Annotated in this window: 105 protein-coding genes, 5 tRNA genes and 1 pseudogene (2 of these 111 cut by a window edge); 79 read left to right on the forward strand and 32 right to left on the reverse strand. The window is 57.0% G+C overall.

All coding sequences use genetic code 11. The features are described 5' to 3' along the window. Positions 1–1,216, forward strand: partial view of an ATP-binding protein gene (locus GFR01_RS11370; RefSeq protein ID WP_063904792.1) — the 3' portion only. 152 nt of this gene lie to the left of the window's left edge; 1,216 of the gene's 1,368 nt are visible here — the last part of the coding sequence; its start codon lies beyond the left edge, outside the window; its stop codon occupies positions 1,214–1,216. Between the two features lie 10 nt (positions 1,217–1,226). Here the strand turns inward: GFR01_RS11370 and GFR01_RS11375 are convergent, their stop codons facing one another. Beyond that, positions 1,227–1,799: an outer membrane protein assembly factor BamE gene (locus tag GFR01_RS11375; protein WP_063904791.1), complete on the reverse strand. Its 573-nt coding sequence runs from the start codon at positions 1,797–1,799 to the stop codon at positions 1,227–1,229. Positions 1,800–1,908: 109 nt separating this feature from the next. Here GFR01_RS11375 and GFR01_RS11380 point away from each other — a divergent pair, with 109 nt between their 5' ends. The 7 genes from GFR01_RS11380 (at position 1,909) to GFR01_RS11410 (ending at position 6,413) form a co-directional block, all read left to right on the forward strand. After that, the gene (locus GFR01_RS11380) at positions 1,909–2,490 is read left to right on the forward strand and encodes a DUF177 domain-containing protein (protein ID WP_099182572.1); all 582 of its coding nucleotides are present in this window, start codon (positions 1,909–1,911) and stop codon (positions 2,488–2,490) included. 152 nt (positions 2,491–2,642) lie between these two features. Next, positions 2,643–2,846, forward strand: coding sequence for a 50S ribosomal protein L32 (rpmF, locus tag GFR01_RS11385; protein ID WP_010503912.1), 204 nt, complete (start codon positions 2,643–2,645; stop codon positions 2,844–2,846). A 63-nt stretch (positions 2,847–2,909) separates the two neighbouring features. After that, positions 2,910–4,019, forward strand: a complete 1,110-nt coding sequence (gene plsX / locus GFR01_RS11390; protein WP_063904789.1) for a phosphate acyltransferase PlsX — start codon at positions 2,910–2,912, stop codon at positions 4,017–4,019. A gap of 5 nt (positions 4,020–4,024) precedes the next feature. Further along, positions 4,025–4,993 carry a beta-ketoacyl-ACP synthase III gene (locus tag GFR01_RS11395; protein ID WP_099182573.1) on the forward strand — a complete coding sequence of 323 codons (969 nt, stop codon included), beginning with the start codon at positions 4,025–4,027 and terminating at the stop codon, positions 4,991–4,993. 71 nt (positions 4,994–5,064) lie between these two features. Beyond that, the gene (locus GFR01_RS11400; protein ID WP_063904787.1) at positions 5,065–5,388 is read left to right on the forward strand and encodes an integration host factor subunit alpha; all 324 of its coding nucleotides are present in this window, start codon (positions 5,065–5,067) and stop codon (positions 5,386–5,388) included. Then, entirely contained in the window at positions 5,381–6,277 is an 897-nt protein-coding gene (locus tag GFR01_RS15840; RefSeq protein ID WP_244902275.1) for a MerR family transcriptional regulator, read from the forward strand. Before GFR01_RS11400 ends, GFR01_RS15840 begins: the two co-directional genes overlap by 8 nt. A 59-nt stretch (positions 6,278–6,336) precedes the next feature. Continuing rightward, a tRNA-Pro gene (locus GFR01_RS11410) sits at positions 6,337–6,413 on the forward strand. A 41-nt stretch (positions 6,414–6,454) separates the two neighbouring features. Here the strand turns inward: GFR01_RS11410 and GFR01_RS11415 are convergent. From GFR01_RS11415 to GFR01_RS11425, 3 genes are all read right to left on the reverse strand, one after another. Next, positions 6,455–7,564, reverse strand: coding sequence for an AI-2E family transporter (locus GFR01_RS11415; protein ID WP_063904785.1), 1,110 nt, complete (start codon positions 7,562–7,564; stop codon positions 6,455–6,457). Between the two features lie 94 nt (positions 7,565–7,658). After that, positions 7,659–8,090: a DUF3574 domain-containing protein gene (locus tag GFR01_RS11420; protein ID WP_063904784.1), complete on the reverse strand. Its 432-nt coding sequence runs from the start codon at positions 8,088–8,090 to the stop codon at positions 7,659–7,661. Further along, positions 8,087–8,995, reverse strand: coding sequence for an NUDIX hydrolase (locus GFR01_RS11425; protein WP_099182574.1), 909 nt, complete (start codon positions 8,993–8,995; stop codon positions 8,087–8,089). Before GFR01_RS11425 ends, GFR01_RS11420 begins: the two co-directional genes overlap by 4 nt. On the opposite strand from GFR01_RS11425, the gene GFR01_RS11430 reads away from it, so the two are divergent. The 4 genes from GFR01_RS11430 (at position 8,994) to GFR01_RS11445 (ending at position 13,928) form a co-directional block, all read left to right on the forward strand. After that, positions 8,994–10,796 carry an ABCB family ABC transporter ATP-binding protein/permease gene (locus GFR01_RS11430; RefSeq protein ID WP_099182575.1) on the forward strand — a complete coding sequence of 601 codons (1,803 nt, stop codon included), beginning with the start codon at positions 8,994–8,996 and terminating at the stop codon, positions 10,794–10,796. The two genes, GFR01_RS11425 and GFR01_RS11430, sit on opposite strands and share 2 nt — an antisense overlap. Positions 10,797–10,891: 95 nt before the next feature. Beyond that, positions 10,892–11,194: a 50S ribosomal protein L28 gene (gene rpmB / locus GFR01_RS11435; protein ID WP_007282133.1), complete on the forward strand. Its 303-nt coding sequence runs from the start codon at positions 10,892–10,894 to the stop codon at positions 11,192–11,194. A gap of 166 nt (positions 11,195–11,360) precedes the next feature. Next, positions 11,361–13,463 (forward strand): elongation factor G, encoded by a 2,103-nt coding sequence (gene fusA / locus GFR01_RS11440; protein ID WP_015073873.1) that lies wholly within the window; start codon positions 11,361–11,363, stop codon positions 13,461–13,463. 102 nt (positions 13,464–13,565) lie between these two features. Then, positions 13,566–13,928, forward strand: a complete 363-nt coding sequence (locus tag GFR01_RS11445) for a VOC family protein (protein WP_099182576.1) — start codon at positions 13,566–13,568, stop codon at positions 13,926–13,928. Between the two features lie 53 nt (positions 13,929–13,981). Here GFR01_RS11445 and GFR01_RS11450 read toward each other — a convergent pair whose 3' ends face one another. Further along, entirely contained in the window at positions 13,982–15,571 is a 1,590-nt protein-coding gene (locus GFR01_RS11450) for a S10 family peptidase (protein ID WP_099182577.1), read from the reverse strand. An 86-nt stretch (positions 15,572–15,657) separates the two neighbouring features. After that, the gene (locus GFR01_RS11455) at positions 15,658–18,423 is read right to left on the reverse strand and encodes a phosphoenolpyruvate carboxylase (protein WP_244902276.1); all 2,766 of its coding nucleotides are present in this window, start codon (positions 18,421–18,423) and stop codon (positions 15,658–15,660) included. Between the two features lie 125 nt (positions 18,424–18,548). On the opposite strand from GFR01_RS11455, the gene GFR01_RS11460 reads away from it, so the two are divergent. The 8 genes from GFR01_RS11460 to GFR01_RS11495 all read left to right on the forward strand — a co-directional run bounded on the left by GFR01_RS11460 (position 18,549) and on the right by GFR01_RS11495 (position 25,848). Continuing rightward, positions 18,549–19,838 carry a DUF445 domain-containing protein gene (locus GFR01_RS11460; protein ID WP_099182579.1) on the forward strand — a complete coding sequence of 430 codons (1,290 nt, stop codon included), beginning with the start codon at positions 18,549–18,551 and terminating at the stop codon, positions 19,836–19,838. A gap of 118 nt (positions 19,839–19,956) precedes the next feature. Further along, positions 19,957–20,439 (forward strand): SUF system Fe-S cluster assembly regulator, encoded by a 483-nt coding sequence (locus GFR01_RS11465; protein ID WP_099182580.1) that lies wholly within the window; start codon positions 19,957–19,959, stop codon positions 20,437–20,439. A 12-nt stretch (positions 20,440–20,451) separates the two neighbouring features. Beyond that, positions 20,452–21,939, forward strand: coding sequence for a Fe-S cluster assembly protein SufB (sufB, locus tag GFR01_RS11470; RefSeq protein WP_062018734.1), 1,488 nt, complete (start codon positions 20,452–20,454; stop codon positions 21,937–21,939). A 3-nt stretch (positions 21,940–21,942) separates the two neighbouring features. Next, a complete protein-coding gene (gene sufC, locus GFR01_RS11475; RefSeq protein ID WP_062018733.1) occupies positions 21,943–22,713 on the forward strand; it encodes a Fe-S cluster assembly ATPase SufC in 771 nt (256 codons plus the stop codon). Then, positions 22,710–23,903 (forward strand): Fe-S cluster assembly protein SufD, encoded by a 1,194-nt coding sequence (sufD, locus tag GFR01_RS11480; RefSeq protein WP_099182581.1) that lies wholly within the window; start codon positions 22,710–22,712, stop codon positions 23,901–23,903. Before sufC ends, sufD begins: the two co-directional genes overlap by 4 nt. Continuing rightward, positions 23,900–25,111: a cysteine desulfurase gene (locus GFR01_RS11485; protein WP_099182582.1), complete on the forward strand. Its 1,212-nt coding sequence runs from the start codon at positions 23,900–23,902 to the stop codon at positions 25,109–25,111. The genes sufD and GFR01_RS11485 overlap by 4 nt, the downstream gene beginning before the upstream one ends. Beyond that, positions 25,108–25,473 carry an SUF system Fe-S cluster assembly protein gene (locus tag GFR01_RS11490; RefSeq protein WP_063904773.1) on the forward strand — a complete coding sequence of 122 codons (366 nt, stop codon included), beginning with the start codon at positions 25,108–25,110 and terminating at the stop codon, positions 25,471–25,473. The genes GFR01_RS11485 and GFR01_RS11490 overlap by 4 nt, the downstream gene beginning before the upstream one ends. A gap of 18 nt (positions 25,474–25,491) precedes the next feature. Beyond that, a complete protein-coding gene (locus GFR01_RS11495) occupies positions 25,492–25,848 on the forward strand; it encodes a HesB/IscA family protein (protein WP_010501400.1) in 357 nt (118 codons plus the stop codon). Here the strand turns inward: GFR01_RS11495 and GFR01_RS11500 are convergent. The 3 genes from GFR01_RS11500 to GFR01_RS11515 form a co-directional block, all read right to left on the reverse strand. Then, positions 25,793–27,118: a class I SAM-dependent RNA methyltransferase gene (locus GFR01_RS11500; RefSeq protein ID WP_244902278.1), complete on the reverse strand. Its 1,326-nt coding sequence runs from the start codon at positions 27,116–27,118 to the stop codon at positions 25,793–25,795. The genes GFR01_RS11495 and GFR01_RS11500 overlap by 56 nt on opposite strands. After that, positions 27,111–29,096 carry a DEAD/DEAH box helicase gene (locus GFR01_RS11505; protein ID WP_408870389.1) on the reverse strand — a complete coding sequence of 662 codons (1,986 nt, stop codon included), beginning with the start codon at positions 29,094–29,096 and terminating at the stop codon, positions 27,111–27,113. The genes GFR01_RS11500 and GFR01_RS11505 overlap by 8 nt, the downstream gene beginning before the upstream one ends. Positions 29,097–29,869: 773 nt before the next feature. Beyond that, a complete protein-coding gene (locus GFR01_RS11515) occupies positions 29,870–30,322 on the reverse strand; it encodes a hypothetical protein (RefSeq protein WP_099182584.1) in 453 nt (150 codons plus the stop codon). Between the two features lie 201 nt (positions 30,323–30,523). Here GFR01_RS11515 and GFR01_RS11520 point away from each other — a divergent pair, with 201 nt between their 5' ends. The 18 genes from GFR01_RS11520 (at position 30,524) to recO (ending at position 51,923) form a co-directional block, all read left to right on the forward strand. After that, the gene (locus GFR01_RS11520; protein ID WP_099182768.1) at positions 30,524–31,948 is read left to right on the forward strand and encodes an NAD(P)H-hydrate dehydratase; all 1,425 of its coding nucleotides are present in this window, start codon (positions 30,524–30,526) and stop codon (positions 31,946–31,948) included. Between the two features lie 69 nt (positions 31,949–32,017). Beyond that, a tRNA-Leu gene (locus tag GFR01_RS11525) sits at positions 32,018–32,102 on the forward strand. A 56-nt stretch (positions 32,103–32,158) separates the two neighbouring features. Further along, positions 32,159–33,490: a trigger factor gene (tig, locus tag GFR01_RS11530; RefSeq protein ID WP_099182585.1), complete on the forward strand. Its 1,332-nt coding sequence runs from the start codon at positions 32,159–32,161 to the stop codon at positions 33,488–33,490. Positions 33,491–33,621: 131 nt separating this feature from the next. Continuing rightward, positions 33,622–34,266 (forward strand): ATP-dependent Clp protease proteolytic subunit, encoded by a 645-nt coding sequence (locus GFR01_RS11535; RefSeq protein WP_063904769.1) that lies wholly within the window; start codon positions 33,622–33,624, stop codon positions 34,264–34,266. 199 nt (positions 34,267–34,465) lie between these two features. After that, positions 34,466–35,731: an ATP-dependent Clp protease ATP-binding subunit ClpX gene (gene clpX, locus GFR01_RS11540; RefSeq protein ID WP_063904768.1), complete on the forward strand. Its 1,266-nt coding sequence runs from the start codon at positions 34,466–34,468 to the stop codon at positions 35,729–35,731. A gap of 157 nt (positions 35,732–35,888) precedes the next feature. Continuing rightward, positions 35,889–38,441, forward strand: coding sequence for an endopeptidase La (gene lon, locus GFR01_RS11545; RefSeq protein WP_099182586.1), 2,553 nt, complete (start codon positions 35,889–35,891; stop codon positions 38,439–38,441). A gap of 138 nt (positions 38,442–38,579) precedes the next feature. Further along, complete coding sequence (locus GFR01_RS11550; protein ID WP_007282110.1) at positions 38,580–38,867, forward strand: HU family DNA-binding protein; 288 nt, start codon at positions 38,580–38,582, stop codon at positions 38,865–38,867. 74 nt (positions 38,868–38,941) lie between these two features. Continuing rightward, positions 38,942–39,016, forward strand: a tRNA-Val gene (locus tag GFR01_RS11555). Between the two features lie 20 nt (positions 39,017–39,036). Continuing rightward, positions 39,037–39,759 (forward strand): biotin--[acetyl-CoA-carboxylase] ligase, encoded by a 723-nt coding sequence (locus tag GFR01_RS11560; RefSeq protein WP_099182587.1) that lies wholly within the window; start codon positions 39,037–39,039, stop codon positions 39,757–39,759. 16 nt (positions 39,760–39,775) lie between these two features. Beyond that, a complete protein-coding gene (locus tag GFR01_RS11565) occupies positions 39,776–40,573 on the forward strand; it encodes a type III pantothenate kinase (RefSeq protein ID WP_099182588.1) in 798 nt (265 codons plus the stop codon). Positions 40,574–40,624: 51 nt separating this feature from the next. Further along, positions 40,625–42,283, forward strand: a complete 1,659-nt coding sequence (locus tag GFR01_RS11570) for a ribonuclease J (protein ID WP_099182589.1) — start codon at positions 40,625–40,627, stop codon at positions 42,281–42,283. A gap of 15 nt (positions 42,284–42,298) precedes the next feature. Further along, positions 42,299–43,615, forward strand: coding sequence for a proline--tRNA ligase (proS, locus tag GFR01_RS11575; protein ID WP_099182590.1), 1,317 nt, complete (start codon positions 42,299–42,301; stop codon positions 43,613–43,615). Then, on the forward strand, positions 43,615–44,862 hold the full coding sequence (locus GFR01_RS11580) for a lipoprotein-releasing ABC transporter permease subunit (RefSeq protein ID WP_099182591.1): 1,248 nt from the start codon (positions 43,615–43,617) through the stop codon (positions 44,860–44,862). The genes proS and GFR01_RS11580 overlap by 1 nt, the downstream gene beginning before the upstream one ends. Then, positions 44,855–45,544 (forward strand): ABC transporter ATP-binding protein, encoded by a 690-nt coding sequence (locus tag GFR01_RS11585; RefSeq protein WP_099182592.1) that lies wholly within the window; start codon positions 44,855–44,857, stop codon positions 45,542–45,544. Before GFR01_RS11580 ends, GFR01_RS11585 begins: the two co-directional genes overlap by 8 nt. A gap of 61 nt (positions 45,545–45,605) precedes the next feature. Then, complete coding sequence (gene dnaE, locus GFR01_RS11590; RefSeq protein ID WP_099182593.1) at positions 45,606–49,028, forward strand: DNA polymerase III subunit alpha; 3,423 nt, start codon at positions 45,606–45,608, stop codon at positions 49,026–49,028. Positions 49,029–49,199: 171 nt separating this feature from the next. After that, positions 49,200–49,985: a 30S ribosomal protein S2 gene (gene rpsB, locus GFR01_RS11595; RefSeq protein WP_063904759.1), complete on the forward strand. Its 786-nt coding sequence runs from the start codon at positions 49,200–49,202 to the stop codon at positions 49,983–49,985. Between the two features lie 104 nt (positions 49,986–50,089). Continuing rightward, positions 50,090–50,998 carry a translation elongation factor Ts gene (gene tsf / locus GFR01_RS11600; RefSeq protein WP_063904758.1) on the forward strand — a complete coding sequence of 303 codons (909 nt, stop codon included), beginning with the start codon at positions 50,090–50,092 and terminating at the stop codon, positions 50,996–50,998. Positions 50,999–51,125: 127 nt separating this feature from the next. After that, positions 51,126–51,923, forward strand: coding sequence for a DNA repair protein RecO (gene recO, locus GFR01_RS11605; protein ID WP_373317610.1), 798 nt, complete (start codon positions 51,126–51,128; stop codon positions 51,921–51,923). On the opposite strand, the gene GFR01_RS11610 is transcribed toward recO, so the two are convergent. After that, entirely contained in the window at positions 51,883–52,359 is a 477-nt protein-coding gene (locus tag GFR01_RS11610; RefSeq protein WP_099182594.1) for a hypothetical protein, read from the reverse strand. The two genes, recO and GFR01_RS11610, sit on opposite strands and share 41 nt — an antisense overlap. Between GFR01_RS11610 and parC the strand changes: the two genes are divergently transcribed. After that, positions 52,336–54,546, forward strand: a complete 2,211-nt coding sequence (gene parC / locus GFR01_RS11615) for a DNA topoisomerase IV subunit A (RefSeq protein WP_099182595.1) — start codon at positions 52,336–52,338, stop codon at positions 54,544–54,546. The genes GFR01_RS11610 and parC overlap by 24 nt on opposite strands. Here the strand turns inward: parC and GFR01_RS11620 are convergent. Continuing rightward, a complete protein-coding gene (locus GFR01_RS11620) occupies positions 54,543–55,265 on the reverse strand; it encodes an arginyltransferase (RefSeq protein WP_099182596.1) in 723 nt (240 codons plus the stop codon). The genes parC and GFR01_RS11620 overlap by 4 nt on opposite strands. A gap of 115 nt (positions 55,266–55,380) precedes the next feature. Between GFR01_RS11620 and cls the strand changes: the two genes are divergently transcribed. Next, the gene (cls, locus tag GFR01_RS11625) at positions 55,381–56,793 is read left to right on the forward strand and encodes a cardiolipin synthase (protein WP_063904754.1); all 1,413 of its coding nucleotides are present in this window, start codon (positions 55,381–55,383) and stop codon (positions 56,791–56,793) included. A 3-nt stretch (positions 56,794–56,796) separates the two neighbouring features. On the opposite strand, the gene GFR01_RS11630 is transcribed toward cls, so the two are convergent. Together GFR01_RS11630 and GFR01_RS11635 are read right to left on the reverse strand one after the other, a co-directional pair. Further along, on the reverse strand, positions 56,797–57,423 hold the full coding sequence (locus GFR01_RS11630) for an endonuclease/exonuclease/phosphatase family protein (protein WP_063904753.1): 627 nt from the start codon (positions 57,421–57,423) through the stop codon (positions 56,797–56,799). Next, the gene (locus GFR01_RS11635; protein ID WP_099182597.1) at positions 57,420–58,496 is read right to left on the reverse strand and encodes an AI-2E family transporter; all 1,077 of its coding nucleotides are present in this window, start codon (positions 58,494–58,496) and stop codon (positions 57,420–57,422) included. The genes GFR01_RS11630 and GFR01_RS11635 overlap by 4 nt, the downstream gene beginning before the upstream one ends. A 45-nt stretch (positions 58,497–58,541) precedes the next feature. Between GFR01_RS11635 and GFR01_RS11640 the strand changes: the two genes are divergently transcribed. From GFR01_RS11640 to GFR01_RS11650, 3 genes are read left to right on the forward strand one after another with little or no spacing between them, the layout of a single operon-like run. After that, positions 58,542–59,444: a sulfurtransferase gene (locus GFR01_RS11640; protein ID WP_099182598.1), complete on the forward strand. Its 903-nt coding sequence runs from the start codon at positions 58,542–58,544 to the stop codon at positions 59,442–59,444. Continuing rightward, a complete protein-coding gene (gene metC / locus GFR01_RS11645) occupies positions 59,441–60,658 on the forward strand; it encodes a cystathionine beta-lyase (RefSeq protein ID WP_099182599.1) in 1,218 nt (405 codons plus the stop codon). Before GFR01_RS11640 ends, metC begins: the two co-directional genes overlap by 4 nt. Further along, a complete protein-coding gene (locus GFR01_RS11650) occupies positions 60,658–60,867 on the forward strand; it encodes a hypothetical protein (RefSeq protein WP_007282091.1) in 210 nt (69 codons plus the stop codon). The genes metC and GFR01_RS11650 overlap by 1 nt, the downstream gene beginning before the upstream one ends. Here the strand turns inward: GFR01_RS11650 and GFR01_RS11655 are convergent. From GFR01_RS11655 to GFR01_RS11665, 3 genes are all read right to left on the reverse strand, one after another. Then, on the reverse strand, positions 60,847–62,364 hold the full coding sequence (locus tag GFR01_RS11655) for a YifB family Mg chelatase-like AAA ATPase (protein WP_099182600.1): 1,518 nt from the start codon (positions 62,362–62,364) through the stop codon (positions 60,847–60,849). The genes GFR01_RS11650 and GFR01_RS11655 overlap by 21 nt on opposite strands. A gap of 36 nt (positions 62,365–62,400) precedes the next feature. Beyond that, on the reverse strand, positions 62,401–63,648 hold the full coding sequence (gene serA, locus GFR01_RS11660; protein ID WP_063904748.1) for a phosphoglycerate dehydrogenase: 1,248 nt from the start codon (positions 63,646–63,648) through the stop codon (positions 62,401–62,403). A gap of 92 nt (positions 63,649–63,740) precedes the next feature. After that, positions 63,741–64,535 (reverse strand): inositol monophosphatase family protein, encoded by a 795-nt coding sequence (locus tag GFR01_RS11665; RefSeq protein WP_099182601.1) that lies wholly within the window; start codon positions 64,533–64,535, stop codon positions 63,741–63,743. Positions 64,536–64,620: 85 nt separating this feature from the next. Between GFR01_RS11665 and GFR01_RS11670 the strand changes: the two genes are divergently transcribed. From GFR01_RS11670 to smpB, 4 genes are read left to right on the forward strand one after another with little or no spacing between them, the layout of a single operon-like run. Then, the gene (locus tag GFR01_RS11670; RefSeq protein WP_167384248.1) at positions 64,621–65,346 is read left to right on the forward strand and encodes a 3-deoxy-manno-octulosonate cytidylyltransferase; all 726 of its coding nucleotides are present in this window, start codon (positions 64,621–64,623) and stop codon (positions 65,344–65,346) included. Further along, positions 65,346–66,182: a prephenate dehydratase gene (locus tag GFR01_RS11675; RefSeq protein ID WP_099182603.1), complete on the forward strand. Its 837-nt coding sequence runs from the start codon at positions 65,346–65,348 to the stop codon at positions 66,180–66,182. The genes GFR01_RS11670 and GFR01_RS11675 overlap by 1 nt, the downstream gene beginning before the upstream one ends. A gap of 23 nt (positions 66,183–66,205) precedes the next feature. After that, a complete protein-coding gene (dapA, locus tag GFR01_RS11680) occupies positions 66,206–67,129 on the forward strand; it encodes a 4-hydroxy-tetrahydrodipicolinate synthase (RefSeq protein WP_244902280.1) in 924 nt (307 codons plus the stop codon). 9 nt (positions 67,130–67,138) lie between these two features. Continuing rightward, entirely contained in the window at positions 67,139–67,633 is a 495-nt protein-coding gene (smpB, locus tag GFR01_RS11685) for an SsrA-binding protein SmpB (protein WP_007282084.1), read from the forward strand. 146 nt (positions 67,634–67,779) lie between these two features. Here smpB and GFR01_RS16125 read toward each other — a convergent pair whose 3' ends face one another. Continuing rightward, positions 67,780–68,481 carry a cold-shock protein gene (locus GFR01_RS16125; RefSeq protein WP_063904745.1) on the reverse strand — a complete coding sequence of 234 codons (702 nt, stop codon included), beginning with the start codon at positions 68,479–68,481 and terminating at the stop codon, positions 67,780–67,782. 277 nt (positions 68,482–68,758) lie between these two features. Here GFR01_RS16125 and GFR01_RS11695 point away from each other — a divergent pair, with 277 nt between their 5' ends. Next, entirely contained in the window at positions 68,759–69,763 is a 1,005-nt protein-coding gene (locus GFR01_RS11695; protein ID WP_063904744.1) for a lipid A deacylase LpxR family protein, read from the forward strand. 44 nt (positions 69,764–69,807) lie between these two features. Here GFR01_RS11695 and GFR01_RS11700 read toward each other — a convergent pair whose 3' ends face one another. Both GFR01_RS11700 and recG read right to left on the reverse strand, forming a co-directional pair. Next, entirely contained in the window at positions 69,808–71,553 is a 1,746-nt protein-coding gene (locus GFR01_RS11700; RefSeq protein ID WP_244902281.1) for a putative bifunctional diguanylate cyclase/phosphodiesterase, read from the reverse strand. 28 nt (positions 71,554–71,581) lie between these two features. Continuing rightward, the gene (gene recG / locus GFR01_RS11705; protein WP_099182606.1) at positions 71,582–73,684 is read right to left on the reverse strand and encodes an ATP-dependent DNA helicase RecG; all 2,103 of its coding nucleotides are present in this window, start codon (positions 73,682–73,684) and stop codon (positions 71,582–71,584) included. 70 nt (positions 73,685–73,754) lie between these two features. Between recG and mfd the strand changes: the two genes are divergently transcribed. Next, on the forward strand, positions 73,755–77,255 hold the full coding sequence (mfd, locus tag GFR01_RS11710; RefSeq protein ID WP_099182607.1) for a transcription-repair coupling factor: 3,501 nt from the start codon (positions 73,755–73,757) through the stop codon (positions 77,253–77,255). Between the two features lie 23 nt (positions 77,256–77,278). On the opposite strand, the gene GFR01_RS11715 is transcribed toward mfd, so the two are convergent. Beyond that, positions 77,279–78,151, reverse strand: a complete 873-nt coding sequence (locus GFR01_RS11715) for a DUF2125 domain-containing protein (RefSeq protein WP_099182608.1) — start codon at positions 78,149–78,151, stop codon at positions 77,279–77,281. A gap of 121 nt (positions 78,152–78,272) precedes the next feature. Between GFR01_RS11715 and GFR01_RS11720 the strand changes: the two genes are divergently transcribed. Together GFR01_RS11720 and GFR01_RS11725 are read left to right on the forward strand one after the other, a co-directional pair. Beyond that, positions 78,273–79,091 (forward strand): DUF1217 domain-containing protein, encoded by an 819-nt coding sequence (locus GFR01_RS11720; RefSeq protein WP_099182609.1) that lies wholly within the window; start codon positions 78,273–78,275, stop codon positions 79,089–79,091. A 73-nt stretch (positions 79,092–79,164) separates the two neighbouring features. Next, positions 79,165–80,577, forward strand: coding sequence for a pyridoxal phosphate-dependent decarboxylase family protein (locus tag GFR01_RS11725; protein ID WP_099182610.1), 1,413 nt, complete (start codon positions 79,165–79,167; stop codon positions 80,575–80,577). Here the strand turns inward: GFR01_RS11725 and GFR01_RS11730 are convergent. The 3 genes from GFR01_RS11730 to GFR01_RS11740 form a co-directional block, all read right to left on the reverse strand. Then, positions 80,546–82,420: a cobaltochelatase CobT-related protein gene (locus GFR01_RS11730; protein WP_099182611.1), complete on the reverse strand. Its 1,875-nt coding sequence runs from the start codon at positions 82,418–82,420 to the stop codon at positions 80,546–80,548. The two genes, GFR01_RS11725 and GFR01_RS11730, sit on opposite strands and share 32 nt — an antisense overlap. Before the next feature lie 6 nt (positions 82,421–82,426). After that, positions 82,427–83,443, reverse strand: a complete 1,017-nt coding sequence (gene cobS / locus GFR01_RS11735) for a cobaltochelatase subunit CobS (RefSeq protein ID WP_099182612.1) — start codon at positions 83,441–83,443, stop codon at positions 82,427–82,429. A gap of 78 nt (positions 83,444–83,521) precedes the next feature. Beyond that, entirely contained in the window at positions 83,522–84,136 is a 615-nt protein-coding gene (locus GFR01_RS11740; RefSeq protein ID WP_063904735.1) for a J domain-containing protein, read from the reverse strand. Between the two features lie 67 nt (positions 84,137–84,203). Between GFR01_RS11740 and GFR01_RS11745 the strand changes: the two genes are divergently transcribed. After that, on the forward strand, positions 84,204–84,494 hold the full coding sequence (locus GFR01_RS11745; protein WP_099182613.1) for a BolA family protein: 291 nt from the start codon (positions 84,204–84,206) through the stop codon (positions 84,492–84,494). Continuing rightward, the gene (locus GFR01_RS11750) at positions 84,491–85,084 is read left to right on the forward strand and encodes a LolA family protein (protein WP_099182614.1); all 594 of its coding nucleotides are present in this window, start codon (positions 84,491–84,493) and stop codon (positions 85,082–85,084) included. The genes GFR01_RS11745 and GFR01_RS11750 overlap by 4 nt, the downstream gene beginning before the upstream one ends. Here GFR01_RS11750 and lipB read toward each other — a convergent pair. Beyond that, the gene (gene lipB / locus GFR01_RS11755; protein ID WP_099182615.1) at positions 85,065–85,748 is read right to left on the reverse strand and encodes a lipoyl(octanoyl) transferase LipB; all 684 of its coding nucleotides are present in this window, start codon (positions 85,746–85,748) and stop codon (positions 85,065–85,067) included. The two genes, GFR01_RS11750 and lipB, sit on opposite strands and share 20 nt — an antisense overlap. 75 nt (positions 85,749–85,823) lie before the next feature. Here lipB and GFR01_RS11760 point away from each other — a divergent pair. The 9 genes and pseudogenes from GFR01_RS11760 to GFR01_RS11795 all read left to right on the forward strand — a co-directional run bounded on the left by GFR01_RS11760 (position 85,824) and on the right by GFR01_RS11795 (position 91,531). Further along, positions 85,824–85,909: transfer RNA gene (locus tag GFR01_RS11760), tRNA-Leu, on the forward strand. 217 nt (positions 85,910–86,126) lie between these two features. Further along, on the forward strand, positions 86,127–87,005 hold the full coding sequence (gene galU / locus GFR01_RS11765) for a UTP--glucose-1-phosphate uridylyltransferase GalU (RefSeq protein ID WP_063904732.1): 879 nt from the start codon (positions 86,127–86,129) through the stop codon (positions 87,003–87,005). Next, positions 87,005–88,411: a phosphoglucomutase/phosphomannomutase PgmG gene (gene pgmG / locus GFR01_RS11770; RefSeq protein WP_099182616.1), complete on the forward strand. Its 1,407-nt coding sequence runs from the start codon at positions 87,005–87,007 to the stop codon at positions 88,409–88,411. The genes galU and pgmG overlap by 1 nt, the downstream gene beginning before the upstream one ends. A gap of 27 nt (positions 88,412–88,438) precedes the next feature. After that, entirely contained in the window at positions 88,439–88,621 is a 183-nt protein-coding gene (locus GFR01_RS11775) for a DUF3553 domain-containing protein (RefSeq protein ID WP_007282066.1), read from the forward strand. Positions 88,622–88,663: 42 nt separating this feature from the next. After that, positions 88,664–88,840, forward strand: a pseudogene (locus tag GFR01_RS16130) (double zinc ribbon domain-containing protein); the annotation flags it as partial. 120 nt (positions 88,841–88,960) lie between these two features. Then, a complete protein-coding gene (locus GFR01_RS16060) occupies positions 88,961–89,404 on the forward strand; it encodes a ComF family protein (protein WP_244902289.1) in 444 nt (147 codons plus the stop codon). Positions 89,405–89,411: 7 nt separating this feature from the next. Beyond that, positions 89,412–89,669, forward strand: a complete 258-nt coding sequence (grxC, locus tag GFR01_RS11785; RefSeq protein ID WP_099182618.1) for a glutaredoxin 3 — start codon at positions 89,412–89,414, stop codon at positions 89,667–89,669. Beyond that, positions 89,670–90,155, forward strand: coding sequence for a DUF2147 domain-containing protein (locus tag GFR01_RS11790; RefSeq protein ID WP_099182619.1), 486 nt, complete (start codon positions 89,670–89,672; stop codon positions 90,153–90,155). 104 nt (positions 90,156–90,259) lie between these two features. Continuing rightward, the gene (locus GFR01_RS11795) at positions 90,260–91,531 is read left to right on the forward strand and encodes a lactonase family protein (RefSeq protein ID WP_167384249.1); all 1,272 of its coding nucleotides are present in this window, start codon (positions 90,260–90,262) and stop codon (positions 91,529–91,531) included. Between the two features lie 41 nt (positions 91,532–91,572). On the opposite strand, the gene ubiG is transcribed toward GFR01_RS11795, so the two are convergent. Continuing rightward, on the reverse strand, positions 91,573–92,328 hold the full coding sequence (gene ubiG, locus GFR01_RS11800; protein ID WP_099182621.1) for a bifunctional 2-polyprenyl-6-hydroxyphenol methylase/3-demethylubiquinol 3-O-methyltransferase UbiG: 756 nt from the start codon (positions 92,326–92,328) through the stop codon (positions 91,573–91,575). 175 nt (positions 92,329–92,503) lie between these two features. On the opposite strand from ubiG, the gene GFR01_RS11805 reads away from it, so the two are divergent. The 6 genes from GFR01_RS11805 to prfA are packed head-to-tail and all read left to right on the forward strand — an operon-like array spanning position 92,504 to position 99,637. Then, positions 92,504–93,826 carry an aspartate kinase gene (locus GFR01_RS11805; RefSeq protein WP_099182622.1) on the forward strand — a complete coding sequence of 441 codons (1,323 nt, stop codon included), beginning with the start codon at positions 92,504–92,506 and terminating at the stop codon, positions 93,824–93,826. A 5-nt stretch (positions 93,827–93,831) separates the two neighbouring features. Next, on the forward strand, positions 93,832–94,866 hold the full coding sequence (locus tag GFR01_RS11810) for an NAD(P)H-dependent flavin oxidoreductase (protein WP_063904725.1): 1,035 nt from the start codon (positions 93,832–93,834) through the stop codon (positions 94,864–94,866). 15 nt (positions 94,867–94,881) lie between these two features. Beyond that, positions 94,882–96,126, forward strand: coding sequence for a helix-turn-helix domain-containing protein (locus tag GFR01_RS11815; protein ID WP_099182623.1), 1,245 nt, complete (start codon positions 94,882–94,884; stop codon positions 96,124–96,126). 59 nt (positions 96,127–96,185) lie between these two features. After that, entirely contained in the window at positions 96,186–97,331 is a 1,146-nt protein-coding gene (ispG, locus tag GFR01_RS11820) for a flavodoxin-dependent (E)-4-hydroxy-3-methylbut-2-enyl-diphosphate synthase (RefSeq protein WP_063904723.1), read from the forward strand. Next, positions 97,331–98,572 carry a histidine--tRNA ligase gene (gene hisS, locus GFR01_RS11825; RefSeq protein WP_099182624.1) on the forward strand — a complete coding sequence of 414 codons (1,242 nt, stop codon included), beginning with the start codon at positions 97,331–97,333 and terminating at the stop codon, positions 98,570–98,572. The genes ispG and hisS overlap by 1 nt, the downstream gene beginning before the upstream one ends. Positions 98,573–98,575: 3 nt before the next feature. Beyond that, a complete protein-coding gene (prfA, locus tag GFR01_RS11830; protein WP_099182625.1) occupies positions 98,576–99,637 on the forward strand; it encodes a peptide chain release factor 1 in 1,062 nt (353 codons plus the stop codon). A 3-nt stretch (positions 99,638–99,640) separates the two neighbouring features. Here prfA and GFR01_RS11835 read toward each other — a convergent pair whose 3' ends face one another. Continuing rightward, a complete protein-coding gene (locus tag GFR01_RS11835; RefSeq protein WP_099182626.1) occupies positions 99,641–100,099 on the reverse strand; it encodes a hypothetical protein in 459 nt (152 codons plus the stop codon). Between the two features lie 30 nt (positions 100,100–100,129). Here GFR01_RS11835 and prmC point away from each other — a divergent pair, with 30 nt between their 5' ends. Beyond that, positions 100,130–100,996 (forward strand): peptide chain release factor N(5)-glutamine methyltransferase, encoded by an 867-nt coding sequence (prmC, locus tag GFR01_RS11840; RefSeq protein WP_099182627.1) that lies wholly within the window; start codon positions 100,130–100,132, stop codon positions 100,994–100,996. A 234-nt stretch (positions 100,997–101,230) separates the two neighbouring features. Beyond that, a complete protein-coding gene (locus tag GFR01_RS11845; RefSeq protein WP_063904718.1) occupies positions 101,231–101,674 on the forward strand; it encodes a DUF4167 domain-containing protein in 444 nt (147 codons plus the stop codon). A 38-nt stretch (positions 101,675–101,712) separates the two neighbouring features. Here the strand turns inward: GFR01_RS11845 and GFR01_RS11850 are convergent, their stop codons facing one another. Continuing rightward, positions 101,713–102,582 (reverse strand): glycosyltransferase family 2 protein, encoded by an 870-nt coding sequence (locus GFR01_RS11850; RefSeq protein WP_174694709.1) that lies wholly within the window; start codon positions 102,580–102,582, stop codon positions 101,713–101,715. A gap of 70 nt (positions 102,583–102,652) precedes the next feature. After that, positions 102,653–102,727 (reverse strand) — tRNA-Met (locus tag GFR01_RS11855). Positions 102,728–102,897: 170 nt separating this feature from the next. On the opposite strand from GFR01_RS11855, the gene GFR01_RS11860 reads away from it, so the two are divergent. Together GFR01_RS11860 and GFR01_RS11865 are read left to right on the forward strand one after the other, a co-directional pair. After that, positions 102,898–104,085 (forward strand): mechanosensitive ion channel family protein, encoded by a 1,188-nt coding sequence (locus GFR01_RS11860; protein WP_063904716.1) that lies wholly within the window; start codon positions 102,898–102,900, stop codon positions 104,083–104,085. A gap of 110 nt (positions 104,086–104,195) precedes the next feature. Further along, positions 104,196–105,134 (forward strand): GIY-YIG nuclease family protein, encoded by a 939-nt coding sequence (locus GFR01_RS11865; protein ID WP_099182770.1) that lies wholly within the window; start codon positions 104,196–104,198, stop codon positions 105,132–105,134. A gap of 9 nt (positions 105,135–105,143) precedes the next feature. On the opposite strand, the gene GFR01_RS11870 is transcribed toward GFR01_RS11865, so the two are convergent. After that, positions 105,144–106,670 carry an APC family permease gene (locus GFR01_RS11870; RefSeq protein WP_099182629.1) on the reverse strand — a complete coding sequence of 509 codons (1,527 nt, stop codon included), beginning with the start codon at positions 106,668–106,670 and terminating at the stop codon, positions 105,144–105,146. 39 nt (positions 106,671–106,709) lie between these two features. Further along, positions 106,710–107,552, reverse strand: a complete 843-nt coding sequence (locus GFR01_RS11875; protein ID WP_099182630.1) for an undecaprenyl-diphosphate phosphatase — start codon at positions 107,550–107,552, stop codon at positions 106,710–106,712. A 128-nt stretch (positions 107,553–107,680) separates the two neighbouring features. On the opposite strand from GFR01_RS11875, the gene GFR01_RS11880 reads away from it, so the two are divergent. After that, positions 107,681–108,145: an MlaD family protein gene (locus GFR01_RS11880; protein WP_099182631.1), complete on the forward strand. Its 465-nt coding sequence runs from the start codon at positions 107,681–107,683 to the stop codon at positions 108,143–108,145. A gap of 7 nt (positions 108,146–108,152) precedes the next feature. Here GFR01_RS11880 and GFR01_RS11885 read toward each other — a convergent pair whose 3' ends face one another. Continuing rightward, positions 108,153–109,217, reverse strand: a complete 1,065-nt coding sequence (locus GFR01_RS11885) for an ATP-grasp domain-containing protein (RefSeq protein WP_063904712.1) — start codon at positions 109,215–109,217, stop codon at positions 108,153–108,155. Positions 109,218–109,221: 4 nt separating this feature from the next. Beyond that, complete coding sequence (locus tag GFR01_RS11890; protein ID WP_099182632.1) at positions 109,222–109,788, reverse strand: DedA family protein; 567 nt, start codon at positions 109,786–109,788, stop codon at positions 109,222–109,224. Positions 109,789–110,024: 236 nt separating this feature from the next. On the opposite strand from GFR01_RS11890, the gene GFR01_RS11895 reads away from it, so the two are divergent. The 6 genes in view from GFR01_RS11895 to metG are tightly spaced (at most 29 nt apart) and all read left to right on the forward strand, a layout consistent with a single transcriptional unit that may run on beyond the window. Then, a complete protein-coding gene (locus GFR01_RS11895; protein WP_244902282.1) occupies positions 110,025–110,951 on the forward strand; it encodes a lytic murein transglycosylase in 927 nt (308 codons plus the stop codon). Further along, a complete protein-coding gene (locus GFR01_RS11900; RefSeq protein ID WP_099182633.1) occupies positions 110,938–111,792 on the forward strand; it encodes a septal ring lytic transglycosylase RlpA family protein in 855 nt (284 codons plus the stop codon). Before GFR01_RS11895 ends, GFR01_RS11900 begins: the two co-directional genes overlap by 14 nt. Further along, entirely contained in the window at positions 111,789–113,066 is a 1,278-nt protein-coding gene (locus GFR01_RS11905) for a D-alanyl-D-alanine carboxypeptidase family protein (protein WP_099182634.1), read from the forward strand. Before GFR01_RS11900 ends, GFR01_RS11905 begins: the two co-directional genes overlap by 4 nt. After that, the gene (gene tmk, locus GFR01_RS11910; RefSeq protein WP_099182635.1) at positions 113,050–113,715 is read left to right on the forward strand and encodes a dTMP kinase; all 666 of its coding nucleotides are present in this window, start codon (positions 113,050–113,052) and stop codon (positions 113,713–113,715) included. Before GFR01_RS11905 ends, tmk begins: the two co-directional genes overlap by 17 nt. Next, positions 113,712–114,635, forward strand: coding sequence for a DNA polymerase III subunit delta' (locus tag GFR01_RS11915; RefSeq protein ID WP_099182636.1), 924 nt, complete (start codon positions 113,712–113,714; stop codon positions 114,633–114,635). Before tmk ends, GFR01_RS11915 begins: the two co-directional genes overlap by 4 nt. A 29-nt stretch (positions 114,636–114,664) precedes the next feature. Further along, positions 114,665–115,343, forward strand: partial view of a methionine--tRNA ligase gene (metG, locus tag GFR01_RS11920; RefSeq protein ID WP_099182637.1) — the 5' portion only. 860 nt of this gene lie beyond the right edge of the window; 679 of the gene's 1,539 nt are visible here — the first part of the coding sequence; the start codon lies at positions 114,665–114,667; its stop codon lies off the right edge, out of view.

Below are 115,343 nucleotides of genomic sequence, written 5' to 3' on the forward strand. Positions count from 1 at the left end.
GACCTATCTGAACGTTGTTTCCAGACGTCTGTCGGATGGGATTACGGGTGAAATTTCCCTTGTGATCTCCATGATGGAGCGCACGCCTGAAGCGGATCGTCGTGGGGAATTGCTGAAAGATGCCGCGGCTCGCACCCAGCTCCAGTTCATTTTTCATCCTCACGCCGCTCTGCTGCGCGAAGGGACAAACCATGTTCTGGGTCCGATTGACGATGATTTTGAACGCGCACTGAAGCAGGGGCTTGGCCGTCCGTTCTTTGTGGACTGGTCGGCAGCTCCGGACACGGTCCGTGTTTCAATCGGCTTGCCGGACGGAATGCTGGACGTTCTGACGCCGCACAAAAGACTGAGCATCGGCCCGATCTGGATGTTTCTCGCATGGGCTTTCAGCAGTTCGGCCTTACTGTTTCTGATCGCCGGACTGTTCATGCGCAATCAGGTTCGCGCTATCCGGCGGCTGGCAGAAGCCGCCGAACTCTTCGGTTTAGGCCGTGACGAAGGGGCAATCCGCCCGCAGGGCGCGCGTGAGGTCCGTCAGGCCGCAATCGCGTTCAATCGCATGCAGGAACGTGTCAATCGGTTCGTAGCTCAAAGGACGGCGGTTCTGGCGGGTGTCTCTCATGACCTGAGGACGCCACTCACACGGCTGCGCCTGAGTATGGCCATGCTTCCCACCAAAGGGATGATCCGCGCTGAGGATCTTCAGCCGGATGTTCACGACATGGTTGCGGACATCGAAGACATGGAGCGTCTCATTGGAAGCTACCTGTCGTTTGCGCGTGGGGAAGGGGCTGAAAAGCCCGTTCTGACGGACATCCGGGGTCTTATCGAGGATGTAGCTGTTGCAGCCCGGCGCGCAGGTGGCCATGTGCTGAGCGTGGAGGGCAAGGAAGGGGTGGATGTTGCCGTCCGCCCGGATGCTCTGAAACGCGCGCTGACCAATCTCGCTGACAACGCCCGACGGCACGGCGGAGCGATGCGATTCTCACTCTGGGAAGGGGAGCGCCGGATCGAGATTACGGTCGAGGATGATGGAGGCGGTATCCCGTCTGATCGTCGGAAGACACTTCTTGAAATAGGCGGTTCAGGAAATAACGGTGGAACCGGCCTCGGACTGACCATCGTGCGCGACATTATTCACGCGCATGGCGGTACAATCCGGCTTCTGGAAAGCCCACTTGGCGGACTGAGCGTTTTGCTCAGCCTGCCAAAGTAAGTCAGTTGGATCAGGGCAGCGTGTTGCCTGCGCCGCCATTGCCGGTGCCCTGATTGCCCAGCGGTCCCTGGCTGCCGCCAAAGGTGCTGCTCATGTTGCTCATCGGGTTGTAACGGCCGACGTTACCCAGCAGCTGCTGGATCACAGAGGTCTTGGTTCCCGGCGTCGGGGTTGTTTCGCCAACCATGCCGACGCGGACGCCATCCTTGCGGTTCAGCGTATCCATCTTCCGCAGAACGCCAGAGTTGTCGAAGTTCAGGACCACGACCTGCTGCTTGTCCACGGTTGGAAAGCCCAGAGGCGTTGGGGACGTGATCATGGACACATAAATCCATGTGTTGTCATCGAACGTCGCATGAGCGGTTGGAGAGCCCATTGCGTCGAGAACGTCTGAGCGCGTGCTCGTGCCCGGAACCAGCTGTGCGTAGTCCGTTTTCTCGATCAGCGAGCCGCGGGGTTCGGGAATCGGGCTGAAAAAAGAGCATCCCCCCAGAAGAAGCGGCGCGCAGGTCAGTCCTGCCAGGCTCAGGCGCTGCAGAAGACGTGTTCTGCTTTTGGCCGTCGGAAAAGATGCGTTATTCATGGAACCGGAAACTATCCTGTGCAAGAGAACCGCTCAACCCAGCGCGTGCCTTAAACGGAACCCGCCTGTCAACGATTTCCCCCATTATGACCGGGGGTGGAGTGCTCAAATGTCCAATACTCCCGAATTTTCCCGCCGCATTCCCATGAGCCGGCTGGGATCGGGTCTGGAAGAAACGATTACGGCAACGGAGCAGGAGCGTGAGGCTCTGGCTCGGCGTTTCGGTATTCCTGCCATCCATCATCTGGAATGCCGCTTCCTTCTCACGCCTGAAAACAAGAAGCACATTCTTGCCGAAGGGCGTCTTTCAGCAAGGGTGACACAGCTCTGCGTCATTACCGCAGAAAAATTTGATGACGTCCTCGCAGAGACATTCATTCTGCGCTTCATCCCTGAAGCGGAAATGCCGGAAGATGAATTCGACATCGATTCCATTGATCTCGAAGGTCCGGACGAGGTTCCGCATGATGGTCGGGGGCTTGATATCGGAGAGGCTGCGGCTGAGCAGCTGGCCCTGATGCTGGATCCCTATCCGCGCAAGCCGGGCGCTGGTCTGGAAAATGCTGTTGACGTTACCCCCGCAGAAGGGGAAGAAGAGGTCGGTCATTCCGATGACCTGCCAGAGTCAGAGCGTCGTCCAAACCCGTTTGCGGCGCTGGCGACCCTGAAGAACGGGGATAAAAAAGAATAAAATCCCCAGCTTTGGCTTGCGGGTTCGCGTTTGCTCTGCTAGAGCCGCCCGCCTGAACTCGGCGTAAATACGAGACGACGAATAACGGGGCACCGCATGCCGCTGGGAGCGGAGAGGGTGCCGACACAGAAGCAGAAAGAGGCATAAAAGCCATGGCCGTCCCCAAAAGAAAGACCACGCCGTCCCGTGCCGGTATGCGTCGCAGCCACCATGCCCTGCAGGCTGAAGCACATGCTGAATGCGCGAACTGCGGTGAGCTGAAGCGCCCGCACCACGTCTGCAGCCATTGCGGCCACTACGATGGTCGTGAAGTTGTTGCAGCAGGCAAGAGCCTGAAGACGGCCGTCCGCGCCTGATCTCTTCTGCGGGCACCCTAAAGGCGTGCCCGCATCTGCGATGCTGTCCGGGAAACTGTCTTAATGTCTAAAGCGCCTGTCACGTCTGATCGTGACGTCGCGGCCACAAGGCCCTATGCCCTCGCCGTCGACGCAATGGGAGGAGACAGGGCACCGGATATCGTTCTCGCCGGCCTTGAGCTGGCCGCAGACCGGCATCCGACAGCCAGAGTGCTCCTGATCGGAGATGAGGCGGTTCTGAAGCCGGCTCTGGCACGATATCCAAAAGCTGCCCGTATCTGTGACATTCGTCACGCCTCTGCTAGCATTTCCATGGAAATGAAGCCGACTGCGGCCTTGCGCGTCCGCGGCTCATCCATGCGTCTTGCAATGGAAGCCGTTGCGTCTGGTGACGCACTCGGGGTGGTCTCCGCTGGTAACAGTGGTGCCATGCTGGCCCTCGCTAAAATTATCGTGAAAGCTCTTCCCGGCATCTCCAGACCCGCGATGGTGGCTGTGCAGCCATCGTCGCGCGGCGATACCGTGATGCTGGATCTGGGGGCAAACATCGCTTGCGATGCCCGCAATCTGGTTGAATTCGCGGTTATGGGTGAAGCTTTTGCGCAGGCTGCACTCGGTCTTCCAAAGCCCACGATCGGCCTTCTCAATGTTGGCTCCGAGGATCTGAAAGGCGACGAGCGTCTGCGTCAGGCCGCTGAACGTCTGCGTGAAAGTGTTCTGGCAGAGCAGTTCCATGGCTTCGTGGAAGGGCATGACATCACAGCGGGCACGACCGATGTGGTTGTGACTGATGGTTTTACCGGAAACGTTGCTCTGAAGACTGGCGAGGGGGCTCTCAAGCTCGCTTTCGGTCTGCTGAAGAACGTGTTCCAGACCAATCTTCTGACGCGCATCGGATATCTTCTGGTTCGTCCCGGGCTGGAGCGTATGCGTGAGTGGATTGATCCGCGGCGTTACAACGGTGCCGTGTTTGTCGGGTTGAACGGCATTGTTGTAAAATCCCATGGTGGCGCGGATGGCGAGGGCTTTGCGTCAGCCATTGATGTCGCAATGGATGCTGTCACCCATAACCTGAACGACAAGATCCGTGCCCGTCTGGATCAGCTTGGCATGCTTGGAGCCGACCCGGCTCCGGTTTCTGCCAGCATGGTCGCTCCAGAACCTGTGAGCTGAAAACAATGTCCGGTCCTATTCGTGCCCGCCTGACAGGCGTGGGTGGCTATCTGCCACGTACGGTTGTCACCAATGACGATCTTGCTCAAAAGATCGATACATCCGACGAATGGATCCGGACGCGTACCGGCATCACTCAGCGGCATATTGTTTCAGGTGACGAAACGACTGCGTCCATGGCCGCAGAGGCAGCCCGTCAGGCTCTTGAACAGGCTGGCGTGAACGCTGATGACGTTGACGCCATTCTGGTGGCGACTTCGACACCTGATCAGGTATTCCCGGCTGTCGCAACGCAGGTTCAGGCTCTCCTTGGCATCACCAGGGGCTTTGGCTTTGATATTAGTGCTGCCTGCTCCGGGTTCGTGTATGCGCTCGCATCTGCCAATTCGTTCATCCAGTCTGGACTGGCGAAGAAGGTTCTGGTGATTGGCAGTGAGGTGTTCTCGCGCCTGTTGGACTGGAATGACCGCACAACCTGCGTACTCTTTGGAGATGGTGCTGGTGCTGTGCTTCTGGAGGCTGGAGCCGAAGACGGTGAGGGCGTGCTCTCAACCCATCTTCATTCCGATGGTCGGTCTGGCGATATTCTGTATGTGGACGGTGCAGTAGGCTGCGCTGGAACGACACAGCATCTCAAGATGCTGGGGCGGGAAGTGTTCCGCCATGCGGTCGTCAAGCTTTCACAAGCTGTTGACGAAGCGTTGGAAGCCAATAACCTGACGGGTCAGGATATTCAGTGGCTCGTCCCGCATCAGGCCAATCTGCGTATCATTGATGGTATGGCCAAGAAGCTGGCCCTCCCGTCAGACCGGGTCGTGGTAACGGTAGATCGTCACGCTAATACGTCGGCTGCGTCCATTCCGCTCGCCCTTAACGAGGCTGTCCGTGACGGGCGTATCCAGAAGGGCGATCTCGTTCTGATGGAAGCTCTGGGCGGCGGACTGACCTGGGGATCCGCGCTCGTTCGCATGTGAGCGCGTTCTGGTCTTTCAAGGTTAACGATTGATTCCTTTGACTGTTCTGAACGTCATGATACGCATGTGTCATGAGTACAGTCACGCGCGCGAATCTTGTCGAGCACATCTATAGCCGTGTTGGGCTGTCCCGGCACGATTCCTCCATGATTCTGGAAAGTGTACTGGAGAAAATCTCCGGAACGCTTGAGGCCGGAGAATCCGTGAAGCTGAGTGGCTTCGGGACGTTCTCTGTTCGCCAGAAAGGGGAGCGTATCGGGAGAAATCCCAAAACCGGCGTAGAGGTCCCCATTCTTCCCAGGGCCGTATTGGTCTTCCGACCGTCCCAAATTCTCCGGGACCGGATGAACGGTATCGTTGACGCGGCTCATGGAGTGGACGGCGCGGATGACTGAAAATTTGTCGACTTCAGTCAATGCTGTTGAGCAGGATCAGGAAAACCTGAATCCTTCCAAGGCAAAAAAAGGTCCGGATGCGTACCGCACCATTAGCGAAGTTGCAGAAGAACTCCATATTCCGCAGCACCGTCTGCGGTCATGGGAAACGATCTATCCCGGTGTAAAGCCTTTCCGCGGGGAAAGCGGTCGGCGGTACTATAATCCGGAGCATGTCGAAACACTTCGGCTGATCTCCGATCTTCTTTACGTTCAGGGTTACAAGGGGCAGGGCGTTCTGCGTGTTCTCCGCGAGCGCAAAGCAAGAAAAGCAGCTGAACATCAGGCTGTTTCGCCAGAGACGGTATCGGCCCCGATTGAGCATTCTCCTGTTGTGGAAGATGTGCCCGTCTTGACGGTTACGGAAGAAATTTCGGCTACTCCAGTTTCATCCGTTGATGATATCGCCTTTCCTGAGGCTCCTTCGGACAGTCTTCATGTCTCTGATCCCGTCATGGCTGAAGTTATGGCGATGTCCCGTCATGAAGAGAATCAAGATTTGAATGCATCGGAACCGGATATGTCTCCGGAAGAAGAAAAAGCATCTCATGTGCTTGACGAGTGCCTGACAGGAATTACGCCTGCCGAAGCCGAAGCCGAAGCCGAAGCCGAAGCCGAAGCCGAAGCCGAAGCCGAAGCCGAAGCCGAAGCCGAAGCCGAAGCCGAAGCCGAAGCCGAAGCCGAGCCATTTTCAATTCGTGATACGGAAGAGGTACTGGCGCTTCAGGACGCGAATCAGCATCTCTGTGCATCAGTAAAACATCTTGATGCCGAGAACGAATTTCTGCGCGCCGAGCTTAGGGAAATTCTCGAAGAACTTCAGCTTCTGAGAAATCTTCTCCCAGTCTGAATCAGATGCTCTTGCGGTGACGGCGTTACGCTGCTAAACCACCGCCACCGCAGGACAAACGGGCAGTAGCGCAGCCTGGTAGCGCACCAGTCTGGGGGACTGGGGGTCGTGGGTTCGAATCCCGCCTGCCCGACCAGTCCTGCGGTAATTTCCAAAAAAGTTAGTTTCTTAAAAGGCCTAAGAGGCCTTTTTCCCGTCTGTGCGCTCTTCTGTCCAGAGCGTCCACAGCAGGTGAAGTGCGGCCATGATTGCTGGCCCAAGGAATAGACCCAGCAGCCCCCAGGTTTCTGCTCCTCCAAGGATGCCAAGCAGAACCCATAGGAAAGGCATCTTGGTGCTGCCACCAATTAGAACCGGGCGAACAAAGTGATCGGCTACGAAGATCACGACTGACCCTAAAGCCATGACAACAATTGCCCCAATCATGCTGCTCTTCGCGAGGAGCAACAGGGCAACGAGCCCCACGGTAGGCCACGCCAGAAAAGGGATCATCGCTGCCACGGCTGTCAGCATGGCAAAAAGGAGCGGCTGTGGTGCGCCTGTCAGCATGTAGGCTATGCCCATAATGGCGCCTTCGCCCAGTCCCACCAGAACCAGTCCCGCAAGCGTTCCATGGACGGAAGAAATCATCTGCTTGGCCAGACTTTCTCCTTGCGCCCCAAATAGACGATGGGAACCCACCAGGCCTTTGCGGATAACATAGTCGCCATCTTTCAGCAGGAAAAAGAGCGTCAGCAAAGAGAAGGCGAAAAGCGTACCGCGGCGGGCAACCTGCGAGCCGACCTGTTTGGTCATCTGCATGCCGTGACCAACATCAACGGAATGCAGCAAGTGGGACAGGCGCTGAGGGCTTGTCATGTGGTTCTGCCACCAGGTCGTTGCCTGGGACGCAATGAAGGGAAGGTGCGGCACCCATTCTGGCATCGGGATACCATTGTTGCGGACGTCATCAATCCATTCGAGGGCACTTCTGATTTCGTCAGCAAGCTTCACACCCACGAGGGAGACCGGCACGAGGAAAATCAGTGCCACGACGAGAGTGAAGACCATAGGAAGCCAGTCGCTCCGGCCAAAACGTCGCTCGGCGCGCTGGTAGAGCGGCCAAAGCGAGATGGCGAAAACACACCCCCATAGCAGAGCTGGCAGAAAACTCTTGAGCGTGTAGAGACCGATAGCGACAAAAAAGAGAGCCAGAAATCCGCGAGCCCGCCGCTGGATGGTTCCGGTGGAATCAGACGCTTCTACCGGGATGACTTCAGGAGAGCGAGGAGGGAGCTGGTCGATCATGGGGATCCTGAAAATGGAGGCCTGCAGAAAAGATAGCGATGGCTACCTGCGTCAGATAAATCCGACCTGCAGGCTCCGGAAAACGCTATGGCTGTCAGTTGAACAGAGAGCATCCGGATTGAATGGTGAGCCCAACGGCCTGTTGGGAGAATTGTTGCCGGTAAGCGGCCTGAATTGCACGAATATTGTGTTGCAGGTTCTTGTCAGCCGGGGCAACGACCCAGAGAATACGGGAGGGTTCTCGGCCAACAATATGCGTGACCGTGTTCATCCACTGACCGTCAGCATTGAAAACGGTCAAACCGCTCGGAAAACGTGGCGTGATCTCCTTCGTCACGAAATCCTGCCATTCGTTATCTGTGATCGGTAGTCCGCCTGGGCGGGTCTGCCCGAACATCATCCGGATCTGCAAAGTATCCTGCGCGCGCATTTCGCGACAGAGATCAGGCGTAACGCTCACGGGCACAACACATCCTCCCAGAAGAGGAAGTGTGAGCAAAAGGGCGGCAAGTCCAAAATTTTTCATGATGTTTTTCGTGTCAGAGCATTTTGAAGAATGAGGCTCTCATCGGACGTGAAAAGTCCACGTCTGATGAAAAGGTCAATCAGAACAAGATTGACGTTGAACTTGAAATCATCCGTGTCCCGAACGCGGGCAAAAACTTCCGTCAGCGGAAGCAGATGGAAGCTCTCGACTTCGCCGTCTTCCGCAACGGGAGTGAAATCCTGAGGCAGCATCAGATCATAGCAGTGCAGAACATCTCGTCTAAGCCCCTCAGGCCGTTCCATGGCGTATTGAAGGCGGCTGACTGCCTGGGCACGGAGTGCGAGGATTTCAGGGATCCCAGCCTCTTCCTTGGCTTCCTTGATGACTGTTGTCCGCGGGTCCAGGCCTGCACTCATGCCACCAGCCACAAGATGATCCAGCTTCCCCGGGTCCAGTCGCTTGGTCATGCTCCTGCGGGCAATCCACAGCAACGGACCAGAAGGATCTTCAACCAGACCATTCAGATGCACGCCTTCGGCCGCAACGCCCAGAACCGGAATGGCGCCCCGATCCACTTGACCAACGACAACGTCAAGATCATTCCTGACATCAAACGGTTCGTCGTGGGAAGCATAAACGCCCTGTGCCGCCAATCTCTGGGAAAGGGGAAAAAGCTCCTGTCCCGAGGCAACTCCAAAGCCAGTCTGATCTTTCAGACCAGATGCTTCCATCCGATCTGCGATTTCAGGAGAGATCCATCCAATCTGCTTCTGGGCGCAGAAAAACGGAAGCCTGTTTCCTGGCAAACGGGCGCTATTGCAGGCCTCGATATGGCGAAGAAAACGAGAAAGGGACGGGGATATGGATTTATCGAACACGATCGAAAGTTTCGCATGCGCAGGAGAGATTGCAAAGCGAAGGCTGTCTTTCTCATAGTCCGGCATGTCAAAGAAATACGATTCGACCCCGGAAATGTTGCCTCTGGGGCAGCTCTGGCAGAAAATCCGCCCAGAAAACCCTGCTCGCACATTCTTTTGGGTCGGTGTGGCGCTGGTTCTCCTCCTTGTTGAAAGTGGAACGACTGTCGCAACCCCCTGGGTCTTCAGTCGCATGGTGGCTGCCCTTTCGGAGCATCAGGCACTTCTCGCGATTCCTGTCTGGCTGATCGCGCAATACACGGTCATTCGTGTCGTTGCCGGCATTTCCACTCCATTGCGCGAAATGCTGATTGCCCCCCTTGAGGCCGACCTTCAGCGTCGGGTGGCGCTGGTCGGGCTTGAGCATCTCCATGCCATGAGCGTGCGATTTCATCTGGATCGCCAGACCGGAGCGCTCACGAGAACTCTTGATCGTGGCTCCGACGCTGTTGGAACATTGCTCAGTCTCGTTCTCTTCAACGTGCTGCCCAATACCATTGAGCTGGCAATGACGCTTTTCGTCATTCTGCGTGTGTTTGACTGGCGATATGTCGCGATTGTTGTCGTCGGCATTGGTGTTTATGCGGCTGTGTCCTACGTCTTCACGCGAATGCGTATGACAGCGCGGCGGGCACGGAATACAGCCAACAGTCAGGCGCAGTATCAGCTTGTCGACAGTATGCTGAATTTCGAGACTGTCCGCAGTTTTGCTAATAGTCACCAGGAAATCCTGCGGTATGACCGCTTCAGACAAGCTCTCAAAAACGCGGAAATCAGGCTGAAAAGACTGGTCGGCTTTTCCCAGATGGCACGTAGCCTCTTGATTGCCGGTGCAACGACGGCTCTTCTGGGGTTGGCGGCTCATGATATTGTGCTGCACCGGATTGGTGTTGCTCAGTTCGTTCTGATCGGCAGTTATCTACGTGGTTTATATAGTTCTGTCGGAGCACTGAATTATGTGAGCGCCGGATGGCGCAATGCCCGGGTCGATCTCGAAAACTATCTTGAGCTTCTAGGGACGCATTCGGAAATCGTAGAGGCACCCAAGCCCGTCCATCTTCCCGTGAGACTGGCCGACGGTGGGGCGGCAAGGATTACATTCGATCATGTCTGCTTCAGCTACGATCCAGCTCGCCAGATTCTTCATGATATCTCTCTGGAGATCCCAGCGGGCACATCTCTGGCCATTGTTGGGCATACCGGGTCAGGCAAATCGACCATGGGGCGGCTTCTGACACGGGCCTATGATCCGACATCAGGCGCGATCAGGATTGATGGTCATGATCTGCGGGATGTCGCTGTGGAAGATCTTCAGCGCGTCATCGGCACGGTTCCGCAGGACACGGTTCTGTTTAATGCAGGTGTTGGAGAGAATATCGCTTACGGCGATCCCTTGACTCTGGAAGAAGCGGTTCATCAGGCAGCTCGAAAAGCGCAGATTCATGACTTCATCAATGAACTGCCAGAAAAATATGAAACGATTGTTGGTGAGCGCGGACTGAAACTGTCTGGCGGCGAAAAACAGCGTGTGGCGATAGCCCGTGTCCTGCTCAAAGATCCACGAATTCTGTTGCTGGACGAGGCGACCAGCGCACTCGATACGTGGACGGAAGCCGCTATTCAGCAGGAGTTGCGCGAATTGGCACAGTCACGGACGACCGTGATCGTGGCGCATCGCCTTTCAACGATTCAGGACGCGGATCAGATCGTTGTTCTTGATGCCGGACGGATCGTTGAACGCGGTACTCATTTTGAATTGCTCCGCAAAAACGGTTATTATGCCCGAATGTGGTCGGTTCAGGCGGGCGAAACGGTCATGAGGGCTTGACGAAAGCCCTATCGTTCGCCATAAGCCGCGCCTGATTTACGGAACACGCCGGGCCTCGCTGTCCTGCGTCATCCAGCATCGAGGAAAGTGCTACCATGTCTCGCCGTTGCCAGGTCACGGGCAAGGGCGTGCTGACGGGCAATAACGTCAGCCACGCCAATAACAAGTCCCGCCGTCGTTTTCTCCCGAATCTGCAGGAGACCACGATGATCTCCGATATTCTTGGTTCGTCAGTGCGCATGCGCCTGTCCACCAACGGTATCCGTACGATCGAGCACAATGGTGGGCTGGATTCGTTCCTGCTGGGAACGCCTAACCGCAAGCTTCCTGAAGAAGCCCAGGTCATCAAGCGTCGTATCCTGCGCGTTCAGGAACGCAAGGCTGCACAGACCGCCTGAGAAATCTTTCCGGCTCTGGCTGGTTCATAAAGATTACTCTTGAAAACCATGGCGGTCTGGGTCATTCAGCCGCCACTGGGACAAATCAGGTTCGGCTTTAACGAGCCGCAGCGGAGGTGTTTCAGTCCAGGCTGAAACACCTTTTATTGTTTTTTGGAGGTTCTCCGTGTCCGAAAGCGTTCAGGAAGCCAAATCGGCTCTCTCGAAGATCCGCAATATCGGTATTACCGCGCATATTGACGCCGGTAAGACCACCACGACCGAGCGCATCCTGTACTACACGGGTGTCTCTCATAAGATCGGTGAAGTCCACGACGGCAACACCACCACCGATTACATGGCGCAGGAGCGTGAGCGCGGCATCACCATCACGTCCGCTGCCGTGACGTGTGAGTGGAACGACCACCGCATCAACATCATCGACACCCCGGGCCACATTGACTTCAACATTGAAGTGAACCGTTCGCTCCGCGTGCTCGATGGCGCCATCTTCGTGATTGAAGGTGTTGCAGGCGTGCAGCCGCAGTCCGAGACCAACTGGCGTCTTGCAGACCGCTACAACGTCCCGCGCATCATCTTTATCAACAAGCTCGACCGTACGGGTGCAGACTTCTACTACGCCTTCAGCACGCTGAAGGAGAAGCTGGACATCGTTGCTGTTCCGCTGCAGCTACCGATCGGTGCCGAAGAAAACTTCGTTGGCGTTGTCGACCTGGTTGAAATGCGCGCTATCGTGTGGGAAGGCGGCGAACTCGGCGCCAAGTTCCACTACGAAGAGATCCCGGCTGACCTGAAGGAAAAGGCTGAGGAAGCTCGTCAGACGCTTCTGGACACGGCACTCGCCATGGATAACGACGCCATGGAAGAGTACTTCGAGAAGGGCGACGTTGACGTTGCAACCCTGAAGAAGTGCATCAAGAAGGGTGCGATCTCTGGCGAATTCCGTCCTGTCATGTGCGGTACGGCGTTCAAGAACAAGGGCGTTCAGCCTCTGCTCGATGCCGTCATCGACTACCTGCCGGCTCCGGATGAAGTCGAAGGCATCCGTATCGCTCCGCCGGAAGGTGAAGAGGTCGACGAGAACTTCCTGCCGATCGTTCCGGTTGATCCGGACGGCAAGTTCGCTGGCCTTGCGTTCAAGATCATCTCCGACAAGTACGGCACGCTGACCTTCGTCCGCGTTTACCGTGGCGTTCTGAACGCTGGTGATACGATCCTGAACACGACGAAGGGTCATAAGGAACGCGTTGGCCGCATGTTCCAGATGCATGCTGACAAGCGTCAGGAAGTGAAGTCCGTTGGTGCGGGTGACATTGCTGCGTTCGTCGGCCTGAAGGACACGGTCACGGGTGACACGCTGGCAGATGCCGCTGATCCGGTGGTTCTGGAGCGTATGCAGTTCCCGGTTCCGGTTATCGACATCTCCGTCGAGCCGAAGACCAAGGACGCCGTCGAAAAAATGACGCTGGCGCTGCAGAAGCTGACAGCTGAAGATCCGTCCCTGCACCTGAAGACAGATCAGGAAACGGGTCAGACCATTCTGTCGGGCATGGGTGAGCTTCACCTGGACATCATTGTTGACCGTCTGCGTCGTGAATACGGCGTCGATGCCAACATCGGTGCACCGCAGGTTGCTTATCGTGAGACGATCACGAAGCCGCATGTCGAGACCTATACCCACAAGAAGCAGTCTGGTGGTTCGGGTCAGTACGCTGAAGTCAAGATCGAATTCGCTCCTTCCGACAAGCCGGATGAGATCATCTTCACGAACAAAATCGTCGGCGGTACGGTTCCGAAGGAATACATTCCGGCAGTCGAAAAGGGCATCCGGATGCAGAGCACCACGGGTGTTCTGGCTGGCTTCCCGACGGTCGACTTCCAGTTCACGCTGCTCGACGGTAAGTACCATGACGTTGACTCGTCGGCTCTGGCCTTCGAAATCGCTGCCAAGGCCTGCTTCCGTGAAGGCATGAAGAACGCCGGTCCCGTGATCCTTGAGCCGATCATGGACGTGGAAATCACGACGCCGAACGATCATGTCGGTGACGTCGTGGGCGATCTTAACCGTCGTCGTGGCATCATCCAGAGCCAGGAAACTTCTGGTTCGACCGTGATGATCCGTGCTCAGGTGCCGCTGAAGGAAATGTTCGGCTACATTTCCCATCTGCGTTCTGCAACGAAGGGTCGTGCATCCTTCACCATGCAGTTCCATCACTACGATCCGGTGCCGCGCAATGTGGCCGAAGAGATCATGGCGAAGTCCGCCTGATCTTTTTCACTCCGGTGAAAGAAAAAACCCGTCAGAGCAATCTGGCGGGTTTTTTTATTAAATATCGTTCGGTTCCGATCTCTGCCTTGTGAGTGCCAGAACATGTCTCAGTCAGTCATTTCTGTTCTTCCTGTAAATCACATGGAAGAGGCAGAGAAATTTTTTGCTTTGCTGGATTTTCAACGGTTGGGAGATAAGGCGCCGGCTTATAGGATCCTGGTTGCCCCCGATGGTGGCGAACTGCATTTGACTCAGGCTGTGCCTGGATGGGTCGATGCTAGCCGCAATCCATTTTGCCTGTATTTTCGCAGGCCAGATGTAGATCGTCTCGCGCAGGTTTTCAGCGCTCGGATCATTGGAAACAGTGCGCCGTCTCTAAAGCCGTGGGGAATGTATGAATTTGCGGTCAATGGTCCGGACAGTGTGTTGATCCGGATCGGGTGGCCGAAGTCCTCGCCCGAGTAAAAGGCTGTGTCTGTGACGGGAGAATTTTTCATCTCCCGTCACAGACACATTAATTAGTGCAGGTTATCAGTGCGGCGGATAAAGGCTGCCACATTATCGTGCAGTTGCTGAAGGGCTGTTGGATCTACGTAAACCATGTGCCCCGAAGAATACTGAGCGTACTCGATGTTCTTCTGAAGGCTCAGAGGCATCGGTAGGTGCTTCATCTCGTAAATGCCCTCATAATAAGGCGTTGCGAGATCGTAGTAGCCACCGTTCAGCATGACATGCAGATTGGGGTTCGTCTTGATAGCCATGGCGAGATCGCTCATGACATTTGGGACACCTTTCGGCTGGTAGCCATGACCTGGCTGAGTGTGCTTGTTGTCCCAGTGATCTTCAGGGTTGAACAGGCGATAGGTCTCGTCCGTGCCATACTTGAGTGTGTTACGAACATAGTCATTGAAGACCGACACATAGGCAGAACTGATCGCACTGGACTGAGGGTCGTAATCCACTTCCTTGGACATTGGATCAAGCGTCGGACTGGAATAGCGCGTGTCGAGACGACCCGTCGCCATGCCTGTCTTCGCCTGAAGCTGCTGTTCGAACTGGCCGCCATTCACGCGAAGGTCTGACCGCAAAATGTAATCAGTCGGCAGACCCGTGTAGTTATGGAGCTTTTCCGCAATAGCCTGACGCTCATTCTCAGGCAGGTCTGCTCCCTGACGCAGCGCTACAGTGTAGTCTGTGACGGCGAAATGCTCGACTTCCTTCAGGAAGGCCTTCAGATCAGCATGCTGCTGCGGCAGGCAGTGGTGATACCAGGCGGTGGCGGCATAAGTTGGAAGTGCCAGAACGTAAGGGTCGTCAACGCCCGGATTGAACTGCGGACCATCAGCGCTGTTGTCGTAGTTCAGGATCTGGGAAAGAAGAATGACACCGTTGAAGTCGATGTTTTCTTCCTGCTCAAGGTCATTGATGACGACTGCCGAGCGCATCGTGCCATAGCTTTCACCGAACAGGTATTTCGGTGAGTTATAACGGTGATACTTCGCCAGAAATTTGGAAATGAAATGCGTGAAGGCTTCACCGTCGCCATCGACGCCCAGGAATTCCTTGGCAGCATCCTTGCCTGCGATACGGGAAAAGCCTGTTCCGGGTGCATCGACAAACACCACATCCGAGACATCAAGAAGGGACTGCGGATTGTTGATCAGAGCGTAAGGCGCGGCAGGAAGATGCTGGTCGCCTGGCGTATTCACACGGCGTGGCCCGAACGTGCCCATATGGACCCAGACAGACGCTGAGCCGGGGCCACCATTATAGAGGAAAGTAATCGGCCGTTTGGCGGAGGGTACCCCCTCCTTGAAATAGGCTGTGTAGAACATGGAAGCGACTGGAGGATTCTTATCCTCATCGTCTTTTCCAGTTTCAATCTTGAGCCCGCGCTTAGTCAGGATTTCATTCGAATCATTATAGCCTGCACCATGAACCAGAATGGTTCCGGCGACAGCCTGATAAGGGATGGTCATGCCATCAACGACAACCGTAGCGCGCGTGACGCTATCAGCATTCGGGGCAGGTGTGTCCTTGGCCGTCTCGGCGGCAAAAGCGGGCGTTGCCATTATGGCAACGCCTAGAAGAAGAGCCTTGCGAAGCATTCAGAAAGGGCTTTCTGCTGATTGTGTTGCCCTTCTCTAAACGCATAGCTGCCTTGCGGACAAGACGTTGTTATAATGTTTCGTTTCTAGCCGAAGGCACGGTTGGCGTGCATGACGGCAATGCCAATTTCCCTTAGCAGATTGAAACAGCGTTCCAGCGGCTGGAAAATCTCGCGATGCTCGCGCGCAAAGCCACTTTCCTCACCAGCGCCGCCCGGTTCACCAAAATCAAGATTGGCGACGCTGAGGGCAGACACTGGAAACAGATCATCCAGAAGATCTAGCGATCGCGGAATATCAAGGCACAGGATGAGGTTCGTGATGGAGTCTCGCGTCAGGTTGTTGCGTGGCCCGAAATACGGAATGCGCGTGGAAAGAATCCACAACCGGTCAATCAGGGCAAAGCGGATAGCGTGCAGAAGCTTCTCGCGCGGTTCCATCTGTGGGGCTTCCGGCCAAGCTGCCCGCAAAGCGATGTGATCCGTCTGAATGCGGCGGAACATCGCTGGCGCGCTTGTCCAGAATTGCAGGACCTCAAGGCCATGGGAGATGGTCAGATAGTTCTGACGCTCTTCTTCGTCCTGCGCAGTTGAGGCACGGTCAAGCCATGTTCCCGGATCAAGTTGGCGCACGGTTGCGCGGAGAACTTCCAGATCCGAATGTGCGAGAGCCTGTCGCGCAAAATCCATGGCCTCGCGGAAACGGGACGAGCTATTCACGAAATGCTCGAAAGTTTCCGGATGACGTTGTGCTGCATTGCCCAGTCCGTGCAGGACATTCGCCCACCAGCCAAGCTGCTGAAGAATAGCGTTATTTGGAATGGCGCGAAGCTGGCTTGGATGAGTGATCCGCGTCACGGTTGCGGCGTCAGACTGACGGGCTGAGGGACGCGAGCCTGTCTTGTCGATGAGGGACGGTCCGAAAGCGCTCAGAAGAGCCGCATAGCCTGGATCGTTGACGAGCGTGCCCATATCGAGCGCAATCGTGGAAAAGAAGTCGGCGGCAAAATCGGGGCGGTCATAGACCGGATCATTTACGCTGGCGGGAACATGAGCGACATGCTCAGCAAGCGTCGCAATGGTAGAGGACGCAATGCTGTTCGTACCGAAAAGCGTGTAACCGTCTCCGCCCTGAAAAGCCGTTTCTACGCGGCATCCCACGCCTGCATTGCGGAAAGCAATCCGTGTGCGGGCAGGCGAGAAGTAGTCGAGACGCTGACGCAGGCTGAACGGATGTGCGCCACGGCCAATGCTCTCCCCGTGCGTATCGAAAAGCGTGAGGGAAACATCTTCAAGGTCATGTTCCTTGAGAAGGTCCAGCGTGCGCATACGCAGGCGTTCGACAAGGTTGGTTGCCGCAAGCTGCCCGACATAACGACCGGAATCCGAATAGCCGAATTGCAAGGAAAGGCGACCGTTGGCGCGCAGATAGTTCCGCCAGTGCGGAGAGCGGAACGCCTCTTCAAGAATTGTCTCGCCGTTTTCCAGCGCACTTTCTGTCTCGAAAAGCGGAGAAATTTCGATCTGATGATCCTGAATCCCAAACAGGCGCGCGAGCCAAAGCGTCGCGAGAAGGGTGTAACCACTTTCCGTTTCGGCGATCAGGAAGCGGATTGGGGAGCCAGAATCAATATGCTTGAGGATCTGCGCCATCGTCATCATCAGACGGGCAGCAGAAGCGGGCTCCACAAGGAGCGAACCGAAATCCACGTGACGTGGGGTCAGGTCATCGAGTGCATCATTGATACGCGACAGAAGCACGCGGCGTCGTGATGGGAGGGCCGGGTCATCCGTTAGGCCAAGACGCGTCCGGGCGACATTATAGATCTGTGCGGCGTTGAGACGTGTATGGATATGCGCAATGCCCAGCCCATGGCTTATGAAGCCTGCACGGATCGTGCGGAGCTTCAATGTTGCTGAAGCGTCGAGGTCGATGGCGGCATCCCGGAAAAGAGGCAGAAGCTCCTGTGCCTCGAGCAGCGCCTTCTCGCGATGTGCAATCAGGGTCTGGGCAAAATCACGGATAGCTTCAGGTGCGGCATTCTTCCCGGAAGGGCAGGCGGCATGCTGTGTTTTAACTGCCTCCATGGCCCGACGAACGCGCATTGCAAGAGCCGAGTCCTGAAGGCTAAGACCAGCAAGACCTGCCTCAAGTCGTTCCAGTTGCGCGAGTTTGAGTTCCAGTCGGATGCGGATCGTGTCCCACCACCCGATATCGTTGCGCCCATCCGTGTCGAAGCCGACCCAGCTTGCCAGAATGACCGGAGCGGGGTCGACATGATCGGCTTCATTGGCCCATCGCGAGGTCATCTTTTCGATCAGCGAAGCACTGAGATCATCAAGCGCATCCCGGCCACGCAGGATCGCAGCCAATGCAAGAGACTGTTCGTGGGCCAGTGTGGGGGGGGCAGCGCGGCGGTGCGTTGTCAGGCAGGGTAGTGGAAGTTCCGGGTCCGAAGCCCGCTCTGCCAGAAGGGCATAAACGTGATCGGCCAGAGCAAACGTGGGATGGGCAGTGAAAACAGCAGCGATCGCGGCTTTTGAAAGTTCTTCCGGGGATGCTGCCTGCTCTACAAGCCGGCTGGCAACCTGTTGCAGACGGGTGGCCGGATCAGCGTCTCCAAGACCAACATACTGCCGCAGATGGGCGGCACGCTGGATGAAATGTTCATCTCGCAATGCCCGGACCGTGTGTTCCAGCTCCTCGATTTTTTCGCCGTTGCCGACAGACAGATCCTCACCAATAGAGGCAATCAGATCACCCAGACCATTACGCTCTTTAATGAGGTGTGTGGTCAGGGTGTCGATGCGTGCGGAAAGGGATGTGTCGTGCCGGGAGGCGCAGTCAGACATCGGGAGCAGTCTCGCTTCTGCGGAAGGTAAATTGAAAACGGGCAAGTTATGTTCCATGCCCGGCCTGTAAGCGCAACCTTGTTGCGGGCGCGACAGGGCTCACGGATGATGCTATCGAGGCCGACATGCATCCGGATATGAAGAAAGATGTCAGTCAGGCCAGTTCACAACGGGCCGCATCGCCCACGAAGCTCGCTGGCGCTCTGCTGATCGGCATGGGGGCTCTCGCAACAGGCACAACCTATCTCGCCGCGCATCATGTTCATGATGAGAGCTGGGTTCTCAATATTCTTCGGGCAGGCTCGAAAGCTGGCGTTGTCGGTGGACTGGCGGACTGGTTTGCCGTCACGGCCCTTTTCCGGCATCCACTGGGTCTTCCCATTCCGCATACGGCCATTCTGCCGCGTCAGAAAGTTCGGCTGGGGCAGGCGCTCGGAAAATTTGTCTCCGGTCAGTTTTTCACCGAAGCCGACGTTCATCGTGCTCTTTCGAAAATTGATCTTCCAGGCCTTATCGCTGACGCTCTCAGCGAGTCTTCCACCCGCCTCACGCTGGTTGCTACTCTTCGAGCAAGTATTCCCAGTCTTTTCGATCGGCTTGAAGACGGCCGGGCAAGCTCTGCTTTATCTCGGGCGTTGCCTATTTTGCTGAATGGCGAGGAAATGGCCCCGCTGGTCTCACGGGCAATGCGAGCCATGGTGGACAGCGAAATGCACCAGGAGGTCCTGTCGTTCCTGCTGGCCAAGCTCAAGATGACGGTAGCGGCAAAAGAGGGGGACCTTCGGCAGTTTGTTGAAGAGCGCGTCCGGGAGCAGGGGGGGCGCTTCCTCGGATGGGCCATTGGGGGATCTGTTTCCAATCGTGTGCTGACAGCCCTGCAGGCGGAAATCGAACGCATCGATCCTATGGATTCGGATATTCGGCACGGTTTTACCGCATGGGTGCGGGCAGAAATTGACCGAATGGAAACTGATCCCGAGCGTCGACAGGATATGACGCAGGCTATCGGCTCAGTCCTGACCCATTCGAGTCTCAAGGCCTGGAGTGGGGAGCTCTGGGACCGGGTCCGTCGCATGGCGGAAGAGGACTGCGCAAAGGAAGATGGCTGGAGCGCATCGGTACTTGATACAGCCATTCTGGGTCTGGCGAGTTCCATGCGGGAAAACGATGCGCTGCGAGAGCGCATCAATCAGGCCGTGGAGCGGATGGTGTCGAGGCTGCTTCCCGGCGTCCGGGACAAACTAGCCGGGTTCATAGCCAATGTTATGGCGGGTTGGGATGGTGACGACCTCGCACAGCGCTTGGAAGCGCGCGTGGGACGTGACCTTGCTTATATCCGAGTCAACGGAACGGTTGTTGGCTTTCTGGCGGGGGCTGGCCTTGATGTGATTTCCCGCCTGTTTTTCGGTGTCTGACAGGCTTATACCTTTTCGGGACATCACAAACTTCTTGACCTTTGTGACAGCATGGGTCATCTGGAACCTAATCAGGACTTCCTAAGTCTTGAATGAATGCAATGTGAGTGTGCAAGCTATGCTGAGGCTCTCCAAACTGGCTGATTATGCCACCGTCCTCCTGGTCCATCTTGGGCAGCATGAGGGTCTGGCAACAGCCGCCGCTCTGGCCGGAGAGACTGGCGTCCCGGAGCCCACCGTTGCGAAGCTTCTGAAAGGACTGGCCTCAAGCGGGCTCGTCATTTCCCATCGTGGAGCTCGCGGCGGATACCGTTTGTCCCGGCCGCTTGAAGAGATCACGATCGCCACAGTCATTGCTGTTGTTGATGGTCCGATTTCGATTACAGCCTGCTGCGATGGGCGTGAATGCGAGCACAGTTCCCTGTGCGGTCTTTCAGGCCAGTGGGACATGGTGAATGACGCCATTCTACGAACGCTCAACAGCATAACTCTTGCGGATATGGACAAGCATTCCGCTCTGCATAGCGGGAAGGTTTCCAGGGAGCCTTCTCTCGACACGACCGGCGCCGCGGCTATGCCCGTAGCGGATCCGGTGAACTGAGGACACGAGACGATGCCAGCCGTGACGGAGACCCGCGAGACAGTCGAAAAGCTCGCGAAGTCCAGCTACGAGTGGGGCTTCGAGACCGATATCGAGATGGATATCGCTCCCAAAGGCCTGAATGAAGAGACAGTTCGCCTCATTTCTGCGCGCAAGGAAGAGCCTGAGTGGATGCTGGAATGGCGTCTGAAGGCGTTCCGGATGTGGCTGGAAATGAAGGAGCCGGAATGGGCCAAGGTCAGCCATCCGCCGATCGACTATCAGGATGCCCATTATTTCGCTCAACCGAAAAAGAAGCCTGGTCCGAAGAGCCTGGATGAAGTCGATCCAGAGCTTCTGAAAACCTACGCGAAACTCGGAATTCCCCTCCACGAGCAGGCTCTCCTGGCTGGTGTCGAGGGTGCGGACGAGCAGAAGCGTATGCCGGTTGCAGTTGATGCAGTGTTTGACAGCGTATCCGTGGCGACCACGTTCCGTAAAACTCTGGAAGAAGCAGGAGTTATCTTCTGCCCGATTTCCGAGGCCATTCGCGAGCATTCGGATCTGGTCAAGCAGTACCTTGGTTCAGTCGTTCCCGCCGGTGATAACTTTTTCGCCGCGCTGAACTCCGCTGTCTTTACGGACGGATCTTTCGTGTATGTGCCCAAAGGCGTGCGCTGCCCGATGGAACTGTCCACGTATTTCCGCATCAATGCGCGTAATACAGGGCAGTTCGAGAGGACGCTGATCATCGTCGAAGAGCGTGCCAGCGTGTCCTATCTTGAAGGCTGCACCGCTCCTCAACGTGATGAGAACCAGCTTCATGCGGCCGTTGTCGAACTGATTGCGATGGACGACGCCTCCATCAAGTATTCCACGGTTCAGAACTGGTATCCGGGGGATGATGAAGGTCGGGGCGGTATCTATAACTTCGTGACGAAGCGCGGTGCCTGCCGTGGCGCACGCTCCAAGATTTCCTGGACGCAGGTTGAGACAGGGTCTTCCATCACGTGGAAATATCCGTCCTGCGTTCTGGCTGGTGAAGGATCGGTTGGCGAGTTCTACTCCGTAGCTGTGACCAATAATCATCAGCAGGCCGATACGGGTACGAAGATGATCCATCTGGCGCCCAATACGCGTTCGACGATCATCGCCAAGACTATTTCAGCCGGCAAGTCGGATAGCACGTATCGCGGTCTTGTTCGCATGCAGCCAAAGGCTCGCAACGCGCGCAACTTCACGCAGTGCGACAGCCTTCTGATCGGCGACCAGTGTGGCGCACATACCGTGCCTTACATTGAAAGCCGGAATATGACGGCTCGTATCGAGCATGAAGCAACAACGTCAAAGATTTCCGAAGACCAGCTTTTCTATTGCCGCTCCCGTGGATTGTCTGAAGAAGACGCTGTTGGTCTGATCGTCAATGGATTTTGCCGCGAGGTGCTCAAGGAGCTGCCGATGGAGTTCGCGGTCGAGGCTCAGAAGCTGTTGCAGATCAGCCTCGAAGGAAGTGTGGGTTAAGACATGAGTGATTTTCTGAAAATCCAGGGTCTTGAGGCCCGCATTGATGCCGATGGTACCCCGAAGGAAATCCTCAAGGGGATCGATCTCGAGATTCCCAAGGGTGAAATCCACGCCATCATGGGCCCAAACGGCTCTGGCAAGTCCACGTTGTCTTATGTGCTGTCCGGCCGTGAAGACTACGAAGTGACGGGCGGTAGCGCGACCTTTAAGGGCGAAGACCTGCTGGCGCTTGAGCCTGAAGAGCGTGCGGCGCTGGGCATGTTTCTGGCATTCCAGTCCCCAGTCGAGCTTCCGGGCGTGAACAACGCGAATTTCCTGCGCACAGCTGTCAATGCCGTCCGCCGGGCGCGTGGTGAAGACGAGCTGGACGCAGTTGCTTTCCTCAAGGCCGTTCGTGCAGAGACAAAGCGCCTTTCCATGTCGGACGAGATGCTGAAGCGTGCTGTCAATGTGGGCTTCTCGGGTGGTGAAAAGAAGCGCAATGAAGTGCTTCAGATGCGCCTGTTGCAGCCGTCTTTCGCCATTCTTGACGAGACGGATAGTGGGCTGGACATTGATGCGCTGCGTATTGTTGCGGATGGCGTAAACTCGCTGCGTGGCCCGGATTTCTCCGCTCTGGTCATTACCCATCATCAGCGTCTGCTCGACTATATCGTGCCAGACCGTGTGCATGTGATGGCCAAGGGCAAGATCATTTATAGCGGCGGCCCGGAAGTAGCGAAGACGCTTGAGAAGCAGGGTTATACGCAGTTCCTCGAGGCAGCAGCGTGAGCATAGCGACAACAGTTCAGGCCTCGTTAGGGCTAGAGGCTTTTGTCGCACGTTCCGCAGGGCACGGAACTGCGCTCTCTGCCATGGGTATTCCGACGCGCCGTGTGGAGGAGTGGCGTTATACGCCGCTTCGTGCGTTTGCGGATACCGTCTGGGCTGAATCTCCGGCGCTTTCGGATGCGCACGCGCAGACATTACTTGCCGGTCTTCCTTTGCCGGAGGCCGGAAGTCATGTGGTTTTCGCCAATGGTCGGAAGGTCGAAGCGCTCAGCAGCCTGTCGGACAGTATTTCTCAGTCCGCAGTAGAAACAGCGGAGCCGTTTGAAGATCGCTTCTCGGCAGTGCTCAATGCAGCGCTTATGCAGGATGGTCTGTCTGTTCGCGTACCTGCGGGAACAGACGCTGGCCTGCTGACACTGGTGTCTCTGACAGCTGGCGAGAACATCTCCACGCATCTGCGTCATCAGATCGTACTTGAAGAAGGTGCGTCTCTGACGTTGTTTGACGTTAATGCGGGAGAGGGGCGTTATGTCACCAATCCACGCTTTGACATTGTCGTCGGCAAGAGCGCGCGTCTGACGCATGTGAAGCTGCAACAGGAAAGCCTGACAGCAGGGCATCTCGCCATTGTCGCGGCTTCTGTCGATGCCAACGGCAATTATGATAGCTTCACCCTGAACAACGGTAGTGAACTGGCCCGTCATGAAGTCGTGGCGACGCTGACAGCTGCCCATGCACAGGTCCATGTCAACGGGATACAGATTGTCGATGGCAGTCGCCTGAATGATCTGACGTCCATGATCCATCATGCCGCGCCAGATTGTGGTTCGCGTCAGACCGTTAAGACTGTGCTGTCCGAAAACGGGCAGGGCGTGTTCCAGGGCAAGATCCTCGTAGATCGCATTGCCCAGAAGACTGATGGCTACCAGATGAATCAGGCCCTTCTTCTGTCTGAAAAAGCGCAGATCAACAGCAAGCCTGAGCTGGAAATCTATGCGGACGATGTAAAGTGCAGCCACGGGGCGACCGTGGGGGCGCTGGACGACGAGCAGCTTTTTTATCTGCGGTCCCGCGGTATTCCTGAAGCCGAAGCGCGGGACATTCTTGTCCGGGCCTTTTTGCTGGATGCACTGGATCTGGTGACCGACGAGACCCTGCGTGCTCTGCTTCAGGGGAGCATTCGGGCATGACCCCGGAGGTGCGTTCCCAGTTTCCGATCCTGTCCGAGCGGGTACATGGACGCCCGCTAGTCTTTCTCGATAGTGCTGCGTCGGCCCAGAAGCCCGAACGTGTGATTGAAGCGATGCGTGAGGCTGCATATCACCAGTACGCCAATATCCACCGCGGGCTGCACTGGATGAGCGAGCGCACGACGGAAGCCTACGAAAGCACGCGGGATGCTGTAGCGCGACTTCTGAATGCGCCCGACCGGCATGAAGTCGTTTTCACACGAAACAGTACTGAAGCCATCAATCTGGTGGCGCATAGCCTAGGTTCGCTTCTCAAGCCCGGACAGGCTGTCCTGATTTCTGAACTTGAGCACCATGCCAATATTGTTCCATGGTTGATGCTGAAGGACCGCGCAGGGATCGAACTGCGTGTCGCTCCCATGGCGGAGAATGGCGACCTGGATCCTGAAGCGTATGAAGCGCTTCTTGAAGACGGCAATGTCGCTCTTGTTTCCATCACGCATATGTCCAATGTGCTTGGAACAGTCACGCCGGCGAAGAAGTTGGCAGAAATTGCTCATGCCCATGGAGCACGTATTCTGTTTGATGGGTCGCAGTCCGTAGTGCATCGCAAAATCGATGTTCAGGACATAGGGGCCGATTTCTTTACCTTCACGGGTCACAAGCTCTACGGACCCACTGGCATTGGTGTGCTCTGGGGCAAAAAAGAGCTTCTGGATGTGATGCCGCCTTTTCTGGGCGGTGGAGAAATGATCCAGAATGTCTCTTTCGAGCGTGCGACCTGGGCAACGGTGCCCCATAAGTTCGAAGCTGGGACCCCTGCCATTCTCGAAACGATCGGCCTCAAAGCGGCGATCGAGTTTGTGGAAGATATTGGTTATGACGCCATTTCCACCCATGAAACCGAACTGACCGCTTACGCGGAACAACGGCTTGGTGAGGTGCAGGGGCTTACGGTCCTTGGATCTCCGGATGTGCGTGGCGGTGTCCTATCGTTCACCCTCGATGGAGCGCATCCTCATGATCTGGCGACTCTGCTGGACCAACTGGGAATTGCCATCCGGGCTGGACAGCACTGCGCGGAACCGCTGATCCGTCGGCTTGGTCTGCATGCTACGGCTCGTGCCAGTTTTGGCATCTACACAACGCAGGACGAGATTGACGTTCTGATCACAGGCCTTGAACGGGCCCGGATGATGCTCACATGAGTGAAGCCATGACCGAAAATCCAGTTGAAGAAACGGCCGTACCTGCACCTGACGGAACACCTCCGGACCAGGATGCTGTTATTGCGGCAATTGCCACGGTCTATGATCCCGAAATCCCGGTCAATATTTACGAACTGGGCCTGATCTACGCCATCGATCTGCATGATGACGGCCGGGTCAACGTGGAAATGACGCTGACGGCACCTAACTGTCCAAGTGCTCAGGAACTGCCGGAAATGGTGCGGGATGCCATTCTGAAGGTTCCAAATGTGACAATGGCCACGGTGGAAATCGTCTGGGATCCGCCTTGGGATATGAGTCGCATGAGTGATGATGCGCGCCTTGCGCTCAATATGTTCTGATCTGAAAGGGCAAAAACGATGTCCGAAACTCTGACGCGTCGGCCGCTTCCGGCGCTTATGACCGTATCCGACCGCGCTGCTCAAAGATTACGGGTGCTTTATGCCGGGGCTCATCAAGGTGAACTGCTGCGGATCGGCGTAGGAACACGGGGTTGTTCAGGCCTGTCCTACGAGATGACTTTCGTTAAGGAACCGGCTGACACTGATGAGCGCGTGGAAGATCAGGGCGTAACCCTGCTGGTGGACCGCAAGGCTACCCTGTTTCTGACAGGAACGGTGATGGACTACGAGGTCAAAGACCTCGAAGCCGGGTTCACGTTCAGGAATCCAAATGAGAAGGGGCGTTGTGGCTGCGGCGAGAGTTTTCACGTTTGATCCGTTTCGGATCACGTGAAAACACAAGAACCGTTTCCACTTCCGTGGACCAGAGGAACTGATCCACGACCGTCCAGTTCAGAAGGGAGTATCCCGCCTCCTTCAGAGCTCGGCCATCTTTTTCCAAAGCTGCCGGATTGCAACTGATATAGACAATGTCCTTCACGCCAGACTTGGCGAGCGGGATTGTTTGAGCTCCAGCGCCCGCATATGGCGGATCCAGAACGACAGCACGCGTCGATTTCAGATCATGCGGAAGAAGCGGCTGACGCATGAGGTCCCGCTGATAGCCTTCAACGCGTCGACCACCAGCGGCGGCTTTCAGACAATTCGCAGCAGCGAGTTCGCCTTCATACGCGAGCACACGTCCCTTTTCTGAGAGCGGGAAGGTCAGGGTGCCGCAGCCCGCAAAAAGCTCTACGGTGATGTCTTTTTTGTTAAGGGATGGCAGTCCCTCAACAGCAGCCTGAACAATGGCGTTTTCAGCGTCGCGTGTTGCCTGAAGGAAAGCAGCAGGCGGCGGAGATGTTTCTACCTCTCCAAAGCGCTCCCTGACGGGTTTCGTCTGAGAAACCGTTTCAATCGAACGGTCTTTCGGATTCTGCCATGATATTCTTGGAAGATTGTAAGTCCGACCAAAAGCCGCCAGCTTGCTGCGATCAGCACTCGTCAGTTCTGCCGGCGTGGAAAGCGTCAGGTCTGGGCCGCTATCCAACAGGTTCAGCACCAGACTGCCGCGCCCTGTCAGGGCACCGAGCGTTCCAAGCACTTCTCGTAACGGGGTGAGAAGTGCAAAAAGGTCTGGATGCAGAAGGTGGCATTCCGTCATATCGACGGGGTCACCATTTCGGCGATGCAGCCCCAGAATAATGCCTCCGGGAATACGCTGAACTGCGAGATCCATCCGTCGACGCGTATAGGGCGCTGTCTGGTACTGCGTGGGAAGCGCAATGTCTTCAAAGCCAGCGGCGTCCAGAGCGGCGGAAACTCGGGCTGTCTTCCAGTTCAGAAGGGCCGGAAGCGCCATTTCCTGGATCGCGCATCCTCCACACTCACCAAAAAGGCTGCATGGTGGCGTTACGCGATCCGCAGATGGATGTGTAATTTCGATCAGTTCAGGACGAGTCCCCGAAAAGCGGGCAAGTACCTCTTCCCCCGGCAGTGTGCCAGGCAGAAAAAGAACATGCCCATCATGATGGGCGACGCCGTCACCTGCGGCGCCGAGACCTTCAATCCGGAGGGGGAAAGCTCCGGTCCCGGGGTTATTCATCACCGTAGTGACGAGCATCGTGCTGAACAGGAAGCGTCAGATCTGTTTCTCCAGAAACTGAAAGCCGACGCCGACGGGGAACCAGCATGAAGGCTGGAGTATCGCCCCCAAAACCGGTCTTCGGAGCATCGTTCTCAAAGGCAGGCGCCAGCTCAATGGATTTGCGAGTCTGAACCGGCTGAAGAGCGGGGACTTCTTCCGTGATAGAGACAGATGTCTCCATCACGTCATCCCGGCGGTTGCGCTTGCGACCACCACGGCGTCGTTTTCTGCGCTGTCCTTCCAAGTCGTCATCATTACTGGTTTCGACTGCGTTCTGTTGAGCCGGAAGAGGCTGCTTGGGCGCCATGATTGGACGACCGTTTTCGTCTTCCTGTGCCCAATCAACGGAGCGAATCTCAGGAACCTCAAGCCGTGCAATAACCTTGCCCGTTAGCGTCTCAATGGCCTCGAGCAGTCGACGATCACGCGGGCCAGCAATGCTGAATGCATGACCGTGCTTACCTGCACGGCCTGTCCGGCCGATGCGATGCACATAATCTTCCGCATTGAAGGGAAGATCGAAATTGAAGACGTGAGAGAGGCCGCCAATGTCAATTCCGCGTGCGGCGACATCCGAGCAGACGAGAATTTTCAGCTCTCCTGACTTGAAGCTGTCTAGCGTCGAGAAGCGCAGGGACTGCGCCAGATCACCATGCAGGTGACCGGCTGCAAAGCCATGCTTCGTCAGGTAGCGCTGCAGCATGTCCACATCACGCTTGCGATTGCAGAACACGATTGCACTTTGAACATCCTGCGAGCGGAGGAGTTTACGAAGAGCTCGGCGCTTCTCGTCCTCTTCCACAACGATCAGCCCTTCTTCAATCGTCGTTGCTACGGAAGAAGGGCGTGAGACCGTAATCTGCACCGGGTTGTTCAGAAACGCGTCCGCCAAACGACGGATTTCTGGAGCCATTGTCGCCGAGAAGAACAATGTCTGACGGTTCCGGGGCAGCAGACCGACAATTTTCTCAATGTCAGGAATGAAGCCCATGTCCAGCATACGATCTGCCTCGTCGATCACGAGCGTGCTCGTCTGCGTTAGCAGGAGGCCACCGCGACCAAACAGGTCAAGAAGACGACCAGGTGTCGCAATGAGGACATCTACACCGCGGTTCAGCACCTCTCGCTGCTCAGCCATGCTTTCGCCACCGATCAGCAGCGCATGGGTCAGTCGGAGATATTTGCCGTAGAGCTTGAAGTTATCGGCCACCTGCAATGCAAGTTCCCGTGTCGGTTCAAGAATGAGCGAACGGGGCATTCTTGCACGAGCGCGGGACCCCGAGAGCTTCTCAAGCATGGGCAGCGTAAAGGAGGCTGTCTTTCCAGTGCCAGTCTGGGCCACACCCAATACATCGTGGCCTTTCAGGACTTCAGGAATTGCCTGCGCCTGAATTGGAGTCGGATGTTCGTATCCCAGCTCCTGAATAGCCCGCATGATGGGTTCTGCAAGGCCCAGATCTGCAAAGCGTGGCTGATCGGCAAGTGCCTTCGGTGTTTCAGAAGGCTCCGGTGCTGCAGGCGATGTCGTGTCGATTTCCACGACAGCTGCAACTTCAGTTACGGGGGTTTCTACGGATACTTCGACAGGACGAGAATTTTTTCTTGGTCGCCCACGACGTGAGGGGGCTTTGGTCGTCTCGACTGCGGAACTCGTTGGTAGCTCAGAGTTTTCTACGCTAACTGATGCTATTTCTTCTGCAACGGGTGTCGGTTCAGGAACGTGCTTTGGTTTCCGTCCGCGCTTTTTAGGCGCTGAGTTGGGAACATTTTCAGTTACAGCTATTGCGTTGGGTCTACGGCCACGACGTGCTTTGGGAGTTTCAGCAGCAACAGGTTCTTCGACAGCTGGAGTGTCCTCAACAACTATCTTGGGCTTGCGTCCGCGCTTCTTAGGCGCTGTGGAGGTACTATCTTCCGTGGTGACCTCAGCCACCACTTTGGGTTTCCGACCACGACGCGGTTTAGCCGCTTCAACGGCCGCAGGTTCTTTGATAGCTGGAGTTTCCTCAACAGCGACCTTTGGCTTCCGTCCACGTTTCTTTGGCGCCGGAGGAATATTCTCTTCTGCTACAGGTTCAATGGTAGCAGTTTTAGGCTTCCGGCCCCTACGTTTTGGTGCGGGAGAATCGGGAATTTCTTGAGATGCTGTTTCAGCCACGTCTTCGACAACGCTGTCGGCTTTGCGCGTCCGACGGCGTGATGGAAGAACAGCCTCGGCTGTAGTGTCGTCGGTCTGCGCTTTTGTGGACCGGGTACGACGAACCCGAGTCGGCTCCGCAGAATCGGTTTCCGTTTCGGATGCGATCTTTTCTGCTGTCTTTGCACGGCGGCGAACCGGCGTGGTGGCTGTCTCAGTGGCAGCCTTTTCCGCAGCGACGCGGCGGACGCGCGCCTTCTTTTCCGTAGCGGCCGGCTCGGAGGTCACCGCATCTAGGCCCTCTGTCTCGGTCGTTGAATTCTTGGTTGCCTTTGCACGAACGCCAGCGGGACGGCCGCGTTTTGCAGGGGCAGAGGTACGGGACTTGGAAGGACCGGAGGTCGTTTTCGCGCTCAAATGACTCTCGAGACTCTCGTTGACGGCACAGACCTGACGGACTGGGCCGGAGTTGAGGGCGGGCACGTGTCCCGCAACTTTAAATTGGTGCGTTATCGGCTAAACGCTGGAAAAGCAAGCGATACAGCCCATGAAGCGCCATATCGCTACCACAATCACATGCCGTGCGCCATGGCTGCAATCAGAATGTTCAGAAGACCTAGTCCCGCCATCAGGACGGTCCTGTTGCGCAGAGTGTCAAAAATGGCTGCCTGTGGGCGGAGCGCCCGTCTGGCGCGCAGGAAGGGGCCACGGGCAGTGGTAATGAAAACGATCGCCATTGCGATACCGATCAATTGCATAGCGTTGATCGTCCAGTTCACGGCGCCAAAGCCACCTTCATGGATTACCAGCGCCCAGCCGCTGACCAGCGAAAACGGTACAACCTGCCAGAGTCCCTTGAAGAACCGGGTGTAGTTCTGCAGCAGAACGGATGCGCGTGGCCCGGGATCAAGCAAGCCAACCGTGGAGCGGACGACCAAGGCTGAATAGATGGAACCACCAATCCAGTAAGTCATGCAGAGAAGATGGATTGCGAGCACAAGGCTCCAGACAATTGAACCGGTCATTGATCCTCATCATGGTCAGGTGCGTAAAGGAAAGGCAGGGCTTATCCCTGACGTGTCGTTGCAAGATTACCCGACCCCATCGTCAGAAGGCCATAGGGAACGCGGGAGTGCTCTCTGCTTTCTGTAAACAGTGATGCCATCAGGAGAAACATAATCGTGTCCTCATATCCATTTGCCCTGCTGACACCTCAAGAAAGCGACATGATGGATCATGCTGCTTCAGCGGTAGTTCCCGTTTCTCAACTGATGGAAAATGCGGGATGGGCAGTTGCGCGCGCCATCCGCAAGCGGTTCGCACCCTGTCGGGTCGCTGTGGTGTGCGGTCCGGGAAATAATGGCGGGGATGGTTATGTCGTTGCCCGACTTCTTGCTCAGTGGGGGTGGCCAGTGCGTGTCGTGGCGATGGCGGCTCCCAGAGAGGGGAGCCCCGCTTATGATGCTGCCAGTCACTGGAATGGGCCAGTACTGCCGTTCGATGTCCGCTCTGTTGAAGGGGCCGATATGGTTGTGGATGCCGTTTTTGGCTCAGGCCTCAAACGAGCTGTTCAGGAGAACGTAGCAACCGTATTGCAGGCCGTTCCTCTTCGGGTCGCCATTGATATGCCGAGTGGAGTGTCCGGGCTGACAGGTGAGCTGCTGGGGCAGGCGCAGTCCTGTGCGTTGACTGTAACGTTCGTTCGCCCGCGTCCGGGGCATCTGCTTGAGCCGGGTAAAGGTCTGTGCGGAGAGCTGGTCTGTGCGGACATTGGTATGCCCGCAGAGGCATGGCATGGGCTTGCGCCGAAAATCAGCCTGAACTGGCCTGGTCTTTGGACGCTCCCCGTCTCCGAAGACGGAGATTACAAATATCGTCGGGGTGTCGTGAGCGTGTGTAGCGGAACTGTTATGCCGGGAGCGACGCGGCTGGCTGCAAAGGCTGCACGTCGGACTGGTGCGGGGCTCGTCAGGATTGCAGCAGGCAAGGCTGCGGAGGCATACCGACTCGGTGATCCCGGATTGATTGTCGATGATGGGCCGTTGTCATCGCTTTTGGAAGATCAGCGGCGAAAAGTCTGGATCTGTGGGCCGGGCCTGACACCTGATGAAGTGGCAGAGGTGCTGCCTGAACTTCTGGAGGGCAACCGAACTGTCCTGGCAGATGCAGGAGCGCTTGCATGGGGCGCTGAAGATCTTTCCCGCCTAAAGGGGGTTGCGGCCGTTACCCCCCATATCGGGGAATTTAGGAAGCTGTTCGGCCCGGTTGAGGGAAGTCGGCCGGATGCGGCTCTCGCTGCGGCACGACAGCTTAATGCGGTTATGGTCATGAAAGGGCCGGATACCATTATTGCGGCACCTGACGGCCGGATTGCCATCAATGCACATGCGACATCCGCACTGGCGACCGCCGGATCGGGTGACACACTGACCGGCGTGATCGCAACCCTCATGGCGGCGGGGATGGACGTCTGGGAAGCCTGTTGTGCGGGTGTGTGGCTGCATGGGGAAGCAGGAATACAGGCCGCCAGGCAGCATGGTGGTTGGCCCGTGGCAGAGGATCTGGATCTTCCGCTGGGAGCCGCCCGGAGGCGTGCAACAGAGCTTTCCGAGGCCGATTTAAGCAAAAACCCGGTGGCCGCCCTGTTGTGAAGTAGCGTGTCATGCGCTAAAGGCCGCGCTTCCAAGGTTCGGTAACACGAACCCCGGAGACGGGGCTGAGCGGGCGTGGTGGAATTGGTAGACACGCCAGATTTAGGTTCTGGTGGCGCAAGTCGTGGGGGTTCAAGTCCCTCCGCCCGTACCAACCCGGTTTCCTGAGAAGAGATTTTAACTTACCCGACCGAGAGGATCGCCTGGCTCATGCAGGTTACGCCCACGCTCAACGAAGGACTTAAGCGCGCCTTCACTGTCGTTGTTCCGTCTGCCGACCTGCAGGCTCGTCGTGAAGCCCGACTCGCTGAAGTTGCGCGCACGATCAAGCTTCCGGGCTTCCGTCCGGGCAAGGTTCCGGCCTCTCTCGTCAAGCAGCGTCACGGTGCTGCCGTCAACGCAGAGCTGATGGAAGAAGTCATCAACGACACCGTTGGCAAGCTGGTACAGGAACAGGACGTTCGGCCGGCAATGCAGCCGAAGGTCGAACTAGTTTCCGCTCCAGAGTCCGACGGCGATCTTGAGTTCAAGATCGAGATGGAAATTCTGCCGGAAATCGGCGTTCCGGATCTGTCCGGTCTGAAGCTGACGCGTCTGACCTCCAAGGTTGACGAAGACGTTGTGAACAAGGCTCTGGCTGACCTTGCTCGTCGTAGCCGCAAGTTTGACGCTATCGAAGAAGATCGTGCTGCCGTAAAGGGCGACGTAGTCTGCGTTGACTTCGTGGGCAAGCTTGATGGCACGCCGTTCGACGGTGGCACGGCTGAAGATGTGAACGTCGAAATCGGTGGTGAAGGCTTCATCCCGGGTTTTGCCGAGCAGATGGAAGGCATGAAGGCTGGGGAAGAACGCGTTATCAACGTGACGTTCCCGGAAGACTATCAGGCTGAAGAACTGGCTGGTAAGGCCGTGACCTTCGACATCAAGGCGAAGTCCCTGAAGAAGCCTGTTGATCCGGAAATCAACGACGATCTGGCCAAGGAGATCGGTCTCGATAGCATCGAGCAGATCCGTTCCCTGATCACGGAGCAGGCTGAAGGCGAGTACAAGCAGCTTTCCCGTCTGCGCATCAAGCGCGAGCTTCTGGACGCACTGTCCGAGAAGACCGACTTTGAAGCACCGCAGAGCATGGTTGATGCAGAGTTTGGTCAGATCTGGGCCCGCGTCGAGCAGGACCGTGAAGCCGGTCGTATGGACGAAGAAGACGCAGGCAAGGACGAAGAGACCCTGCGTGCAGATTACCGTCGCATTGCAGAGCGTCGCGTGAAGCTGGGTCTTCTGCTGGCTGAAATCGGCCGCAAGCAGGAAATCCAGGTCTCCCGCGAAGAACTGCTGGGTGCAATGCAGCAGGAAGCCCAGCGTTACCCGGGCCAGGAAAAGATGGTTTTCGAGTTCTTCTCCAAGAACCCGCAGGCTGTTGAGGGTCTCCGTGGCCCGATCCTGGAAAACAAGGTTGTTGACTATCTGATCGAGCTGGCTGATGTCACCGAGAAAGAAGTCACGCCGGAAGAACTCGCAGAAATCCCGCCTGCAGAGCTCTGAGAGCACTGACGCAGGAAAGGCGGGCACTCCTCGGAGTGCCCGTTTTGCTGTCTGCTCCCTTTGACGGAACGCTCTCCCGGGTCCATGTTAGAGAGTACAGACAGCCCATCGGGCATTGAGGAACAGACAGTATGACCATTGGGGACCGCGATCCCGTCGAGGTGTTCAACAACTCTCTGGTGCCGATGGTAGTCGAGCAGACTGCCCGCGGAGAGCGAGCTTTCGACATTTTTTCACGTCTCCTTCAGGAGCGTATCATCTTCCTGACCGGTCCGGTTTACGATCAGGTTGCTTCCCTGATCAGTGCACAGCTCCTTTATCTTGAGAGCGTGAACCCGACCAAGGAAATCTCTTTTTATATCAATAGTCCGGGCGGTGTCGTTTCTGCCGGTCTCGCGATCTATGACACGATGCAGTATATCCGTTGCCCGGTTAGCACGGTCTGTATCGGTCAGGCGGCATCCATGGGCTCGCTTCTTCTTGCTGGTGGCGAGAAGGGGCATCGGTACTGCCTTCCGAATGCGCGTGTGATGGTGCATCAACCCTCTGGTGGTGCACAGGGTCAGGCGTCTGATATCGAAATTCAGGCTCGTGAAATCCTACTGATCCGTCAGCGCCTGAACGAGATCTATCGTGAGCACACGGGGCAGACGCTGGAAGAAATCGAGCGCAAGCTCGAGCGTGACAGCTATCTGTCCGCAGAGGAAGCAAAGGAATTTGGTCTGATCGATGCGGTTGTACGGCGTCATCCCAATGTGGCCGCAAGCCAGGACTAAGTTCATTTATAAGGTGAGGGGGGCTGGTTGCTCCCCTTGGAATGGAAAAGCGGCATCCCGATATGCCGCTTTTCATGTCTTGGAGCTGTATGCTCCGGGGTTGCCGAAGGCTGAGACCTCGGCCTAAAGTTTTTAAGTGCTTCCGCATGTCTGCTGCCGAAAGCGGTCGGTGCGTGCGTGAGGGGAAAGAGGAACAGCGATGAGCAACAAATCCGGCGATTCCAAAAACACCCTGTATTGCTCGTTCTGTGGGAAATCCCAGCACGAAGTTCGCAAGCTGATCGCTGGTCCGACAGTTTTCATCTGTGATGAATGCGTCGAGCTTTGCATGGATATCATTCGCGAGGAGCACAAGACGCACCTCGTGAAGTCTCGTGACGGTGTTCCGACACCGAAAGAAATCTGCAAGGTCCTGGATGATTACGTAATCGGGCAGTTTGAGGCCAAGCGTGCGCTTTCGGTTGCCGTTCACAATCACTACAAGCGTCTTGCTCACGCTCAGAAGAACAGTGACATCGAAATCGCGAAGTCCAACATCCTTCTGATTGGCCCGACCGGTTCCGGTAAGACCCTTCTTGCGCAGACGCTGGCCCGTATTCTCGACGTCCCATTCACAATGGCGGATGCTACGACGCTGACTGAAGCCGGCTACGTGGGTGAAGACGTCGAAAACATCATTCTGAAACTGCTGCAATCTGCGGACTACAATGTAGAACGCGCGCAGCGTGGCATTGTCTATATCGACGAAATCGACAAGATTTCCCGCAAGTCCGACAATCCTTCCATCACCCGTGACGTTTCGGGTGAAGGTGTGCAGCAGGCTCTGCTGAAACTGATGGAAGGGACGGTTGCGTCCGTTCCTCCGCAGGGTGGCCGTAAGCATCCGCAACAGGAATTCCTGCAGGTTGATACCACGAACATGCTGTTCATCTGTGGTGGTGCTTTTGCAGGGCTAGACAAGATCATTTCCGCACGTGGCAAAGGGTCCGGCATCGGGTTTGGTGCAGATGTGCGTTCGGATGACGAACGTCGTCTGGGTGCCATTCTCCAGACAGTAGAACCTGAAGATCTGCTGAAGTTCGGTCTGATTCCGGAGTTCATCGGTCGTCTGCCGGTTATTGCCGCGCTGAACGATCTCGATGAAGCTGCGCTGATCCAGATTCTGAGCAAGCCTAAGAATGCTCTGACCAAGCAGTACGGGCGCCTGTTCGAAATGGAGGGGGTTAAGCTGTCCTTCACGGAAGATGCACTTTCTGGCATCGCGAAGCGTGCGATCGAGCGCAAGACCGGTGCTCGTGGGCTTCGCTCCATCATGGAAAACATCCTGCTGGGAACGATGTTCGATCTTCCCGGGCTGGAAGGTGTTGAGGAAGTCGTCATCAATCGTGAAGTGGCGGAGAGCAAGGCCAACCCGGTTTATGTGTACGGGAAGGGTAAAAGCGAGCCGACTGAACAGTCTGCTTAAAGATGTCGAAAAGGCCGTCTTGTCAGTCGGCCTTTTTGTCACAACATTGAAGACAGACGCTGTCTGAATTCGTGCCTTTCTGCATGAAGAGACATTACGGTGCTCGCGCTGCCAGGCGGGCGGGGGCCGTAAGATCGTCCCTACGGAGATCAAGTGAATGACTGACGATACCAAGCCCAAGACGCGTCGCCGCACAAAGAAAGTGGACGATGCTGCGGTTGTTGAAAAAAAGACCGTCCGTAAACCTCGTGCGCCCAAGGCCGCTAAAGAGGTTGCTCCGGCAGAAGTTCTGACGGAGGCAGCCTCACCTGTTCGTCACGATGTCATGGCTGTCCTTCCACTGCGGAACATTGTCGTTTTCCCGCATATGATTGTTCCGCTCTTCGTTGGGCGTGAGAAATCTGTAAAAGCCCTTGAGGCGGTTACGCGGGACAGCAAACAGATCCTGCTTGTCGCGCAGAAGGATGTCTCGCAGGATGATCCGTCTGTTGACGATATCTATCGCTACGGAACTGTCTCAACCATTCTTCAGCTTCTCAAGCTGCCAGACGGAACCGTAAAGGTTCTCGTCGAGGGTACGCGCCGGGTCCATATCACTCGACTGTTTGACGTGGATGGGCATTTCGAGGCCGAGGTTGAGGAAATTGCAGACGCGCCGTTGTCCGCAACGCCGGGTAGCGACCTGGAGGCTCTGGGGCGTTCGACGGTTTCTCAGTTCGAGCAATATATCAAGCTGAACAAGAAGATTCCGCCTGAGGTCATGGTCTCGATCAACCAGATCGATGATCTGTCCAAGCTTGCGGATACGATTGCGAGCCATCTGAACCTCAAGATTTCCGAAAAGCAGGAAATTCTTGAAATGCCCTCCGCCGAGCAGCGTCTCGAGCGGGTTTTTGCTCATATCGAGACGGAAATCGGCGTTCTGCAGGTTGAGAAGCGCATCCGGAACCGCGTGAAGCGGCAGATGGAGAAGACGCAGCGCGAATACTATCTCAACGAACAGCTCAAGGCGATCCAGAAGGAGCTTGGCGAAGGCGAAGACGGCAAGGACGAACTTGCCGAGCTTGAAGAGAAGATCAACAAGACGCGGCTGAGTCGTGAAGCCAAGGAAAAGGCCCATGCCGAGCTGAAGAAGCTGCGCGGTATGAGCCCGATGTCTGCAGAGAGCACGGTGGTCCGGAATTATCTGGACTGGCTGCTGGGTATTCCGTGGAAAAAGCGTTCCAAGATCACCAAGGAATTCACGCACGCCGAAGACGTGCTTGAGGCTGAGCACTACGGTCTTGAGAAGGTCAAGGAACGCATTCTTGAATATCTCGCCGTTCAGACACGGTCCCAGAAGATCAAAGGACCGATCCTGTGTCTGGTAGGGCCTCCCGGTGTCGGTAAAACATCGCTGGCGCGGTCTATCGCAAAAGCAACGGGTCGTCAGTACGTGCGTATGTCTCTGGGCGGTGTGCGGGACGAATCGGAAATCCGTGGGCATCGCCGGACGTATATTGGTTCCATGCCAGGAAAAATTATTCAGGGCATGAAAAAGGCAAAGACGTCCAATCCGCTGTTCTTGCTCGATGAGATCGACAAGCTGGGTGCTGACTGGAGAGGCGATCCGTCTTCCGCGCTTCTTGAAGTGCTGGATCCGGAACAGAACTCCACCTTTGCCGATCATTATCTGGAGGTCGATTATGATCTTTCAGACGTGATGTTTGTGACAACGGCCAATAGCCTCAACATGCCTCAGCCGCTTCTGGACCGTATGGAGATCATCAATCTCTCCGGGTACACGGAAGACGAAAAGGTACAGATTGCACGCCGACACCTGCTGTCGAAGCAGGCCGAGGCTCACAATCTGAAGCCGAGTGAATGGACGGTTTCTGACGAGACGCTTCTCGAACTGATCCGGTCTTATACCCGTGAAGCGGGTGTCAGAAATCTCGAGCGTGAAATTGCCCGACTGGCCCGCAAGGTCGTGAAGGAGATCATCACGACGGGCGTCACGCATGTTGAGATCACACCGGAAAATCTGGGCAAATACGCAGGTGTGCGGCGTTTCCGTCATGGGGAAACCGAGACAGAAGATATGGTCGGTGTCGTCACTGGTCTCGCCTGGACACAGGTTGGCGGTGAAATCCTGACCATTGAAAGTGTTATGGTTCCCGGCAAGGGGCAGGTGAAACAGACGGGTAAGTTAGGTGACGTGATGCAGGAAAGCATCGCGGCAGCCCTGTCTTATGTCCGATCTCGCGCTCAAGACTTTGGGATCCGGCCACCGCTTTTTGAAAAGCGGGACATCCACGTCCACCTTCCCGAGGGCGCCACACCGAAGGACGGTCCGTCTGCAGGTATCGCACTTGCAACGTCTCTCGTCAGCATCATGACGCAGATCCCCATTCGCCGGGATGTTGCGATGACGGGCGAGATTACGCTGCGTGGTCGTGTGCTCGAGATCGGTGGTCTGAAGGAAAAGCTCTTGGCTGCGCTACGTGCCGGGATCAAGACCGTGTTGATTCCGAAAGACAATGAAAAGGATCTCGCAGAGGTTCCTGAGAATGTCCGTCATGCACTCAAAATCATCCCGGTGGCTCATGTCGACGAGGTCTTGAAGATTGCCCTCACGCGGATGCCAGAGGCGATTGAATGGGATGAAAGCATGGATCCGATGAGCGGAATTGCTGGTGAGAAAGCCTCTCCAGCGGTACTTCCGCACTAATGGTTGGGTCCTTCTGCGATTCTTACAGTTGACGCGGCCAAAAAGCGCTTCATAGTGCGGCCGCAGATCGAACAAGCACCTGAGCTGCAAGACTCTTCGGAGGCAGGCTTAGGTGCTCTAACACCAGAAAGGCACATCATGGAGAAGCCCCTCAACAAGCAGGAACTGATCGCCGCCGTTGCAGACGCTGCCGATCTTCCGAAGGCAAAGGCCAGCGAAGTTGTCGATGCGGTGTTCAGCACGATCGAGAAGACGCTTGCCAAGAAGCAGGAAGTCCGTCTCGTTGGCTTCGGTAGCTTCGTGACCGCTACGCGTAAGGCTGCCAAGGGCCGCAACCCGCGCACGGGCGAAGAGATCGACATTCCGGCATCCACCTCTGTCCGTTTCAAGCCGGGCAAGGGTCTTAAGGACGCCGTAAGCGAATAAAAAAATTCGCTTTTATGGTTCTGGGTGTCTTTACGGGCGCTCAGAACCGTGTATATAGACCACGTGTTTTCTGAGGGCGATTAGCTCAGCGGTAGAGCGTCTCGTTTACACCGAGAGGGTCGGCAGTTCAATCCTGTCATCGCCCACCACATGAAGACTGACTGCACATATGACCTGGCGTTTCGAGTTTTATGAGACGTTGGGATCGACTTCCGATCTCCTGAAAGAGAAAGCCGAGGCTGGAGCGCAAGAAAAGCTCGCTATTCAGGCTTTTGCCCAGACATCAGGGCGCGGAACTCGAGGTAGAAGCTGGGTAGATCCCGGTGGAAACCTAGCAATATCCCTTCTTTTCCGACCTGAAAAATCAACAGATTTCCTAGCCGCCATTCCTTTCCTGACCGCCCTGAGTCTTTACGAGACTGCACGTCAGTTCAGTAGTGGTGAAGCTGACTTCATGCTGAAATGGCCGAATGATCTTCTGCTCTCTGAACGCAAGATGGCAGGCGTTCTGATTGAAGCGGGAGGAAGCGCGGATCATAAATGGGTCGTCGTTGGCATTGGAGCCAATCTTCGGCAGGCTCCGCAAATTGAAGGCCGCAAGCTTTCTGCATTGTCCGAAGTGGCTGTGGTACCTGACCCGGCAGTCTTTGGGCGTAGCCTGACCCTTCAGATGGATCATTGGATCAGTATTTGGGAAGCTCAAGGATTCGCCCCAATCCGGGAGGCATGGCTTGAACGTGCCCATCCTGTCGGGCGTCATCTTGCGGTTCAGCGTGGTGAAACATATATATCAGGTTCATTTTCAGGGTTGGATGAGCAGGGGCGTCTGTTTCTCGCTCTCCCAAATGGTGAGACCATACCGGTTGTAACCGGCGATATCCTGCTGGACTGAAGGACCGGATTGAAACGTGCTTCTCGTCATTGATGCTGGCAACACCAACGTTGTGTTCGCAGTCCACGATGGATCGTCGTGGGCCGGTCAATGGCGCATGTCCACGAGCGACTCCCGTACTGCTGACGAATATGCTGTGTGGCTTCTGGGTCTGTTTGACCGCATCGGGCTGAAGGCTGGCTCCATCACGCGTGCCATCATCGGAACCGTTGTTCCTGCCGCCTTATACGATCTGCGTCGTTTCTGTCGGCAATGGCTGGATGTTGAGCCGCTTGTGGCTAATGCGGGGCTGGACTGGGGTATAGAGGCACTGGTTGATAACCCGGCTGAGCTCGGGGCAGACCGTCGTTTGAATGGTCTTGCTGCCCAGCACTTTTACGGTGGTCCTCTCATTGTTGTTGATTTTGGCACGGCGACGACGTTTGATGTCGTGAATGAACATGGCCAGTACTGTGGTGGAGCGATTGCTCCGGGCGTCAATCTTTCCATCGACGCCTTGCACAGAGCGGCTGCCCGTTTGCCACGCATGAGCATCGGGCGTCCTCTGAACGCTATTGGCCGAAGCACAAGCGTTGCCATGCGTTCCGGACTCTTCTGGGGCTATGTGGGCCTGGTTGAAGGGATCGTAGGAAGAATTTCCGAAGAAATGGGCGGACGCCCCAAGATTATTGCAACGGGTGGTCTCGCGCCTCTGTTTTCGGAGGGCACCAACCTGTTTGACGTGATGGCCCCGGATCTGACCCTGGATGGCCTCCGTCTTCTGGCTGATCGTAATGCGATGGCACAGCACACCAATTCCCCCGAAGGCATGTAGGCTTTCGGCAATGAATATCACTGATGATGTTAACACACGTAAGGAACAACTATGACGGATACACCTGACGGTTTGTCCTTCCTGCCTCTGGGCGGGACGGGCGAGATCGGCATGAATTTCAATCTTTATCGCCTCACAAAAAACAACAAGGAAACCTGGCTCGCCATTGATTGTGGCATTGGTTTCTCGGGCAATGATACGCCTGAAGCCGAAGTTCTTATGCCAGACCCCACGTTTATTGCGGATCGGGCTAAAGACCTGTGCGGTCTTGTCATTACCCATGCTCATGAAGATCACCTTGGGGCCGTAGCGCATCTGTGGCCGTATCTGCGCTGCCCGGTTTATGCCACGCCATTTGCCGCAGCTGTTCTGCGTCGCAAACTGCATGAGGCTCACCTAGTCAATCAGGTGAAGATCCATGTTGTGATGCCGGGATCGCGCTTCCATGTTGGTCCCTTTGATCTTCAGTTCGTCTCGGTAACCCACTCTGTCGCCGAGGCGCAGGCTGTTGCTCTCCGGACGCCGCATGGTCTCATCGTCCACACGGGTGACTGGAAGCTTGACGAGAACCCGCTGGTCGGCCCGACGACGGATCTTGAAGAATTCGGTCGCCTCGGAGACGAGGGCGTTCTGGCTATGGTGGGTGACAGCACCAACGTCATGAAGGAAGGTCGCTCTGAGTCCGAAGCTGATGTCCGCAAAGGCCTGACGGATCTGATCACAAGCCTTCAGGGGCGTGTGGCTGTAACGTGCTTTGCCAGTAACGTGGCGCGTGTTGAGAGCATTGCGAAGGCTGCCATGGCGGCTGGTCGCGCGGTCATGATCGTCGGCCGTTCCTTGCGCAATCTTGAAACGGCTGCCCGTGAGTGCGGTTACTTCAGCGATCTGCCACCGTTCCTGACGGAGCAGGATGCTCGCGACGTCCATGATGACAATCTTCTGATGATCATCACAGGAAGCCAGGGTGAGCCTCGGTCTGCCCTGTCCCGTATCGCATCCGATACCCATCCAAACATTTCCCTCGGTGAGGGCGACACGGTTATTTACAGCTCACGCGTTATTCCGGGGAATGAACAGGCTGTCATGGCCGTACAGGACAACCTGTCCCGTCGTGGCGTGACTGTTCTGACGGACAAGGATGCAAAGGTGCATACGTCCGGCCATGCAACGGGCGACGATATTCGTGTCCTGTATGGCATCGTCCGACCGAAATACAGCATTCCGACCCATGGTGAATGGCGCCATCTGACGGCTCACGCGGCTCTGGCCCATGAAATGGGTTCTGAACCGATCCTGCTGGAAGATGGCGATATCCTGAACCTGTCTCCGGGTGAGGTGAAAGTTGTCGATACGGCACCGACTGGTCGCCTGGCGCTGGATGGTGGCCGTCTTCTGCCCATGACGGGTGGCGTTCTGGCCGCACGTCGCAAGATGCTCTTCAACGGCATGGTTATTGCAAGCTTTGCTGTTGATGACGAAGGCTATGTCATCGGCGAGCCGAAGATCAGCGCACCTGGCCTACTTGAGTCGGAAGATCCAGAAAGCATTCGCATTCAGGAAGAATTCGCTGATTCCATTGACGAAATCCCGGATGAGCTGCGACAGGACGACACGGCATTCCGTGATGCAGCCAAGACGGCCCTGCGCCGTGCACTGGGGCGCAAGCTTCAGAAGCGTCCGCTCGTCGATGTTCATCTGCTGCGCGTCTAAGAGAAGAAATAGAGTATGCGTCTGAGTAAAGCCTTTCAGCCGACGCTGAAGGAAGTCCCGGCGGAGGCGCAGATTGCGTCTCATCGCCTCATGCTGCGTGCAGGTCTGGTTCGTCAGACATCGTCCGGTATTTACGCCTGGCTGCCAGCTGGTCTGCGCGTTCTGCGGAACATCGAGCAGATCATCCGCGAAGAGCAGGACGCCATTGGTGCTCAGGAAGTCCTGATGCCGACGCTTCAGTCCGCCGATCTGTGGCGTCGTTCGGGTCGTTATGATGCTTACGGTCCGGAAATGCTGCGTATTCAGGACCGTCATGGTCGTGAGCTGCTTTATGGGCCGACCAATGAGGAAATGATCACGGATATCTTTGGATCGTCCGTAAGTTCCTACAAGCAGCTTCCCAAGGCGCTGTATCACATCCAGTGGAAGTTCCGTGATGAGGTTCGTCCGCGCTTCGGTGTGATGCGTGGCCGTGAATTCCTGATGAAGGATGCCTATTCCTTTGATGCGGACTATCAGGGGGCGGTCAACAGCTATCGCCGCATGATGCTGTCCTATCTGCGGATCTTTCAGCGTCTTGGCGTTCGTGCTGTTCCGATGGTTGCCGATACCGGCCCCATTGGTGGTGATCTCAGCCATGAGTTTCTGGTTCTGGCACCGACAGGTGAAAGCGGCGTGTTCTTTGACGCTGCTCTTGAAGAGCAGGATTGGCTGGGCCGTCCGGTGGATTGTGACAACGAGGAAGATCTCGCTGCATTCTTCTCTTCCGTGACGGATCACTATGCTGCAACGGATGAGAAGCACGACGAGGCTGCTTGGGCGGAAGTGCCGGATGAGCGCAAGCGGGAAGGGCGTGGCATCGAAGTTGGCCACATCTTTTACTTCGGCACCAAGTATACGGAATCTATGGGTATCGAAGTCAGCGGTGCCGATGGTGCGAAATTCTCGCCTCACATGGGCTCTTATGGCGTCGGTGTCTCTCGTTTGGTTGGTGCTATCATCGAAGCGTCTCACGACGATGCGGGCATCATCTGGCCGGATTCCGTCGCGCCGTACAAAGCTGCGATCCTGAATCTGCGCCCGGGTGACGAAGCCTGTGATGCCATTTGCGAAGAGATCTACGGGGCTGATCCTGAGAACTTCATGTACGATGACCGCTCCGAGCGTGCAGGCGTGAAGTTCAATGATGCTGATCTGATGGGTCATCCCTGGCAGATCATCGTTGGTCCGCGTGGTGCCAAGGAAGGCAAGGTTGAACTGAAGCGTCGTGCAGACGGCGAGCGGTTTGAACTGCCGGTGGCTGAAGCACTGGCCAAGATCGGAGCCGCCTGATGTTCGGCCGCTTCGAGCGTATGGTGGCGGGGCGCTATCTGCGTGCCCGCCGTGGCGAACGCTTCGCCTCGATCATTGCAGTTTTCTCATTGGTCGGAATTGCGCTCGGGGTGGCCACACTCATCATCGTCATGTCGGTGATGAATGGGTTTAAGGCTGATCTGATGGGGCGTATTCTTGGCCTGCACGGTGATCTCACCGTGTTTGGCTACGGTCGTCCTATCGAGGCCTATCAGAACGACGTCGAGGCTATTCGTTCTGTGCCGGGCGTGAAATCTGTCATTCCCATGGCGCAGGGGACTGTGCTCGTGGAAGCCGGGCGGTACTCGACGGGCGCGGAAGTTCAGGGTGTCGCGCAGCAGGATCTTCGTGATTGGCGCGCTCTGAGTAACGGAATTATTGCAGGATCGATTGATCGTTTCACTGGAGACGACGCGGTTGCCATTGGGACGACCATGGCGGATCGCGCCGGCCTGACGGTTGGCTCTCCGATCACGCTGCTGTCCCCTGATGGTCAGGCAACGCCGTTTGGCACGATGCCGCGCGTAAAGACGTATCATGTGGCCGCGATTTTCGATGCCAACTGGAACGACTATAATTCAAACATCGTTCTGGTGCCGCTTCCTGCCGCACAGAAGTTTCTGATGCTCGGGAACGCCGTTTCCCTGATTCAGGTCTCGACCAACGACCCGTCGAATGTCCAGCCTACGCGTCAGGCCATTGCGCAGCGCCTCGATGACCCACGTCTTCGGGTTCTGGACTGGACGCAGAGCGCAAATGGTTTTCTCGATGCCGTCACGGTCGAACAGAACGTGATGTTCCTCATCCTGACGCTCATCATTCTGGTTGCGGCCTTCAACGTGATTTCCTCCCTCATCATGATGGTGAAGGACAAGACGCGCGATATCGCTGTGCTGCGCACGCTTGGTGCAAGCCGGGGCGCGATCATGCGGATCTTCCTGATGAACGGTGCCTTCGTCGGGATCGTCGGCACCGCTGCGGGGTCTGCGCTGGGTATTGCTTTCGCGCTGAATATCGAGCGCATCCGCCAGTGGCTCCAGTCCCTGACGGGAACCAATCTCTTCAATCCGGAAGTCTATTTTCTGGAGAGGCTGCCAGCCAAACTCGTCTGGTCGCAGGTTGGGGAAGTGATAGCGATGTCGTTGGTCCTCTCGCTTCTGGCCACACTTTATCCGTCCTGGAGAGCCGCCCGGACCGACCCGATTGAGGCCCTGCGTCATGAGTGAAGCCCGAATGACGGCCTTACGGTTAGAAAATCTGACCCGTCGTTTCCAGTCTGGCGAGGAAACGCTGGAAATTCTCTCTGGGGCAGAATTTTCGTTGTTTTCCGGAGAGATCGTGGCGCTGGTTGCGCCTAGCGGAACTGGCAAGTCCACACTGTTGCATCTGGCGGGCCTGCTTGAAGCGCCGACTGAAGGTACGGTTTACATTGATGAGAAGCCGGTCAGCGGCCTGAGTGATGCCGTGCGCACTGCTGTGCGTCGGGATCAAATTGGCTTTGTGTATCAGTTCCATCACCTGCTGGGTGAGTTTACCGCCTGCGAGAACGTGATGCTACCCCAGCTTGTCGCAGGGGTCTCCGCAAAGGTCGCGAAGGCGCGTGCGGAAGATCTTCTAGGCCGCTTTGGGCTGTCACATCGCCTGAATTCGCTACCGGGACGACTGTCTGGGGGCGAGCAGCAGCGCACCGCCATTGCCCGCGCACTTGCTAACCGTCCGAAGCTTCTTCTCGCTGATGAGCCCACGGGTAATCTGGATATCGGAACGTCCGATCATGTGTTCGATGAATTGCTCCGTGTTGTTAGGGAAGAAGGTGTTGCGGCACTGATCGCGACCCATAACAAGGAGCTTGCTGCCCGGATGGATCGGACGGTGACGTTACGAGACGGAAAACTCGTCGCGTTCTAAACCGTCATGGACCGGCAAGAAGAACGCTGCATCTGCTCGCCGGTCCTGATAGAAGAGTGGCATGTCTCATGCCGATTTCGTCCATCTTCGTAATCACTCAGCGTACTCCCTGAGTCAGGGAGCCATTCGCATTTCTGACCTCGTGAGTCTGGCTGCGAAAAACGGAATGCCTGCCGTTGCCCTGACGGATAGTGGCAATCTCTTTGGTGCTCTCGAATTCTCTCTCTACTGCCGCAACGCTGGCGTCCAACCGATTGTCGGCTGCCAGCTTTCTTTGCCATCACGTAGTACGAAACCAGGCGCGCCCTCTGAGCCGTTGGTTGTGTTGGCCAGAAATGAGACGGGGCTCGCCAACCTCCAGATTCTGTCATCGCATGGTTTTCTCAACGGAGACCCTGCTGATCCGACAGTGGCCGCTGATGTGCTCTGTCAGCATGCGGACGGTCTCTTTCTGCTTACCGGCGGTAACCGCGGTCCGATCAATCGGCTGATCTATGATGAGCAGAAAGACGAGGCAGAGGCGCTGCTGCGTCGTCTGGCTGAAGCCTTTCCCGGGAATATTGCCGTCGAGTTGAATCGACTGGGTGAGGCGGGTGAGCAGGAGATTGAGAGCGTTCTGATTCCGCTTGCGGACAAGCTCGATATTCCCCTCGTGGCTACAAACGAGTGCTTCTTTCCGACGCCTCAGATGCATGAAGCCCATGACGCGCTCATTTGTATCGCGCAGGGCCGGACGATGGCCGAAGCAGATCGTTGGCATGTTTCTCCACAGGCATGGTTCAAAACGCCCACTGAGATGCGTGAGATTTTCAAGGATCTGCCTGAGGCCTGTGACAATACGCTGATTATTGCGCAGAAATGTGCCGTTGCTGCCTGTACACGCAAACCTCTGCTGCCAATCTGCCCCAAGGTTCGCGAAGGCTCCACCGAAGAGGAAACTCTTCGGGCCATGGCATGGGAAGGGCTGGAAAAGAGGCTTGAGGCCATCAGTGCGAACGAGGACAAGCGAAAAGTCTACTCCGACCGCCTGCAGACGGAACTCGATATCATCGCGAAGATGGGGTTCCCAGGATACTTCCTGATCGTCGCCGACTTTATTCAGTGGGCCAAAGCTCACGATATTCCTGTCGGACCAGGACGTGGTTCGGGCGCAGGATCGCTGGTGGCTTATGCCCTGACCATCACGGATATCGATCCGCTGCCTTTCGGGCTTCTGTTCGAGCGCTTTCTGAATCCGGAGCGTGTCTCGATGCCTGACTTCGATATCGACTTCTGTCAGGATCGGCGAGACGAAGTTATTCGCTATGTCCGTGAAGAGTACGGGGGCAGTCGTGTCGCCCAGATCATTACCTTCGGAAAACTTCAGGCGAAGGCGGCTGTCCGGGACGTCGGACGTGTACTCGGTCTGCCTTACGGCATGGTTAATCGCGTTGCCGAGCTTATTCCGAACAATCCTGCCAAACCCGTCACGCTGGCGCAGGCGATTGAAGGGGAGCCGCGTCTGCAGGAAATGCGGGATAGCGATGAGTCATTAAAACGGCTTCTGGAAATCGCTCTCCAGCTTGAAGGTCTCTATCGTCACGCGTCCACTCATGCCGCAGGTGTGGTGATCGGGGACCGTGAACTGGTCGAACTTGTGCCGCTCTATCGTGATCCAAAGAGCGACATGCTGGTTACCCAGTACAACATGAAATTTGTGGAACAGGCCGGTCTTGTAAAGTTCGACTTCCTCGGACTGACGACATTGACGATCTTGAAGAGAGGGTTGGATTTCCTTAAAGAACAGGGGGTTATCGTCGATCTCTCACGTATTCCATTAGATGATGCAAAGACCTTCGAAATGCTTGCCAAAGGTGATACGGCAGGCGTGTTCCAGTTCGAAGGCGCCGGTATGCGCGACATGCTCAAGCAGATGGCCGCCAGCCGTCTGGAAGATCTGATCGCGGGGGTGTCTCTGTACCGTCCGGGCCCAATGGCCAACATTCCGGATTATTGTCGCCGCAAACATGGGGAACCATGGGAACCGCCACACGAAGAGATCCGTGATATCCTCGAAGAGACCTATGGCATCATGGTCTATCAGGAACAGGTCATGCAGATCGCCCAGAAGATGGCGGGTTACAGTCTGGGGGGCGCTGACCTTCTGAGACGTGCCATGGGCAAGAAGATCGCGTCTGAAATGGAAAAGCAGCGCGAGATTTTTACGGAAGGTGCAACGGCAAGAGGAATCCCCAAAGACAAGGCTGTCGAAGTCTTTGATCTTATGGCTCGTTTTGCTGATTATGGCTTCAATAAGTCTCATGCTGCAGCCTATGCGCTGGTCTCCTATCAAACAGCGTGGATGAAGGCGAACCACCCTGTTGCCTTCCTTGCTGGCTGCATGTCACTGGCGCGGGAAAAGACCGACAAGCTGGCGGCTCTCTGTCAGGAAGCGCGGCGGATGAAAATTCCTGTCTTTCCTGTGGATATCAACAAGTCGATGGCTGACTTCTCCATTGAGACACTTGCAGATGGTCGACAGGGGATCCGTTATGCACTCTCCGCCATCAAGCGTGTCGGTGCCGCTGCAATGGAATCCGTTGTCGCTGCCCGCGGAAACAAACCTTTTCAGGACCTGACGGATTTTGCAGAGCGCTGTGATCCAAAGAGCCTAAATAAGATACAGATAGAAAGTCTTGCAAAATCAGGGGCTTTTGACAGTCTTCTTAAAGAGCGACATATCGTTTTTTCCAGTGCTGACATCCTGCTGCGTCGCGCGCAGTCTCGCGCTCAGGAACAGCAGATGGGCCAGTCCGGCTTGTTCGGCGGAACTGGTCAGGAGCGAGAAATTCTGCGGCTGAATGAAGGGCGTCCGTGGCCTGATTTCGAGCGCCTGTCGCTTGAAGCATCGGCCATTGGCTTTCATATGAGCGCCCATCCGCTGGACGCTTATCGCACTGTTCTGAGAAGACTGGGTGTTACACCCTCTAACGCCTTGGAAAATGCTGCAAAAACAGGGACTACGCGCGTCAAGATCGCAGGATGCGTTGTTGACAAGAAAGAGCGCCCGACACGCACGGGCAAGAAGATGGCATGGGTCAATCTTTCTGATAGTGGCGGCGGCTGTGAGGTCACGCTTTTTGCAGAAACGCTAGTATCCTGCCGTGAATTGCTAGTCGCTGGGCAGGCAATTCTTGTTCAGGCGGAACTCAAACTTGATGGAGACGCTCTGCGGATCACGGCGCAGAGTGTCATGGATCTTGAAACAGCCGCAGCGGCTGAACGGTCGGAAATGCGTGTCTGGCTGAAGCAGATGGACGCACTTCCAACGCTTTCTGAGATGCTGGCAGACATGCGAGGAGGTCATGGAAAGGTTGTTTTCCTGCCCTCTCTTGAAGAAACGAGAGATGTTGAAATCGCGCTTCCGGGTACATATCGCGTAACGCCGCGTCTTGCGGAACGCCTGCGCACCATTCGCGGGGTCGAGAAGGCTGAACAGCGCTGATCTGGCGGAAATTTCTTGCAATCTGACTGAAGATCGGCCATATCGCGCTCGTCCGCTGGAATCCCGCATGGGAGAAGGCGGTCAATCCGCACGCATGGCCCTGAGGTTTTCTGGTGTTCCGCAAGGGACGTCGCCATGCGGAGGCCCAACCAGATGCTAGGAATTTGAATCATGGCAATGCCAGAATTCACCATGCGTCAGCTGCTTGAAGCTGGCGTTCACTTCGGTCACCACACCCGTCGCTGGAACCCGGCCATGGCGCCGTACCTGTTCGGCGTTCGCAACCAGGTCCACATCATCGACCTGCAGCAGACGGTTCCGCTGCTTGATCGCGCCCTGAAGCTGGTCCGCGATACGGTTGCCAACGGCGGTCGCGTTCTTTTCGTTGGTACAAAGCGCGCTGCTGCTGAGCATGTTGCTGAAGCTGCACAGCGTTGCGGCCAGTACTATGTGAACCACCGCTGGCTCGGTGGCATGCTGACGAACTGGAAGACCATCACGGGTTCCATCAAGCGTCTGCGCCAGATCGATGAAATGCTGAGTGGGGACACGGCTGGTCTGACGAAGAAGGAAGTTCTCGACATCACGCGTGACCGCGAGAAGCTCGAGCGTTCCCTCGGCGGCATCAAGGAAATGGGCGGCCTGCCAGACCTGATCTTCGTGATCGACACGAACAAGGAAAAGCTGGCTGTTGAAGAAGCCAACAAGCTGGGCATCCCGGTCATCGGCATTCTGGACAGCAACTCCAACCCGGCTGGCGTTACGTTCCCGATCCCGGGCAACGATGATGCAATCCGTGCGATCACGCTGTATTGCGACCTGATCTCCGGTGCGGTTCTGGACGGTATTTCCGCTGAGCTGGCCGCTTCTGGTCATGACATCGGCGCTGAAGAAGAACTGCCGGCTGAAACGGCTGTTCTGGAAGCCGCTGAAGAGCAGGCTCCAGCCGCTAACTGAGACAGCGTGCCGTGTCCTCTCTGAAGATACGGCAACTGGAAAAAACATGCATGCGGTCGGGCGTTTACGCTCGGCCGCATGATCTTTTCGAGGGATAAGAGAACATGGCAGAAATCACCGCAGCCCTGGTTCGCGAACTGCGCGAGAAGACCGGCGCAGGCATGATGGATTGCAAGAAGGCTCTGACGGAAGCTGCTGCTGACATGGAAGCAGCCATCGACTGGCTGCGCACCAAGGGTCTGTCCCAGGCTGCCAAGAAGTCCGGCCGTACCACGGCTGAAGGTCTGGTTGGTGTCGTTTCCGGCCCGAACCGCGCCGCCATGGTCGAAGTCAACGCTGAGACGGACTTCGTTGGCCGTAACGAAGCATTCCAGGCATTCGTTGAGCAGGTTGCTCACGTTGCTCTGGAAGTTGGCGAAGACCTGGAAGCCATCAAAGCTGCCAAGGTTCCGTCTGGCCGTACGGTTGCTGACGAACTGACGCACCTGATCGCTACGATCGGCGAAAACATGTCGATCCGTCGCGCTCGCGTTCTGTCCGTTGAGTCCGGTGTTGTTGCCAGCTACGTTCACAGCGCACTGCGCCCGGGCATTGGCAAGATCGGTGTTCTCGCAGCTCTTCAAGCTCCGTCCGAGTCCGATGCTCTCCTGACGCTCGGCCGCCAGATTGGCATGCACGTTGCTGCAACCCGTCCGGCTGCTCTGGACGTTGCAAGCGTCGATCCGGAGGCTCTGGAGCGTGAGCGCGCTGTTCTGATCGATCAGGCTCGTGATTCTGGCAAGCCGGAAGCCATCATCGAGAAGATGGTCGAAGGTCGTATCCGCAAGTTCTACGAAGAAGTTGTTCTTCTGGAGCAGGTCTGGGTTCTCGATGGCGAAAGCCGCGTGGCCAAGGTTGTGGACAAGGCTGGCGCGAAGCTGGTTGGCTTCGAGCGCTTCCAGCTTGGTGAAGGCATCGAGAAGGAAGAAAACGACTTCGCTGCCGAAGTGGCTGCTGCTGCTGGCACGAAGTAAGATCTTTCTTCCTTTCCGGTCGGCAGGCGTGCCTATCCGGTCGGAACTGAAAAAGACTGGAAACTCCCGTGCGGTAATCGCGCGGGAGTTTTTCTGTTTTTTGGCGTCTTTTTAGGGCTGTTTCGCAATGATGGAATGGGAAGCTGCCGCACTTGTCCTGTCCGTTCGGCCGTACGGGGAGGGAAGTGCTCTTGTTCACCTGTTGAGCGAAGAGCAAGGTATTTCACATGGCATGGTGCGTGGCGGCGGCTCGAGAAAGCAGGCTCCGCTGTGGCAAACGGGTAACCTCGTCATGGCCCGCTGGCGGGCCCGGCTGTCTGATCAGCTTGGGGCCGTGACGGCTGAGCCTGTTCAGAGTGTGGGGGCGAGACTGCTTGATCTGCCGCTCCAGTTGGCAATGGTCAGCAGTGCATGCGCTCTGGCTGATGGCGCACTTCCACAAGGTGAAGCACATCCCGAACTCTTCATGAGGCTTATCCGGCTTCTGACGTTGATTGGTGTCGCCCCAGAGCCGCCTCCCATAGCCGCATATCTGCGGTGGGAGCGGGAATTGCTGGCAGAACTGGGTTACGGGCTGGATCTTTCCGCCTGCGCCGTTACCGGAGCTTGCGACAACCTGCATTTCGTGTCCCCTAAATCTGGCCGGGCCGTGAGTGAGGAGGGGGCGGGTGTCTGGAGGGACCGTCTACTGCCACTTCCTGTGTTTCTGGCGAATGAGACGGAGGATGGAAATCCGGAAGACTGGTTTGCGGGAATGACCCTGACGGGCCATTTCCTTTCAAGGTGGGTTTTTGGCGTTCGTCATCAGCCATTGCCTGCAGCGCGCGAAAGACTTTTCGAGCGTGTCCGCAGGTTGGCCGGAAAAGACGATGCGACCGCTGACCTCAATACCGAACCTGAACTGGACCCGGACGAACCCCGCTGACGACATCCGGGTCAGCAGTCCAGTTCCAGACTGACCAGTCCCATCCCGGATGCTGGTTGATTTCTGCTGTCATCCGCTGTTCTTCATCGTGGGAAACATGATGGCTCATCTGATAAGCGTGGTATGCTGCGGTGTTGCCCATATAGACGCATCCACATGCGGTCGGGTCAGCATAGAGCATCACGGCGATATTGCTCTGCATACGATAGGTCATGGTGTTCGGAGGCAGCAGGTTCATCATCTGCCACCGGGCCGTGGTATCAGCCGGATGGGCAACAAAGCCATTGCGGGCGAGGGTATCTTCTTCATGGAGGATCGGTCGGTAAGGCGAACAGGCTGAAAGAAGAACGAGCGCAGCGCTGGACAGGAGCGGGCGCCAGTGTCTAAGTCCTGCTGAGAAAAGGGGAAGTGCATGGGCGTTGATCTGGCGGGTCATATTGAGGATACCAAGCTCGCGGAGGCTCTGAGCGAGCGATATATTGCGTATGCGATGTCGACGATCATGTCGCGGTCCCTTCCGGATGTGCGTGATGGTCTCAAGCCGGTGCACCGGCGCCTCCTCTATGCGATGCAGCAGCTACGCCTTGATCCCACATCAGGGTTTAAAAAGTGTGCACGTGTCGTCGGTGACGTGATCGGTAAGTTTCACCCACACGGTGATGCGTCCGTTTACGAAGCACTGGTGCGTCTGGCGCAGGATTTTGCTGTCCGTTATCCGCTCGTCGAAGGCCAGGGCAATTTTGGCTCCATCGACGGTGATGGCGCAGCCGCCATGCGGTATACGGAAAGCCGTCTGACCGAGATTGCGCAGACGCTGCTGGATGGCATCAATGATGATGCTGTAGATTTCCGCCCAACTTACGATAATGAAGATCACGAACCCGTTGTTCTTCCTGGTACATTCCCGAACCTGCTGGCCAACGGCGCTGCGGGCATTGCTGTGGGCATGGCAACGAGTATTCCGCCTCATAACGCAGCGGAAATCTGTCGTGCTGCCAAATATCTGATTGAAAAGCCGGACGCCTCGGTGGCGGAACTGGTGGATTTCATCCCCGGTCCGGATTTCCCGACAGGCGGAATTCTGGTCGAGGATCGCGATTCGATTATTCGATCCTATGAAACCGGTCGTGGCAGCTTCCGGACACGCGCGCGCTGGGAAGTGGAGCAGGGACGGTTCGGGACCTGGTGCATCGTTGTCACGGAAATTCCCTATCAGGTTCAGAAGTCCCGTTTGATCGAGCAGATTGCCGAGCTGATGGAGCAGCGTAAGCTCCCGCTGCTTGGAGACGTTCGGGATGAAAGCACGATGGATATCCGTCTTGTGCTGGAGCCCAAGACCAAGGGATGTGACCCTGAAGTTCTGATGGAGACGATGTTCCGTAATACCGCGTTGGAGAACCGGTTCAGCCTGAACATGAATGTTCTGGGCGGTGACCGGGTGCCGGGTGTGCTGTCGATCAAGCAGGTTATTCAGGCCTGGCTGGCGCATGTCCATGAAGTGCTGGTTCGTCGATCAAACCATCGTCTGGCAGCTGTTATGCGCCGACTGGAAATTCTGGACGGCTTTCTTGCGGTCTATCTGAACCTGGATGAGGTCATTCGGATTATCCGGGAAGAGGACGAGCCGAAGGTCAGTCTGATGAAGACCTTTAGCCTGACGGATATTCAGGCGGAGGCTGTTCTGAACATGCGTCTGCGTTCGCTGCGTAGGCTGGAAGAAATGGAAATCCGCAAGGAGCGTGACGCTCTTGCAAATGAACGCAAAGCACTTGAGACCCTTCTGGGCTCTGAAAAGCGTCGGTGGACCCGGATTGGCAAGGATCTGGATGCAACGATCAAGAAGTTCGGAAGTGGCCCGCTGGGTGATCGGCGGACGCAGATTGCTGCGCCACCCAAAGCCGTCGATATTTCTGCCGCGTTTGAAGTGGATCGTGAACCTCTGACGATTCTCCTATCCCGCGAAGGATGGATCCGCGCCATGAAGGGGCATGGGCTGGATCCGCAGGGACACCGTTTCAAGGAAGGCGACGACGCTGGTTTCATGACGGAATGTCAGAGTACGGATCGGGTCTGCCTGATTGCCAGCGGCGGCAAGGCCTTCACGATTAAGGCTGCTGATCTACCACGTGGACGTGGGTTCGGTCAGCCGGTCCGGACGCTTGTTGATATTGCGCAGGAAGAGCGCGTGGTTGCGATGTTCCCGGTTACGGAAGACGGCAAACGTCTGATCGCGTCTGAAAGCGGGCGTGGCATGATCGTCACGGAAGCCGGGATTGTGGCAGAGAAGCGGACGGGTAAGCAGGTTTTCAACGTCAAGGACGGAGAAAGCATCTTTGCCTGTATCCCTGCTATTGGAACCCATGTGCTGGCTCTCGGACATAACAAGCGCGCCCTGATTTTCCCGATGGAGCAGGTGCCGGAAATGACCCGTGGGTCCGGTGTGTCTCTTCAGAAACTCGGAGACAGCACATTGCGGGATCTGCGGACTTTCACGCTTGAAAGTGGTCTCCTCTGGCAGGAAGGGCAACGTATTCGTCCCGCCGCCGATCTTGCACCATTGGAAGGGCGTCGCGGGGCGGTCGGTCGTGCAGCGCCGCAATGGATGCTGCGCAAGCCGAGTTAAGTTTCAGACGGGATATTCAGGGGGGTCCAGTGGCCACTCTGAAAGATCTCGGCAGGCCGGAATTTGGCTTTGTAAGCCATTTTCTGGCTGCCAGGCACATAATAGCCGAGGTACAGGTGAAGGTATCCGCGCTGTTCGGCCAAATTAAGCAGCCAAAGAATTGAGAACGTTCCCCAGGATTCCGCAGTTATCGTGGTGTCGTAGAATGTATAGACGGCGGAAAGGCCGTCCGACATTACGTCAACAAGAGACACACAGATGAGTTGATCCGCCGGAGTGCGAAATTCGACAACAATGGTTTCGACGGGCGTGTTTGAGATCAGATCGGCATATTCCTGCCAAGACATATGGGCCATATCCCCGTCTGTATGACGGTTTTTCTGATAGGCCTGAAACAGGACAAACTGTTCCTGTGTTGGAACCGGCGCTGCAATGGTGATCTTGATATCCTGATGACGTTTCCAGAGTCGCTGCTGTGTCCGCGAGGGGTGGAAGAGAGCGACAGGAAGGCGCATCGGTTTACACGCCCGGCAGTCCATGCACACTGGCGCATAGGCAATGGTGTGGCTCCGTCTGAAGCCGGCCTGGGAGAGACGGTCATGCAGGGACGCAGCTTCGGGTCCGGAAAGATCTGTCAGGACCTTGCGTTCCATGCGGTTGGGCAGGTACGGGCAGGGCGCTGGCTCCGTCGTGTAGAAGAGCTGAGGACGATGCTGCACAGGGTCGCTCCTCTCGGAAAATGCCGGGTTGGTTTCCTAGCGTAGCCCAGACATCAGGCTGACGCATCCATCATCTTCGCGGGAAGGGTACAGCCTCGGCCTGGCAGGGAGTTTTATGAGCCACTGGACTGTTCTGGATTTCATTCTGATATGCCTGCGATGGGCACTTCCCATCATGGTTACGCTTCATGCCCTCCGCCATAAACGCAATACATCCGCCTGTGCGGCATGGATTGGTGTCTGTTGGATCGGGCCCTTTCTGGGTACCGCCCTGTATCTGATGTTTGGCATCAATCGCGTTCATCGCCGGGCTCGCAAAATGATTGACCATCATTCCTGGGAAGGGCGGGAGCTTCTCGCCAAATACCGGCAGGTCATGGAAGGAGATCTGGCACCACTCGCAAAAATGCTGGGCCGCCTCACAGAACGACCGTTGATGCGCGGGAACTCCGTAAAGGTTCTTCATGATGGAGATAATGCCTATCCTATTATGATTGAGGCCATCCGGCATGCAAAAACGTCGGTTATTCTCTGCTCCTATATTTTCCGCGCAGACCGGATTGGCGAGCAGTTCGCTGAAGTCCTTGTCGACGCCCACAAACGTGGCGTGGAAGTTCGTGTTCTGGTGGACGGTATCGGGAGTGGGTATTTCCGGTGTGCGATAGAGCGTCGGCTTCGGCGGGATGGCGTCAAATGCTCCCGGTTCATGCACTCCGTCTGGCCGTGGCGCATGCCGTTCATCAACCTGCGAAACCATCGCAAAATTCTGGTTGTAGATGGCCAGGTCGGTTTCATGGGCGGATTGAATATTGGCGAAGAAAACATGCTTCGCCTTCGGACAAAGCTCCCTGTCGCGGACACACATTTCGAGCTGCGTGGCCCGGTCGTGCACCAGTTGTCCGTCGCTTTTGCATGGGACTGGTCATTTACGACTGGGGAAGAGCTCAAGGGCGAGCCTTATTTGCCTGAGCCGCTTCCGGTTGGCGATATTCCGATGCGGATCGTGACGTCGGGGCCAGATGCTGATCTTGAGAAGATTGAATACGGCATGTTGCAGGCCATTACCCTGGCCAAGAAACATGTGCGCCTCATGACGCCCTATTTTTTGCCGGATGACCGGTTTTCGTCGGCGCTCAATTTGGCGGCTCTACGAGGCGTTGTGATTGACATTGTCGTGCCCAAAAGCAGCAATCACGCGATCATTGATTTTGCGCGTGATGCCAATCTGCGACCATTTCTTGATGCAGGTTGCCGGGTCTGGATGGCTGATCCGCCGTTTAATCACTCGAAGCTGATGGTCGTGGATGATGAGTGGAGTTTTGTTGGCAGCACCAATCTGGATGTTCGATCCCTCCGCCTGAATTTCGAGATCAATCTTGAGGTTTATGATCGCGATGTGGCCCGGGACCTGTCAGCTTTCATGGATACACACAGAAAGAACCGACTGACCCATCATGATATTGATCGGACGCCCTATGTGATCCAGATCCGGAACGCGGCGCTCAGGCTTTTCCTGCCTTATCTGTGAGGTTTAGGGGCTGAGCCGCAGCGTGACGGAAATCGGACGATGATCCGAGCCGAAACGTGGGAGCGCGCGGGCCTCAAGACGGTTCACACCGCGTACAAGGCAGCGGTCCAGCCGCAAGGGAAGACGATCCAGCATCCGATGGGTTTTTTCCTTGGGGCCGACATCGTGAAATCCGGGCAACATGACCGGCCCGACCAGATTGAAATCCCCCATGATGACGGCACGCCGATGCATGCTCGTCGTCAGGCTGCGAAGCTGCCGACGGTTAAGGATCTGTCCGTGCGACAGATGCACATTGGCCAGCGAGAAACTTCCGAAATCGATGATCTGCGCTGTGCGCTTCACAACCAGCCCCCGTGGCAGATGGCAGAAAGAAGGCGGTCGCGTGAACGGCAGACGGCTCCAGCATGCTGTGCCATGTGGGCGGCCAGGAAGCGGAATGCGGTCGTAATAGCCGCCCAGAATTTCAGGCAGGACGTCGACAGGTTCCTGTGCTTCCTGCATCAGCACAACATCCGGATCTTCCGAACGGATAACGGTCAGAACATCTTCCAGTGATGCGCCATCCCAGCGAAGGAGATTCCAGCTCAGGATGCGAAAGGGTGAACCGGACAGAAGGGATGCCGTCACTTGGGAGACTCCGAAATATAAAGATGTCGCGGTTCAGGTCGATGCGGACCAGCAGCAAACTCACTGGTGAGCGTATAGCCGACAGCAAGTAGGACCGGCCCAAGAAAGATGCCGAGCCCACCAAAAGCCACAACGCCACCCAGGACGCCCAGCACAGTCAGCAGATAGGGCAACTGAGCACCCCGTGAAATGAAAATGGGCCGGATCAGATGGTCTGCCCCGGAAATGACGATGATGCCGTAAGCGGCAAGGAAAAGGCCGTGCCCAACGTGATGGTTCATGCCGAGCCAGAGAGCCGCCGGGATCCAGATCAGGGGGGCGCCAATTGGGAAGACTGCGACGAAAGCGGCAATCCCCGCGAGAAGAACCGGTGAGGGAACGCCTGCAATCATGAGGCCGATGCCCGTCAGGACGCCCTGAATGATTGCTGTGCCCAGAACGCCATAAACCGTACCCCTGATTGTCCGTCCGATGACGTTGATCAGGCGTGGTGTGGCCCGGGGACCGGCGATCCGGGCAATCAGCGCCGTGATGGTAAGACCGAGTGAATCGCCATTCAGCCAGAGAAAGAATGCCACGAACAAAGCCATGACAAGCTCCACCAGACCACTGGCAAGCTTCATCAGAATGGCGAGTGTGTAATGGGCGATCTGGCCAAAATAGGGACGCAACATTTCTGTAGCCGCACCGACATCATGAGTCAGATGGTGCCACCATTCGACCAGATGAGGTCCTGCCAGCGGAATATGAGCCATCCATGCCGGAGGCGGTCCGGCCGAGCCCGCTTTAAGAAGCAGACTATCCAGCGTGCCAATGGTTTCCGGGATGTCACTGATGCCAGCAGACGTCAGAACCGACAGTGGGACGATGATGGTCACCGCACTGAGGACCATCATGGCCAGTGCGGCGAGGGAGGGACGAATGTGACGTCTCAGCCACCGGTAGATCGGCCAGCTGGAGAAGGTCAGGATAGCCGCCCAGAGGATGGCCGAAAGAAACGGCCAGAGGATGACGCCGCATCCATAGGCAATTCCGACAAGGACGAAGCCCAGAATGATCCGCTCGGTTGTCATGGGGCGGACTTCCAGCGGATCAGTGGCTTCAAGGCAGGGACCTGCATGTTCATGGCTGAACAGTCTGCCACGCTCTGGCGTCCTGCGCATCCCTCGACCTATGGTAGTAGAATGATGAATTCACCGCTTCTTGCCGCACAGGACCTCCTTGCAGGGACTACGGCGTATGTTCCGCTGGATGCCAGCGTTCTCCTGCCCGGTCAGAACGGAAATCCGGACGCTGCGTTCCGTGAGGCCCGTATTCCGGGTGCACGCCGATTCGACATTGATGTCTTTGCCGATCCGGAAAGCAGCTTGCCCCATACCGTGCCGGGTGCAGCCCGGTTCGCGCGTCTGATGGGCGAACTTGGCCTGACCGAAGACACGCCGATCGTCTTTTATGATGGAAAAGGAAGTGTCGGAGCCTGTCGGGGATGGTGGCTGGCATGCCTGTTCGGGCACCGGACTGTTCGAATTCTTGATGGCGGACTGAAGGCTTGGCAGGAAGCCGGTGGCACTATCGAGCATGGTGAACCCGCTCTGGTATCGCCCGCCCGATACAGAACGCGCCCACGATATGGCCTGCTGGCGGGAAGCGGAGACATTCTGGAAGCTCCCTCCCAGACAGTCGTACTGGACGCCCGCAGTCATGGGCGCTTTACGGCGTCTGTACCTGAACCGAGACCGGGGGTGCGTGGCGGTCATATGGCCGGTGCCCTTAGTATGGACTGGACACGGCTTGTCGATGAGCATGGTCATTTCCTGCCTGCGGAAACGCTTCGCTCCTTGTTTGCGCCAGTCGCCGGGCGTCGCGTCATTACAAGCTGCGGGTCGGGACTGACAGCTGCCACGCTTCTGGCTGGACTGGCCATCGCCGGGCTTCCGGATGGAGCACTGTATGATGGATCATGGGCAGAATGGGGAAGCGATCCGGACGCGCCAATTGTAACGGGAGAAGATCAGGTATGAGCGATATTGAAACACGTGTGAGCACCGGTTGGAAACGCCTGGCTTCAACCTTGGTACAGGGGGCAAGAGAAGACGCCAGTGACGGTGGAACCCTGGTAAATATTCCTCCTACGCGAGGCTCCACTGTTCTGTTTCCCACGCTGGAAGCCATGAATCGCATGGATGGTCGGAGCCATGCTCATAAAGCGGTGTATGGTGCCATGGGCACCCCTATTCAACATGAGCTTGAAAAGCTGCTGGCATCCATTGAAGGGGGAACACATACACAGGTCGTAAATTCTGGCCTGAGTGCATGCACAACGGCACTTTTGGCGTTTTTAGGACAAGGGGACCATCTGCTTCTACCTGACTCAGTTTATGGGCCAACCCGTCGTTTTGCTGACACCATGCTCAAGCGTATGGGAATAAACACCACGTATTATGCCCCGCTGGCGACGCGTGAAGAGGTAGAGGCGTTGATCAAGCCGGAAACACGCATCGTTCTAGCGGAAAGTCCAGGTAGCCACACGTTTGAAGTGCAAGACGTCCCTATGCTCGCAGACGTTGCTCATCAGGCAGGGGCGTTGCTGTTCCTCGATAACACTTGGGGAATCGGTGTTTTTCAGCCGTTCGAGCATGGTGTGGATTTGTCCATTCAGGCTCTCTCAAAATATCCCGGCGGCCACTCGGATGTCATTATCGGGTCTATAACCGTTAACGATGAGGGACATTGGAAGACCTTGCGTGACGCCTCCATCCAACTTGGGCAATGTTCCAGCCCGGACGATTGCTGGCTTACTCTACGCGGTCTCAGGACAATCGGCGTGCGACTGGCGCACCAGGCCCGTTCGGCACTTGAAATTGCCCAGTGGTTGAAGACACGTCCGGAAGTGGCGCGTGTGCTGCACCCGGCTCTGGAAGACTGTCCGGGGCACGAAATCTGGAAGCGTGATTTTACAGGCGCATGCGGCCTGTTTGGTGTCGAGCTTAAGCCGGACATCAGTGTCGCGGCTGCGGAGCGGATGATCGACGGTCTGAGCATGTTCGGGATTGGAGCCTCCTGGGGAGGTTATGAAAGCCTTGTGCTTCCCACGACGGGGCATGTTCGCCGCGTGACGGGAGAAGGTGGCCCGAAGGCGGCAACCTTCCGCCTGCATATCGGTCTGGAAAGCGTGGATGATCTCAAGGCTGATCTGGCGCGAGGGCTGGATGGTCTTGCCGGGGTGGATCAGTAATGCCAAGCAAGGAATGGATTATCTGGTGGGTCATGGTGGTCGGTTATGCCGTCATGACCGCGACCCTGCTTTATGGGGTGTGGCTGTACGGCACGGCTTTGTTCCATCAGATCAATTTCTGGATCACGCTGTTTATCATGGTGGCTATGATCCCGTCCTTCCGGGATCTGGGTCGTCGCAAGAACGGATTACCTCCGCCGAAAGCCTAAGGCCTCGGCAACATGATGGCGCTGGATCTGCTGCGTGCCTTCCAGATCAGCAATGGTTCGGGAAACACGCATCAGGCGTGTCAGCCCGCGGTTGGAAAGGCGCATTTTCTCGGCGGCCTGTTCAGCCATGGAACGAGCATCATCATCCATGACGAACAGGTCTGGTGAGACCTGAGCATTACAAGCACCCTGCCGTTCGATCTGCCGTGCCCGCGTCTTTTCAACACGGGCGCGGACCGTCGCGCTGTCCTCACCTCGTGGTGCCCGGCTGATTTCGACGGGCGAAAGTGGGTCAATCTGCACGCAGATATCCATGCGATCGAGCATGGGGCCTGAGATTTTTGCACTGTAATCTTCCCCGCAACGAGGAGCCTTGCGGCAACTCCGTTCCGGGTCTCCCAGATAGCCGCAACGGCAGGGGTTCATCGCGGCAATAAACTGGAAACGGGCCGGATAAGTCGTGTGCTGGGCCGCACGCGCAATGCAGATGGACCCCGTCTCAATAGGCTGACGCAGCGATTCCAGACAGGACCGGGAGAATTCGGGCAGTTCATCCAGGAACAGCACCCCGTTATGCGCCAGACTGACTTCGCCGGGCCTCGCTTTCGCTCCTCCGCCGACCATGGCGGGAAGGCTCGCACTGTGATGTGGGGCGCGATAAGGCGGCCGAACCGTCAGGCGTCCCTCTTTCAGAAGACCGGAGACGCTGTGAATCCGGCTTGTCTCCAACATTTCTTCCGTTGTGAGATCCGGCAGGATACTCGGCAGACGACATGCCAGCATGGATTTGCCAGCGCCGGGCGGTCCGCTCATGAGAACGGAATGTCCACCGGCTGCTGCGATCTCCAGTGCGCGCCGACCCAGCGCCATACCTTTGACGTCTGCGAGGTCCGGCCCGTAATCAGGCGTGTAGCCCTGCGCAGGCGGAACGGGCGTCAGAACCTGTTCGCCCCGGAAATGAGACACAAGCGATAGGAGTGTTTCTGGTGCCAGAATGTCATGACCGGGATTACCCCATCGTGCTTCCGTGCCCTGAAGCGAAGGACAGATCAGGCCTAAGCCCTCTGTTGCGGCACCCAGAGCTGCGGACAGAACACCGTTGATTGGATTAACGCGCCCATCCAGAGAAAGCTCGCCAACGGCGGCATAAGCGGACACGGCCTCGAAGGGGAGAAGTCCCATCGCCACAAGCAGTCCAAGGGCAATGGGAAGGTCAAAATGCGCGCCTTCCTTGATGAGGTCGGCCGGGACCAGATTGACCAGAATTCGTTTGGGCGGAAGCGCCAGACCCATTGCCGTCAGGGCGGCACGGACGCGTTCGCGGGCTTCCCCGACAGATTTGTCCGCCATACCCACGACCAGAAACGCGGGTAATCCGGTCGAAACCTGAACTTCGACCGTCACCGGAACAGCTTCAATTCCTGAAAAGGCAAAGCTCTGGATACGGGCGAGAGCAGGTGTGGTCTTGGGAGGTGTGTTCTGGCCGGATGTCGTCATAGGGCGAGATCGTAGCCAGAACATGTTACCGGATGGTTAACGTTGGTAAATCAGGCGCGCACGAAGCGTGCCGTCCATGGCGCGCAGGCCGTCCAGCAGGTGCTGGTCCATGTCCGGACCCGTCGACTCGGCTTCGACGACAACGTAGCCGACTTCACCGTCTGTTTGCAGATACTGCGCCGTGACATTGCAGTTCTCGGCTGCGAACAGTTCGTTGATCTGTCGCATGATGCCTGGGCGGTTGGCGTGAACGTGCATGAAACGCGTGCCACGTGGCCGCTCCGGAAGCTGTACGCTCGGAAAATTTACGGCACCGATGGTGGAGCCAACATCCGAATAGTCCACCAGTTTGCGCGCGACTTCAACGCCGATCCGCTCCTGTGCTTCCATCGTGGAACCGCCGATATGCGGGGTGAGAAGCACATTTTCCAGACCCTGAAGGGGGGAAACAAAACGCTCACCTGCAGCCTTCGGCTCGACCGGGAAGACGTCAACACCGGCTCCCATCAGATGACCGTCCTTGAGAGCCGCAGCCAGAGCATCCAGGTCCACGACAGTGCCGCGGGCGTTGTTGAGCAGGATGGAGTTGGGCTTCATCGCCCGGATCTCGGCCTCACCGATGAGCAGGTTCGTATCCGGCGTCTGGGGAACATGCAGTGTGACGACGTCGGACTGGGCCAGCAGGTCCTTCAGCGTGGCAACGGCTACGGCGTTCCCGTGCGGAAGACGCGGCATGATATCGTAATACAGGACGCGCATGCCAAAGGCTTCGGCCAGAACGGAAAGCTGCGAGCCGATAGAGCCATAACCGACGATACCCAGCGTCTTACCGCGAACTTCCCATGCGTTGATGGCAGATTTGTCCCAGCCACCCTGATGGCACTGCTCGGAACGGGACGGGATGCGGCGCATCAGCATGACGACTTCGCCCATCACCAGTTCGGCGACGGAACGGGTGTTGCTGTACGGGGCGTTGAAGACCGGAATGCCGGCCATGCGAGCGGCTTCCAGATCGACCTGATTCGTTCCGATGCAGAAGCAGCCGATAGCCATGAGGCGGTCAGCGGCTTCGATGACGTCCCGTGTCAGCTGGGTGCGGCTGCGGATGCCGACCATGTGTACGCCCTGAAGCGCTTCTTTGAGGGCATCGCCTTCAAGGGCGCCTTTCAGCCGTGTGACCTCTGCATAACCCTGCACATTGAAATGCTCGACAGCACTCTCATGGATGCCTTCAAGCAGGAGAATGCGGATCTTGTTCTTGGGGAGAGAGAATTGCGCGTCCATATTTCCATCCCGGTCCTGAACCGGAAGGCTCCGGCTCTCATTCCAACCTGTCCCGGCCCATGATCACCGGGGCGTCATGCCTAACGCATCGTTCACGGATGGGAAAGGTGGCTCACGATTTCTGTGAGCAGGGCAGGGTTGCCACAGGCCAGAACCGTTCCGTCGCTATCGAGGCTGAGAGGCTGACCCTGCCAGTCTGTGATGCTGCCTCCCGCGCCCTCGATAACGGGCACCAGTGCACCCCAGTCCCACGGGTTCATCGTGCATTCCGCAATGACGTCAATCTGGCCGAGCGCCAGCAGTCCATAGGCGTAGCAGTCGCCACCCCAGGATGTTCTCCGGACGCGCTTCTGAAGGTTCGCAAAGCGTGGGGTGTGGGACGGTGTCATAATCTCCGGGGACGTGCAGGACAGCTCGGCTTCTTTCAATACCCGGCAGAGGCGTGTGCCAATCTGACCAGGAAGGCGATCTGAAACGAAGCGGGTTTTCTCTCCTGCCACACCAATCCAGCGCTCCCCGGTGAGAGGCTGGTCAATCAGACCGAGCACCGGACGGCCTTTATGAAAAAGCGAAATCAGGGTGCCGAAGGTGGGGCGCCCCGTGAGGAAAGCGCGTGTTCCGTCAATCGGGTCGAGAACCCACAGCCAGTCGCCTTCATGTCCGCTCATGCCGCTTTCTTCGCCAAGAATGGCGTGCTCGGGGAGGGCTTCTTCCAGAATGGACCGCATGACCTTTTCAGCCGCACGATCAGCCACGGTGACGGGGCTGTCATCGGATTTGGCATCGGCCTGTAAGGATGTCCGGAAATGGGGGATGACAGTCCTGCGGGCAGCATCGGCACAGGCTTCGGCGACGGCAAGCGCCTTGTTCAGAACTGTTTGAGTCATATTTTCCTTCAATTTTCGTCAGAAAGCCCACAGAAAACCCAGAGTCAGATTGACGCCCGATCAGGTGGGCGGCATCAGAAGGGCCATGCGTCCGATCATCGTCATTCCCTCCAGACTTGCCTCGACCCGCCTTCCACGCAAGCCCCTTGCAGATATTGGCGGTCTTCCCATGATTGTCCGTGTTGCGAAACGGGCTCTTGAGGCAAAAATCGGGAAAGTGGTGGTCGCCGCTGGTGATCAGGACATTCTTGACGCGGTCAGTGGACTGGAAGGCGTTCAGGGTGTCCTGACCGACTCGTCTCTTGCCAGCGGTTCAGACCGTGTGCACGCGGCCCTCGAGCAGGTGGACCCGGCTCGAGAACATGATGTGGTCATCAACCTTCAAGGCGACTTGCCGCTCATTGAGCCTGGCAGTCTAACGGCTGTTCTGGAGCCTCTGAAACAGGGTGGCTTCGACATTGGAACGCTTGCTGCGCCCGTGCAGAGCGAATGGGAGCGGAATGCCGAGCAGGTGGTGAAGATCGCCTGTGACTTCGGGGATGCTTCTGTCGCACGGGCACTCTATTTTTCGCGTATGCCGATCCCATGGGGAACTGGTCTGCACTGGCACCATGTCGGAGTCTACGCATGGCGTCGGGAAGCGCTTGAACGCTTTGTGTCTCTGCCTCCCTCTGCATTGGAGCAGAGGGAAAGTCTGGAGCAGCTTCGTGCGCTGGAAGCGGGAATGACCGTTGGGTGCGCGCGTATTGAACATGCACCTCAGGGGGTTGATACGCCTGAGGATCTGGAACGAGTGAGAGGACTGGTCTGATGCCGGTAATTGCTTTTCAGGGGCAGCCTGGCGCCTATTCAGACCTCGCGTGCCGTCAGGCCCGTCCTGGCTGGACAACGCTCCCCTGCGCAAGTTTCGCAGCCGCGATCGAAGCCGTTCACGATGGGCGTGCAGACGAAGCTCTGCTGGCCTGTGAGAACTCTCTCGCCGGGCGTGTGCCGGACATTCACTCCCTGCTGCCGGAGGCTGGCCTGCACATTGTGGGAGAGCATTTCCAGCGCGTTGAGCACTGCCTTCTGGCTGTTCCGGGGACTGAAATTTCAGATATCCGCCGCTTGCATACGCATCCAGTGGCACTCGGGCAGGTTCGTAAGCTCATTCGTGAACTGAATCTGGAAGTCGTGCCGGAATTTGATACAGCCGGCGCAGCGGAACTGGTGGCAAAGTGGGGACGCAAAGAGGATGCAGCAATTGCGTCTTCTCTCGCGGGCGAACTGAACGGCCTTACGGTTCTGAGGCGGAATGTGGAAGATGCCGCACATAATACCACGCGGTTTTACCGAGTGGCGCCTGTGCCGAACTTTCCGGATGTCAGCCGGGACGACACGCTGACCACACTTCTGATGCGGGTCGGAAACACGGCTGGTGCGCTATACGCGGCATTGGGTGGATTTTCGCGGCATGGTATAAACATGACCCGAATTGAGAGCTACATGCTGAACGGCTCTTTCACGGCGACGCAGTTCCTGATGGATGTTGAAGGACATCCGGAGCAGCCTGCGCTTGCAGCCGCTTTGAAAGAGCTGGAGCAGTCCAGCGACAATTTGAAGATTCTGGGTGCATACCCACGCAGTCTTGCTCGTTCCGGCACATGACGCTGGCGGATCGGAAGAGCAGGATGGAACGCATGATGAGCAGAGGCGAGACGATGGTGGAGACGGGCATGTATCAGGGGTCGCTGACGGCTCTGATTACCCCGATGGATACGGATGGACGTATCGATTTCGGTGTGGCGACAAAGCTCATCGAGCGCCAGATTAAAGCCGGCACCAGTGGTCTTGTTCCAGCAGGGACTACGGGCGAAAGCCCGACCCTGTCTCATGAAGAGCATGGTCAGATTATCGCGCACTGCGTCGAGACATCCAACGGGCGTGTGCCTGTCATGGCGGGTGCGGGTTCAAACAGCACCTCCGAAGCTGTTCAGATGGCGAAGCATGCTCATTGTGTGGGCGCGAATAGCCTGCTGGTCGTCGTGCCCTATTACAACAAGCCGACGCAGGAAGGGCTTTACCGCCATTTCATGGCGATTGCGGATGCAACCCCGCTTCCGATGTACCTCTACTGCATCCCGGGCCGCTCAGTCGTGGATCTGACGCCTGAAACGCTGGGTCGTCTGGGCGAGCATCCGAATATCGTGGGTGTGAAGGACGCGACCGCCAACATGGCGCGCCCGATTGCCGTGCGTCGTCATGTGAAGAAGCCGCTCAATCAGCTTTCCGGGGACGACAACACGGTTGTTTCTTTCCTGGCTGCTGGCGGTGATGGTTGCATCGGTGTGACCTCCAACGTCGTACCGGATCTCTGTGCACAGATGCATGCTGCCTGGAACGAAGGACGTGTGAAGGATGCCATTGCTCTTCAGGACCGTCTGTCCCCCCTGCATGATGCTATGTTCATGGAAAGCAACCCGGGGCCGGTGAAATACGCTATGTCCAGGCTGGGTCTATGCACAGCCACGTTGCGTCTGCCGCTGGTTGAGCCTCAGGATGCAACGCGTAAGGCCATTGACGCAGCTTTGCGCTCTCTCGATCTATTGGACTGATATTTCTAAATGGCCGGAAAAAAAGAGAAGAGCGGCATGATCTCTCATGGGATCGTCGCTCAGAACCGTAAAGGCCGGTTCGATTATACGATTCTTGAAACCACGGAAGCAGGCATTGTTCTGAAAGGCCCTGAGGTGAAAAGTCTCAGATTAGGTCGTTCAACGATCACGGAAGCCTATGCCGCTGAACGTGACGGCGAGATCTGGCTCTTCAATGCCTATATTCCTGAGTATCAGGGCGGTGTCCTGTCTCGTTTCGAGCCAAGAGCGCCTCGCAAACTTCTGATGCACAAGAAGCAGATTGCCCATTACCTGTCCGCTGTGACGCGTGCCGGCGCCTCATTGGTGCCGTTAGATATCCACTTTAATGCTCGCGGAGTCGCGAAAGTCACGATTGGGCTGGGGCAGGGGCGCAAGAAAGAGGACAAGCGTCACGCGATTGCCGAGCGTGACTGGCAGCGCGACAAGGCGCGTTTGATCCGAAGCAAGGGCCGAGATTACTAAATTTTCGGTAGTGTTAGCGTTTTGAAACGCGAGTGAGGTCGCCTCATTTCGCTAAAAGTCATTCCTGATCATGCAGAAACAAAAAACCGCTGTGGACATAGTCCACAGCGGTTTTTCTATTCGTTCAGCAAAGTGCCGAAGCTGGATCAGTCAGCGCTGATGACTGCAGCTTCCGGACCCTTCTGACCCTGAACAACCTTGACGTTGATCGTCTGGCCTTCGTCGAGGGTAGCAAGCTGTGAGCGCTCGAGAGCGGAAGCATGGACGAAGATATCCTTGCCGCCGGAATCAGGCGTAATGAAGCCGAAGCCCTTTGTGGAGTTGTACCACTTCACGGTGCCACGGATGTCCTGTGCGTCGGACAGGTCAGGAGCCGGACGGCCCGGACGAGCGGACGGACCACCGAAGCGCGGCTGCTGCGGAGCGCCGAACTGAGCGCGCGGACGCGGTGCTTCAGCCGTGCTTTCGTCAACGGAAAGAACTTCCGCAACCTGGCGACCCTTCGGGCCCTGGCCGATGCGAACAACAACGGTTGCGCCTGGGTTGACGCTGCTTACGCCCGCGTTGCCGAGAGCGTTGGCGTGCAGGAACACGTCACCGGAGCCGTCAGCCAGTTCAACGAAGCCGAAGCCCTTTTCCGTGTTGAACCACTTAACGCGGGAGCTGATTTCTGGGCCGGATGCTGTGACGAAGCTGCTGCCTGCACTACGACGAGGAGCGCCGAAGCCACCACCACCACCGCCGCCGAAGCCACCACGGTCACCATAGGACGGCTGGGACGAATAGTCCCCGTCAAACCCGCCGCGGCGAGGTGAGTTAAAGCTGCGGTCGGTTCTGTTGTTTCTCAACGGTCTAATCCCGAGACTGGGGCGCCGCGGAGGGGGTCAATTCCCTGCCGTGACGTATTACAAAAAAGGTGAGTCCAGCGTCAGCGCCTTCCTCTGTGGGAATCACTAGCATGCTTTTTTGCCCCACTGCCACAACGAAAGTGAGAGAAACGCCCAACTCGCGCGGATTTTAAGATTGTCACGCATACCAGAAGGCTTTGCTTCATAGCCCGGAGATGACATACAGGCGCAATACAAGCCCCAAGACCCTGATCGTGCGCGAGATACAGAGGTGCCCATGCAGACCCGACTGACTCTTTCCCTTGGGGCGACAGCCCTGCTTGCACTGGCATCTTCATCCGCCATGGCGACCCCTCTTCAGGATCCGTATGGCACCTGGACCATTCAGGGTGAAAACGATGCAGTTTCAACGCTCAAGGGAACGTCAGACCAGTATTATACCTCGGGTCTGCGCATTAACTGGACGTCCGGTACCGACAATCTGCCGCTTCCGATTGCGAATCTGAATCATTTCCTGATGGGTAATGGACAGCAGCGTATCAGCATTGGACTGCAACAACTGATCTTCACACCGCGTGAAACCCAGATGGCTCAGCCGCCACAAGGCGACCGTCCATACGCCAGTCTGATGCTTGGCACCGTCAATCTCATTAATGACACGGATCTTTCCCGCACCGTGATGGGAATCCAGTTTGGTGTCATGGGGCCGGCCGGCCTGGGACGCCAGGTGCAGAATGGGTTTCACAATCTGATCAGTGACACGCCGAATAAGGGCTGGAGCCATCAGCTTGCCAATCAGCCGATCATGCAGATTCAGGCTGGACGTATCTGGCGTTTGCCCATTGTGAATCTTTATGGCGTCGGAATGGATGTTCTCCCTGCCGTTTCTGGCGCAGCGGGTGATTACCGGACCTATGCTGACGCGGCAGCGACGTTCCGTATTGGTCAGGGTCTGAACAGTGACTTCGGAAATTCGACAATCGGTCCAGGAACTGACGGAACTGACGCCTTCCGTGCGACTCGCCCACTCGCATGGTATTTCTACGGTGGTGTTGAAGGTCAGGCTGTTGGTTATGACTCCAGCCTTCAAGGCAGCACGGTTCGTGCAAACGCACCGCATGTCGACAAGGTCTGGGATGTAGGTGAAATTCACGCTGGTGTGGCTGTGATGTGGCACGGGGTACGGCTGTCTTATAGCCAGAACTGGCAGACCGCTCAGTTCAAGACTCAGAAAGCAGGACTGTTCAACTATGGATCAGTGAAGCTGTCCGTGAAGTTCTGACCCCGTCGGGACTATTTTGAAGCCCCGGGTCCCCGGGGCTTTTTTTATATGGGCTGAGAAGTTGGCTGTGTTTGATCCCGAACGGGCGAGCCCAGCAGATAACCTTGGACTTCCTCACAGCCATACGCATCCAGAAACGCCATCTGATACTCGGTCTCCACGCCTTTTGCGCAGGTCGTGATGTTTAATGCGCGCGCCAGGGCCAAGACTGCGCTCATGACTTCGTTTGCACGGTCGTTTTCGCCCAGCCCCTTGATAAAGCCTCTATCCAGTTTGATTTGATCCAAAGGATAAAAGCGAAGACGCTCAAGGGAAGAATGCCCCGAACCAAAATCGTCTAGAGCCAGGCGCACCCCGAGTGCGCGAACCCGGGCCAGTTCGCGAAAGGTAATATCTTCGGGTCCGAAAAACCGGGATTCTGACATTTCAATTTGAAGACGGCTCGGGGCGAGGCCGGTCTCTTGCAGGATTTCTGCAATGAGCTTTGAAAGTCTCTCGCTTGCCAGCCAGACGGGAGAAATATTGACGCAGATCCGGTAAGGCGTTTCCCAATACGCAGCTGCCTTGCACGCCTGTCGAAGACTCCATGTATCAAGAACTTCAACCATGCCGGCTTCTTCGGCGCAGCGAATGAAGAGCTCGGGAGAAACTTCGCCATGACCAGGCCGGTTCCATCGAAGCAATGCTTCGTGAGCAACGATTTTCTGCGTGGCCGTATTGACGATTGGCATCCAATTTAAAAAGAGAGCGTTATCTTCTGCGGCTTTCGCTAAATCCTGCTCAAGGCTTGAAGATAGAAGATGGAGTTCGGTTGTTTCTGCTGTTGCGCGTCTCTCGTGGCCTCCGCCAGCTCTTTGAGCCTCAGCCAACGCGGCTTTGGCACCTGTAAGCAGGTCTTCGACTGATTTTCCATCTTCTGGAAACATGCTCCAGCCAACGGAGAGAGAAAAAGGAAGCGACATTCCGGCTGCAGCAATAGGAGTGTCGGACGTCCTTAGGATTGAAGTCATCAGGGAGCGTGTCGTCACCACGGTGTGCCCAGGGGGAGTTAGAACGACAAAATTACCTCCCCCCATACTACCGAAAAAGCTTTCCTGGGGCAGAAGCTTATTAATACGTCTGATGATTTCCTCAAGCATGAGGTCCGCAGTATCCCAGCCGTATCTTTCGTTAATAAACGAGAGATGATCCAGATTGAAGCGGATCACGCCAAAGCTCGCCCGTTTCGTAAGATCTTTCGTGCGATCAATATGGGATTGAATGGCTTCCAGGCTCTGCAACCGGTTTGGCATCACAGAACCTGAAGTGCTGATGAGATCGTTTGTCAGCGCCGCTAGGTCTACGAGGGCGACATCACTATCAGAGTGTAACTCAGTGCCAGAAGGCTCGAACACCAGAAGAAAAGTTGCGGAAGTTCGTTGCTGATGGGAGGGGCGACCAAGGAGTATGCCACAAATGCGATGACCCTCCTCAGTCTTGAAGTTTACGACTGAGGAGGAGTGGGTCAAATCGGGAAACGAACATTTTCCAATTTGGTGCGCAAAGGAAGGGCCGAGATGAGAAATCTCAATGGCAGTATTTGTTCTGGCAGGGATACTAAATACAGCCGCTGCTGAAGAACCAGTAAGGGCGAGTGCCAGTCTAAGGATTGGGTGGTAACTGGCAGATACGTTTTCTTTCAGAAGAGAGGCTGCATGCCGGTCTGTGCCAGGTAAAGTCATACTTTGATGCCCAATTCCTCTAAACCTTTGTAACTCTCGAAGAGCGAAAAAGTTTCTCCTCTCCCACATGAATTACACACTTATCTTTAATGATCTTCTAACCAGAGATCAAAAGTCGGTCTGGTTCATTGCGATCGAAAAGAAGCAGAAGTGTTCGTAGGGCGCGCCCTCTATCCCCCTCGAGATGTGGGTTGCGTCTTAGTTCTCGCTCGGAATCCTGCTGCATAGCCGTCACCAGAAGAGAGAGGCGTGCGCCCTGAGCCAGACGAAAACCAGGGAGTCCAGACTGACGATTTCCTGCAAGATCTCCCCCCCCGCGAATCCGGTAATCTTCGTCAGCGATCATAAATCCATCGTTTGTATCCCGCAAAAGGGTCAAGCGTCTGACGGCGGTTGGTGTGGCCATGCCATCGTGCAGCAGAAGGCAGAAAGACTTTTTGGCACCGCGCCCGACACGGCCGCGAAGCTGATGAAGCTGGGCCAGGCCGAAGCGCTCCGCTTGCTCAATCACCATGACGGACGCATTTGGAATATCCACACCCACCTCAATCACGGTGGTGGCAACCAGGATGCGTGTCTCGCCAGTGCGGAAGGCTTCGAGTGCTGCCTGTCTGATTGCGATGTCCTGCTTGCCGTGGGCCAGCCCGACGGCACCGGGAAAGCGCTCGCTCAACATGGCCCAGCGCTCTTCGGCTGCAGCCGCGGACTGGGTTTCGCTGTTTTCAATCAGGGGGCAGACCCAGAAAACCTGTACACCATCCGATACGGCACGGGAGATGGCGGACAGGATGTCTGGCATGGCGTCCATGCTATGAAGCGTTGTGCGAATGGGTTGACGTCCAGCCGGTTTGGAATCCAGCCGGCTCACACTCATTTCGCCCCACTCCATCAGCTGAAGCGTCCGCGGAATAGGTGTGGCCGTCATGACAAGGATATCCGTGGCCTCGCCCTTGGCACTGAGGTTCATCCGCTGTGCGACACCGAACCGATGCTGCTCGTCGATGACGGCAAGCCCGAGATCCGCGAAGGTGACACCGTCCTGAAACAGGGCATGTGTCCCAACTACGATGCGCGCTGTGCCATCCGCAATCGCTGCCAGAGTATCGCGCCGGGATGCTCCTTTGATGGTTCCGCTCAGATAAACACATTCCGCAGGACAGAGACGGGATAACGTTTCGAAATGCTGCCGGGCCAGAATTTCCGTTGGGGCCATGAGGGCAGCCTGCGCCCCGGACTCCACAGCCTGAAGCATGGCATTCATGGCAACGAATGTCTTGCCAGCGCCAACGTCGCCTTGAAGAAGACGCATCATGGGCGTGGGGGAAGCCATATCCCTCAGGATTTCCGTGATGGCGCGTGATTGCGCATCCGTGGGTGGATAACCAAAGCGACGGCGGAGCTCAGCGCGGAGTGTGCCATCTCCTGGCATGCTTCGGCCTAGTCTGCTGCGGGCCTTCAGGCGTGCGAGGCCAAAACAGAGCTGGTCAGCCAAAAGTTCGTCGGCTGCAAGGCGGGAGAGTGCCCGTTCACGTACAGGGGCCCATTCTACATCAGCAGGTATGTTTTCCGGCGCCTGTATCAGCCTGAGTGCCTGTGAAAAGGACAGCCACCGTCGTTTGTGAACGAGAGCCGGGTCCTGCCATTCCAAAAAATCGGGCAGGAGGGCGAGAGCAGCCTTCATGGCCTTGCGAACGGTGTAGGGAAACAGGCCAGCCGTCAGGGGCCAGACGGGCTCAAGCCTTGGGAAGCTGTCCCGCTTGTTCCAGCTTATGACGTGATCCGGTTGGGGCATGGTCAGTTCGCCCTGAAAGCGGCTGGTCTTGCCAGACACAAGGAGTTCCGCGCCTACGGTTGGGGCCGGCATGTTCTTCTGCTGGAAGAAGACGAGATCCAGCCGCCCCGTATCGTCTTCCGTGCGAATGACGGAGGGCTGACCGGGGCGTGCAGCTTTGCGCATCGAAACAGCACGGACACGCGTTGTAAGGATTTCTCCTGGGGCGAGATTGTGTCCGGCGGCAACTGTGCGCAGAATACGACGATCAACGATCCGCTCGGGGAGAGTGAACAGCAGGTCCAGGACGCGCCGTCCGCCTGCGATCTTTTCCAGCAGACTGGCATGTCGCGGCCCGATACCGGGCAGGGACGTCAGCGGTGCAAAGAGCGGGGCAAGAAGATCTGGAGACGGCTGTTCGGACTGCATTGCAACGGGCGCTCCCCGGCTCCTCTTGATGTGTCAGGCTATGAAACGGCAGGTATAGGGCAAGAGCAGGATGGAACAAAACGAAACCATGACCCGTGAAATGCCTCTCGCATCCTTTGGTCCAACCGTCTGGGGCGTACCAGATGGCAGTGTAGCTCTTCTGCTACGCCAGCGATTGTCTGAACATGACGGATCGCTTTTACACGTTGCCCGGGACGATGCCGCTGTGGCTTCGCTGGCGGACATGCTGGCCTATCTGATGCCCGAAGTCGAAGTCCTGCGCCTGCCTGCCTGGGACTGTCTGCCTTATGACCGTGTCTCTCCAAATTCCGTGATTGTAGCGGAGCGTGTTGGAACGCTCTGCCGTCTGCTGGAACCGAGCAAGGCTCGCCGGATCGTGCTGACGACCGTCCACAGCCTTTTGCAGCGCGTCCCCCCGCGTTCAGCCTTCAAAGGACAGTCCATCAGCGTGGCAACCGGCGAAATGCTGGACCAGTCCATGCTGATCGAAGTTCTGGTCGCCAATGGCTACACCCGGACCGATACCGTCATGGAAGCCGGTGAATTTGCAACCCGTGGCGGAATTTTCGATCTGTTCCCGTCTGGCGCTCCAGACCCGATCCGCCTCGATCTGTTTGGCGATGAAGTCGAGAACATCCGCGCCTTTGATGTCGGGACGCAGCGTTCAACTGAAAAGCTGGCCCGGTTCGAACTGCGTCCCGTTTCCGAATTCTCGCTGGGCCCCGACAGCATCAGTCGCTTCCGGACAGGCTGGCGTGACACGTTCGGCCCGACTGCCGCGTCGGATACGATTTACGAGAACGTTTCTGACGGTCGCCGCTATCCGGGCCTGGAGCACTATCTGCCACTGTTCCACGATGGCGATGGCCATCAGATGGAAACGCTTCTGGATTATCTTCCGGATGCAGCCGTCAGCTTTGACAGTCATGCACCGGAGATCCTGAAAGCCCGGCTGGACATGATTGCGGACCATTATGAGGCCCGCCGTGTGCCCGTTCGGGAAGGGGAAATGCCATATCGGGCACTTCCGCCACATCGCCTGTATCTGGATCGGCATGGCTGGGACGCGATGCTCTCCCGCACACCCTCTGTGCTGCTCAACGCTTTTGCAAAACCAGACCTTGGTGACGGCATTGATGCAGGCAATCGTCCAGGCCCGCTTTTTGCACGAGCCAAGGATGGGTCGCGTGATGGCGTGTTCGAGGCGTTCGGCAAGCAGGTAGAAGACTGGGCGCAGTCTGGCCGACGAACCTATGTGACTGCCTGGAGCCGCGGTTCGCGGGAGCGGATTGCCCATCTGCTTCAGGAACATGGCCTGACCACGGAAAGCCATGATGACTGGCCATCTGCTGCGGGCATGTCACGCGGCACGGTTGGACTGCTGGTGCTCGGGCTGGAGCGCGGCTTTGTTTCGGATCGGCTGTGTTTCGTCTCTGAACAGGATCTTCTGGGTGAGCGGATTTCCCGTCCGCCCCGCCGCAAGAAGCGTGGCGAGCAGTTCATTTCTCAGGTTGGGGAAATCGCGGAAGGCGATCTGGTCGTCCATCAGGACTATGGCATCGGGCGCTATGTGGGTTTGCAGACCATCCGCGAAGGTCTGGTAGCCCATGACTACCTCTCCATTTTTTATGATGGAGAGCAGCGGCTTCTTCTGCCGGTTGAGAATATCGAGCTTCTGAGCCGATTCGGTTCTGAGCAGGCCAGTGTTCAGCTCGACAAGCTGGGCGGCACGGCCTGGCAGGCGCGTAAGGCCAAGATGAAATCCCGCATCCGCGTTATGGCGGGTGAACTGATCCGGACGGCCGCGGCTCGTGCGATGCGTGAAGCACCGACGCTGGCACCTGCTGAAGGCCTGTGGGACGAATTCTGTGCGCGTTTCCCGTTCGTGGAGACGGAAGATCAATCCCGCGCCATTGCGGATGTTCTGGAAGATATGAGTTCCGGGCGACCGATGGATCGTCTGGTTTGCGGCGACGTTGGTTTCGGCAAGACGGAAGTGGCGCTGCGTGCGGCCTTCGTGGCGGCACTATCGGGGATGCAGGTGGCCGTTGTCGTTCCGACGACGTTGCTGGCGCGTCAGCATTACCGGGGTTTTGTCGCGCGTTTCGAAGGACTGCCAGTCCGGATTGCTCAGTTGTCGCGCATGGTGACACCCAAGGAAGCGACGAAGGTTCGCGAGGAGATGGCCGATGGCCGTCTTGATATTGTTGTCGGCACACATGCGCTTCTGGCCAAGACCGTGTCGTTCAATCGCCTTGGCCTGCTCATTATCGATGAAGAGCAGCATTTCGGTGTGGCTCATAAGGAGAAGCTCAAGGCCCTGCGTGAAGACGTGCACGTCCTGACGCTCTCCGCCACGCCATTGCCGCGTACGCTCCAGCTTTCTCTGTCTGGCGTGCGTGAAATGAGCCTGATTGCCACGCCACCGACGGACCGTCTGGCTGTCCGCACGTTCATCACGCCGTTCGATAGCGTCATGATCCGCGAGGCCATTCAGCGTGAGCGTTTCCGGGGTGGTCAGGTCTTCTGCGTCCTGCCGCGTCTGGCGGATCTGGACCGGATGGCGGACCGTCTGGCCGAGATCGTGCCGGATGCCAAGGTTGTTCAGGCGCATGGCCGCCTGACGCCTACGGAACTCGAACGTGTCATGACCGAATTCGCGGATGGGAAGTATGACATCCTGCTCTCCACAAATATTGTGGAAAGCGGATTGGATATGCCCAGCGTGAACACGATCATCATCCACCGGGCGGATATGTTCGGGCTAGGGCAGCTTTACCAGCTTCGTGGGCGCGTGGGGCGTGGCAAGCAGCGTGGCTATGCGTATCTGACCTGGCCGCAGACGAACTCGCTCTCGGCAGCGTCCGAGAAGCGTCTGGAAATCATGCAGACGCTGGATTCGCTGGGGGCTGGGTTTACGCTGGCATCTCATGACCTGGATCTGCGTGGTGCTGGCAATCTGCTGGGTGATGAACAGTCCGGTCACATCAAGGAAGTCGGTATCGAGCTGTATCAGCAAATGCTGGAAGACGCGGTTCTGGATCTGCGTCGCGAGCGGGGGCGCAAGGCCGAAGAGGATGAAAGCTGGACGCCCAATATCATTCTGGGCCTGCCGGTTCTGATCCCTGAAACCTATGTTGCTGATCTGCCCGTTCGACTGGGGCTTTATCGCCGCATTGCGTCCCTGAACGGGGAAGCGGAAGTTGAAGCCATGCGGGCCGAACTGGTGGACCGTTTTGGGTCATTGCCTCAGGAAGTTGGCAATCTTCTGGATGTCGTACTCATCAAGCGTCTGTGCCGTGAAGCCGGGGTGGAACGTCTGGAAGCTGGGCCGAAGGGGATGGTGCTTCAGTTCCGCAAGAACCGGTTCAGCAATCCCGCCGGGCTGATCGATTGGGCAACGCGCAAGAAGGATTCGGGTGTGAAGATTCGCCCGGATCATAAGCTTGCCGTGATCAGGGAAATGACGAACGCAACCCGGATCGGCTTTGCAAAGAAGGTGACGACCGTTCTGTGCAAACTGGTGCGAAAGGTGGAAGACGCGGACTGATCGCGTCTTCCACCTCCCGCAATTCAGGGAACGGCGATTGGAAGCGGGATACGATTGACCGTCACAACGCCACCCTGAAGGGCAATATCCCAACTGGTTGTGTCACCGTTCTGTTTGCCCATCAGGCGGGCAATCGTCAGAGCCGTCACAACCTTGGTTGGCGCGGTCTGACGGATTTTCTCGATCAGGTCAGCGATGTTGGTGATGCTGACATGCGTATCCGCGGTGGATGTGGCGGCGGAAGAGCCGATCTGAATGGTTCCGGCGCCGTCAACCGTGCTGTTGCCGGAGATGGCGTGCAGGGCGTTGATGGTGATCTGCTGTGACGCGCCGGAAAGCCCGTGAATAGACAGGTCAGCCGACAGCGCAGAGGGAATAAGTGGCTGCTTCGAATCGTGGATGCCGGTTCCGTTGACCTTCATGCGGAGGTCGGGATTGGTCTCAACGGCATTGATGGTCGCGTGCTGAATCGTCATTGTATGGCCGGGGCGAGACAGCTTCACACTGCTCCAGGATGCTTCCGGGGTGCCTTCATGGATATTATGAACCGTGATGGTCGCATCCTGTCCCTGACACGCCGGGCTCAGGCCGCCGCGGAAGGCGCTGAGGGCGGCATAGGCGGCAGTAGCGTTGAACTGTTCGAGTTTCGATTCTTCAACTGCACCTTTCGGGTCTTTCAGGCTGATAGGGCCGATGTCCAGCCCGATGCCGGTGCCTGTCAGGGTTGCGTGCATCCCTGAGGCGGAGAACCCGTGTGATGCGGCCTGATGACCGTTGAGCGAATACGTGAAGCAGGAAGCGGGAATATTGGGCAGTGTGTCTGCGAAAGCGGAGGACGCAAAGGCTGGAAGAGCCGTTGCGATGGCCGTCAGGAGAAGGGTGCGGAAAGACATCATGCCCTCGGTGCTGGTGGTGTCTGATCTCTTGGGCAGCGTGTTGCTCAGAGACCGTTAAGACTCTCTTAGGATTATGGAGAGACAATGGTTCCCCAATATCCTTTCTTGCGGGTGAGTGTGCATGTCTTCGTCCATTTCCGCCATGCCAGCGGTGCCGCAGTATCTGTCCATCGTCAAAGATGAACAGACGGCCGTAACCAAATGGGAGAAGACAAGCTCCGACTCCCAGCAGGCGCTTGCGACATTCACGAGTGAAGCGTCTTCCATCACTACGCCCGATCAATTGCTCAAGAATTACAAGGCGCTGAAAGTTGTTCTTGGCGCCTACAACATGTCGTCCAACATTGATCAGACAGCTGTTCTGAAGCAGCTCATGACGCAGGACCCAACGTCTTCTACGTCACTGGCGCAAAGAAGCGGCAATGCGTCCTGGAAGGCGTTTGCAACAGCTTTTTCGGACTGGTCTACGTCGCCTCTTGCGTCAGCCGATACAGTCTCCACCATTACGCAGAAGTACCTGACGAACGGATACGAAAGCAGCGTTCAGGAAGAAACGCCGGGTCTGGGCGATGCACTCTATTTTACCCGGACCGTCACGTCTGACACGAAGCTCACAAATATCATGGCGGACCCGAAGCTGCTCAAGGTGGCCGAGAAGGTCGCGGGTTTTGATTCTACCCAGTTTGGTGCGCTGGATTATGATCAGCAGGTGCGGCTGCTAAGTGACAAGCTGGACTTGTCTCGGCTCAGCACATCGAACGGTGTGCAGCGGTTTGCCGAGCAGTATCTGGCGCTTCTCCAGGTCAATCCTGACACGACTACAACGCCAGCAAGCATGCTAACACTTTACGGCAGTAGCGGTTCTTCTGATGGTGTTCTGTCCCTGTTCACGGGCGGCAGCTCTTCAACATCATCCAACCTTTATTCAGCGCTTTTCTGAGCCTGCTGCGTGACATCATGGCTGGAGGTCTGTATCGCGGCTAGGGACATCTGGTAGCGAAAAGGATCTCTTCATGGCGGGACTGGACCCTGAAGACTGGAGCGGCATCCGTGCGATGGGGCACCAGATGCTCGATGCCCTGTTTGATCGTATGGAGCATGTCGGGGAAGGGCCAGTCTGGCAGCCTATGCCGCAGGCCGCTCGCGATGCTCTGAAAACCGGTTTTCCTGAACAGGGTCAGTCTCTCGAAGATCTGCATGATCGATTCACGGATCTTGTGGTTCCGTATGGCAATGGGAATACCCATCCGGGTTTCATGGGGTGGGTGCACGGTGCAGGGACGCCCGTGGGGATGCTGGCAGAGATGCTGGCTGGCGGCATGAACGCCAATTGCGGTGGGCGCAGTCATGCTGCCAATGAAGTCGAGCGCGAAGTTATTCGCTGGGCTCTTTCCATGGTGGGCATGCCGGAAGATGGCTCCGGTTGTCTGGTAACCGGGTCGTCCATGGCTAACTTCATCAGCATCATTACGGCAAGTCGTGCGCAGGATATTACCCTTCGCTCCCAGGGTGTCGGGGGCCGCAAGATGGTCGGCTATGCCGCGACGACTGCTCATGGTTGCCTTCCGAGAGCGTTTGATCTGGCGGGTTTTGGGAGCGATGCCCTCAGGCGGGTGCCGGTGCTGACAGATCACAGAATGGATCTGGCGGCATTGAAGCGCATGATCAGGGAAGATCGTGAAGCGGGCTACATCCCGTTCATGGTGGCCGGAACGGCCGGAACTGTGGATTGCGGCGCGATTGATGATCTTGCCGGGATTGAAGCGATTGCCCGTGAGAACAGCCTCTGGTTTCACGTTGACGCAGCGTTTGGGGCTCTGGCCTGTTTGTCGTCCCGGTTTAAGAATGCTCTCTCAGGTATTGAGAAAGCGGACAGTCTGGCTTTCGATTTTCACAAATGGGCCCAGGTTCCGTATGACGCGGGTTGCGTTCTCGTGCGTGATGGGAAAGCTCACGCGGCCGCTTTTGCTCAGTCCCTTGATTACCTGATCCGCGAACCGCGTGGCCTTGCGAGTGGCGCCCCATGGTTCTGTGATTTCGGGCCTGATCTGTCTCGCGGATTTCGTGCGCTCAAGGTCTGGATGACGCTGGGCCATTATGGCTCCGAGCGGATGGGGCAAATGGTTGAAGAGTGCTGCGACGTGGCGGCGCATCTTGCGCGTCGTGTCCAGACGACACCGGGTCTGGTTCTTCTGGCGCCCGTGACGCTGAATATTGTCTGTTTCGGGATTGATGGCCTGTCAGATCAGGACGTGTCCGAACTGGTGCAGGACCTTCATGAAAGCGGTGTGGCAGCTCCGTCCACGACGCGGATCAACGGTCGGCTGGCGGTGAGGGCGGCGATCGTCAATCACCGCACCACCACCGCCGATACCGACCGTATGCTGGATGCGGTTATCGCGCTCGCCGCTGCCCGACGGGCGTAAAAAGCTCGCTCAGCTGAGCCATCATGGTTCCGCCCAGGTCTTCAGCGGAGCTGATGGTCACGCTGTGTCGATAGTACCGCGTTACGTCATGGCCGATCCCGATAGCCAGAAGTTCCGTGTTGCGATCGCTCTCGATCCGCTTGATGACCTCACGCAGATGGTTCTCAAGATAGTTGTGCGGATTGGCAGAGAACGTGCTGTCATCCACCGGCGCACCATCTGAAATCACCATCAGGATATGCCGGTGCTCCGGGCGTCGTTTCAGGCGCTTCCAGGCCCAGAGCAGCGATTCCCCGTCAATGTTCTCCTTGAGGAGACCATCTCGCAGCATGAGGCCCAGATTTTTCCGGGCCCGACGCCATGGGGTGTCCGCGTCCTTGTAGATAATGTGACGCAGATCGTTCAGGCGGCCCGGTTCAGGCGGTCGTCCGTTCTTGACCCACTGTTCCCGGCTCTGGCCGCCCTTCCATTGACGGGTGGTGAAGCCCAGAACCTCAACCTTGACGCCGCAGCGTTCCAGTGTACGGGCCAGAATATCGCCACAGATGGCGGCCGTACCAATCGGGCGACCACGCATGGAGCCTGAATTGTCGATCAGGAGCGTCACGACCGTATCGCGGAACTCCATTTCGGTTTCATATTTGTAAGACAGCGGCAGGGTCGGATTTGTCACGACACGGGAGAGGCGTCCGGCATCGATGATGCCTTCCTCCTGCTCGAACTCCCATCGGCGTTGCTGCTGCGCCATAAGGCGCCGTTGCAGACGGTGCGCGAGTCGGGACACAAGCCCCTGAAGCTGGACAAGCTGCTGATCGAGCTGCTGCCGGAGACGATCCAGTTCATCCGGATCGCACAGATCAGCCGCCCCCACCTCCTCGTCGAACTTCGTCGTATACGCCTTGTAAGAGGACGCTATCCCCGCGCCAGATCCTTCACCAGTCTGATCGGAAGGGCCCGCGGCTTCTTCGGAACCTGTTTCAGGGGAATCGAGCGCGTCGGAAGATATTTCTGTCTCGCCTGTGACACCGCTTTCACCGCTCTCGGGTTGATACCCGTCTTCCTGATCCGGCTCTTCGCCGGCAGGTGTCTGTTCGTCTTCCTGTGGGACGGCTGCGTCGTCTTCAGACTGCTGCTCATCCTCCGAGAAATCGTCAGAGGGAGCCTGCTGCTCAATCTCTTCCGGTAGTTCGGTAAGCTGACAGGCTCCCAGAAGATGCGTGATTGCCTTGGCGAACGCTGTCTGATCGCCTTGCGTTGCGGCCATTTCAGCCAGAGCACTACGCGCAGACGGCGAGAGGGAAGAGCGCCATGCATCGAGAGCCGGGCCTGCCTGTGAAGGCGCATGTTCGCCGGACATGGCTTCGCGGGCCAGAAGGCCAAGTGCCATGGCTGCGGGCATATCGTCCTTGGTGGCCATGCGGTTGCAGCCAGCCTCGGTGCATTGTTGGATGACGCGCTGGTCCAGATTGGCGCGGACACCTGCCATATGCCGGGAGCCGTAAACCTCGCAGCGGGCCTGCTCAAGCGCGCTGAAAGCTTCCTGAGCCTGTGGCTCGGGGAAGTGTGCGTCCAGCCCATCCTTGTGGTGACGCAGTTTCAGGGCTGCGGCATCCGCCGCTCCACGAACTTTCTGGATCTCCCGGTCGTGCATGCTGCGCGACATGTAGGGCAACTGGATCGAACCCGGCGCCGGAGGAGCTGGCAGACGATTGCCTACGACCACGCCCTGGAAATCCACGTTCTGGTCAGGCGTACCGCCCAGAGCGCGAAGGGTCGCGATGGTGGCGCGGCGGAAGCCCTCCTGACGGTTCTCGTCAGGAGGGGAGTTCTTGGGCGCTGACAAGGCTTTTTACTCCACCGGGGAGGCGTTGAAGCAGCGCTGATAGTACTCGGCCACAATACCGCGCTCTGCTTCGTCACACTTGTTCAGGAAGGTGAGGCGGAAGGCGAAAGCTACGTCATTGAAGATCTGAACATTCTCTGCCCAGGCAATGACGGAGCGGGGAGACATGACTGTGGAAATGTCTCCAGCCATGAAACCGGAACGCGTCAGGTTGGCAAGAGCCACCATACGCTCGACCATCTTCGTCCGGTCCTTGTCGTCCGCGCCAATTTTCAGTTTAGACGTAACGATAGCGACTTCCTGCTCCAGCGGCAGATAGTTCAAAGTGGCGACGATGTTCCAGCGGTCCATCTGACCCTGATTGATCTGCTGGGTGCCGTGATACAGACCGGTCGTGTCCCCAAGGCCAACCGTATTGGCCGTGGAGAATAGGCGGAACGCCGGGTTCGGGCGGATCACGCGGTTTTGGTCGAGCAGGGTCAGGTGACCTTCGGCTTCCAGAACGCGCTGGATCACGAACATCACGTCCGGGCGGCCAGCATCGTACTCGTCGAAGATCAGTGCGCAGGGATGCTGGAGGCACCACGGCAGCAGACCTTCACGGAATTCTGTCACCTGTTTGCCGTCCCGCAGGACGATGGCGTCCTTGCCGATCAGGTCGATACGCGACACGTGGCTGTCGAGGTTGATTCGCACGCAGGGCCAGTTCAGGCGCGCAGCAATCTGCTCGATATGGGACGACTTGCCGGTACCGTGGAAGCCCTGAACCATGACGCGGCGGTTATACGCAAAGCCTGCGAGAATGGCGCGGGTGGTGTCTTCGTCGAACTTGTAGGAGTCGTCGATATCGGGGACGTGCTCGGTACGAACCGAATAGGCTGGAACCTGAAGATCCGTCTTGATGCCAAACACCTCACGCGAAGACACCATGAGGTCAGGCGCACCGAGAACGCTGGTTGGCACCGTTGAACTCTCGGCGGTGGTGACGGTTTCCGGGGCGTCGATCGTCGCGAAATCACTCATGGGTCTGACGGACTTTCATTGAATTCAGGAATGTTCTGAAAAGATGGGCCTTTGTGCGCCACTCTTCCAGAGAGAAAATCAGGAAACGAACTCTGACTCGCGGCTGAAATGCGTTTTCAGCACCGCATATGCGGATCCGATCGCCTTGAAACGCTCTTCGGCCTTCTGGTCTCCGATATTCGCATCGGGATGATGACGTCGCGCCAGCGCGCGATATCGGGTTTTGACCTCGTCCAGAGATACGGGCCAGGACAGGTCCAGTGTAGCCAATGGCTGGCGGAGTGGTTCTGGCGGACCGCTGGCGGCGGCGCGCTGTCTGGCGCTTTCCTTGGCACGTTCGGCCCGGTTCCGACGACTGGCGCCGAGAATATCCAACGGGTCGAGAATATCCTCTTCGTTGAATTCGGCCTTGTTGGCCGTGCCGGTGCCCAGTTTCCAGGAAGGGCGCTGCCAGGAGGTGTCAGCACGCAGATGAGCCTCGATCTGGCCGGGTGTCATGCCGCGATAGAAATCCCAGCGGGAATTGTATTCGCGCACATGGTCAAGGCAGAACCAGAAGTAGGACCGCAGGGCTTCACGTCCGCGGGGCGCACGATAGCCGGCACGTTCCATGCAGCCCGGATGATCGCAGGTCTGCTCTGGTGCCTCTGGATCGGGATCGAAGGCCCGATGTCTGGTAGATTTACGCTGCATGGTGTCTGATATGGGCAATGTGCGCCGTTTGATGCAAGCGGACAAACCAAGTCGGATTTAATTGACCATGACGCAGCCCCTTACGAGACGGGACAGAATTGCCGGAATTCTCAAGCGGGAACTGGCTCCCAGTGCTTTGGAAATTCAGGATGACAGCGCCCGTCATGCTCATCATGCCGGCGCAAAAGCTTTGGGCAGTCCGGGAGAAACGCATTTCAATATTGCCATCACCAGTGCGAAGTTCGACGGTCTGAACCGGATTGCCCGGCACCGTCTGGTGAACGGATTGCTCGCCGGGGAGTTTGAAACGGGACTACATGCCCTGTCTCTTGTCCTGCACGGAGAAACCACTCCATGAAGCGTGCCCTTCTGGCTCTTCTGTTTCTTTCTGGCTGCGCCACAAGCGGTTATGGACATCTTCCCGCCGATCAGCAGGCGGATGTTCATCGTATTGAAACCTACATGAACGGTGTGACTGGAATGCAGGCATCGTTCAATCAGATTGGTCCGGATGCAGGCCACAGTGCCGGGCGATTCGTTTATGTGCCGGGACATCTGCGCCTCGATTACGTCACGCCACACGTGATGGAGCTTGTCGCCGGCGATGGTCATCTTGTTCTGGATGACATGGATAGCGGGGCTGTGACGCATCTGTCGCTGAAGCGCAATCCGCTGGGCCTGCTGCTTCATCATCCAATCCGGTTCGATCAGGATATTCAGGTGACGGATGTCAGGCGAGGGCAGGGATCACTTCAGATCTCTGTTGCCGAGGCCAATAATCCATCCCAGGGTCTTCTGACGCTCCAGTTCTCCGATATGGACGGAAAACTGTCGCTTATGGGTCTTCAGGGCGTAGATGCCCGTCAGAACCATTTCAGTGTGTCGCTCAACAGCGTGGAAGAGGGCGTGACCTTCACGCCAACGGTTTTCACTCCTTCCGGGGGGTAGACCCGAAATGCGCTGACCATGTTGCGGCCAGCGCGTCGTCCAGATCCTGCATAGTCAGGGCTGGATTGAAGCGGCGAAGGCTTGTGACGCCAAATTCCCGAATGCCGCAGGGAACAATCCCATCGAAATCGTCTAGCGCCGGGTCAAGATTGATCGAGATGCCGTGCCAGCTGACCCATCGGCTGACGCGAATTCCCAGGGCGGCAATTTTAGCTTCTTGGCTACTCAAGGGATCAATGGTCCAGACGCCGATGCGCCCGTCACGGGTAAACGCCTCAACGCCGAGGTATGCCAGTGTCTCAATGATCCACTGCTCCAGCCCTTTGACGAAAGCTCTCAGGTCTCTTGGAGGAATGGTTCCGTTCTGACGTCCCAGATCAAGCATGACGTAGGCCAGCCTCTGGCCGGGGCCATGATAGGTCCACTGACCACCACGGCCGGCGCTGTAGGTTGGATAGCCGTGCGGATTGTAAAGATCTTCCGGGCGAGCGGATGTGCCAGCTGTAAAGATCGGCGGATGTTCTACGAGCCAGACGAGAGGGCTGGCACTGCCCTCATGGATCTGGCGGGAGCGGGTCGCCATGAAATCCAGGGCATCAGGGTAAGGTGTCAGCCCGTCTGATTTTTTCCACAAAATTTCTTCACAAATATCGTTTCTGGTCATTGCTCTCGCTTCAGGCATCGGCTATATCGCCCCTCACCGGACGGTCTTGCACTACACAAGACGGTTTGTCACGGGGCGGCCGTGGCGGAATGGTAGACGCGCAAGCTTGAGGTGCTTGTGGGGGCAACCCCGTGGAAGTTCGAGTCTTCTCGGCCGCACCATTTCCCTTCTCAGGGAAATGAAAAATTCTCGAAAAAATCACAAAAACAAAACTCACCCTGAATGCCAGAGTTAAGGCATCCAGCGTGGTGTTTTGCGTCTGTGCCATTTTGTTGCCAGACTGCTAATCCACCGTTATGCCTTTCTATGTTTTCATCAGAGCGCATGAGTATTCAGCTCGGCGGTCGGATGATTGTTCTGGCTGATGTGTGAGGTTTCGTGATCAAGCCCCTGAAGAAAGCAGTCCTTCCCGTTGCAGGACTTGGAACGCGGTTCCTTCCGGCGACCAAGGCTATGCCAAAGGAAATGCTTCCAGTCGTCGATAAGCCACTGATCCAGTATGCCATCGATGAAGCGCGTGAAGCTGGCATTGAAGAATTCTGCCTCGTCACCGGACGCGGCAAGGACAGCCTGATCGATTATTTCGATATCGCTTATGAGCTCGAAGCAACGCTGAAAGAGCGTGGCAAGAAAAGCGCACTCGAAGCCCTTCAGCCGAGCAGCGTGCAGGCTGGTTCACTGGTGGCAGTCCGTCAGCAGGAGCCGCTGGGCCTCGGTCATGCCATCTGGTGTGCCCGCTCCTTTATTGGTGACGACCCGTTTGCCATCCTTCTGCCGGATGACATTGTAAAGAGCGGCCGCAGCTGCGTGGCCCAGCTCGTCGATGCCTATAACCAGACGGGTGGAAACGTTGTCGCTGTGACGGAAGTCCCGCGGGAACATACCAATCGTTATGGTATTCTCGATGTTGGCGCAGATGATGGGCGCCTTGTGGAAGTCAAGGGGCTCGTCGAAAAGCCGAACCCGGAAGATGCGCCTTCCAACCTCTCCATCATCGGACGCTATGTTCTGACGGCAGATGTCATGACGCATCTTTCGAAGCTTGAGCGCGGCGCAGGTAACGAAGTGCAGCTGACAGACGCGATGGCCAAGATGATCGGGCATGTCCCGTTCCATGGTCTGCGCTATGAAGGCACGCGCTATGACTGCGGTGACAAGGCTGGCTTCCTTGAAGCGCAGATTGCCTTCTCGATCGATCGCCCCGATCTGGGTGATGCCGTGAAGGCATTCCTCAAGAAGTATATTGATGCCATTTGATGTCTTTCAGGCACGATTTTGATCCAACCAGTCTCCGCGAATACGATATTCGCGGGATTGTTGGGAAAACGCTTCACCCTGAAGATGCTTTTGCGATTGGCCGTACTTTCGCGAGTATGGTCATTCGACAGGGTGGACATAGCGTTGTTATCGGCTTTGATGGGAGACTGTCGTCTCCCGTTCTCGAAGAAGCTCTTGTCAAAGGTGCCGTAGCATCTGGTGCGGAGGTCATCCGTATCGGCTGTGGCCCAACTCCCATGCTCTATTTCGCATCTGTCGCCCTGAAAGCTGATGGGGCGATCATGGTCACAGGAAGCCATAATCCGCCGGATTATAACGGTTTCAAGATGATGAGTGCGGGGAAGCCATTCTACGGAGATCAGATCCGTGAGCTGGGCCGTCTGGCCGCTAATGGAGACGTCGTTCCTGCGGCTGAAGGAACATCCCGTCGCGAAGACATTTCCAGCGCCTATATTGCCCGGCTGCTTCAGGACTATGACGGGTCGCGCCCACTGAAAGTGGTGTGGGACAATGGTAATTCGGCCGCAGGCGATGTGCTGTCCCGGCTGGTAAAAGAACTGCCGGGTGAACATACGGTCCTGTTCGCCGAGATTGATGGTCATTTTCCCAATCATCATCCGGACCCGACGGTTCCTAAGAACCTTCAGGATCTGATCCATAAGGTTGAGGAAACGGGCGCTGATCTTGGCGTTGCCTTTGATGGAGATGCTGATCGGATCGGGGTTGTCGACGATCAGGGGCAAATCCTCTGGGGGGATCAGATTCTGGTTCTTCTGGCGCGCGATGTACTGCGGAATCATCCGGGCGCAACGATCATCGCGGATGTGAAGGCCAGCAAGGTTCTTTTCGATGAAGTCGCTAAGGCGGGTGGTCAGCCACTGATGTGGAAAACGGGTCATTCTCTGGTGAAAACCAAGATGGCCGAGACGAAGTCACCGCTGGCTGGCGAAATGTCCGGGCATATCTTCTTTGCCGACAAATGGTACGGCTTTGATGATGCGCTCTATGCGGCTGTGCGTTTCATCGGGATCGTCTCTCGGCTAGGGAAGCCTCTTTCAGAGGTCCGTAGCGCATTGCCGGAAACGATCAGCACACCTGAACTGCGTTTTGACTGCGACGATACCCGCAAGTTCGGCGTCATAGCCGAGGTTGCCAAGCGTCTTCGCAAGGAAGGCGCGGATGTCTCTGAGATTGATGGCGTGCGCGTCAATACGGATGACGGCTGGTGGCTCCTGCGGGCCTCGAATACCCAGGCGGTTCTGGTCGCCCGGGCAGAGGCGCTAACGGATGAAGGGCTGGGGCGCCTGAAGCAGGCTCTTGCAGTTCAGCTTGAAGCGTCAGGTCTCGCTGCGCCAGATTTTTCTGGCGAAAATGCTGGGCACTGAGGGTCTTCTCATGGCATGGACAACATGATGTCCATGCCATTTCAATCTTTCCTTGAGCCCGGCCAGATCGTTCAGCATCCGGACTATCCGGAATGGGGCTGGGGGCAGGTCCAGTCCGCAATCGGCGAGCGGGTCACTGTCAATTTTCAGAATGAAGGCAAGGTTCTGATTGATGCGTCCCGGGTGGAACTAAAACTGGTCCATTCCTGATTGCGGGACATGCTCCAGCCGTTCTTTTCACGCTGCTGTCGGATGGCCCTAGATGTGGTGCTCCCTCCAGTCTGTCTTGGGTGCGGAGCCGACGTCATGACGGACGGGGCGTTCTGCTCCGACTGTTTCTCATCTGCGCAGCGTATTGTTTCTCCCTGTTGCGACCGCTGCGGTACGCCACTGGTGAATGAATCTTATGGTGGCAGCAGAAAAATCTGCGTCTCCTGTCAGTTGAAACCCCCGGCTTGGCGAAAAGGCCGTGCCGCGTTTGTTTACGATGACTGGTCCCGGCGGATTATCCTTCCTCTTAAATATTCTGATCGAACGGAAAATGCGGCTGTGCTGTCCCAGGAGATGGGAAGAGCCGGGGCATCGTTGCTTGATCAGGCTACTTTGCTGGTGCCCGTACCGATGTATCGGGGTAAACTGTGGAGGCGGCGGTATAATCAGGCTGCTCTTCTTGCTCGTGGGCTGGCTCGGCACAGCAAGGTTCCTGTCTTGATGGATGGTCTTGAGCGGCGGCGAGCCACCAGGCCGCTGGCCCGGCTTTCTCCCAAAGAACGCTATGCTGAAATTGCCGACACGATTGTTGTCCGCACAGGGCGGGAAAAACGAATTGCAGGGCAGGCCGTTCTGCTGGTGGACGATGTGTTGACGACGGGGGCGACTGCGTCCGTTTGCACGGATGCGCTCTTGAAGGCAGGAGCATTATCAGTGGATATTCTTGTTGCAGCCCGCACCGGCAGAGGCGATGAACGGGATGTTCCGTATCCCGAGGAGTAAGAACAGTATGTCAAAAATTGAAATCTTTACCCAGCCGGGATGCCCTTACTGTGTTCATGCTGTTGATCTGCTCAGGTCGAAGGGTGTGATTTTTGAGGAAATCAACGCCCCTCATGGGACGCGGGAGCGGGAAGAGTCCATGACGCGCTCAGGGCGGCGGACCGTTCCGCAGGTTTTTGTGGATGGGAAGTCTCTCGGCGGCTGTGACGATATTGTTGCCCTGGATCGAGCGGGTCGGCTTGATTCCTTGCTTGGCGGTGCCTGAATGCGCTGGGGATTGGTCCTTTCGGGTCTTCTGCTGTGTCTGTCTCCTTCACTGGGGAAGGCGGAGGCAGTGGACCATGTCTCTTCAGCGAGCACGTCTTCGGAACTGGGGCTTTGGCTTTCCGCGGGTAAAGATGGTGTCTTCTCCATCGAGCACTGTGGGAACAACGGAAATGCGCTGTGCGGCAGGCTGGTCGGCATGGACTATGACGGGGAGATGCCGAAGGACACATGGGGCCGGGCCGAGTGCGGTTTATGGATGTTGACAGACTTTGTACCAATTGAAGACCACAAATGGAGTGGTCACATTCTTGATCCCCGCAGCGGACGTGTTTATCAGGCCTTCATCTGGCTTTCCGAGCCAAACGTCCTGAAGCTGCGTGGGTATGTTCTGGGAATGCCCCTGCTGGGGAAGACCGAGACCTGGACCCGTTACAACGGCGGTGCCTTCGGCCCGCAGTGCAAGATGCCTCCGCAGCCTCACTGAGAAACTACAATGGGAGGCCATGTCATTCTGATATGGTCTTTCAAGGATGCGCAGGCCCGGCGTCGGTCTTTGCTGCTGTTGAACTGAAAGGACCGTGGAACCCTATGTCCCACCCCGTTTCCCGCCGCGACTTTACGCTCGGGCTGGCCGCCGGTGCAGCTGTAACCGGTGTTGCAGGTACGTCTTACGCGGCTGATGAGCCAAAAATCATACCGGTACCGCCGCCACCACCAAAAGTTGTTTCCAAGACTGTCTGCTTCGTGGGTGGATATACCAAGCATGCGCCTCAGGGAGGCGCGGGCAACGGACAGGGGATTGCTGTTTTCGAAATGGATCGTGAGTCTGGTGTTCTCACACCGATCACGACCTATACCGACATTGCCAGCCCATCCTTCATCACGCTGTCTGCAGACAATCGCTTTCTTTATGCGCTGAGCGAGATCGACGATTATAACAAGGATGGTGATGGATCTGTCACCGCTTTTGCTGTTGATCAGAAGACTGGCTCGCTGCGGAAGCTGAACTCTGTCAGTTCGGGCGGAGCAGTACCGGCCCATCTGAGTGTTCACCACTCGGGACGTTATGTGCTGGTCGCGAACTATGTTGGCGGATGTGTTGGCGTTCTACCGATCCGTAGTGATGGGTCGCTCGGCGACGCAACGGACGTTGTCCATAACTCGGGACCGCGCCAGCCTGAGCGGGCAGCCGATAACCCGCAGGGCAATTTTGCCGTCTCGGATCACTCCGGGTCACATCCGCATATGATCCGTTCTGATCCAAGTGGTCGGTTTGTGATTGCGGATGATGCAGGCCTGGATCGGGTCTATGTCTGGACGCTGAATCTGACGACCGGAAAGCTTATTCCGGCCAAGACGCCGTATTACGATATGGAGCCCGGTTCTGCGCCGCGTCATTTCGAGTTCAATCACTCGGGACGCATCATGTACAATCTGTGCGAGCAGAACTCGAAGATCGTGGTTTCCAGCTTCGATCCGCTGACGGGTGCCATCACAAACATCCAGACCGTCAGCACGGTTACGCCGCATTTCCGTGGCTCGACGCTGGCAGCAGAAATTCTGATCTCGGCCAGCGGCAAGTATGTCTATGCCTCCAACCGTCTGGGCGATTCGCTGGCTGTGTTCGCGATTGCTGCGGATGGAACGCTGTCCCTGCAGGATGAAGTCTGGATGCATGCCGATTACGGCCGAGCCATGATGTTCGATCCGTCCGGAACGTTCCTGTTCTGCGCCAACCAGCGTTCGGATGCGGTGACGTCTTTCAAGGTGGACAAGAACACCGGGCAGCTTGCGTTTACGGAAAACTTTACGCCTGTCGGCAGCCCGACGACGTTTGCGTTTATGAACACGCAGGTCTGATTTTTAATGAAAAAGGCGCTCTTCGGAGCGCCTTTTTTATTTCAGCCTTTCGTGAACATCGCGATGTAATTCACCCCGGTGTCGCGGGTCGTGCGCCAGCGCGGGGGGAGGTAGCTCATGCCGGCAATATCGGTCATGCGCAGACCGGCGTTTCGGGCCATGGCTGCCAGTTCTTCCGGCTTGATGAACTTCTTCCAGTCATGTGTGCCGACGGGCAGCATGCGCAGAAGGTACTCGGCGCCCAGCTTTGCCATGGCGAATGAACGCGGGGTGCGGCTCATTGTGGACACTGCAACCATGCCTCCCGGGCGCGTCAGGGTTGCAAGCATGTGTAAAAAGTCCTGCGGATCATTGACGTGTTCGATGACTTCAAGTGCCGAAACCACATCGAACTCTGCGCCTTCATCCACCAGATCTTCTGCACTACCATTGCGATAAGTCAGAGGTGCGGCACTCGGTGGCAGTGGGTAGGTAGCCTGATGGGCACGGGCGGCTTCGATCCCGTCCGGGCTTGCATCAAGGCCGAGTGTCTCGAACCCCAGTTTTGCAAAAGCTTCGCTGGCGAGGCCTGCGCCGCAGCCGATATCCAGTAGCGAAAGGCGTTTTCCTTCGGATGGCTTGAGAGAGGTCGTTCGGGAGGCGACCCAGTCCGTCCGCAGGGGGTTCATGGCGTGCAAAGGGGCCATTGGGCCACGCGGATTCCACCAGTCCTTGGCCAGCGCACTGAAATGGGCGATTTCGGAATCGGAAACGGAAGAGCGGTGTGAGGTGCTTCCGGAAACGGTTTCTGAGGCCATCAGAACTGTCCTTCTGTGTGCCCGCATGGTGCCGTCGGCTGGACGCGGCGTGGCGAGACGAGTATGTGGACCGGCAGAGTCTGTTCAGAAGACCGGCCGGCAAATCTGTTTTGTGCCGTATCCGATGCCAGACCCGAGCGCGCAACGCCAGACACGTACTGGAGCCTTATCCGCGATGTCCATGTCCGATACTCCCGTTCACGACCAGGTTTCCGGTCGTGCCGATACTCTTTCCATGTCTGTGGATAGCGGGAAACGGAAAACGATCGTCATGAAATTCGGCGGTACGTCCGTCGGAACAATTGAACGCATCCGGATCGTTGCGCAGCGGGTCAAGGCCGAGCATGCGCAGGGGCGTCGGGTGGCTGTTGTCGTGTCAGCCATGGCGGGTGTGACCAATCAAATGGTTGGATACTGCGCCGAGCTGGATCCGCTGGCAGATCCGAAGGAATATGATGCTGTCGTGGCGTCTGGTGAGCAGGTGACCAGCGGCCTTGTGGCTATCGCGCTACAGGCACTAGGCGTTCCGGCTCGCTCTTTTCAGGGCTGGCAAATTCCGCTTGTGACGGATGACGCGCACGGGAAAGCGTCCATTGATGGCGTTGACGGCACGGAACTGCTGAAATGTCTTGATAATGGCATTGTGCCGGTTATTGCCGGCTTCCAAGGGATTGGGCCGGATAACCGGATTGCCACACTTGGGCGTGGCGGATCAGACACATCTGCTGTAGCGATTGCCGCGGCGATCCATGCGGATCAATGCGACATCTATACGGATGTTGATGGAATTTATACGACGGACCCGCGTATCGTGAAGCGCGCGCGGAAGCTGGATCGCATCACATATGAAGAGATGCTTGAACTTGCTTCCGTAGGCGCCAAGGTACTTCAGACCCGCAGTGTCGGGCTGGCGATGCGTGAAGGGGTCCGTGTACGTGTGCTGTCGTCATTTTCCGAGACGGATGATGACAGTGGGTCGATTGTGGTGGATGAGGACGAGATCGTGGAGAAGGAACTGGTTGCGGGCATTGCCAGCTCGCATGATGAAGCAAAGCTCTCCGTCCGGCGTATTCCGGACCGTCCGGGCATCGCAGCGGCCATCTTCGGACCTCTGGCTGCGGCAAACATCAATGTGGACATGATCGTGCAGAGCACGGGCGTTGACCGCATGACGAACATGACTTTCACGGTCGGCAAGAGCGATGAGGCGGCGGCTCGTGCGGTTCTGGAAAAAGCCCATGGCATTATCCAGTATGGCGAGCTTGAGACGTCCCACAATGTGGTGAAGATCAGTGTTGTTGGTGTTGGCATGCGGTCCAATGCCGGGCTTGCCGCGACCATGTTCGGAACGCTGGCGGAGCGTGGAATCAACGTGCAGGTGATTTCTACCAGCGAAATCAAGATCTCCGTCCTAATTGATTCGGAATATAAAGAGCTTGCGATGCGTGCACTGCACACCGCGTACGGGCTGGACAAGAAAGAGGAACCCTCTACGTGAGTGCAATGACGGACGCCCGCGAAACCCTGAACCGCCTCTGGAAGCCGGGATGTGACTTCCTGGGCAGCGAAGTCGCCATTCTTGGCGGCGCGATGTCCTGGGTGAGCGAGCGTAATCTTGTCTCAGCCATCTCCAATGCTGGCGGTTTTGGCGTGATTGCGTGCGGTGCGATGACGCCGGAGCGCCTTGAGGAAGAGATCGTTGCTACGCAGGCTCTGACGAAGCGCCCGTTTGGTGTGAACCTCATCACCATGCATCCCCAGCTTGAGCGTCTGGTCGATGTGTGTCTTGCGCATAACGTGTCTCATGTCGTTCTGGCTGGTGGCGTGCCGACGAGTGCGATCATCAAGCGTGTCCGTGATGGCGGAGCGCGTGCGATCGGTTTTGCTCCTGCGCTGGCTCTGGGCAAGCGTCTGGTGAAGCTGGGTATCGAAGCGCTTATCATTGAGGGTTCTGAAGCTGGCGGCCATGTTGGCCCGGTTTCCCTGACGGTTCTGGCACAGGAAATTCTGCCGCACATCAAAGACGTTCCTGTCTTTGTGGCGGGCGGTCTGGGCCGTGGTGATGCGATTGTCTCGTATTTGGAGCAGGGCGCTTCCGGCGCGCAGCTTGGAACGATCTTTGCTGCATCTCAGGAGAGCATTGCGCACGAGAACTTCAAGAAGGCGTTCCTGCGGGCCAATGCCCGTGACGCTGTCACATCCGTGCAGCTTGATGAGCAGTTCCCGGTCATCCCAGTGCGCGGCCTTGCCAACGCTGGAAGTCGTGGCTTCCTGAAGCATCAGGCCGAGACGATCCAGAAGTTCCAGAGCGGCGATGTGAGCAAGGAAGACGCTCAGCTTTCCATCGAGCACTTCTGGGCTGGTGCGCTGCGTCGTGCCGTTATGGATGGTGACGTCGATAATGGCTCTGTCATGGCTGGCCAGTCTGTTGGCATGGTCAAGGAAATCCGTCCGGTTTCCGAGATTATTGCCACGCTCGTGGAGCAGGCTGTCGAAGCCATTGCAAAGCGGGAAGACCGCGTTCACGCTCCCGCCTGATCAGGTTATTCAGCCATGTCTCCTCCTTCCGACCGCACGATGCCGCTTCGCTCCGACCAACCCAGTGTTGGAACGATCCTGCGTACGCGTCGGGAAGAGCTGGGATGGCAGATCGAGGACGTTGCGCAATGGCTGCGTATTCGAAGCCGTCTGCTGATCGCGCTGGAGACCGATGATCTGTCGTCCCTGCCGGGTGTTGCTTACGCAGTCGGCTTCCTGCGGACGTATGCCCATGCCATGCAGCTGGATGCGGACGGTCTTGTTGCGCGCTTCCGTCGTGAATATCGGGGTGTCGTCAACCGCAAAACAGACCTTGTTTTCCCTCAGCCTGAAGGGGAGCGTGGGTTGCCAATCGGGCTTCTGGTCGGAGCAGGGCTCGTTGTTGTCGTTGCAGCTTATGCGGGATGGTATCGGTTTGCATCGCATGAGAGCCCGGCAGATCGTCGGGTTCCGGCTGTTGCTGAGTTGATGCCAGGAGCCGCTACGCCTGCAACGACGTCCCCACAGGTCGCATCGGTTATGCCGGGGCGTGCACCCACGCCTGAGCCGCATGTCTCGCAGCTCCCCGGTCCTGCCAGTACGCCGCCTGCTGAGACTTTTCCAGATTCGCTTCCGCCAAAAGCTGCAACGGCAGTTCCCCAGACCCAGCCTGTTCCTGGTGCTGTGGCTTCAGCGGAGCCGGCTACTGGTAGCTCCGAAGACACGGATCAGAACGCGTCGGATCAGTTCGGGCCGTCAACGGACTCACCAGCAGAAACACCGGCCCCGGCTGTGCCTGTCGGATCGGTTGTGGTGCGTGTGCTGGCTCCCGTCTGGATGCAGGTGAAAGACAAGGACGGTCATGTTCTGGTCGCGCGCGTTCTTAAAGCTGGTGAAAGCTGGCAGGGCGACGTTGCGGGCGCACCCTTTCGCATGTCGTTCGGGAATGCTGGAGGCGTGGTTCTGTCAACAGACGGTGCAACCAGTGCGCCTCTTGGGCGCCAGGGCGAGGTTCGCCGGAACATTGAAGTCACGGCTGAAGCTATCAAGTCCGGTGCTTTCGGCAGTGGTGTTGCTCTTCCTGCGCAACCTGCGCCAGAAACGTCGGGCCAGTCTGCGTTTCCTTCTACGCCTGAAGCAGATACTGGATTGCAGGATACTTCTGCGCCAGTTGTGAAACCTGTGCCTCATCGCGCAAAACCACCTGCAAAGCCTACCGCAGAACTCTCTGCTGACGATCTGAACGCCCGGCAACTGGATCAATCGTCTCCATCGCATTAAACAGGGGCCAAGCCCCTGACCCACAGGACCCGGTTTGTCCGGGCACGAAGAGGTAAATCATGAGCAGCTACCGCCCCTATCAGCACATCGAGCGTCGCAAGTCGCGCCAGATTCATGTCGGCAAGGTTGCGGTCGGTGGTGATGCGCCGATCTCCGTGCAGACCATGACCAACACCCTGACATCCGATGCGCAGGCGACGATCGAGCAGATCCGTCTGGCCGAACTGGCAGGTGTGGATATCGTCCGCGTGTCCTGTCCGGATGAAGCCAGCACGGAAGCTCTGAAAGAGATCGTGCACGAAGTGAACGTTCCGATCGTTGCGGACATTCACTTCCATTACAAGCGCGCGATCGAAGCTGCGAAGGCTGGTGCTGCCTGCCTGCGTATCAATCCGGGCAATATCGGTAGTGCCGAGCGTGTCCGTGAGGTTGTGAATGCGGCTAGGGATTATGGCTGTTCCATCCGTATCGGCGTGAATGCTGGCTCACTGGAAAAGCACCTTCTGGAAAAGTACGGAGAGCCTAACCCGGAAGCTCTGGTTGAGAGTGCTCTGGAACATGCCAAGATCCTTCAGGACCATGATTTTCATGAGTTCAAGATCAGCGTGAAGGCATCGGACGTGTTCATGGCGGTTGCGGCTTATCAGCAGCTTGCAGACTGCTGTGACCATCCGCTGCACATCGGCATTACCGAAGCTGGCTCCAAGCGTGCAGGTACAGTGAAGTCCTCCATTGGTCTGGGCAACCTGCTCTGGGCTGGTGTGGGTGACACGATGCGCGTTTCGCTTTCTGCGCCTCCGGAAGAAGAAGTGCTGGTTGGCTGGGACATCCTCAAGTCCCTGGGCCTGCGTCATCGAGGTGTGAAGATCATTTCCTGCCCGTCCTGTGCCCGTCAGGGGTTCAACGTGGTCGAGACGGTTCAGACGCTTGAAGATCGCCTCCAGCATATCAAGACGCCGCTGACGCTCTCCATCATCGGATGCGTTGTGAATGGTCCGGGTGAAGCCCTGATGACCGATATCGGTGTGACCGGCGGTGGCTCGGGCCGTCACATGGTTTATTCCGCTGGTCGTCAGGATCACACGATGCCGGCCGAGAACATGATCGAACACATTGTGGAACTGGTGGAAGCCAAGGTCGCTGCAATTGATGCAGGTGCGGCTGAAGCCACGACGGCCAAGCAGATGGACCCGGCGAGCCACTGATGTCAGGACTGCAACCTCCCCGCGGCACACACGACCTTATTGGCGACACCATGCGCCGCCATCACCATGTGGTGGAAACGGCGCGTTCGGTTCTCGAAACCTATGGCTTTGAGGAATGGAGCACGCCGATCTTCGAAGACACACGGGTTTTCTCCCGCACGCTCGGTGAGACATCCGATGTCGTGTCCAAGGAGATGTACACGTTTGAGGATCGGGGTGGCGAGAGCATCACGCTGCGTCCCGAAAACACGGCCTCCATCTGCCGTGCGCTCGTGACAAATGGCCTGACACAATCTCTGCCGCAGAAGGCGTTCTATCACGGGCCGATGTTCCGTTATGAACGTCCTCAGAAGGGGCGGTATCGTCAGTTCCACCAGATTGGCGCGGAACTGCTGGGTGCTGAGGGGCCGCTGCGGGATGCTGAAGTCATCACAATGGCTTACGACATTCTCAAGGCTCTTGGCCTGTCCGAGCATGTTGTTCTGGAACTGAATACGCTGGGTGATGTTGCGTCCCGTCAGGCATGGCGGGAGGCTCTGGTCGCTTATTTCCGTCAACATGCCGATGCCCTATCAGAAGAAAGCCGGGTGCGTCTTGAGGTTAATCCTCTGCGTATTCTGGATAGCAAGTCTGAGCAGGATCGGGCGCTTCTGGCTGATGCTCCGGCTTTTGCGGATTACCTGAACGATGAGTCTCGCAAGTTCTGGGATGATCTGCGGTCTTACCTGACGGCGTTTGGTGTGGAATTTGTCGAGAACCCGCGGATCGTGCGTGGTCTTGATTACTACAGCCACACGGCGTTCGAATTCGTGACGACCAAGCTGGGCGCGCAGGGCACTGTTCTGGCTGGTGGCCGATACGAAGGTCTGGTCGAACAGATGGGCGGCCCTGCCATTCCTGCGATTGGCTGGGCTGGCGGTATCGAGCGTCTGGCGCTTCTGCTGGAGGAAACACCTTCCGTTGCGGCTGGAATTGCGATCGTTCCCATGGGCGATGAAGCTGTTCTCAAAGGCGCTTCCATTGTGCGGTCTCTTCGTGAGGCTGGACTACGTGCTGAGATCGAAACGCGTGGTAACATGAAGAAGCGTATGGAGCGCATCGTGAAGTCTGGTGCGTCTCATGCGGTTGTCCTGGGTGACGAAGAGCTGGCGCGTGGTGTCGTGCAGCTTCGGAATCTTGGAACCCGCGAGCAGCAGGAAGTGGCCATATCTGACCTCGTGCAGGCCCTGAAGGGCGCCTGAGACGTGGCATTTGATGACAGGCTTGAACGGATTGTCGCCCGTTCGGAAGAAATTCAGGCTCTGATGTCGTCCGGCGAAATGGGGGGAGAAGAATTTACCCGCCTTTCGCGCGAGTATGCGGAGCTTGAACCTGTTGTTGCGTCCATTCAGGCTTGGCAGGCTGCAGAGAAACAGCGGGAAGGGGCCAAAGCTCTTCTTGCTGATCCGGAGATGAAGGAACTCGCTCAAGCCGAGCTTGAGGATATTGAAGCGCAGATTCCGGAGCTGGAGCACAATCTTCGGATCGCACTTCTGCCCAAGGATGCTGCGGATGAGCGCAGTGCTATTCTGGAAATTCGGCCAGCGGCGGGTGGCGATGAGGCAGGGCTTTTTGCTGCCGAACTTTTTGACGCCTATCGTCGTTTTTCGGAGCAGAATGGCTGGCGGTTCGAGGTCATGGAATATGCGGAGAGCGAAGTCGCTGGCCTGAAGGAAGGCATGGCGACGATTTCCGGCCGTTCCGTGTTTGCCCGTCTGAAATATGAATCGGGGGTGCATCGCGTTCAGCGCGTCCCGGCAACGGAAAGTCAGGGCCGTATCCACACATCCACGGTGACGGTCGCTGTTCTTCCGGAAGCGGAAGAAGTGGACGTGACGATCAATGACGACGATCTGCGGATTGACGTTTATCGCGCGTCTGGTGCGGGTGGGCAGCACGTTAACAAGACCGAGAGTGCGGTTCGGATCACGCATATCCCCACGGGTGTCGTTGTCGCGATGCAGGAAGAGAAAAGCCAGCACAAGAATCGTGCCAAGGCCATGAAGATTCTGCGTGCGCGCCTGTATGAGCGCCAGAGATCAGCCGCGCATGAATCGCGTGCTGCAGATCGTAAGTCTCAGGTGGGAACTGGTGATCGCTCAGAGCGCATCCGGACCTATAATTTCCCTCAAGGGCGTGTGACGGATCATCGGATTAATCTGACCCTCTACAAGATCGAGCGCATCATGGCGGGTGACTTCGACGAGATCATCGATGCGCTGACACGCGAGGAACAAACCGAGCTTCTGGCTGCCGAAGGATTTTAAGGCTTAAGAACTCGGGGTAGCGCAGACAGCGGCACGACCATGCCGATGGGTAGCGACGGACGAATCGTTGTAATCCACCAGAAAGAAGTCGGTGAAGTTGTTGCTTCCGACGGCATCCAGAGTATGGCCTTCCGGGTGGTGGAGTTGCCCCTCGCTGCTGACCTGATGCGTTTCCTGATGGCCATTATGCATGATGGTGATTTCGCCACACAGCGCGTAATCAACATCATACCGCCCGGCGGGCAGGGGAATGGTGCGGGTTTCGCGCGATTTGGACAGTCCAAGTCGAAAGGTCGCCACGAGGTTCCCGTCAAGGTAAAGACGGGACACCTCGGAAATCTCTTCCGAGGCACGCTCATCGGTTACGCTGAAGGTGCCTGGCAGTTCTGACTGGGCCTGTGCGGTATGCAGGGTGCTTCCCAGAAGCAGGGCTGAGAAGAAAAATGCACGTTTGGACTTCATGATGACAGGTATAGCAGGTTCGCAGACAAGATGACTGCAAAAGATGCTCTTCTTCGACAGGCAACGGATGCTCTGCAAAAGGCTGGGCTTGAAGATCCAAGACGGGAGGCCCGCCTTTTACTCGGTTGGGCGACGGATCGTGATCCAGCTGGACTGTTTTCTCTGACAACTGTTTCCGAGGATGATGCGATTCGGTTTAAGCAGGCTGTCATGCGGCGTGCGGCACGGGAGCCATTGGCTTTTATCGTCGGGGAAACAGGGTTCTGGACGCTTGATTTTCATACGACACCCGACACGTTGATCCCTCGTGGGGATAGTGAAGCCTTGATCGAAGCACTTTTGGCCGTGCGGCCAGATCATGCGGCGCCCCTCAGGATGCTTGATCTTGGAACGGGCACAGGTTGCCTCCTTCTCTCGGCTCTTTCGGAATATCCGCAGGCCTGGGGTGTGGGCGTCGATCTCTCGGCAGGTGCGGCGGCCCTTGCACACAGGAATGCCATACGGAATGGATTGCAGGGCCGGAGTTATTTTCTGGCAGGAAACTGGGACTCCGCTCTGGCAGGGACGTTCGATGTGGTGATTTCGAACCCTCCTTATATTGAGAGTGCGGATGTGCCCGACCTTATGCCGGAAGTCTCGCACTATGAGCCTGCGCGCGCGCTGGACGGGGGGCAGGACGGGTTGGATGCCTATCGTCTGCTATGCCAGGCGCTGCCGTCGCGTCTTGTGCCGGGCGGTCATGCCATTCTGGAAATGGGTCTCGGCCAGATTGATGCCGTTTCAGTTATTGGGCGCGCTAACGGGTTGCGGGAGGTTGCGCGGCAGAACGATCTGGGCGGTATTGCACGCGCTCTTGTTCTTCAATGGCCAGAAAACTCAGGAAAGACGTTGGCTTAGAGCTGGAGAGTTGATATGAACAGGAAACTGCATTCTGATGTAAAAGCCGCAATGGCGGTTTTTTCCTTCATGCAGTTGCTCCTGTTGACCGTCTTTCAGTAGCCGGCAGCGGATGAGAGGCTGGCCAGTGTCCAGCCACAGCGAGATAGACAGACGTCTTTTCGGCAGCGGCGGACGCATCCTTCTGCACGGGCAGAAGTGGGGCACGCCATCAGGAAAGTGCATCACGGGTCGATGAATATGAAGCGTATAAGAGGCCGGCATCATCGTGCTGGCGGCGGGACACCACGCAGTAGCAATTCCCAGACCCCTCTGAACCGCAACCATGTGTTTGACAGCAATGGCCCGGACCTCAGAATTCGTGGAACTGCCCAGCAGCTCTTCGAAAAGTATCTCCAGCTTGGCCGGGATGCGACAGGAACGGGGGATCGCATTCTTGCGGAAGCCTATTTTCAGCATGCAGAGCATTATTTCCGCATTCTGAATGCCATGAACCAGGCCGCTCAGCAGAGCCAGCAGGAACGCAATGAGCGCCAGCAGCAGCGCCAGCGTGCCTACGAAGAGCGTCGTGAGCCACGTGGTGAACGGGGCGGCGATGAAAACGGACATGATGAAGGCGATGAACAGCCTTCCATTGAACAGTCCCGTTCAGAAGAGGCTCCGGCCGAGGCTGAATAAGGTTCTCTTGAACCGGCCCTCTCACAGGGCCGGTTTTTTTATATCCGGCCTATGAAGCGTTCCGGGAGGCGCCAGAGTTCTGTCCCGTTGAGGTGTAGGTCTAGCCTGTACCGATCATGTATGCGCGGAGCAACGCTATCTTCAACGGCTTGTCGCCAGTTATGCAGGCGTTGGTCCTCCTGGTCGAAGGTTGCATCCACAACTGGAAGTCCGGCCATGCCGCGAAGCATGTTTTCCCAATCCTGATTCGCGAGACGCTGATGTTGCCCGACGTTATCGGAGCACCAGGGCTGCGCGCGTGTCCGTTCAAGGCGGTTTAGCCCAGACGGCAGGTCTGCATAGCGCAGATGGAAAAGGAAAAGTGGTGCACCCATTTCTGGTGCAATTTCAGCGCAGCAATGAAAGCCCGGGGCCCAGGTAACGGATGTTTTGATCAGGACGGGTTTGCACATGGCGCTTGAAAACCGAACGTGCCGTCGCTGGAAGGAGACAAGCCGCGTGTAGTCGAAAGGGGCTTCGTTCTCGGGACGGTGGATGACGTCCAGGCCGGTGGCAGTCACCACAGGGTGGATATTGGCCTGAGCAAAATGGGTGAGGGAGGGGAAGAGATCCGGGTCAGCGAGGAGGAGTTCATCTACGTCGACATAGATGACGCTTTCATACCATTCGAGCAGGCTGTCGCAGAACTTCCCGATTGCTCGGGTACGGCGCTCATCGTCTTGAGGAGAACGGGGGATTCTGATCCGGTTGATTTGGCCGAGAGAGTCTGTCGAACCGTCCGTTGAGCCATGATCGATAACGTAACAGGCCTGTTCGCCAACCTGCGCACCATAGTGCCTGCACCAAACCAGAAGATGTTCCGGCTCATTGTAAACCATGGTGACGACGGCGAGAGGCTTTTTGATCATGCCGTCAGGATACAAAAATGCTTCCAGATCAGATACCTGAAAGATTTTTATAATTTTTATGAGAGAAGGATGGTAGCGGTGGACGGATTTGAACCGCCGACCAAGGGATTATGATTCCCCTGCTCTACCGCTGAGCTACACCGCCATCCCACCGGGCTGACCCGGCGTTGAGGCGGGTTTTTAAGGGGGATCTGGTGGGGTGTCAACACGTTATCAGAAGGAAAATGAAGGATTTTGGTATCCGCATTTTTCACATTGCCCATATCTGTTATGGCTGGCCTGATCCTCGCCTCTCGTTAAGGAGTTTTCCGCCTAGTGACGCAGCATTTCGTCAGCACGCTGTTTGCCGTCCGGTCTTACTTTACCTGGCTTCCGGCGCCTGTCGTTTCCGTTCTGATGCTCGCAGTCGTGGGTATTCTGGCTTTTTATTGCGGTAATCTCGTAACGTCTCTGACGCTGCGTATTCCTGGATCGCGCAGTGCCGCGCTGATCCGGAAGATCGTGGCCGCGTTGCGAAGGCCGACGCGGATCATGATTGCGCTGCTTGCCATGGTCGCGGCACTCCCGGCGGCAACGGGTTTCTCTTACGAGACAGAACAAAATTTAAAACTGTTCTTCCTGTTTCTGCTGGTTCTGACCTTCGGCTTTTCAGCCATTATCGTGTTCCGGATCATGACGGAGGCGTATCTCAACCGTCTGTCTTCCCGTGAACAGACCGACGACATCATGATCCGAACGCATCAGACGCAGATCCGCGTCTTGAGGCGTCTGACGGAGATCATGGTTGGAATTGTGACGGTGGCGTCCGCGTTGATGCTTTTTCCGTCCGTCAAGCAGTATGGCGTTTCGCTCTTTGCATCTGCTGGTGCAGCATCATTGATCGTTGGTCTGTCTGCGCGTGGACTGCTGACCAATCTGATTGCAGGTGTGCAGATTGCCGTAACCCAGCCCATCCGTATGGAAGATCTCGTCATTATTAATGGTGACTGGTGCTGGGTCGAAGAAATCAACGCGACTTACGTGGTGCTGCGCGTCTGGGACTGGCGCCGTCACATCGTGCCGATTTCCTATTTTCTGGAAAACCAGTTCGAAAACTGGACACATAATTCCGCAGCGATCATTGGCGTCGTGTTTCTCTGGCTGGATTATGAGGCGCCGATGGACAAGGTCCGGGAGATGCTGAACGAAATTATCCGCACTTGTCCGCTTTGGGACGGCAAGGTTTTTGATGCGCAGGTGGCGGACTGCAATGCGCAGGTCATGTCCATCCGTATCATTGCCAGTGCCCGGAATGCGTTACAGAGCTGGGATCTGCGGTGTGACATCCGGGAAAAGATCATCGCCCGGATCCGACAGGAATGTCCTGAGGCGTTGCCGCGTGCGCGTTTTGCCATGATGCCGCCGCGCCCGGGTGAAGAGGCATGGCCTAGCGAGCTGCTGTCCCCCAAGATCGATCGCCCGCCGCCGGGAAGCTACATGGGACCTGGTACGCCGGGAGCGTAAAAGAAAAAGCCACCGTGGCCCGGTGGCTTTTTTTCTTCGTTTGTTGCCTAACGGGTTGGGGTCTGGAACCATACCAGCACGCTGAAGTGACTGGTAAAATTGAAGAGCATATGTCTGACCATCCGCAGACCATTCAGATTTTCCTTCCCTCTGGCGATCCACAGGGCATTCGAACGGCAGCCATCACCACGCGGATTGTGCAGGCCATAGAAGTTCCGCGTGTCCGTCTGGAAGCGTTTCTGCGAATGCCGGAAGCGGGCTTTGTGGGGGTCTATGTTCTTTTCGGCGAGAATGAAGAAAGCGGCGCTGCGAAAGCCTATATTGGGCAGACTGGCAACTTCGGCGTGCGACTGAAGCAGCACAATGAGAAGAAGGATTTCTGGAACAGGGCTGTTGTTGCCCTATCGCTGACGCAGAGCCTGACAGTCACGCACGCCCATTATCTGGAGTGGCTGGCTATCAGTCGCGCAACGGAAGCGCAGCGTTTCGAGCTTGAAAACGGTACGGTCGGCAGTAAGCCCCATGCTCCGCCAGCCATGGAAGCAGAATGTCGGGAAGTGTTCGAGACGCTGGATATTCTGCTGACGACTTTGGGGTATCCGCTTTTCGACCCATTAGTCAGGCGGCGCCCAAGCGTTTCTTCGGCTTTACAGTCGGATCGACCGGCAGAGTCAGCGGAGGCCGATAAGGAAGGGCAGGAATTATACTGCCGGGCTTCTGGTGTTGAAGGGCGAGCCCGCTATACGGAAGAAGGTTTTGTGGTTCTGGGTGGTTCTTATGGAAGAGCCGAAGTTTCTGATGCGTTTTTGAGGGATAACTACTTCCAGAAGCGTCATGCCTTGATTGATCAGGGCATATTGAAGCTGGAAGGCTCACGCATTGTCTTTATGCGGGACACGCTGTTCAAATCACCCAGTGCTCCGGCTGCCTATCTTCTGGGAAGGTCCGCTAATGGGTGGGCTGAGTGGAAAGATGGAACAGGACAGTCTTTCGGGGCGCTTATTGGGCGATATGATAATACGGATAAAGAGGCTGGTCTTTATCCGTAAGGGCGCGTTTTACTGCGCCATCGTGGAGTTGCGTCGCCCGTAAAAGACATAGGTCATGACACCCAGAGCCACATAGCCTGTCAGAAGCAGTAACGGAACAGGATTACCGCTAGCGACGGCATGGATCATATCTGAGACAAGCGGAATGGTCATGAACAGGCAGAATATGATGCCTAGAAGGGGCGACACGCCAATCCAGAAGCCGCGAATACGGAAGCCACCAAGCGGGACGCTGAATGGTCTCTGGATGTCTGGCCGCGTGTTCCGCTGCCAGATGACTGTGAAGCAGACGATGCCGAAGGCTGCCGCCGTACCGATGGAAACCAGATCGCTGATGATGTCGATGGGAAGAGTGGCCGTCATGAGAGCAACGACTAGACCCAGAACGATGGTGCCGAGCCAAGGGGTACGAAACCGAGTGTGGACCTTGGAAAAAAGCGGTGGGATCAGGCCGTCACGGCTCATGGTCAGGAGGACGCGTGACTGGGCATACATCAGGCCCATCAGGACCGAGCAGAGGCCGATTGTTGCACCAACATTGATGAAGATGGCCAGCCATGGCGTATTCATGGCTTTTACGGCAATGGCCAGTGGATCGGGCACGTCCAGTTCACGGTAGGGCACGATCCCCAGCAGTACGGCTGCGACAATCATGTACACGATTGTGCAGATCAGCAGGCTTCCAATGATCCCGACGGGGACATCCCGGGTCGGGTTTTTGGCTTCGGCTGATGCTGTCGAGACGGCTTCGAACCCGACATAGGCGAAGAAAATGACAGAAGCGGCTCTGAAGATGCCTTTGACGCCGTAATGGAAACCGCCTTGGTTCGCGGGAATGAACGGGTGCCAGTTCGCGGGATGAATGGCCTGGATACCAAACGCCACGAACAAACCAAGAACTCCAACCTTGAGAAACACGATAATCGTATTGACGCGCGCAGATTCTTCGATGCCGCGAACCAGAAGAGCCGTAACGAGAAATACGGCTGTCAGACCGATGAGATCCAGCCTCCAGCCACCACTGATTGCGGTGCCTTCTGACCCCGGAACCGGTTGAAGTGTTGCCTGAGTCAGAGCCTCGGGAATATGAATACCGAATACTTCAAGCAGGGACGAAGCATAACCTGAAAGGCCAGCGGCGACTGCTGCACAGGAAATTCCGTATTCCAGCAGAAGTAGCCATCCTACGAGCCAGGCGACCTTTTCACCCATTGAAATATAGGCGTACGAGTAAGCTGAGCCGGAAACGGGAAGCGTGGATGACAGCTCCCCATATGAGAACGCCGTAAAAAGGCAGGCGAGGGCGGCCACCACGAACGAAATGAGAACAGACGGCCCGGCATATTCTGCGGCGGCGGTTCCCGTCATGACGTATATGCCAGCCCCGATTGTGGATCCCACGCCCAGAAGAATGAGCTGGGTCGCCGTGAGGCTGCGCTTCAGCCCGTGCGCTTCATTCTCGGACATGATCTGTTCGAGACTCTTTCGCCGGGCCGAGGTGGCGGTCGATGCGCTGGATTGTATCGGAAGTGGCATGATCCCTAATCTGCCGGGAAAAGCGGCGTCTGGAAAGGTTTATAGAACGATGAGAACGCCTGCCAGCAGACCGGCAGCAATGCAGTAAATGCCGAAAGGCTTGAGAGCCCAGTCGTCATGATTGCGGAAGAAGCGCAACATCAGGAGAGAACAGATCAGAGCGGTGACACCGGCGACAACGGCACCCACCACGCATTGAAACATGACATCGTGGGAAATTGTCATATGTCGCATCTGCCATGTTTCTTTGGCGGTTGCCGCCAGAACGACCGGTTGGGCCATCAGAAGGGAGAAGCGGGCGGCCGTGCCGTGATCCAACCCACGGAGAAGGCCGCCATTCATTGTGGCGCCTGAGCGTGACAGACCCGGGAACAGGGCAAGGCACTGCCAGAACCCGATCACCAGGGCATCCTTGGGAGACAGGGAAGAGATCGGGCGGTGATCTGCCTGGCCGCGCTGTCTGCGGAGCCATTCCGTGACGAGGAGCAGAAGACCGTTCAGGACCAGAAAACCCGCAACGGCCAGGGGCGCACCGAATATGGCGCGGAGGCGATGTTCGAAAAGGCCGCCGAAGATGACAGCGGGAATTGTCGCAATCACGAGAAGGCCAAAGATCCGAATCGACTCAAGCTGGTTGTATCGACCGTGCAGACCCAGCATCCCGCGAAGAATGGCCATCCAGTCGCGCCAAAAAACACCCGCCAGAGCCACGAGGGTTCCGACATGGAGCATCGTCAGGAACGGCAGGAACATGTCTGAATGTTCGTCCACGTTCCAATGGAGGATACCGGGGAGCAGAACGGCGTGACCGAGGCTGCTGACAGGGAAGGGCTCGGTGATACCCTGAACGATGGCGAGGATGATGGCCTGGAAAAGCGTCATGGAGCCTGCACGGATGGGCGTAAAAGGAAGTCACTTGCCTGATGGGGCGAAGGGACGCAACCTTGACCGGGCTCTGGGGGCAGATTAACTCGCCCTTCTATTAGGTTTTCTGAAAGTTGAGGCGCGGCATGAAGTCAGGATACAGCGGGCGCGGTGGTGCCATTCTGGCAAGCGGCCTTGTTCTTGTCGTTGCCGGGGCATTTCTTGTTTACGGCAAAGAGTTGCGCAAGGACCCGGTTCAGAACAGCATTGTCATGCATGCCCAGTTCAATTCGGCCAATGGCCTGAAGCCAGGTGCGGATGTTGATTTGGCTGGAGTTACAGTTGGGCGCGTTCAGTCCATCCGGCTGGATCCGCAGAGCCAGATGGCCGACGTGGCATTTTCGGTTGATGAACGTCTTCATCTGCCGGTCGACACGGCAGTGGGAATTGGTGCCCCCAGCATGACGTCTGATAACGCGCTTCAGATCGAGCCGGGCAAAGACCCGAAGACACTGACCACTGGCGGGGTTATCAAGGACACCCGCGATCAGCTGTCTCTGGAACAGCAGGTCAGCAATTATATCTTCGGCGGCGGCAACCTCGGGAACTGATGTTCCCTCAGTCGTTCATGGGATAGGACGCGAGCAGGCGACGCTGCTTGCGCCAGGAATGCAGCATTCCGAAAGCACCGGAAGTCTTCCATCCGCGGGCCTTGTTGGCCGCACCGATCAGGAATGTCTGGCGATAGTGGGAAAACTGGGCGCGATAGGCTTCCCAGAGTGTCGTACGGCGATCCCAGATGTGAATGGCTTCGGAACCGACGCCATTGATCTCGATGATTCGCAGGCCTTCTCCGCGCTGAAGTGATTCGATCGAAGGCACCTTCACGTCCACCCGACCAAAATAGAAATCCGGAACGTCTTTCATGATGGCATCCAGACGGGCAGTCAGTTCAGGTGTGGTGTCTGCACGGCCATCCCGGAACACGGACCCTTTGCAATGGTTGCCAGCGAAAACCAATGGCAGTTGCTCACCCTCGGCCAGCACCGTTTTCTCCCGGCCTGCAAGTCGCGGCAGATAAAGCTGGGGAACCTGACCCATGCGAGGGTCACGCATGATGAGTTCCTCAATGGTGGAACGTCCGTTACCCGTCAGAACCGGCGCTTCCTTGTAGGTCACGGACGTAATGCGGCCCTGTGTCTGATCCGGATGGCGGATATAGAACAGGCCAGCTTCCACCGGATAATCGATGAGTTCCTGCACCATAAGTGCCACGTTTTCCGGAAACTGCGGAAGAACATCTTCCATCTGCGTGCGGGAATGTACGAGCTTCACGCCTGTCCCGTTGCAACCAATGTCTGGCTTCACCACGACGGGAAATGAGAGGCCAGACTGCTCCATGGCCGTCAAAGCGCGCTCCATTGATCCGGGACCGCTTTCAAAAACGGCATAGGGTGCAATGGCGTCCTTTGCGACGGGACCAGCCATATCGAGGATCGAGGACTTGCTCTCACCGCAGAGGCCGCCTGTTTCAATGCGCGGATTGGCGGCGGTGGGGATGCTGAGGTCCCGGTATTTCAGGCCCATGGCGATCCAGTACAGGACGATGGGCGTGTAGAAGATTGAACCTGGCCAGAACTCAAAAAGAGAAAGGGGATTCTGCTCGGTCTCTGTCTTGGACATTCAATTACTGGCTCACGGTCTGGATACGGGCGATCAGGCGCCCGACAACAACAATACATAGAACAAATCCTGCCAGCCCCGCCCAGCGCCAGCCTCCCTGATGCGCCAGAAGCCAGCCGCCGATCCGCATTGCCAGCAGAAACAGCAGTGTTGTCCACACCAGCGTAGCGAGAACGGCCGTCATGGCAAAGCGCAGGAATGGTGCCCGGAAAAAGCCGCATGCCGTGTAGAGCGGTAGTCTCGCGCCGGGCACGAAGCGCGAAATGGCAACGATGCGAATAACGTTTTTTGAAAACCAGTCCTGCGTGCGTTCCTGCTTTGGGAGGGTCAGGAAGCGGCGAAGGTAAGGCCAGCGTGCTCCGGCAGCGCCGAGGCCGTACAGTCCGAGATCTCCGACAGCGACGCCGAACCAGAGAGCTCCAAGAGCCAGTGCTATGCTGACATGTCCGGCACGGGCCGCAACGCCTGACAGGACGGTGGCTACATCCTCGAGGATGAATGTCCCCACAATGATGCTGACGGCTTTCAGCCATGCAGGCTGCGACGCCAGGGCGGGGCCAATGGCTATCATGCCGGGGGATGTTCCATGATCATGGAACGTTGATGTCGCATGTCGGCGCGCTGGCGACAATCTCAAGGCCGCTGTTTCATCCGTCTGAGCGCGGAAAGAAAGACGGGAGACTGGCGGGGAGCATCACAGGTTGCTAGCGTGCGCTGCAAATGAACCACCCTCTGGGGGCAGATAGTCCAGTGCTTAAAAGACGTAACCTTCTTGCCGCTTTTTCCTCGGTCGCCGGCGCTGCGGCAATGGGGATACGCTCTGCTGAAGCACAGGATTATGGGGCGTTTCTCGCTGGTGTGAGAACGCAGGCGTTGGCGCAGGGGCTGTCGTCCAGCATTGTTTCGCGTGCCCTATCCCTTACGAAGGAACCGAACCCCAAGGTTCTGAAGCTTGATCGACACCAGCCTGAGTTCACGCTGACATGGGCCCAGTACCGTGATCGCGTTCTGCCAGAGTCGCGGTTTCAGAAGGGGCGTATCACTTACGCGGGCGTTGAAAACGTCATGGCCCCCGTCACGGCGCGCTTTGGATGTGATGATCGTGCGGTTATGGGGATCTGGGGGCTCGAGTCGGGCTTTGGCGTACATACCGGCACGTTCTCGGTTGTGGATGCGCTGGCGACACTGGCTTTTGATGGGCGTCGCTCCACGTTCTTCCGGGGGGAGCTGATGAAGGCGCTCCAGATCCTGAACGATGGTGATATCTCACCTGAAGCCATGATGGGCAGTTATGCCGGAGCCATGGGGCAGGCCCAGTTCATGCCGAGCGCCTATTTGCGATATGCGGCGGATGGAGACGGAGACGGCAAGCGCAATATCTGGACGTCTCAGCCGGATGTGTTCGCATCCATTGCCAATTACATGGGGAAATGTGGCTGGCAGCCTTACGAGCCCTGGGGGCAGGAAGTGACGTTGGCAAATGCGCTCGACAAGAGCCAAATCGGCCGGACCAATACAAAGTCTCTTGCGGAATGGATGTCTCTGGGTGTGCGCCGGGCAGATGGGGCACGTTTCTCCCGGACTGACGTACAGGGTGCGATCATTCAGCCGGATGGTGCTGGTACGCAGGCCTTCATGGTTTACCACAATTTCAACGTGATCCGTCGTTACAATCCATCTGATTATTACGCACTGGGCGTAGGTCTTCTGGGAACCGGCATTGTTACTCCGTAATTGCGCGCCACTTCTGGCGTTTCTGCCTCTGTTTGGCGGCTGTCATCAGGATGACGCGCCTGTACCAGCCGCGCGTCCTCATTATGAGCTGGGGAATGCCTGGCAGGGGCCACAGGGGTGGTTTTATCCCTATGAGCAGTTCGATTACCGCGCGACTGGCCTTGCGACACGCGAAACGCCTCTGAAGGGGCAACTCGCGTCTGATGGGGAGGTCTGGTCTGCGGACGGTATGACCGGATCGCATCAGACCTTGCAGCTTCCTGCTGTCGTGGCAGTACGAAATCTGATCAACGGACGTGTTGTACGTATCCGATTGACGCGTCGGGGGCCCGCTAACGCCGGGCGAATTATCGCCCTCTCTCCGAAAGCTGCGGATCTGCTGGGGATGACCGCCGACACACCTGTAGAGGTGACGGAAGACGAAGCAGCGAGCCGTGCTCTGGTCGAAGGGTTGACCGGTGCTCCTCATCTGGACGTCCAGTCGGCTCCTGTTGGTGAGGTTCGTGCAGAGTCTCTCGATGGTGGTGCAGCGAAGACCTATGGAAGCGACTCGTCGGATGGGCGTCAGGCGGTCTCTACGCTTACCCCGATGCCTGTCACGTGGTCGCAGGGTAGTCCGGGGCCTACGGGGCTTTATGTTTTGCTGGGAAAGTTTTCCGGTCGCGGAGCTGCGGCCAGCATTGCGGCGCGGTGCTCTGGTGAGGTTGAGCGCGTGCCAGATGGGGCAGGTCTGGACTGGCGTGTGAGGTCCGGACCCTATACCGATACCGCCCAAGCCGATGCGGCACTGGACCGGACCCATGCGTGCGGGGTAGAGGGCGCACGGATCATTGTGGAATGACGGCCGTGACTAAGGCTGAAAAACTGGGGACGAACGTGCGGACTAGACGCTCTCTTTTCGGTGGTGTGGCAGGGTTTGCTGCCTGTGCTTCTTTTGGCGGGCCGCTGAGTGCACTGGCGCGCCCGCATCATCATGCTGGCCACGCGAAGGCCGCGGCCGCCGGAGCGTCTGCTGCTCCTGCAGCACCAGTTGGAACACCTGCGAATACGCCGATCGGCCCGTTCGATACGGTGGCACGCTGGGCTTATATCGTGGACTTCGATACGGGCGCCGTTCTGCTGGACAAGGCTGCTGACGAGCGCATGGCACCGTCATCCCTGACGAAGATGATGACGGCGTATATCGTGTTCGGCATGCTTGCGACGGGACGTCTGCGTCTGGACCAGGCGCTTCCAGTGAGCGAGAAAGCGTGGCGGACGCAGGGGTCCAAGATGTTCGTGCCGCTTGGCGAAAGCGTCGCGGTGCAGGATCTTATCCAGGGCATGGTGATCCAGTCTGGCAATGATGCCTGCGTTGTGTTGGCTGAAGGCATCGCCGGGTCTGAAGAGCGCTTTGTCGCGATGATGAACGAGGAAGCGCCCAAGATTGGGCTGAACAATTCGCACTTCATGAACGTGACGGGTTTGCCGGCTGAGGGGCATTACATGTCCGCTCATGACGTAGCGACCGTCGCCATGCACCTGATCCGCGATTTCCCGCAGTACTATCATTTCTTCGGTGAAACCGAGTTCCTGTTCAACAAGATCAAGCAGGGCAACCGGAACGTCCTCGTGGACAAGGGCCTCGCTGACGGTCTGAAGACGGGTCATACCGATGCAGGTGGGTTTGGTCTGTGCGCCAGCTCCAACCGCAATGGCAATCGCGTTATTGTTGTGATCAACGGCACGGCGTCCAGCAATGAGCGCGCTCATGAAGGCGAGCGTCTGATGGCGTGGGCTTTCGCAAACTTCGAAAATGCGACCTTGTTCCGAAAGGGGCAGGTTGTTGATCATGCACCGGTATGGATGGGTGAGCGTAAGGCTGTTCCGCTCGTGGCGGGTTCTGACATTGTGATGACGATGCCAGTCGGCTGGCAGCAGCGCTCACACATCGCGGTGGATTATGCGTCGCCCGTGATTGCGCCGGTTGTCGCCGGGCAGTCCTGTGGGGCGATCGTGATTTCAGCGCCGGGCATGGCGGATATTCGTGTGGCGCTGCAGGCTGGCACGTCCGTTGCGAAACTCGGACTGGTTGGACGTGCAATGGCGCGCCTTGGTCATGGCCCTGCAAATTAAAAACGGCCTGTTCATCACGCTGGAAGGTGGCGAAGGCGCGGGGAAATCCACGCAGGCGCGCCTTCTGGCGGATGTGCTTGGAGATCGGGGTTACGAGACGATCCTGACCCGTGAACCGGGCGGGACGCCGGGCGCGGAAGCCATCCGTCATCTGCTTCTGTTCGGGGAGGAAGAATTCTCCTGGCGTGCGGAAGTGCTGGCTCATATGGCAGCGCGCTGTGACCACCTGGATAATCTGATCCTGCCCGCCCTTGGGCGTGGTGCAATTGTTGTCTGTGACCGGTTTCATGACTCGACGTTGGCTTATCAGGGCTACGGCGTTGGGAATGCGTCAGCGGAGCGTCTGGAGTTCATCACGGGCGCTCGTCGTCTCGTGGCGCGCGAGCCGGATCTGACATTGTTGCTGGAGCTTCCACGGGAGCAGGCGCTTGAGCGACTGGAAAGCCGGGGCGGACGGACGGATCGTTATGAGGGTCAGGCTGAGGCTTTTCATCAGCGTGTCCTGACGGGCTTCGATACGATTGCCCGCGCAGAGCCAGAACGTGTGAAGCGTATCAATGCTGGTCGCACGCCAGAGGCTGTAAGCCGCGGTCTGCTCGAAGCTGTGCTGCAACGTCTGGATCAGACGGCGAGTGTTTCTGGCAGGTGACGGATCCTCGGCACACGTTTGAACTTCGGGGCCATGAAGAGGCTGAAAATGTTTTTCGGGCTGCTTTGGCTTCGGGTCGCCTTCATCATGCCTGGCTGATTTCCGGTCCTGCGGGGATCGGGAAGGCGACACTGGCGTTTCGTCTGGCTCGTATTCTTTTAAACGGGGAAGATTCCAATTCTCCTGCTGGTCGGCGTATTACGGCCGCCACACATGGCGATCTTCTGGAAATCTCCCGTGCCGTTGACGAGAAAAAAGGGCGTCTGCGCGGGGAAATTACGGCTGCGGATGTCCGGCCGGTCCAGTCTTTCCTGCATCACACGGCGACCGAAGGCGGCTGGCGTGTGGTTATTGTGGACGGGGCGGAGTTTCTGAACCGTTTTGCGGCCAACGCGCTTCTGAAAATCCTTGAAGAGCCGCCGCCGCGTGCCATCCTGCTGCTGACGACGGCGTCTCCCGGCAAGCTTCTTCCTACAATCCGAAGCCGTTGCCGGGCGCTGGCATTGTCACCGGTTTCGAACCATGACATGCGGGCCATTCTGCCGGATGTCCCGGAAGATGTGCTGGCAAGGGCGCATGGCTCACCGGGGCGGGCGCTGTTTCTGGCGCAGGATCGGGATGGGGCCATTGCGGGTTTTGTGGCGGAAATCCTGGCCGGGAAGGCCCTGAATGCGGAGATGCTTCCTCTCATTGACCGGATTGCCCGGGAGACGGAAGGTTTCGCATTGCTCTGTGATTTGCTAGGCGAGGGGCTGGCAGAACGCGCACGCTCGGCTGCACGACGTGGCGACCTGCTTCTTGCTGATTCTTCTGCCCGTCAGTGTTCGGAACTTGATACACTGAAGCGGCAGACAGACGGTTTTAATCTGGACAAGGCCCAGGCCATTCGTCAGGCAGTGGAACGCGCTGCCGGGATGTGAATGGCTCGGGCATGACAAGACGAGTGGACATGACGCGGCGCTTCACCATTACAACTCCGATTTTCTACGTGAACGGCGCTCCGCATATCGGGCATGCCTATACGTCCATCGCGGCTGATGTTCTGGCCCGTTTCCATCGCCTGAATGGTGAAGACGTGTTGTTCGTTAGTGGGACGGACGAGCACGGCCAGAAGGTCGAGCAGACCGCGACGGCACAGGGCATGGAGACGCAGGCCTATGCGGACAAGATTTCTGCGTCGTTCCGCCAGATGCAGCAGGACATGGCGATCTCCACGGATGAGTTCATCCGCACGACAGATGAACGCCACAAGGTTGCTGCAACGGCTCTGTGGGAGAAGGTCGCGGCCAACGGGCATATCTATCTCGGCGCGTATGAAGGCTGGTACTCTACGCGCGATGAAGCGTTTATTGGCGAAGACGAACTGGTCAAGAAGCCGGATGGCACGATGGTTGCTCCGTCCGGTGCGCCGGTGGAGCGCGTCAAGGAGCCGTCTTACTTCTTCAAGCTGTCCGAGTTTCAGGACCGTCTGCTGAAGCTTTATGAAGATAACCCCGACTTCATTGGCCCACATGGTCCACGTCGGGAAATTGAGAGCTTCGTGAAGCAGGGGCTAAAGGATCTTTCCGTCAGCCGGACCAGCTTCAAATGGGGGATTCCGGTTCCGAATGACCCTGATCACGTCATGT

Origin of the sequence: Gluconobacter frateurii (assembly GCF_002723955.1) — a bacterium.
In the GTDB taxonomy this organism is placed as follows: domain Bacteria; phylum Pseudomonadota; class Alphaproteobacteria; order Acetobacterales; family Acetobacteraceae; genus Gluconobacter; species Gluconobacter frateurii.

Coding starts and splice junctions, on each gene's coding strand:
- GFR01_RS11375 (WP_063904791.1), bottom strand. CDS start 1,799: ATGAATAACGCATCTTTTCCGACGGCCAAAAGCAGAACACGTCTTCTG.
- GFR01_RS11380 (WP_099182572.1), top strand. CDS start 1,909: ATGTCCAATACTCCCGAATTTTCCCGCCGCATTCCCATGAGCCGGCTG.
- rpmF (WP_010503912.1), top strand. CDS start 2,643: ATGGCCGTCCCCAAAAGAAAGACCACGCCGTCCCGTGCCGGTATGCGT.
- plsX (WP_063904789.1), top strand. CDS start 2,910: ATGTCTAAAGCGCCTGTCACGTCTGATCGTGACGTCGCGGCCACAAGG.
- GFR01_RS11395 (WP_099182573.1), top strand. CDS start 4,025: ATGTCCGGTCCTATTCGTGCCCGCCTGACAGGCGTGGGTGGCTATCTG.
- GFR01_RS11400 (WP_063904787.1), top strand. CDS start 5,065: ATGAGTACAGTCACGCGCGCGAATCTTGTCGAGCACATCTATAGCCGT.
- GFR01_RS15840 (WP_244902275.1), top strand. CDS start 5,381: ATGACTGAAAATTTGTCGACTTCAGTCAATGCTGTTGAGCAGGATCAG.
- GFR01_RS11415 (WP_063904785.1), bottom strand. CDS start 7,564: ATGATCGACCAGCTCCCTCCTCGCTCTCCTGAAGTCATCCCGGTAGAA.
- GFR01_RS11420 (WP_063904784.1), bottom strand. CDS start 8,090: ATGAAAAATTTTGGACTTGCCGCCCTTTTGCTCACACTTCCTCTTCTG.
- GFR01_RS11430 (WP_099182575.1), top strand. CDS start 8,994: ATGTCAAAGAAATACGATTCGACCCCGGAAATGTTGCCTCTGGGGCAG.
- GFR01_RS11425 (WP_099182574.1), bottom strand. CDS start 8,995: ATGCCGGACTATGAGAAAGACAGCCTTCGCTTTGCAATCTCTCCTGCG.
- rpmB (WP_007282133.1), top strand. CDS start 10,892: ATGTCTCGCCGTTGCCAGGTCACGGGCAAGGGCGTGCTGACGGGCAAT.
- GFR01_RS11445 (WP_099182576.1), top strand. CDS start 13,566: ATGTCTCAGTCAGTCATTTCTGTTCTTCCTGTAAATCACATGGAAGAG.
- GFR01_RS11450 (WP_099182577.1), bottom strand. CDS start 15,571: ATGCTTCGCAAGGCTCTTCTTCTAGGCGTTGCCATAATGGCAACGCCC.
- GFR01_RS11455 (WP_244902276.1), bottom strand. CDS start 18,423: ATGTCTGACTGCGCCTCCCGGCACGACACATCCCTTTCCGCACGCATC.
- GFR01_RS11460 (WP_099182579.1), top strand. CDS start 18,549: ATGCATCCGGATATGAAGAAAGATGTCAGTCAGGCCAGTTCACAACGG.
- GFR01_RS11465 (WP_099182580.1), top strand. CDS start 19,957: ATGCTGAGGCTCTCCAAACTGGCTGATTATGCCACCGTCCTCCTGGTC.
- sufB (WP_062018734.1), top strand. CDS start 20,452: ATGCCAGCCGTGACGGAGACCCGCGAGACAGTCGAAAAGCTCGCGAAG.
- sufC (WP_062018733.1), top strand. CDS start 21,943: ATGAGTGATTTTCTGAAAATCCAGGGTCTTGAGGCCCGCATTGATGCC.
- GFR01_RS11485 (WP_099182582.1), top strand. CDS start 23,900: ATGACCCCGGAGGTGCGTTCCCAGTTTCCGATCCTGTCCGAGCGGGTA.
- GFR01_RS11490 (WP_063904773.1), top strand. CDS start 25,108: ATGAGTGAAGCCATGACCGAAAATCCAGTTGAAGAAACGGCCGTACCT.
- GFR01_RS11495 (WP_010501400.1), top strand. CDS start 25,492: ATGTCCGAAACTCTGACGCGTCGGCCGCTTCCGGCGCTTATGACCGTA.
- GFR01_RS11500 (WP_244902278.1), bottom strand. CDS start 27,118: ATGAATAACCCCGGGACCGGAGCTTTCCCCCTCCGGATTGAAGGTCTC.
- GFR01_RS11515 (WP_099182584.1), bottom strand. CDS start 30,322: ATGACCGGTTCAATTGTCTGGAGCCTTGTGCTCGCAATCCATCTTCTC.
- GFR01_RS11520 (WP_099182768.1), top strand. CDS start 30,524: ATGATGGATCATGCTGCTTCAGCGGTAGTTCCCGTTTCTCAACTGATG.
- tig (WP_099182585.1), top strand. CDS start 32,159: ATGCAGGTTACGCCCACGCTCAACGAAGGACTTAAGCGCGCCTTCACT.
- GFR01_RS11535 (WP_063904769.1), top strand. CDS start 33,622: ATGACCATTGGGGACCGCGATCCCGTCGAGGTGTTCAACAACTCTCTG.
- clpX (WP_063904768.1), top strand. CDS start 34,466: ATGAGCAACAAATCCGGCGATTCCAAAAACACCCTGTATTGCTCGTTC.
- lon (WP_099182586.1), top strand. CDS start 35,889: ATGACTGACGATACCAAGCCCAAGACGCGTCGCCGCACAAAGAAAGTG.
- GFR01_RS11550 (WP_007282110.1), top strand. CDS start 38,580: ATGGAGAAGCCCCTCAACAAGCAGGAACTGATCGCCGCCGTTGCAGAC.
- GFR01_RS11560 (WP_099182587.1), top strand. CDS start 39,037: ATGACCTGGCGTTTCGAGTTTTATGAGACGTTGGGATCGACTTCCGAT.
- GFR01_RS11570 (WP_099182589.1), top strand. CDS start 40,625: ATGACGGATACACCTGACGGTTTGTCCTTCCTGCCTCTGGGCGGGACG.
- proS (WP_099182590.1), top strand. CDS start 42,299: ATGCGTCTGAGTAAAGCCTTTCAGCCGACGCTGAAGGAAGTCCCGGCG.
- GFR01_RS11580 (WP_099182591.1), top strand. CDS start 43,615: ATGTTCGGCCGCTTCGAGCGTATGGTGGCGGGGCGCTATCTGCGTGCC.
- GFR01_RS11585 (WP_099182592.1), top strand. CDS start 44,855: ATGAGTGAAGCCCGAATGACGGCCTTACGGTTAGAAAATCTGACCCGT.
- dnaE (WP_099182593.1), top strand. CDS start 45,606: ATGTCTCATGCCGATTTCGTCCATCTTCGTAATCACTCAGCGTACTCC.
- rpsB (WP_063904759.1), top strand. CDS start 49,200: ATGGCAATGCCAGAATTCACCATGCGTCAGCTGCTTGAAGCTGGCGTT.
- tsf (WP_063904758.1), top strand. CDS start 50,090: ATGGCAGAAATCACCGCAGCCCTGGTTCGCGAACTGCGCGAGAAGACC.
- recO (WP_373317610.1), top strand. CDS start 51,126: ATGATGGAATGGGAAGCTGCCGCACTTGTCCTGTCCGTTCGGCCGTAC.
- parC (WP_099182595.1), top strand. CDS start 52,336: ATGGGCGTTGATCTGGCGGGTCATATTGAGGATACCAAGCTCGCGGAG.
- GFR01_RS11610 (WP_099182594.1), bottom strand. CDS start 52,359: ATGACCCGCCAGATCAACGCCCATGCACTTCCCCTTTTCTCAGCAGGA.
- cls (WP_063904754.1), top strand. CDS start 55,381: ATGAGCCACTGGACTGTTCTGGATTTCATTCTGATATGCCTGCGATGG.
- GFR01_RS11635 (WP_099182597.1), bottom strand. CDS start 58,496: ATGACAACCGAGCGGATCATTCTGGGCTTCGTCCTTGTCGGAATTGCC.
- GFR01_RS11640 (WP_099182598.1), top strand. CDS start 58,542: ATGTTCATGGCTGAACAGTCTGCCACGCTCTGGCGTCCTGCGCATCCC.
- metC (WP_099182599.1), top strand. CDS start 59,441: ATGAGCGATATTGAAACACGTGTGAGCACCGGTTGGAAACGCCTGGCT.
- GFR01_RS11650 (WP_007282091.1), top strand. CDS start 60,658: ATGCCAAGCAAGGAATGGATTATCTGGTGGGTCATGGTGGTCGGTTAT.
- GFR01_RS11655 (WP_099182600.1), bottom strand. CDS start 62,364: ATGACGACATCCGGCCAGAACACACCTCCCAAGACCACACCTGCTCTC.
- serA (WP_063904748.1), bottom strand. CDS start 63,648: ATGGACGCGCAATTCTCTCTCCCCAAGAACAAGATCCGCATTCTCCTG.
- GFR01_RS11665 (WP_099182601.1), bottom strand. CDS start 64,535: ATGACTCAAACAGTTCTGAACAAGGCGCTTGCCGTCGCCGAAGCCTGT.
- GFR01_RS11670 (WP_167384248.1), top strand. CDS start 64,621: ATGCGTCCGATCATCGTCATTCCCTCCAGACTTGCCTCGACCCGCCTT.
- GFR01_RS11675 (WP_099182603.1), top strand. CDS start 65,346: ATGCCGGTAATTGCTTTTCAGGGGCAGCCTGGCGCCTATTCAGACCTC.
- dapA (WP_244902280.1), top strand. CDS start 66,206: ATGGAACGCATGATGAGCAGAGGCGAGACGATGGTGGAGACGGGCATG.
- smpB (WP_007282084.1), top strand. CDS start 67,139: ATGGCCGGAAAAAAAGAGAAGAGCGGCATGATCTCTCATGGGATCGTC.
- GFR01_RS11695 (WP_063904744.1), top strand. CDS start 68,759: ATGCAGACCCGACTGACTCTTTCCCTTGGGGCGACAGCCCTGCTTGCA.
- GFR01_RS11700 (WP_244902281.1), bottom strand. CDS start 71,553: ATGTGGGAGAGGAGAAACTTTTTCGCTCTTCGAGAGTTACAAAGGTTT.
- recG (WP_099182606.1), bottom strand. CDS start 73,684: ATGCAGTCCGAACAGCCGTCTCCAGATCTTCTTGCCCCGCTCTTTGCA.
- mfd (WP_099182607.1), top strand. CDS start 73,755: ATGGAACAAAACGAAACCATGACCCGTGAAATGCCTCTCGCATCCTTT.
- GFR01_RS11715 (WP_099182608.1), bottom strand. CDS start 78,151: ATGATGTCTTTCCGCACCCTTCTCCTGACGGCCATCGCAACGGCTCTT.
- GFR01_RS11720 (WP_099182609.1), top strand. CDS start 78,273: ATGTCTTCGTCCATTTCCGCCATGCCAGCGGTGCCGCAGTATCTGTCC.
- GFR01_RS11725 (WP_099182610.1), top strand. CDS start 79,165: ATGGCGGGACTGGACCCTGAAGACTGGAGCGGCATCCGTGCGATGGGG.
- cobS (WP_099182612.1), bottom strand. CDS start 83,443: ATGAGTGATTTCGCGACGATCGACGCCCCGGAAACCGTCACCACCGCC.
- GFR01_RS11740 (WP_063904735.1), bottom strand. CDS start 84,136: ATGCAGCGTAAATCTACCAGACATCGGGCCTTCGATCCCGATCCAGAG.
- GFR01_RS11745 (WP_099182613.1), top strand. CDS start 84,204: ATGACGCAGCCCCTTACGAGACGGGACAGAATTGCCGGAATTCTCAAG.
- GFR01_RS11750 (WP_099182614.1), top strand. CDS start 84,491: ATGAAGCGTGCCCTTCTGGCTCTTCTGTTTCTTTCTGGCTGCGCCACA.
- lipB (WP_099182615.1), bottom strand. CDS start 85,748: ATGACCAGAAACGATATTTGTGAAGAAATTTTGTGGAAAAAATCAGAC.
- pgmG (WP_099182616.1), top strand. CDS start 87,005: ATGTCTTTCAGGCACGATTTTGATCCAACCAGTCTCCGCGAATACGAT.
- GFR01_RS11775 (WP_007282066.1), top strand. CDS start 88,439: ATGTCCATGCCATTTCAATCTTTCCTTGAGCCCGGCCAGATCGTTCAG.
- grxC (WP_099182618.1), top strand. CDS start 89,412: ATGTCAAAAATTGAAATCTTTACCCAGCCGGGATGCCCTTACTGTGTT.
- GFR01_RS11790 (WP_099182619.1), top strand. CDS start 89,670: ATGCGCTGGGGATTGGTCCTTTCGGGTCTTCTGCTGTGTCTGTCTCCT.
- GFR01_RS11795 (WP_167384249.1), top strand. CDS start 90,260: ATGTCCCACCCCGTTTCCCGCCGCGACTTTACGCTCGGGCTGGCCGCC.
- ubiG (WP_099182621.1), bottom strand. CDS start 92,328: ATGGCCTCAGAAACCGTTTCCGGAAGCACCTCACACCGCTCTTCCGTT.
- GFR01_RS11805 (WP_099182622.1), top strand. CDS start 92,504: ATGTCCATGTCCGATACTCCCGTTCACGACCAGGTTTCCGGTCGTGCC.
- GFR01_RS11810 (WP_063904725.1), top strand. CDS start 93,832: ATGACGGACGCCCGCGAAACCCTGAACCGCCTCTGGAAGCCGGGATGT.
- GFR01_RS11815 (WP_099182623.1), top strand. CDS start 94,882: ATGTCTCCTCCTTCCGACCGCACGATGCCGCTTCGCTCCGACCAACCC.
- ispG (WP_063904723.1), top strand. CDS start 96,186: ATGAGCAGCTACCGCCCCTATCAGCACATCGAGCGTCGCAAGTCGCGC.
- hisS (WP_099182624.1), top strand. CDS start 97,331: ATGTCAGGACTGCAACCTCCCCGCGGCACACACGACCTTATTGGCGAC.
- GFR01_RS11835 (WP_099182626.1), bottom strand. CDS start 100,099: ATGAAGTCCAAACGTGCATTTTTCTTCTCAGCCCTGCTTCTGGGAAGC.
- prmC (WP_099182627.1), top strand. CDS start 100,130: ATGACTGCAAAAGATGCTCTTCTTCGACAGGCAACGGATGCTCTGCAA.
- GFR01_RS11845 (WP_063904718.1), top strand. CDS start 101,231: ATGAATATGAAGCGTATAAGAGGCCGGCATCATCGTGCTGGCGGCGGG.
- GFR01_RS11850 (WP_174694709.1), bottom strand. CDS start 102,582: ATGATCAAAAAGCCTCTCGCCGTCGTCACCATGGTTTACAATGAGCCG.
- GFR01_RS11865 (WP_099182770.1), top strand. CDS start 104,196: ATGTCTGACCATCCGCAGACCATTCAGATTTTCCTTCCCTCTGGCGAT.
- GFR01_RS11870 (WP_099182629.1), bottom strand. CDS start 106,670: ATGCCACTTCCGATACAATCCAGCGCATCGACCGCCACCTCGGCCCGG.
- GFR01_RS11875 (WP_099182630.1), bottom strand. CDS start 107,552: ATGACGCTTTTCCAGGCCATCATCCTCGCCATCGTTCAGGGTATCACC.
- GFR01_RS11880 (WP_099182631.1), top strand. CDS start 107,681: ATGAAGTCAGGATACAGCGGGCGCGGTGGTGCCATTCTGGCAAGCGGC.
- GFR01_RS11885 (WP_063904712.1), bottom strand. CDS start 109,217: ATGTCCAAGACAGAGACCGAGCAGAATCCCCTTTCTCTTTTTGAGTTC.
- GFR01_RS11890 (WP_099182632.1), bottom strand. CDS start 109,788: ATGATAGCCATTGGCCCCGCCCTGGCGTCGCAGCCTGCATGGCTGAAA.
- GFR01_RS11895 (WP_244902282.1), top strand. CDS start 110,025: ATGGGGATACGCTCTGCTGAAGCACAGGATTATGGGGCGTTTCTCGCT.
- GFR01_RS11905 (WP_099182634.1), top strand. CDS start 111,789: ATGACGGCCGTGACTAAGGCTGAAAAACTGGGGACGAACGTGCGGACT.
- tmk (WP_099182635.1), top strand. CDS start 113,050: ATGGCCCTGCAAATTAAAAACGGCCTGTTCATCACGCTGGAAGGTGGC.